Raw genomic sequence first — 112,170 nt, 5'->3', positions numbered from 1 at the left:
CGTCGGCGGCAGCGGCGAACTGCACACCCTCACCGCCGCCGAGGGACTGCGCCGCACCCCGCTCGCGCCCGGCGACACCGTGTGGTTCACGCCCGGCACCATCCACCGCGCCGTCGACACCGGCGGGCTCGACGTCCTCGTCGTCATGCAGAACGACGGCCTGCCCGAGGCGGGCGACGCCGTCATGACCTTCCCGCCCGAGCACCTCGCCGACCCCGCCGCCTACGCCGCCGCGGCCTGGCTCGGCGACGGCACCCCCGCCGAGCGCACCGCCCGCGCGCGGGCCCGCCGCGACCTGGCCGTCAGCGGCTTCCTGCACCTCGCGGCGGAGGTCGAGGCGGGGCGCCCGCAGGCCCTGGAGGCCTTCCACGCCGCCGCGGCCGCGCTCGTCACCCCGCGGCTGGACGCCTGGGAGGCCGCCTGGCGGGAGCGGGCCGCGGCCGCGGCCGCCCGCACCGGCGAGCAGATCGCCGCCCTGCGCCGCGGCACACCCGCACATCTGCGGGACGCCGTCGTCGTCAGGGCCGCGGCGACGCCGCAGGACGTCCTCGGCATGTGCGGCCGCCTCGCGCCCACCCGCCGCGAGGACGCGCGCTGATCCTGCCCCCGGACATGCCGAAGGGGGCGCGCCGAAGCGCGCCCCCGGGTAGCCCCGGAGCCCGGACAAGGCAGGCTCCGGAGCCGGTCACGGCGGCGGCGCGGCAGTCAGGGAGTGCTGCCGCGCCGCCTGTTGACTTCATTCTGTCCACGGGCGGGGTGCTTTACCCCTCCGCGGCCGGGTCAGCTGGCGGTGCAGCTGACGGTGGGGCTCGGGGCCGTCCCGTTGCCGGTGAAGCCGTAGGTGGTGCTGGCTCCGGCGCCCAGGGCACCGTTGTAGGAGACGTTGCCGACCGTCACCGCGCCGCTGGTGCCGGTGTTGGTGCCGTTCCACACCTGGGTGATCGTCGTCCCGGACGGGAGCGTGAAGGACGTCTTCCACCCGGAGATGCCCGCGGTGCCGGTGTTCGTGACGGTGACCTCCGACTGGAAGCCGCCCGGCCAGGAGTTCACCGTCTTGTAGGTCGCCGAGCAGCCCGAGCTGTTACCGCCGGTGGAGCCGCTCGTCGATCCCGACGACGTACCGGTGGACGTCCCTGTGGACGTACCGGTCGAGGTGCCCGTCGAGGTGCCCGTGGACGTCCCCGTCGAGGTGCCGGTGGAGGTGCCCGTCGAGGTGCCCGTCGAGGTGCCCGTGGACGTCCCCGTCGAGGTGCCCGTGGACGTACCGGTGCTCGTACCCGTCGACGTACCGCCGTTGGTGGCGCTGGTGCCGCTGCCCAGGGCGGCGATCACCGCGTCGTACGCCGGCTTCTTCTGGTAGTTGCCGTCGAACAGCAGCGGGGTGTCCTGGCTGTGCCAGCTGTACTTGTCGGTGATGCCCCACACCGTGATGCCGGTGCAGCGGCTGACACCCATGCACGCCTGGACGATCTTGCTGTAGTCGTTGGCCTGCGAGGTGCCCGAGCCCGCGACGTCGACCTCGGTCATCTGCACGTCCACGCCGAGGTCGGCGAAACGCTGGAGGTTGGCCTGCATGTCGGAGGTGACGGGCGACTGCGGGTTGAAGTGGCCCTGGAAGCCGACGCAGTCGATCGGGACACCGCGCGCCTTGAAGTCCTTGACCATGTTGTAGATGCCGGTGCTCTTGGCGTTGATGCCGTCGGTGTTGTAGTCGTTGTAGCAGAGCTTGGCGTTCGGGTCGGCGGCCCGCGCGGTGCGGAAGGCTTCCTCGATGTAGCCGTCACCCAGCTTGTCCTGGAAGGGCGAGCTGCGGTGGGTGCCGGAACCGCCGTCGTTGAAGGCCTCGTTGACGACGTCCCAGGCGTAGATCTTGCCCTTGTAGTGGTTCATCACCGTGGTGATGTGGTTCTTCATCGCGGCGTCCAGCGCGCTGGCGCTGAGGTTCGAGACCCAGCCGGGGAGCTGCTGGTACCACACGAGCGTGTGGCCGCGGATCAGCATGTTGTGCGCCTGGGCGTGGGCGACGATCTGGTCGCCGGGGCCGAAGTTGAACGAGTTCTGGGACGACTCGATGGTGTCCCACTTCATCTCGTTCTCGGGCGTCACCGCGTTGAACTCGGCGTCCAGCGTGGACGCGTACTGCGCCTCGCCGAGGTGGCTCGTCGACACCGCGGTGCCGAAGTACCGGCCGCTGGCCGCCGCCGAACTGGCCAGGGTGCCGGCCGCGTGCGCGGTGCCGGCCGTCGCCATCAGGCCGAACGTGGCGACCGCGCCCGCGGTGGCCGCCGCGATGGCGACCCGGACACCGGCACCGGTACGTCTGCGGAACCGGCCGAGGTCCCGGAGGGAATGACTGAACACTTCCAACCTCTTCTTTCCTCTTCAGCTGGCAGTCCGGACAGCGCGGAGCGCACCGTCCGAACGGGTGGGGGTCCATTCGCGAGGGTGGGGTCGGCCACGGGAGTTGTGCCGCGGGTGCGGCGTGGCCGGGAGGAGGGTGGATCGTTGGCCAGTGTGAACCCTGGTCTTCGAAACGTCAACGACCTCTTTCCGAAACAACCGGAGTCCTGCGCACGGCGGTTGACGGGGCGTCGGCAGGGTGGCGCACACCCTTGTCGTGGGCGGTTTTCCGGTGCGGGGCGCGGGGTAGGCGGGGTCGCCGGGTGGAACGGCGACGGGACGGCGGAACGTCGCCGGATGTATTGACTCCGTCACTTTTCGGCCCTATGGTGCCCGAAACATTCGCGACAGGGTCGAAAATTTTCGCAAAATCTCACACGGGCCCCACCCCCGTGCCACCACCCCGGCGGAGAGGGAGCCTTCGCCGGGACGGCCCACCCTGACGTCATCCGGAAGGAACCAGGCCATGCCCCCCACACGCGGGCCGAACGACCCGAAACGCACCACCCGGCTGCGGACGCTCCTCGTAGCCTTGGGCGCCACCGTCGCCGCCGTCGCCGCCAGCGTCAGCGTGTCCTCGCAGAGCGCAAGCGCCGCCTCGCTCACCGAGGTGACCAACTTCGGCAGCAACCCCGGCAACCTGCGGATGTACGAGTACGTGCCGAACACCGTGCAGGCCAACCCGCCCGTCCTGGTCGCGGTCCACTACTGCACCGGCACCGGTCCCGCCTTCTACTCCGGGACCGAGTTCCACACCCTGGCCGACCAGTACGGCTTCATCGTGGTCTACCCGGACGCCAACGTCAGCGGCCAGTGCTTCGACGTCTCCTCGTCCGGCGCGCTCACCCACAACGGCAACAGCGACCCGGCGAGCATCGCCCAGATGGTGAGCTACGTCGAGCAGCACAACAACGCCGACGCCGGCCGCGTCTACGTCACCGGCGCGTCGTCCGGCGCGATGATGACCGACGTCCTGCTCGGCGACTACCCCGACATCTTCAAGGCCGGCGCCGCCTTCATGGGCGTGCCCTTCGGCTGCTTCGCCACCAGCGACCCCTCGGGCTGGAACAACGCCTGTGCCAACGGCCAGATCAGCCACACCCCGCAGGAGTGGGGCGACATGGTCCGCGCCGCCTACCCCGGCTACAGCGGCCCGCGCCCGCGCGTGCAGCTGTGGCACGGCACCGCCGACACGACGCTGAACTACAACAACTTCGGCGAAGAGATCAAGCAGTGGACGAACGTGCTCGGCGTCAGCCAGACCCCGGTGGTGACCGACAGCCCGCAGTCCGGCTGGACGCACACCCGCTACGGCGCGAACAGCACGCAGGCACCCGTCGAGGCCTTCAGCATCTCCGGCGTCGGCCACTCCCTGCCGATGAACGGCATGGCGGCGAAGGCGATCGCCTTCTTCGGCCTGGACGGCTCGGGCGGCACGACGGGCGGCACCTCCACCGGTACGAGCACCGGCACCTCGACGGGCACGAGCACCGGCACGTCGTCCGGTACGTCGACGGGCACGAGCACCGGCACCAGCACGGGTACCAGCACCGGTACGTCCACCGGCACCTCGACCGGCACGACCGGCTCGACCACCGGCGGTAACAGCTCGGGCTGCTCGGCCACGTACAGGACGGTGAACTCCTGGCAGGGCGGCTTCCAGTCGGAGGTCACCGTCAAGAACACCGGCACCGCGGGCATCTCCGGATGGAAGACGTCCTTCACGCTCCCGTCCGGGACGACGCTCACCCAGGTCTGGAACGGCACCAGCACCGGCACCAGCGGCGCCGTGACCGTCACCAACGCCTCCTACAACGGCGCCCTGGGCGCCGGAGCCACCACCACCTACGGCTTCACCGGCAACGGGACGGCCCCCACCCCCACCGTCAGCTGCACCACCAGCTGACCGAGCGGGGACATACCATCCGAACCAGCAGCAAGACCCCGCAGTACCGCACGACAGGAGCACCGCCGTGACCACCACAGCAGAGGACCCGGCCGGCCGTCTGGGCCGGAGCGCGTCCGTCGTCGAGTCCACCCGGCAGGTCGGTTCGTACCTGGCCCTGACCTTCGACGACGGACCGCACCCGGACCACACCCCGCGTCTGCTGTCCGTGCTGCGCGAGCACGGGGTCACGGCGGTCTTCTGCCTGTGGGGCGCGCACGCGGTCGCGCACCCGGAGATCGTCCGGGCGATCGTCGCCGAGGGCCACACGCTCGGCAACCACGGCATGCACCACGACGACATGAGCGACTGGGACGAGGAGCGCGTCCGGGCCGACCTGGAGCAGACGTCGGCGGCGATCCGGGCCGCGGTGCCCGGCGCGGCCATCCCGTACTTCCGGGCGCCCTTCGGCAACTGGGGCCGCACCCCGGCGGTCGCCCGGCGGCTCGGCATGGTGCCGCTCGGCTGGCGGGTCGCGGCCGAGGACTGGGAGCCGCCGGGCACGCCCGAGCTGGTCCACCGGGTGGAGACGCGGCTGACGCCGGGCGCGGTGGTGCTGCTGCACGACGGCGGGGGCGACCGCTCGCAGACCGTCGACGCGGTGGCGGCGCTGCTGCCGCGGCTGAGCGCCCGGGGCTGGCATTTCACCGGCCCCGCCCGTACCTGCCGGGCCGCGTGAAGCCGCAGGTCACAGGGCCCACGTTCACCCCAACAGCCCACACCGGCTGCCGCCCGCCCGCCGAGGCCCGAGGCTGGACGGCATGCGGTCGAACAGGGCCACGCTGCTGCCGGGGGTCATGGCGCTGGCCTTTCTGGGGGCCTGCTCGGTACCGGACCGTCCGGTGCGGGAGCCGCACTCCCATGCCGTGCTCCACCCCGCGGCCCTGCGCCCCGTCGTCATCGGCCGCGCGGCCTGGCACGCCGACCAGGCGGCCGTCCGCCCGGGTCTGGTCTACGACCGCGACGTCAGGGCCGTGTTCATCCACCACACGGACAACCCCAACACGTACGACTGCGCCAAGGACGTCCCCGGCATGCTGCTCGTCCTCGAGCAGCAGCACATAGCGAGGGGCTGGGACGACCTCGGCTACAACTTCGTCGTCGACCGCTGCGGCGGCATCTACGAGGGCCGCACCGGCAGCATCGACCGCGACGTGCGCGGCGCCCACACCGAGGGCTTCAACGCCGACACGATCGGCATAGCCGCCCTCGGCAACTTCGGCCCGGGCCAGAAGGTCCCCCGCGCGATGCTCCGGTCCATCGCCGAGATAGCCGCCTGGAAGCTCGACCCCGCGGAGACCCCCCTCGGGCATGTCCGCCTCATCTCGACCAACGGCGGCAGCCGCTTCTCGAAGGGCACGCCCGTCTCCGTGAACGTCATCTCCGGCCACCGCGACGTCTACGAGACCGACTGCCCCGGCCAGGCCCTCTACGACGCCCTGCCCTGGATACGGAGGACGGCCGCGGCCCTGCGCGCGAAGGCGACGTGGGCCGGCTGAGACCGCGGCGTCGCCGGCCGGGCGCGCGGGGCGGGCCGCGGGAAGGGCGCCCTTTCGGCTACACCGCCGGGACGGGAGCGTCCCACTCGATGCGGTGGTCGAACATCCAGGCCATCCGCTCCGGCTTGGCCAGCCGCGAGAAGGCGCGCAGCATCCAGGCGTTGGCGACCCGCCCGACCGGCCCCGCCGCCTTGGCCCTGTTCTTGCGCGTGGTGGCGGCGATGATCTTCTCGACCCGGGGGCGGCGCAGGTGCTCGTAGGCGGCGAACGCCTCCCCGTACGGCAGGTCGCGCAGGCAGCGGGCCAGCTGGACGGCGCTCTCGACCGCCAGTGAGGCGCCCTGGCCCGAGCTCGACGAGGGCGCGTGGGCGGCGTCGCCGACCAGCACCATCCGGCCCCGGCTCCAGTGGGCCACCCTGGGCATGTTCTCCACCGAGCCGACGACCACCAGGTCGGCCGGGTCGGTCCGGTCGATGAGCTGCTGGGCGGGGGTGCGGTCGCCGGCGAACTTCGGCCGCAGCTCCGCCAGCCATGCCGCGGCCGGGGTCCGCCGGGCCTCGGCCTGCGACATCGGCTCCCGGTGCGGCAGGTTGACGAACCACAGGGCCGACGCGTCCTCGTACACCTGGTAGCCGAGGAAGGCCTGCTTGCCGAAGCTCATCGGCATCCGGCCGCCCGTGCAGGGCAGTCCCGAGTCGCGCACCTTCGCGCCGAAGCTGATGAGCCCGGCGTGGGCGGGGCCGGGCGCGTCCGGGTCGATGAGCGTGCGGACCGTGGAGCGGATCCCGTCCGCGCCGACCAGCACGTCGGCCGTGGCGGTGGTGCCGTCGGCGAAGTGGGCCGTCACGCCCTCCGGTGTCTCCACGGCGGACACCAGCCGCTTGCCGTGCTCGATCCTGACGCCGCGGCGTGCGGCCTCCTCGCGGAGCACCCGGTACAGATCGGCGCGCCAGAGCAGCTGCATCGGGGGGACGCCGGGCGGGTTGCCGAATTCGCCCAGCCGCCGGCCGGCCCAGTCCTGCATCTCGATGGCCGTCATCGGGACCCCGAACGGCCGGACCGGCTCGGCGAGCCCGAGGAGGTCCAGCGCGTCCATGCCGTTGGGCGCGAGGGTCAGCCCGGCCCCGACGGCGTCGGCGGTGCCCTCGTACGCCTCGTGGACCGTGGCCCGGATGCCGGCCCGGTGCAGGGCCATCGCGGTCACGGGTCCTGCGATGCCGCCGCCTATGACAAGAGCAGTGCGAATCACGGCCGTTTTCCCTTCGACGGATGGAGGATCTCGACGGGCTGATAGTTGCACTGTATCTAGTTACACGTCAACTAGTAGCGTTGCCGCTATCATCGACGGCATGAGCACACCGGTCCGCAGTTCGCCCCTGGGCCTCACGGTGCTGGGCATGCTGCACACACAGCCCCTGCACCCCTACGGCATCCAGCGGCTGATCAAGCAGTGGGGAAAGGACCAGGTCGTCAACGTCAGCCAGCGCGTGAGCCTCTACCGCACGATCGAGCGGCTGCACGCGGGAGGACTGGTGACCGTCAAGGAGACCGAGCGCGACCAGCAGTACCCGGAACGGACGGTCTACGAGATCACCGATGCCGGACGCGCCGCGGCCCGCTCGTGGCTGGAGGAGATGCTCGCCGTCCCCAAGCAGGAGTTCCCGGACTTCCCCGCGGCCCTCTCCCACCTGATGATGCTGACGCCGCAGGAGGCGCTGCGGGTCCTGGAGCGGCGTGAGGAGCGGCTTGCCGCCGCACAGGCCGTCCTGGACGCGGGACTTGCGGCCGGCGCCGACCTGCCGCGCGTCCTGATGCTCGAAGCCGAGTACGTGCACGCCGTGGCCGCCACCCAGCTGGCCTGGGTCCGCTCCACGGCCGAGGACCTCCGCGAGGGCCGCCTCACATGGTCCCAGCAGGAACTGTCCGCGCTCGCCGCCTCCTACCCGGCCGGCGAGCGCTGAGCACCGCCGCGCCCTCAGCCCGTCGCGGCCGTGTACGCGGACCAGATCGCCGCCGGGAAGATGCTGCCGGTGTGCTCGTGGGGGCGGGTGCCCGTGGTGCCGGTCAGGGGCTCGGTCTGCTGGGACGTGGGGTTGATGCGGAAGAGGGCCACGGTCGTGGCCGCGGTGGGGGTCCAGCCCGCGTACCAGGCGGATGTGTTGCCGGGGGAGGTCCCGGCGAGGCCCTTGCGGCCGGAGCCGCGGTCGAGTGCGGTGGCGACGGCGGCGGCGACCCCGGGGGTGAAGGGGTGGGTGACGGCGGGGGCCCGGAGCGGGGCGGGGTCCCCGTCGCGGGTGACGCGCAGGACGGAGTAGGGGGCGGTGTGGGTGCCGTGCGCGGCGAAGGTGGCGTAGGCGCTCGCGACGCGGATGGGGCTCGGGGTGGCCGTGCCCAGGGAGAACTGGGGGACCTGCTCGCCGAAGCCGCTGTCGGGCAGCAGCCCCGCGTCGACCGACGCGCGGCGGACGCGGTCGATGCCGACGTCCATGCCGAGCTGGACGACGGGCGTGTTGACGCCCTCGGCGACCGCCTTGCGCAGCGGGATCCGGCCCCATGAGCGGCCGCCGTCGTTCGCGACGCGGACGATCTTGCCGTCACGGCTCCAGTACGGTCCCTCCGGGGTGCGGACGGTCACCTTGTCGTCGCCGTCGTAGAGGGTGTCCGGGGTGACGGGGGTGCGCGGGGCGCCACGGGTGAGCTGGACGCCGTCGCGCAGTCCGGCCGCGTAGACGAGGGGGGCGTAGACGGTGCCGACGGGGACGATCGTGATGTTCGCGTCGTCGAAGCCCTGCTTGACGTAGTCGGGCCCGCCGTAGAGGGCGAGGATACGGCCGTCCGGCGCGACGGACGCGGCACCGGCCCGTACGTCCCGGTCGGCGGGGCGGGCCGCCGGGTCCAGGGCCGCCAGCCGGGTTCGGACGGCGGCCGCGAGGGCGGTGACCCGCGGCTTCTCGAAGGTCGTGTAGATCTGGTAGCCGCCGCGGTCGAACTGCGCGTCGGAGATGTCGCTGTGCGCCGAGACGTACGCGCGGGCGGTGTCGACCAGGTAGCCGGTCTGGCCGCCGAGCCCGGCGGGCCGGGGCGGGGCCTGCGGCTCGGGGAAGACGGTGATGGCCCTGCGCGCCGCGGCCGACAGGTGGCCGGTCTGCACCATCCGGTCCAGCACCCACGACCAGCGCCGCACCGCCCGCTTGTGGTTGGCGGGGCCGAGTGCCGGGTCGAACATCCCCGCGCCCTTGAGCAAGGCGGCCAGCAGCGCGCTCTCGCTCACCGTCAGCTGCGAGACGTCCTTGCCGTAGTACGCCTTCGCCGCCCGCTGCACCCCGTACGCGCCGCGCCCGAACCAGCTGGTGTTGAGGTAGCCGTCGAGGATCTGGTCCTTGCTGAGCTTGCGGTCCAGCTTCACCGCGAGGAACATCTCGGTGATCTTGCGGGAGAACGTGCGGGACTGGCTGAGGTAGACGTTCTTGACGTACTGCTGGGTGATCGTCGAGCCGCCCTGCGCCTCGCCGCCGGTCGCCATCGCCTTGACCGCCCGCGTGAGACCGCGCAGCGAGATGCCGGAGTCGGTGTAGAAGGACGCGTTCTCCGCCGAGAGCACCGCCGCCTGGAGCGAGGCGGGGATGCGGCTGAGCGGCATCGACTGCCGGTCGACCGGGCCGACGCGGGCCATCTCGGTGCCGTCCGCCCAGTAGTAGACGTTGTCCTGCTGGGTCGCGAAGGCGTTGAGGTCGGTGGGGATCTCCGTGCGCGCGTAGCCGTAGCCGACGAGGCCCGCCAGCAGCGCCAGCACCCAGCAGAAGGCCAGCAGCGTCTGGCGCGGCGAGGGGAGCCAGCGCCGTACCCCGCGGCGCCCGGGGCGGGGGTAGCGCGGGCGCAGCACGCGCAGGACGCGCCGCGCCGCCGCCGGGAAGCGCGGCCGCTCCCCCACGCCATTCCGCCGCGCGCGGGGGCCGCGCAGCCACCGCAGGGCCTCGCTCGCTTTCCGCACGTCTGCCGCCTCCCGTCCGAGCGCGCCGCGGAACGCCCGCGGCGGGCGTCACCGTAGGAAGCGCAACGGGACCGGACCTGGACCGGTTGGCGACAGCTGTGTAACAGCCGTCCGGGCGGGGCCCGTTGCGGTCCTGTGACGAATCGGGCCAGGCGCGGTCATGTGGCCGCCGGACGGTGGCGGCATGAGCACCGCGACGAAGCGCTTCCCGGCCCTGCGCCGACTGGCCCGGCGGGCCGGGGTGCGGGGCCGACGCCGTACCGCCGCCGTGTGCGGCCTGCTGTGCACGGGGCTGCTGGGCACCGCCGGGGCCGTCACCGTGGCCGTCACGCACGGCGGTTCCGGCGGCAGCGGCCCGGCACGGACGGCACGGGCCGGGGCCGCGCCGGCGGCGAGCGCGCCCGCGTCCTCGCCGCGTACGACGACAACGCCCGCGAGCAGCCCCCCGGCCTGGGACGGCAGGACCCGGGTCATCGGGGACGGTTCGACGTCCGACACCGGCCCGCAGCCGCACCAGCTCGTCCCGCACAAGCTCGCACCGGGCGAGAAGCCCCCGCAGTTCGTGGTCTTCTCGTGGGACGGCGCGCTGGAGAACGACGACCACCTGTTCTCGCGCTTCCGCGAGGTCGCCGAGCAGAACGGCGCCCACATGACGTTCTTCCTCAGCGGCATCTACCTCGTCCCGAAGGACAAGCACAGCCTCTACCACCCGCCCCGGCACGGCCGCGGCGACTCCGCGATCGACTTCCCCACCGACGAGCACATCCGCTGGACGCTGGAGCAGCTGCGGCTCGCCTGGAAGGACGGCGACGAGATCGGCACCCACTTCAACGGCCACTTCTGCGCCCCGGACCCGGGCGGCGGCGGCACGTGGAGCACCGCCGACTGGGGCAGCGAGATCGCGCAGGCCTACGACTTCGTGGAGCACTGGAAGACCGACACCGGCTTCACCGACATCCCGCCGCTGCCCTTCGACTACTCCAAGGAGCTGGCCGGCGGGCGCGCGCCCTGCCTGGAGGGCCAGGCCGCCCTGCTGCCCGCGGCGAAGGCGAACGGATGGCGCTACGACGCCAGTTCGCCGGGCGACTTCCAGCTGTGGCCGGCGAAGAAGGACGGGATCTGGGACTTCCCGCTCCAGCTCATGCCCTACCCGGGCCGCGACCGGCAGGTCCTGGCGATGGACTTCAACTTCCTCTACAACCAGTCCGGCGGCGACGTGACGCAGGGCGACCCGGCCCGCTTCCCGGCCTGGGAGAAGGAGGCGCGGCAGGCGTACCTCGACGGCTTCGAGCGCGTCTACAACGGCAGCCGCGCCCCGCTCTTCGTCGGCAACCACTTCGAGACGTGGAACGGCGGCATCTACATGCAGGCCGTCGAGGACGTCGTCAAGGACGTGTGCCACCGCAAGGACGTGCAGTGCGTGTCCTTCAAGGAGCTGAGCGACTGGCTCGACGCCCAGGACCCGGCCGTCCTCGCGAAGCTGCGCACACTGGACCCGGCGGAGTCACCGGACTGGTCGGCGTTCCTGAAGTGACGCGCGGGACGACGGCCCGGCAGGCTCCTCCCGGGAGGAGCCGCTCCCGGGGGTACCTCCCGCGGCGTCCCTTGTGCGCCCCGGAGTATGTGATCGTCCCGTAACAAAAACGGATGCCAGGGCCAAGGGTCCGGATACTGAGGGGCATGGCACGGCTGCTGGTGATCGAGGACGACGGCGCGGTCCGCGAAGGGCTCCGGCTTGCCCTGCGGCGGCAGGGGCACGAGGTCGCCGCGGTCGCCACCGGTGAGGAGGGGCTCGCGCAGCTGCGGGCCCGGCGCCCCGACGTGGTCGTGCTCGACCTCATGCTGCCCGGGATGCCGGGCCTGGAGGTGTGCCGGCGGATCCGCGCCGACGACGACCAGGTGCCGATCATCATGGCCACCGCGCGCGGCGACGACGTCGACATCGTCGTCGGGCTGGAGGCGGGCGCCGACGACTACGTGGTCAAGCCCGTGCAGGCGCGGGTGCTGGACGCGCGCATCCGCGCCGTGCTGCGCCGCGTCACCGGCGGCGCCTCGGGGGCGGGTGGCGCCGGACCGGTGCCGCGGCCCGAACGGCACGGCGACCTCACGATCGACCGCGCCGCCCTGACCGTCTCCCGGCACGGCGTGCCCGTCCCCCTCGCGCCCTCCGAACTGCGCCTGCTGCTCGTGCTGTCCGCGTCCCCCGGCCAGGTCTTCAGCCGCCAGCAGCTGCTCGAAGCGGTGTGGGAGCACAGCTACCACGGCGACTCGCGGCTCGTGGACGCGTGCGTGAAGCGGCTGCGCACCAAACTCGACGAGCCCGCCGAGGAGCGCTGCATCCAGACCGTGCGCGGCTTCGGCTACCAGTTCCGCCGCTTCCCCGCCACGCCGGCCGGGCGGGTCGCGCAGTGACAGCAGAGCGGGCCGGGGAGCAGCCGGTCGGGGCGGCGCCGGCGCGCCGCGGGATGCCGCGCGGGGGCCTGCGGGTACGGCTGCTGGTCGCCTTCGCGCTGGTCGCCGTCGTCGCCACGCTCACGACCGGCGGGCTCGCCTTCCGCGCCGCCCGCATCGGGCTGCTCCAGCAGGGCCAGGACACCGTCATCACGCAGTTCCGCGACGACGTCGACAGCCAGGCCGGCTCACTCGGCTTCCCGCCCGACCAGCAGGAGCTGTCCGCCTTCGCCTCGAACGTCGCGCACGCCCAGCGCACCGTCACCTGGCGCGTCATGGCCACCTACGGCGACCTCACCGCGACCTCGGAGCCCGGCGACAGCTTCCCCGAACTCACCCCGGAGATGCGCGAGTCCGTCCGCACGAAGGCCGCCACCGTCTTCCAGCGGGTCGCCACCAAGCACGGGCCCGCGCTCGTCGTCGGCCTCCCCGTCGACTTCGCCTCCCCCGGCCCGCCCGGCACCCCCCGGCAGCCCTCCGGCGTCGCCGTCTTCCTCACCGTCTCGCAGGTCGACGAGCAGGGCTCCGTGGACGCGCTCGTCTCCGCCGTCGAACGCGCCACCGTGCCCGCGCTGCTCGTCGCCGTCCTGCTCGCGCTGCTCGCCGCCCGCGGGGTGCTGCGGCCGGTACGCGAACTGCGCCGCGCCACCCGGCGGATCGCCGAGGGCCACCTGGAGACCCGGCTCGCCGTCCACGGCTCCGACGAACTCGCCGACCTCTCCCACACGTTCAACGACACCGCCGCCGCGCTGGAGGCCTCCGTCGCCGAACTGCGCCGCATGGAGGGCCGCGCCCGCCGCTTCGCCGCCGACGTCTCGCACGAGCTGCGCACGCCGCTCGCCGCGATGGCCGCCGTCACCGACGTCCTCGACGAGGACGCGGCCCGCCTCGACGGCGACACCGCGACCGCCGTCCGGCTCATCAGCCAGGAGACCGTCAAGCTCGTACGGCTCGTGGACGACCTCATGGAGATCTCCCGCTTCGACGCCGGAGCCGCCGACCTGCACCTCGACGAGGTCGACCTCGCCGAGTCCGTACGCCGCACCCTCGCCACCCGCGGCTGGCAGGACGCCGTCACGACCGACCTCCCGCCGCCCGACGCGGCCCGCGGGCGCGTCGACCCGCGCCGGCTGGACGTCGTCGTGGCCAACCTCGTGGGCAACGCGCTGCGGCACGGCGCGCCGCCCGTCACCCTCACCATGACCGTGCGCGCGCTGCCGGGCGGCGACCACGAGGCCGTCATCGAGGTCACCGACCACGGGCCCGGCATCCCGGCGGACGTGCTGCCGCACGTCTTCGACCGCTTCTACAAGTCCGACACCTCGCGGACCCGAACGGAGGGCAGCGGCTTGGGCCTGTCCATCACCGCCGAGAACGTCCACCTGCACGGCGGCACCATCACCGCCGCGGACCGCCCCGGCGCGGGCGCGGCCTTCACGGTGACGCTGCCGCTGCGCCGCGACTCATGAGGCGCACCCTGCACCGCGGGGGCCGGGGGGCTCCCGGCCGGGAGAGCCGCGGGGCACGCACCGCGCCGGCCGTGCTCTGCGCGGTCGCCGGCCTGCTCTGCCTCGCCGGGTGCGGCATCCCCACCACGGGCGTGGTCGAGGCCGGGGAGCCGGGGAGCGGGATCCGCCCGGCGACCACGCTGTACTTCGTGCGTGCCGCGGACGGCAGCCTCGCCACCGTCGAGCGCGAGGAGGGCGTGCAGCTGGGGACGGAGGGGGCGCTGAAACTGCTCTTCGCCGGGCCCGGGCCCATGGAGGAGAAGTTCTTCGGGCTGACGACCCTGGTGGGCGCGCCGCCCAGCCCCTTCACCGTCCACCGCGCGAAAGGCAGGCTCACGGTCGACCTCGGCCCGGACGCCGGCCGCCTCCCGCCGGGAGCCGTCGACCAGATCGTCTGCACGGCCACCACGGCGGAGGCCGTCCGCACCCCCGCCGCCGCCCCGCCCGACGTCACCGTCACCGCCGCGGGCCGGCCCCTGCCCGGCTCCCTCCCGGGCCCCGCCGCCTGCCCGGCGGTCTCGTCCGCGACCCCGGTGGCGCCCGAACAGGACGGGGCGAACCGCGGACCGTCCGCGCTGCCGGTCGCCGTACCGCATCAGCCGCAGACCGCCGACGGGACCCCGGGCCGGCAGGCGCGCTGACCGTCAGCGCCGAAGATCGTCCTTGCCCGTGAAGAGCGGGATCATCCGGTCGCGCTCGGCCACGGTGAAGGGCGGGTCCTCCAGGGGGGCGGGCCGGACCGGGCTGAGGACCGCCGCCACGACGTCCGGGCGCAGGGCCGCGGCCTGGGGCGCCGACAGGCTCATGACGTCGAGGAAGGCACGGCACGCGCCGCGGCGGCGGGTCGCGGTGCGCATGAGCAGGTCGGAGTAGCGGGTCATCACCGCCCCGAGCGGCCCCGGCGCGCGGCCCTCCGCCTCCGGATAGCGCAGGTCCTGGCCCGCGGCCAGCGCCCACGCCGCGTCCGCCGCCCGTGCCGCCCCGCGCTGCACCCGGCGGGCCAGGCCCGGGCCCGGGCGGCGGGTGATCTCGTCGCGCAGCACGAGCGCGTGCCGGGCGGCGACCGACATGCCGTGCCCGTAGAGCGGGTTGTACGTCGCGAGCGCGTCGCCCAGCACGACCAGGCCCTCCGGCCACACCCGCATCCGCTCGTAGCGGCGCCGCTGGTTGACGGTGCTGTGCGACACCGTCACGTCGCTCAGCGGGGTGACCCGGGAGACGAGGTCGGCGATCACCGGGTGCCGCAGGCCGCGTGCGAAGGCCTCGAACGCGTCCGGATCCGCGGTCGGCCGGGCCCCGCGGGTGCCGGAGAGCGTCACGAGCCAGCGGCCGTCCTCGACCGGCAGGATCGTGCCGTTGAGGCCGGGCACGGGCTGCCGCGGGTCGGCCTGGATGTTCACCGCCGGGAAGTCCGCCGTGCCGGGCGGCGCGCGGAAGAAGCGGCTGGCGTAGCCCAGGCCGGAGTCGACGAGGTCGGTACGCACCGGGGGCAGGCCCAGCCGGTCCAGCCAGCGCGGCATGGAGGAGCCGCGGCCGCCGGCGTCCACGACGAGATCGGCCTCCAGCGTCTCGTCGCGCCGCCCGTCCCGCACGAGCACGCCGGTGACGGCGGTCGCGGTGCCGCGCAGCCCCAGGACCGAGCGGCCCGGCAGCGTCCGCACCCCGGGGCTGCGGGTGACCCGGTCCCGTACCACCCAGTCGAGCAGGTCGCGCGTCGCGGAGAGGAAGAACTGCTGCTCGGGGAAGCGGGTGAGCCAGCCCCCGGAGGTCAGGACGACGAGGTCGGACGGGACGGCGATACGGCGGCCGCCCGCCGCGAGCAGCGCGTCCACCGCGCCGGGCACCAGCGACTCGAGGGCGCGCGCCCCGCCGGACCACAGCAGGTGGGCGTGCCGCGCCTGCGGAACCCCCTGGCGGGGCAGGGGGCCGTGCGGAAGCTCGTACCGCTCGACGATCGTGACGTTCATCGTCTCGGACAACGCCGCTGCCGCGAGCATGCCGGTGAGGCTGCCGCCGATCACCACCGCCTGGCCCGTCCGCCGGCCGACCCCCGCCATGAGCACTCTCCTTCGCCGCCACTCCCCGCAGACCTGCCCCGCGGACCACGCCCGCCAACCCTGCGGGCTGCCCCATTCTGCCGCCCCCGGCGGACCCGCCGGCAGGAGGCCGCTGCGCCCGCCGCCCGGGGGGGCGCCGCGGGGCGGACCCCCGCAAGGGGGGACTCGCGGTCCCAGGAACCGGAGGGCTCTGGGTGGCGCACCCTGCGGGAGGGATCGTGGGAGGGGAACCACCACCGCAGTGAAAGGCGGCACGCGACATGACGAGCACCCTCGGAGGGACGTTCACGCCGGCGCCCGGTCTGACCCTCACCCGTATGGGATACGGCGCGATGCAGCTCGCCGGCCCGCACGTGTTCGGGCCGCCGAAGGACCGGCCGGAGGCGGTGCGCGTCCTGCGGACCGCGGTCGAACTGGGCGTCAACCACATCGACACCAGCGACTTCTACGGCCCGCACGTGGTCAACGAGATCATCCGCGAGGCCCTGCACCCGTACCCCGAGGACCTCGTCCTGGTCACGAAGGTCGGCGCCCGGCGCGACGACCAGGGCGCGTGGCTGCCCTCGCTCTCGCCGGACGGCCTGCGCTCGCAGGTCGAGGACAACCTGCGCAACCTCGCGGTGGAGGCGCTGGACGTCGTGAACCTGCGGGTCGGCGACGTCAACGGGCCCGCGGAGGGCTCGGTCGCGGAGGGCTTCGGCGTCCTCGCCGAGCTGCGCGAGCAGGGCAAGATCCGGCACCTGGGCCTGAGCAACGTCAACGACGCGCAGCTCACGGAGGCGCAGGCCATCGCGCCGGTCGTGACGGTGCAGAACCTCTACAACATCGCCCACCGCGTCGACGACGCCCTCGTGGACCGGGCCGCGAAGGAGAACATCGCCTTCGCCGCCTTCTTCCCGCTCGGCGGCTTCACCCCGCTCCAGTCGGCGACGCTGGAGGCCGTGGCGGCACGGGTGGGCGCGACCCCGCAGCAGACCGCGCTGGCCTGGCTGCTCCAGCGCTCCCCGGCCATGGTGCTGATCCCCGGCACGTCGTCGGTGGCGCACCTGCGGGAGAACGTCGCGGCGGCGGAGCTGGTGCTGCCCGCGGACGCGGTGGCCGAGCTGAACGCCGCCTGACGTACCGCCGTTTCGGCCGGCCCGGCGCCGGCGGAGGGGGCCTTGGCCGTGGCGCCGCGGCCAAGGCCCCGCTGAGCGGCATCGCCGGCTTCGGCGAGATCAACGGCGCTGACCGTACGGCTCATGGCCTTCGGCCGGGACACCCCGCTCAACGCCGTCCGCGGCCACGACCACGCGGCCGGCCTCGGCACGCCGACGCCGGCCTGCCTGCGGTCCTCCGGCCGCCACTGACCGCGCACCGCTCCTCCGGGTGCCGCCGTCACGGAGCCGGGTCCCCCGGGAGGCCCGGGGCCCCGGCTTTCCGTCACGGTGGTGCGGGGCACGGCGGGGGCTCAGGGCCGGGAGGCGCGGGGGATGCGCTGCTCCACCCAGATGATCTTCCCGTCCTTGGTGTGGCGGGTGCCCCACCGCTCGGCCATCTGCGCCACCAGGAACAGGCCGCGCCCGCCCTCGTCGGTGGTGGCGGCGTAGCGCAGGTGCGGGCTGGTGCTGCTGGCGTCGGCGACCTCGCAGATGAGCGTGCGGTCCAGCAGCAGCCGTACGTCGATGGGCCCGGTGGCGTAGCGGATCGCGTTGGTGATCAGCTCGCTGAGGATCAGCTCCGTGGTGAAGGCCAGCTCCTCCAGGCCCCACGCGGCCAGCCGGCCGGTCGCCGCGGTGCGTACGGCGGCCACCGCGGCCGGGTCGGAGGGCACGTCCCAGCGGGCGATCCTGCTCGCGGGCAGCGCCCGCGTCGCCGCGACGAGCAGCGCGATGTCGTCGGTGGGCGCGGCGGGCAGCAGGGCGCGGACGACCGCGTCGCACGTCTCGTCCGCCGTCCGCTCCGGGTGGCCGGACAGCGCGGTGAGCAGCCCGTCCAGGCCGACGTCGATGTCGCGGCTGCGGTCCTCGACCAGGCCGTCGGTGTAGAGGACCAGCCGGCTGCCCTCCGCCAGGCGGAACTCGGCCGCCTCGAAGGGCAGTCCGCCCAGGCCCAGCGGCGGGCCCGCGGGCACGTCCAGCAGCTCCACCGTGCCGTCCGGACCGACGAGCGCGGGCGGCAGATGGCCGGCCCTGGCCATCTCGCAGGTGCGCGTCACCGGGTCGTAGACCGCGTACAGACATGTCGCGCCGGTGATCGGGGCCGCGCCGCCGGTGGCGCCGGAGCGGGGCGTCTCGTCCTTGTCGATCCGGCCGACCAGGTCGTCCAGGTGGGCCAGCAGCTCGTCGGGCGGCAGGTCCAGCGTGGAGAAGTTGAAGACCGCGGTGCGCAGCCGTCCCATCGTGGCCGCCGCGTGCATGCCGTGCCCGACGATGTCGCCGACCACCAGGGCGACGCGCGCGCCCGGCAGCGGGATGACGTCGAACCAGTCGCCGCCGACGCCCGCCTGCGCGGGCAGGTAGCGGTAGGCGACGTCCAGCGCGTTCTGCTCGGGCAGGCCGTGCGGCAGCAGGCTCTGCTGGAGGTCGACCGCCATCGCGGTGTTCCCGGTGATGGCGGCGTCGATCTGCTCCTGCGTGCTGTACCTGGTGTCGAACAGGCCGGTGTTGCGGCCGACCCTCAGTACCGCCACCCGGTCCGCGACCGCCCGCACCTCGTCCAGCTCCGGGCTCACCAGCAGCACCCCGAGCCGCTGTTCGCGCAGCCGCTGCACGAGTTCCAGCACCCGGGCCACCTGCCGGGGGCCGAGCGCCGCCGTCGGCTCGTCCAGGATGACCAGCCGCGGCTCGCCGACGAGTGCCCGGGCGATCGCCACCGCCTGCCGCTGCGCGCCCGACAGCGACGCGACGGGCTTGCGCAGGCTCTCGACCGGCACCGACAGGCTGTCCAGCAGGGCGCGGGCGCGCTTCTCCATCCGGATCTCGCTGAGCATGCCCAGCGTGCGCAACTCACGCCCGAGGAACAGGTTCTGGACGGTGTCGAGGTTGTCGCACAGCGCCAGGTCCTGGTGGATCGTGGCGATGCCCAGGTCCAGGGCGTCCTGCGGGCGGCGCAGCTCGACCGGCCGGCCGCACCACTCCACCACGCCCTCGTCCGCCGGGGTCACCCCGGAGAGCACCTTGACCAGCGACGACTTGCCCGCACCGTTGCCGCCGACGAGGCCGACGACCTCGCCCGCCCGGACGGTCAGGCCCACATCGCAGAGCGCCTGCACCGCGCCGAACCGCTTGGAGACACCGCGCACGGCCAGCAGCGGGCTGTCGCTCACGCACACCACCTCCTGCCCCGGGCCCCGGCTGTCCGGCCCCGGCCTGCCGCCGGGTCGGCCCCGCGTACGGAAGTCTGCCCCCGGGAGCGGGTGAGCGCACCAAGCCCGTGCAACGACCGCGCAACGGCCCGGCAACGGCCGCCGCGCGACGCCCGCCCGGGGCGGATCCGGGAAACGCCGGCGGCCGCGGGCGCCCCGTGGGGGCCCGCGGCCGCGGTGTGGTCAGGCAGTCCTGAGGCGGAAGCTCAGGCGGTGGGACCCTGGTGGTCGTGCACCGCGGGCTGGCCCATGGCCGGCTGCGGCTGCACCCCGCCCGCCTGGAGCTGCTCGGCCTGCTCCTTCGAGATCTCCTGGGCGGCGCCGCAGAAGGTGCACTGCGTCATGTATTTGGTGTTGAGCGGGAAAAGCGGCACGAAGAAGAGCGTGAACTTCGTGACGCGCTTCTTGAGCGAGTGCGCCGCCGGATTTCCGCAGCGCCCGCAGACCAGCGTGAGCATGGCCAGCGCGTAGAGGTAGGTCCGCGTGCCGAAAATGATCATGAGTCCCCCCACACAACGGGAATGCCTGTCTCAGCAGAGTGTGCCGTACGAAGCCGGCACCAGGACATGCGGGGGCGCCACCTCCTTTCCGGTTTTCCGGGCCGCCCGCCCGGCGAGCGCCCGGCTCACTCGGTCCGCAGACTCGCCGCGGTCGAGGTGCGGGCGGCCCACCCGGCGGGCAGCAGCGCCCCCGCTGCGGCGATGACCAGGCCCGCGAGAGCGAGCAGCGTGACGACCACCGGGTGGAAGACGGCGAGGTCGGCGTGCGGGACACGGGTGCCGGCCGCCGAGCCCATCGCCGGGACGACCACGCCGTGCAGCGCCATCCCGGCGGGGACCCCGACGACCCCGGCGAGCAGGCCGAGACCGGCCACCGACGTGACGACCATTGCGACCGTCTGCCGCGGTGACATGCCCAGGGCCTTCATCACCCCGATGTCGTGGACGCGTTCGCGGGTGTCCAGCACCACGGTGTTGAGCACGCCGAGCCCGGCGACCAGCACCAGCATCAGGGTGAGGGTGGCGATGAGCGTGTCCATCGCCACGATGGTGGCGCTGGTGCCGCTGCCCGACGGGAACGCCTCGACGCCGAGCGGGGCGAGTGCCGTGTCGAGACCCGCCACATAGGTGTCCGTATCGGTCCCTTGGGCGAGTTTCACGTGAAACATCTCCGGCTGCGCCTCGACGCCGATCGCCGTGAGCGTGCGGTAGTCGGTCGAGAAACGCAGGGCGTCGTCCACGATCAGCGCCTCGCCGACGATCGTCACCCGCGCACTGCGCCCGTCGCCTTCGAGCGTGACCGTCCCGCCGACACGGGCGCCGGTGGCCTCCAGGAAGCGGTGCCCCACCACGATCTGGCCGGGCCCGGTGAACCAGTGGCCGGAGACCATCTGCAGGCCCGCCCAGGAGGCGTCACCCTGGTAGGCGTCCGCCCGCGCCGCTCCCGGCACCCCGGCGACACCCACCTGCGCCTCGCTCTCGCCGACGTAGCCGGCGGTGCCCTGCTGCGCGGTGATCGCGCTCACGAGCCGGCCGCGGTCCACCGGGGCGGGGCGGCCCACCGGCGCGGGCGGCGCACCGCCGGTGTTCCCGGCGGCCCCCGGCGGCGGCGCGTCCACCGGCGGGGCGTACACGGGCACGGTGACCTGGCCGGGGTTGTCGCGGTTCAGACCGTCCTGGATCGCCGACAGCGACGAGCCCAGCCCGTACGCGAACGTCACGCCGATCGCGCCGAACGCGACCGCGACCCAGATCGTCGCGGAACGCCCCGGCCGTGCGAACGGCCCCGCGAGCCCCATCGTGACCGCCCGCGGCAACGGCAGCCGGGAGGCCACCCGTGCGGCCAGCCGCCCCCGCCCGACCCGCGGCGTGCGGCCGATCGCGAGCGCCTCGACCGTCCGCAGCCGGGCCGCCCGCAGCGCCGGCGCCAGCGCGCTCGCCACCACCAGCGCCAGCATCCCGGCGGGCACCGCGACGTCCAGCCACCACGCCACCGCCAGCGAGCCCGCACCGTACGCGTCCGAGGCCTGACTCAGCAGCGGTACGGACGCCAGGTTGCCGACCAGCACACCCAGCGCCGTGCCGGCCGCGGCCGGGATCAGCGCCTGCCCGATGTACGCGCGCCCCACCTGGCCGGGCGTCAGCCCGAGTGACTTGAGCACGCCGATGCGCCGGGTGCCCGCGCTCACCGCCCCGCTCACCACGATGCCGATGATCAGCACCGACATCACCAGCCCCAGCACACCGAAGGCCACGATGAAGGGCACGAACGTCGCACTTCTCTCGTCCGCGACATGCTTGGTCGTCAGGTACGACAGCCCCGCGGTGAGCGCCCCCTTCGGCGCGTCCGCAGCCACCGCCGCCCTCCCCGCCGCGACCTGCGCGCTCGTCCCGGCGTGGGCGAAGCGGTAGAGCATCTCGTACGACGGTGTGCCGCCCGGCTTCACGAACGCGGCCGCCTGCGCGGGCACCACCCAGGCGTCCGCCGTCTTGCTGACCGACCGCGCGAGCCCGACGATCTCCAGCTTCGGCGAGCCGGGCAGGCCGGGGAACTCCGCGGTCGCGCCGAGCCGGAAGAGGTTCGGGCCGTCGTCCTGCGACGCGAGCACGATCTGGCCCGGGCCGGTGAGCCAGTGGCCCTTGAGCATCGTGACGGCGTCCACCGGGCCGCCCCGGTCGGCGCGGCCCGCGATCGTCAGCGGCCCGGCCTCCGAGACGATCGTCCCGCCGCCGCTCCCGGTGATCCGCGGGGAGGCGGCGACGACGGCGAAGGGCCCCGCCGCGGCCGTGACCCCCGCGGCGTGCGCGGTCGCTGCGACCTGCGCCCGTGTCGCCCTGCCGCCGTCGAAACGGGCCGTCAGATGGGCGCCGCGCTGCTGCGCGAAAGCGTGGTCGAAGGGCGCGCGCGAGGCGACGACCAGACCCGCGGCCATGATCGACGCGGTCACCGCCATCATCGTGGTCAGCACCATCACCACCGTCTGGACGCGCCGCCGCCCGACCCCCGCCCGCACCACCTTGCCGAGCGCGCTCACCGGGCCACCGCCGCGGTGCCGTTCGCGGTGCCGCTGCCGCTGACGTCGCGCACAATCCGACCGTCGACCAGCTCGATCGTGCGGCTCGCACACGCCTCCGCGAGCGCGAGGTCGTGGGTGACCAGCAGGATCGTCTGGCCGTCCGCGTTCAGCTCGGTGAGCAGCGCGCGCACCTCCGCGCCGGAGGCGGTGTCGAGCGCGCCGGTCGGCTCGTCGGCGAGCAGCAGCGCCGGACGGTTCATCAGCGCCCGCGCCACCGCGACGCGCTGCCGCTCGCCGCCCGACAGCCGCCCGGGATAGGCGCGGGAGTGCCGGGCGATGCCCAGGTAGTCCAGCAGCTCCGCCGCCCGCGCGCGGGCCTGTGCCCGCCCGGCGCCGACGAGTTGCGAGGGCAGCAGCACGTTGTCGAGCACCGTCAGGTCGTCGAGCAGGTTGAAGAACTGGAAGACCATGCCGATGCGCTCGCGCCGGTAGCGGGCCGACCCGGTCTCGCTCAGCCGGTCGACCCGGACTCCGTCCACCGTGACGCTGCCCTCGGTCGGCCGGTCCAGGCCCGCGATCATGTTGAGCAGCGTCGACTTGCCGCTCCCCGAGGGCCCGAGGACCGCGAGCGCCTCGCCCGCCCGGACGGTCAGATCGAGCCGGTCCAGCGCGGGCGGGCCGTCGTCGTAACTCTTGCGCACCTCGTGGATGTCGATCAGGGGTGCACTGGTCATGGGGGTCCTCCGCCGGACGTCGGGTCAGTGCGCCAGACGCTAGGAGCGGGGGCGGCGGCAGCGCGTCGGCCGTCGTGTGGAAGACGGCTACCGCCGTGGTCGGACCCCGTCCGGCGTCATCCCGGGGATGTACGCGGCTGGTCTGACGCGGCCGGGCGGGACGCTACGGCGGGGGGATGTGGGGGGCGGTGGGGGCCCGGCACACTGAGCGGGTGAGCACGTCGGAGCCGGTGGGACCGGTCAGCGCAAGGCCGCGGGGGCCGGCCGCGGGGGCCGCCCGCCTCAGGGACGCCCTGGGCGGGCTGCTGCGGCCCGCCGCGCCGGCGCCGGGCCGGTCGGCGGCGCCGCCGCAGCCGCTGTCGCGCTGGGCCTGGACGGCGGACGTGAGCGCCGCCGTCGTGCTGGCCGCCGCCACCGCGTACGCCACGGCCAACGGCGCGACGGGGGACGGCCCCTTCCGCTACGACCCCAAGGTCGTCGCCGGTCCCGGCATCCCCAGCCCGCCCGAGCCGCCTCCGTTCCCCGGCGGGCGCCCCTTCCCGGTGGATCCGCACACGATCCTGAGCAGCGCGCTCCAGCCCTCCGTGTGGCTGGTCGCCCTGGGGGCGCTCACGGCACTTCCCCTCGCGCTACGCCGCCGCTGGCCGCTCGGCGCGTTCACCGCGGTGCTCGGCTCGTCGCTGCTCTTCCACGCGCTGGCCTCGGCCACCTGGTCGACGAACGGCGTGGACGACCCGGCGGCCCCGTTCACCTTCATCTCGACCGTGCTCGCCGCCTACGCCGCCGCCCTCTACAGCCCCTACCGGCGGCGCGCGATCGGCGCCCTCGTCACCGGCGGGGTGCTGCTGCTGATAGCGCGCGACGAGGCACTCCCGTCCGTGTCGCCGGGCTTCGTGCCCTTCATGCTGCTGCTGCCGCTGGGCCTGGCCGCCAACACCGTGCACATCTGGCGGCAGCGCATGCGCACCATGCAGGCCGAGCAGGCCGCCGCCACACGGCTCGCCGTCGAGCACGAGAGGGCCAGGATCGCCCGCGAGCTGCACGACGTCGTGACGCACAACGTCAGCATGATGACCGTGCAGGCCGGCGCGGCCCGCACAGTGCTGGACAAGGAGCCCGAGATGGCCCGCGAGGCGCTGCTCGCCGTCGAGGCCGCGGGGCGCGCCGCGATGGCCGAACTGCGCCATGTGATGGGCCTGCTGTCGATGACGACCACCTCGCCGGACGCCCACGGCCCCGGCGGCCCGGACGCCGCCCCCGAGGCGGAGCTGGCCCCGCAGCCCGGGCTCGGCCAGGTCGGGGCGCTCGCCGAGCGGGTGCGCGGCACGGGGGTGCCGGTCGAGTTCACCGTGACCGGCACCCCCGTCCCGCTGCCCCCGGGTGTCGACCTGGCGGCGTACCGGGTGGCGCAGGAGGCCCTCACCAACACCGTCAAGCACGCGTCCGGCGCGAGCGTCGCCGTGCGCGTCGCCTACCACCCCGGCGAGGTCCACGTCGAAGTGGCCGACACCGGCGGGACCCCCTCCCCGGCCGCCGCCTCCGGAAACGGCCGCGGGCTGATGGGCCTGCGCGAACGCCTCGCCGTCTACGGTGGGACCCTCGACGCCGGACGCCGCATATCCGGCGGCTACCGGGTCCGGGCCGTCATCCCGGTGGGGGACGTGTGAACGCGGTAACGGAGGGGCCCTTGCGGGTCGTCATCGCCGACGACCAGGGCCTGGTGCGCACCGGCTTCCGGATGATCCTGACCGCCGCCGGCATCGAGGTCGTCGCCGAGGCCTCCGACGGCGAGGAGGCGGTGGCGGCGGTGCGCCGCACCCGCCCGGACATCGTCCTCATGGACATCCGCATGCCCGGTCTCGACGGCCTGGAGGCCACCCGCCGCATCCTGGGCGGGGCCCCCGACGACCCGCGGGTCCTGATCCTCACGACCTTCGACCTCGACCGCTACGTCTACGCCGCCCTCGCCGCCGGGGCCAGCGGCTTCCTCCTCAAGGACGTCACCCCCGAATACCTCGTCGCCGCCGTCCGCCTCGTCCGCTCCGGCGACGCGCTCCTGGCTCCCGCCATCACCCGCCGCCTCGTCGAACGCTTCGCCGCGAGCCCCGCCGGGGCCTCGACCGTCCACCGTGACCTCGCGGCACTCACCCCGCGCGAGTCCGAGGTCCTGCGCCACCTCGCCGGCGGCCTCAGCAATGCGGAGTTGGCCGCCGCCCTGGGGGTGAGCGAGGCGACCGTCAAGACGCATGTGACGCGCATCCTCTCGAAGCTGGGGCTGCGCGACCGTGCGCAGGCGGTGGTGGCGGCGTACGAGTGCGGCCTCGTCACCCCGGGCTCCGCCCGCCCCCACTGAACGCCCGCCCCTGCCGTGGGGCTGCCGCCGTCGTCCCCCGCGCCCCTGGGGGCCCGGCGGGTCAGGAGCGGGCGGCCCCGGCGCGGGTCAGGAGGCGGCGGCTTCCAGTGCCTGGAACTGCTCGTCGGTGAGCTGGATGCCCGCGGCGGCCGTGTTCTCCTCCAGGTGGGCGACGGAGGAGGTGCCGGGGATCGGGAGCATGACGGGGGAACGGCGCAGCAGCCAGGCGAGGGCCAGCTGGGAGGGGGCCGCGTCGTGCTCGATGGCGATGCGGGTCAGGGGGCTGTCCGTGCCCGCGAGCGCACCCGTCGCCAGCGGGAACCACGGAATGAAGCCCAGGCCGCGCGCCTCGCAGTAGTCGAGGACGGGCTCGGACGCACGGTCGGCCAGGTTGAAGCGGTTCTGCACCGACGCGATCGTCGCCGTCCGGCTCGCCTCCTCGATCTCCGCGACCGTCACCTCGCTCAGACCGATGTGCCGGATCTTGCCCTCCGACTGGAGTGCCGCCAGCTCCCCCACCTGCTCGGCGACCGGCAGCTTCGGGTCGATCCGGTGCAGCTGGAGCAGGTCGATGCGCTCCACCCCCAGATGCCGCAGGCTCAGCTCGACCTGCTGCCGCAGGTACTCCGGCCGCCCCACCGGCACCCACACCCCCGGGGCCGGCCGGGTGAAGCCCGCCTTCGTCGCGATGACCAGGTCGTCCGCGTACGGGTGCAGCGCTTTCCGCAGGAGCAGGTCCGCGGTGAAGGGCCCGTAGGCGTCGGCCGTGTCGATGAAGTTGACGCCCAGCTCCGCCGTCCGGCGCAGCACCCGCACCGCCTCGTCCGGATCCGCCGGATCCCCCCACACCCCCGGCCCGGTCAGCTGCATCGTCCCGTATCCCAACCGGGTGACGGGCAGATCCCCGCCCAGCAGGAAACTCCCGGAGGCCAGTGCCACTGGCGTGGTCGGCTCGGACATGGCGTTCTCCCTTCGCTGAGCCGACCTTATGCCTCCCACCGGCGGGCCGCCGCCGACGCCTCGGGGGCCGCCGGCCTCCCGCCCCTCCGCCCGCCAGGCCCCGGCGCCCGCCCTCCGGCCGGAAGCGGAGCGCCCCGGGTGGGCGCCCCACCGGCCCGTGGTCCGGAAACGCCGGCAGCCGCCTCTCCGGGCCGGTGACGTGGCGCACCGCGGCGTTACCGGGTGCGCGCGTACGGCGCAAGGTCGCACAGGGGCCCTTACCGGCGGCCGGAGAAAAGCGTATGGCGCCCCCGCCCGCGTCCCCCGAAAGGGCGCCCGGCTGTTGACAGCACAGGTTTATCGGCAATACTGCCCGCCGTGGAGCAGCGCACAGGTTCGATCACACCGGCGATACACCCCGCAGGGACCGATCCGGCATTCGTGCCAGGTCTCCTGCCCCCGCGTTCCGACGCGGCCGAGGATTCGGCCCCGGAACCGGCCGACACGGACGCGGCGGAAGGTGCCGCGGCGCCGGCAGCGGAGGACGCCTCCGTCACCGCCGAGGCCGCCGCTCCCGAAGCCGAGGCGGCCGGGAAACCGGCCCCGGCCGAAGCCGCGGACGACGACGCGGACGCGGAGGACGAGGTGGACCGCGGCGAGCCGCTGTTCGAGGTCTCGGACCGCCGCGCCACGATCCTCGCGGACAAGGTCGGCATCATCTTCCGCCTCGACGAGGAGGAGGCGGATTTCACCTGGGACGAGATCGGCGCCGTCGAGATCGACACGCCGCGCTTCGGCAAGCGTTTCAAGGTGACCGTCTACACCGGCCCGCGCCGGTGGTTCGAGGCGCACGTCGAGGCCAGGTCCCGCAGCCTGCTCAAGACCTGGACGGCAGAGCTGGACGCCGTCCTCGACGAGCACTTCGAGGACCCGGAGGCCGCCACGGACGAGCCCGAGGAGCCCGGAACGGCCGAGCCCGGGACCGAGGAGTCCGCGCAGGAGACGGCGGAGGCCCCCGCGACCGCGGACGGGACCGAAGCCGCGGACGCCGAGGCGAAGGCCGAAGCCGTGGACGCGGAGGCCGAGACCGAGGCCGAGGAGAAGGCCGAGGAGGCCCCCGCCCCCGCCCCCGCGTCCGGTTCCTCCGCCCTCAAGCCCGACAAGCCCCTCAAGCCGAACAAGCCGGCCGGCAGGACGGCGGGCAAGGCAGCAGGCAAGCCCGCGGGCAAACCCGCCTCCAAGCCCGCCTCCAAGCCCGGCGGCAAGGCGTAAGCACGGCACCGCGCCGTCCGGCAAGCCCGTACGGCGTCAGGACCTCTTCCGCACGCGTTAAGAACGCGTATGGAAACCCCGCGCGGCTCCCCATGAGCCGCGCGGGGACCGCACTCTGACCGAGGCTTCCGTACGCGCCGCGGCCTTCCGCCCGCGGCGCGCTCGGTGGCGCGCACGGTCGACGGCGACCAGACTGCGTAAATGACCAGGTCATCCCGCGATGACCCGCCTCACCACGCCCTGTCGCCCCACGACGGCGCTGCACCCTAGGAGCCCGGTCACCATGCCCACCACCGTCGGGGCGAAGGAGCACGAGCCGCACCCGCGCCGGGTGCGCCTGCGCGCCTGGATGCTCGAAGGCCTGTCCGACATGGCCAAGGACGAGCCCGCGGGCCGCACGAACGGCGGCCGGAAGCCCGCGCCCGGCGACGGGCCGGAGGAGACGGCCGGGGCCCACGGCCAGCCCTGGTGGCGCGTCATGTGCCTCACCGGCGTGGACTACTTCTCCACCCTCGGCTACCAGCCGGGCATCGCCGCGCTCGCCGCCGGGCTGCTCTCCCCCATCGCGACCGTCGTCCTGGTGATCGTGACACTCGCGGGCGCCCTGCCGGTCTACCGCCGGGTGGCGGAGGAGAGCCCGCACGGCGCGGGCTCGATCGCGATGCTGGAGCGGCTGCTGTCGTTCTGGAAGGGCAAGCTCTTCGTGCTCGCCCTGCTGGGCTTCGCGGCGACGGACTTCCTGATCACCATCACCCTCTCGGCGGCCGACGCCTCCACCCACCTGGTGGAGAACCCGCACTTCTCGTCGGTGCTGCAGGGCCGGCAGATGCTGATCACGCTCGTCCTCGTGGCGCTGCTGGGCGCGGTCTTCCTCAAGGGCTTCCTGGAGGCGATCAGCGTCGCGGTGGTCCTGGTCGGGATCTACCTGGCGCTGAACGTCGTCGTGGTCGTCGACGGCCTGTGGCGCGTTCTGACGGCCGGGCACCTGGTCACGGACTGGACGAGCGGGCTGACGGCCGAGCGCGGCAACGTCTTCGTCATGATCGGCGTCTCGCTGCTGATCTTCCCCAAGCTCGCGCTGGGCCTGTCCGGCTTCGAGACGGGCGTGGCGGTCATGCCGAACGTCCGGGGCGACACCGGCGACACCGAGGACCGCCCGACGGGCCGGATCCGTGACACCAAGAAGCTGCTGACGACGGCGGCGCTGATCATGAGCGCGTTCCTGATCACGACGAGCTTCATCACCACCGTCCTGATCCCGAAGGACGACTTCAAGGCGGGCGGCCCGGCGAACGGCCGCGCGCTGGCGTATCTCGCGCACGAGAACCTGGGCTCGGGTTTCGGCACCGTCTACGACTTCTCGACGATCGCGATCCTGTGGTTCGCGGGCGCCTCCGCGATGGCGGGCCTGCTCAACCTCATGCCGCGCTTCCTGCCCCGCTACGGCATGGCGCCGCACTGGGCGCGTGCGGTGCGGCCGATGGTGCTGGTGTTCACGCTCGTGGCGTTCCTGGTGACGTGGATCTTCGACGCGAACGTCGACAAGCAGGGCGGCGCCTACGCGACGGGCGTGCTGGTGCTCATCAGCTCGGCGGCGATCGCGGTGACGATCGCCGCCCGGCGGGCCGGGCAGCGGCGGTGGACGGTGACCTTCGGGATCATCGCGGTGGTGTTCCTCTACACGACGGTCGTCAACGTCACCGAGCGGCCGGACGGTGTGAAGATCGGTGTGTGCTTCATCGCCGGGATCATGCTGGTGTCGTTCCTGTCCCGGCTCGCGCGGGCCTTCGAGCTGCGCGTGACGAGCGTCGAACTGGACCCGCTCGCCGAGCGCTTCGTGCGTGACATCTCGACCCGCAAGGTGCGCTTCGTCGCGAACGAGCCGGGGCTGCGGGACGCCACCGAGTACCGCGACAAGCTGCAGCAGATCCGGCTGGACAACGACATCCCCGCCGAGGACGACCTGGTGCTCGTGGAGGTGACGGTGACGGACGCCTCGGAGTTCGAGTCGGCGCTGAGTGTGCACGGCCAGGTGCTGCACGGCCGCTACCGGGTGCTGTCGCTGGAGAGCGCGTCGGTGGCGAACGCGCTGGCGGCCCTGCTGATGCACGTACGCGACCTGACGGGCTGCAAGCCGCACATCTACTTCGAGTGGACCGAGGGCAGCCCCTTCGGCAACTTCCTGCGCTTCTTCCTCTTCGGCCACGGCGAGGTCGCGCCCGTCACCCGCGAGGTGCTGCGCGAGGCCGAACCGGACCGCTCCCGCCGCCCCCGCGTCCACGTCGGGTAGGCGGCGGCCGCCGGGTCCGGTACGGCGGGCGGCCGAGGCCCTCCCCGGGCCCCGCCCCCCGGCGCCGCCCCAGCGGCTCGGCCCGAGCGGCTCAGCTCCAGCCGTACAGCTCCTTGAGCCGGTTCACGACGATGTTGAAGCGGCCGCGGTCGAGCGCGCAGGCCTCGCGGCGCATGCCCTGCTCGTGCAGGCGCAGGACGCGGTCGACGTCGACCCACGAGTCGCGGCCCTCGCGGTCCCAGGGGCCGGCGCCTATCGCCACCCACTCGCGGTCGTGGTCGTGGCGCTTGCTGGAGAGCCGCACCGCGAGCAGCGTGCCCGCCGCCTCGCGGGCCACGACGAGGACGGGCCGGTCCTTGCCCCGGCCGTCGTTCTCCTCGTAGGGCACCCAGGTCCAGACGATCTCGCCGGGGTCCGGATCGCCGTCGTGGGCCGGGGCGTATGCGGTACGCACCCGGCCCACGTCCTTCGGGTCCGCCTGGGTGGTGCGGTAGGGGCCGTCGGCGCCCGGGAAATCGGCGTGGCTGTCGCTGCGGGTAAAGGTCGTCACCCGGACGACCGTATCGGCCGCGCCCCCGCCGCGTCACGGCCCCGCCGTCAGGCGCTCACCAGCGGTCGTGCACCTGTGCGCGGATCCGGCGGTCGTACAGCTCGCGCACGCCGTCCAGCACCGGCTGCGGCAGCGCGGGAAGCCCGGCCGCGGCGGCGTTCGCGCGGGCCTGCTCGACGTTGCGGGCGCCGGGGATGACGGAGGTGACGCCGGGCTGCTGGATGATCCAGCGCAGCGCCGTCTGCGCGGGGGTCGCGCCCTCGGGGGCGAGCGCGGCGAATTCGACGGCGGCCTCCAGGCCCGTCTCGTAGTCGACGCCGGAGAAGGTCTCGCCCTGGTCGAAGGCCTCGCCGTGCCGGTTGTAGGCGCGGTGGTCGTTCGCGGCGAAGACGGTCTCGCGGGTGTACTTGCCGCTGAGCAGGCCGGAGGCGAGCGGGACGCGCGCGATGATGCCGACGCCCGCGGCGGCCGCGGCGGGCAGCACCTTCTCCAGCGGCTTGAGCCGGAAGGGGTTGAAGATGATCTGCACGCTGGCCACACCGGGGCGGGCGATCGCGGCGAGCGCCTCGTCGCACGTCTCGACGCTGACGGCGTAGGCGGCGATGCGCTGCTCCTCGACGAGCGTGTCGAGCGCGTCGTAGAGGGCGTCGGAGGTGTAGACGGCGGTGGGCGGGCAGTGCAGCTGCACCAGGTCGAGGGTGTCGACGCCGAGGTTGGCGCGCGAGCGGTCGTTCCAGGCGCGGAAGTTCGCGAGGCTGTAGTTCTCGGGCAGCTGCTCGGCGCGGCGGCCCATCTTCGTCGCGACGAAGATCCCGGCGTCCGGGCGCTCCTTGAGGTAGCGGCCGATGAGCTGCTCGCTGCGGCCGTCGCCGTAGACGTCGGCGGTGTCGAAGAAGGTCACGCCCGACTCGACGGCGGCGTCCAGCACCGCCAGGGCGTCGGATTCCCTGACGTCGCCCCAGTCGGCGCCGAGCTGCCACGTCCCGAGGCCGACGACGGAGACGGGTCGGCCGGTCCTGCCCAGTACACGCTGTTCCATGCCAGCGATGCTACGACGCCGCTCGCGCCGCGGCCCCCGGCCCCGCCCGTACGGCGGCGGGACCGGGCGGCGGCGTCAGCGGGTCCTTGACTCCAGCGCCCTGTTCAGGTCCAGGACGTTGACGCGCGGCTCCCCGAGGAAGCCGAGGTCGCGGCCGTGCACATGGCGGGCGACCAGGTCGTGCACCGCCGCGGGGTCCAGGCCGCGGGCCCTCGCGACCCGGGCGGCCTGCTCGTACGCGTACGCCGGCGAGATGTCCGGGTCGAGGCCGGAACCGGAGGCGGTCAGGGCGTCCGCGGGGACGTCCTCCGGGGCGACCCCGTCGAAGGCCGCGACGTCCTTGCGGCGCTGCTCGATCGCCTTGACCAGGCCGGGGTCATTGGGCCCGAGATTCGACGCGCCCGACGCCAGCGGGTCGTAGGCGCCCGCCGAGGGGCGCGGCTGGAAGAACCTCGGGTCGGGGCGCGGGGCCTCGTCCGGGTCGTCCGGGTTCTTCCTGGGCAGGTCGAAGGTCTGGCCCAGCAGGCCGGAACCGACCGTCTTCCCGTCCTGCCGCACGAGCGATCCCTCGGCCTGGTGGTGGAAGGCGGCCTGCGCGACGCCGGTGACGGCGAGCGGGTAGAGAACGCCGGTGATCACGGTGAGCACCAGCAGCATCCGCAGCGCGGCGAGGTGCCGGCGGACGGGCGCGGGGAGGTGGTGGGCCATGGTGTGTCTCCTTTCGGTGCGGTCCGCCGGTCAGCGCAGTCCGGGGACGAACTGGACGACCAGGTCGATGGCCTTGATGCCGAGGAAGGGCAGGACGAGCCCGCCGAGCCCGTAGATCCGGATGTTGCGGCCCAGCAGCGCGCCCGCCGACGACGGCCGGTAGCGCACCCCGCGCAGCGCGAGCGGGATCAGCGCGACGATGATCAGCGCGTTGAAGATGATCGCGGAGGCGATGGCCGACGTCGGGCTGTGCAGCCGCATGACGTTGAGCGTGTCCAGGCCCGGGTAGGCGATCGCGAACATCGCGGGGATGATCGCGAAGTACTTCGCCACGTCGTTGGCGATCGAGAAGGTCGTGAGCGCGCCGCGGGTGATGAGCAGCTGCTTGCCGATCTCCACGATCTCGATGAGCTTGGTGGGGTTGGAGTCCAGGTCCACCATGTTCCCGGCCTCCTTGGCGGCCGAGGTGCCGGTGTTCATGGCCACGCCCACGTCGGCCTGGGCGAGCGCGGGCGCGTCGTTGGTGCCGTCGCCGGTCATCGCGACGAGCTTGCCGCCCGCCTGCTCGCGCTTGATGAGCGCCATCTTGTCCTCGGGCGTGGCCTCGGCGAGGAAGTCGTCGACGCCCGCCTCGGCCGCGATGGCCTTGGCCGTCAGCGGGTTGTCACCGGTGATCATCACCGTGCGGATGCCCATCCGGCGCAGTTCGTCGAAGCGCTCGCGCATGCCCGCCTTGACGACGTCCTTGAGGTGGACGACGCCGAGCACCACCGCGGTCGTGCCGCCGTCCGCGTGGCGCACGACCTCGCCGACGACGAGGGGGGTGCCGCCGCTCGCCGAGATCGCGTCGGTCATCGGGCCGACCTCGTCGGTCGGGTGCCCGCCGTTGGCCCGGATCCAGTGCATGACCGCGGCGGCCGCGCCCTTGCGCAGCTCGCGCCGGTCGCCGTCCTCGGTGAGGTCGACGCCGCTCATCCGGCTCTGCGCCGTGAAGGGCACGAATTCGGCCTGGCCGCCCAGCTCCCGGCCGCGCAGCCCGTACTTCTCCTTGGCCAGCACGACGACGGAGCGGCCCTCGGGCGTCTCGTCCGACAGCGACGACAGCTGGGCGGCGTCCGCCAGCTCGTCGAGGGAGATCCCGCCGACCGGCAGGAACTCCGCCGCCTCGCGGTTGCCGAGGGTGATGGTGCCGGTCTTGTCGAGCAGCAGCGTGTTGACGTCACCGGCCGCCTCGACCGCGCGCCCGGACATCGCGAGCACGTTGCGCTGCACCAGCCGGTCCATGCCGGCGATGCCGATCGCGGACAGCAGCGCGCCGATCGTCGTCGGGATGAGCGCCACGACGAGCGCGACCAGCACGACGAGCGACTGCTCGGCGCCCGCGTAGATCGCCATCGGCTGGAGCGTGACGACAGCCAGCAGGAAGACCACGGTGAGCGAGGCGAGCAGGATGTTGAGCGCGATCTCGTTCGGGGTCTTCTGCCGGGCGGCGCCCTCGACCAGGGCGATCATCCGGTCGATGAAGGTCTCGCCGGGCCTGGAGGTGATCGTGACGACGATCCGGTCGGAGAGCACCTTCGTGCCGCCGGTCACCGCGCTGCGGTCGCCGCCCGACTCGCGGATGACGGGCGCGGACTCGCCGGTGATCGCCGACTCGTCGACCGAGGCGATGCCCTCGACGACGTCGCCGTCACCCGGGATGATCTGCCCGGCCTCGACCACGACGTGGTCGCCGAGCCGCAGGTTCGCCGCCGGGACGCTCTCCTCCTCCAGCGTGCTGGCGCCGTGCCGCCAGCCGGTCAGCCGGCGGGCGACGGTCTCGGTCCTGGTCCTGCGCAGCGTCTCGGCCTGCGCCTTGCCGCGGCCCTCGGCCACGGCCTCCGCGAGGTTGGCGAAGACCACCGTCAGCCACAGCCACACGGTGATCACCCAGGCGAAGACGCCCGGGTCCCTGATCGCGGAGAAGGTCGTCAGCACCGCGCCGGCCTCGACGACGAACATGACGGGGTTGCGCACCATGACCCGCGGGTCGAGCTTGCGCGCCGCGTCCGGCAGCGACACCAGCATCTGCCGGGGGTCCAGCAGGCCGCCCGATATCCGGTGCGGTTCGTGCGACGGTGACGGCTCCGGCGAGCCGCCCGACGGGACCGGCCGCTGCCGGTCGGTGGACAGGGACATCAGTGCAGACCTTCCGCGAGCGGACCCAGCGCGAGCGCGGGGAAGTAGGTGAGGCCCACGACGATCGTGATGACGCCGGTGAGCAGGCCGACGAACTGCGGCCGGTGGGTGGGCAGCGTGCCCGCCGTGACGGGGACGGGCTGCTGCTGCGCGAGCGAGCCGGCCAGGGCGAGCACGAAGACCATCGGCAGGAAGCGGCCGAAGAGCATCACCAGGCCGAGGGCGGTGTTGTACCAGTGGGTGTTCACGCCGAGTCCGGCGAAGGCCGAGCCGTTGTTGTTGGCCGCGGAGGTGAACGCGTAGAGCACCTCGGAGAAGCCGTGCGGGCCGGTGTTGAGCATCCCGGCGCGCTCGCCCTTGAGCGACATCGCGGCGCCGGTGCCGACGAGCACCACGGCGGGGGTCGCCAGGATGTAGAGGGAGGCGAATTTCATCTCCCGCGCCCCGAGCTTCTTGCCCAGGTACTCCGGGGTCCGGCCGACCATCAGCCCGGCCACGAAGACCGCGACGACCGCCAGGACGAGGATGCCGTACAGGCCCGATCCCGTACCGCCGGGCGCGATCTCGCCCAGCATCATGTCGAAGATCGTCATCCCGCCGCCGCCGGGCGAGAAGGAGTCGTGGAAGGAGTTCACCGCGCCCGTGGAGGTGAGCGTGGTGGACGCGGCGAAGAGGGCCGAGGCCCAGATGCCGAACCGCTCCTCCTTGCCCTCCAGCATCCCGCCGGCGGAGTGGCCCGCGGTGCTGCTGACGCTGTGCAGCTCGTTGACGGTGACGAGGGCGACGGAGGCGGCCCAGATCAGGCCCATGACGGCGAGGATCGCGTAGCCCTGCCGGTTGTCGCCGACCATCCGGCCGAAGGTGCGCGGCAGCGCGAAGGGGATCACCAGCAGCAGGTAGATCTCGATGAGGTTGCTCGTGCCGTTCGGGTTCTCGAAGGGGTGGGCGGCGTTGGCGTTGTAGAAGCCGCCGCCGTTGGTGCCCAGCTCCTTGATGGCCTCCTGCGAGGCCACCGGGCCGCCGGTGAGCGACTGCCTGTCGCCGATCAGCGTGCCGATCTCGTGGATGCCGTGGAAGTTCTGCACCGCGCCCAGCGCCACCAGCACGAGGGCGAAGACGAACGCCACCGGCACCAGCAGCCGTACGACGATCCGGGTGAGGTCGACCCAGAAGTTGCCGATCCGGTCGGTGCGCCTGCGCGTGAAGCCGCGGATCAGCGCGGCCACGACGGCGATGCCGACGGCCGCGGACACGAAGTTCTGCACCGCGAGCCCGGCCATCTGGACCAGGTGGCCCATCGTGACCTCGCCGCTGTACGACTGCCAGTTGGTGTTGGTGACGAAGGAGGCCGCGGTGTTGAACGCCTGGTCCGCCCTGACCGGCGGGAAGCCCAGCGACAGCAGCAGGTGGTTCTGGAGGCGCTGCATCCCGTAGAGCAGGAGCAGCGAGACCGCCGAGAAGGCCAGCACACTGCGCAGGTACGCACCCCACTGCTGGTCCGCGTCCGGGTCCACGCCGCCGAGGCGGTAGAGCCCCTTCTCGACGGCGAGGTGCTTGCCCGTGGTGAGGACGCGGGCCGTGTAGTCGCCCAGCGGGCGGTAGGTGAGGGCGAGGGCCGCGACCAGGACGGTGATCTGGAGCCAGCCCGCGAGAGTGTCGTCCATCAGAACTTCTCCGGGAGGACCAGGGCCAGCACGAGGTAACCGAGCAGGACTGCGGCGACCACGAGCCCGATGATGTTGTCTGCGCTCACAGCCGCCCGGCCCCCTTGGCGACAAGCGCGAGCACGGCGAAGACCGCGATCGTCACGGCGATGAATACGAGATCGGACATTTTCCGCGGCACCCCAGGTGGTGACAGGCGTGATGACGGCCGAGGACGGCACGGGGGCCCCGGTCGGGGCCCCGCTGCTACGGTCGCCCCGGCGCGGGCCGGGAACGCCGCCGTTGACGTTTCCCTTGCGCGCGCGGCGGCGGCGTTGACGTGGCCTTGACGCGGGCGGGGCGGGCGGGGTTTGCGCGGGCCCGGGTCCGGCGTACGCTCGTAATGCGGTCGTATGACCGCGAAACGGTCATATATGTGCGTGCGCACGTACGGCGGAGGTGCGGCATGGCGTCACACGGAGGACGCCGCGGGCCGGTACAGGACCCGCGGGACGCGCACGGCGAGGCGCCCGGCGCGGACCCGGCCCTCGATCCGGAGGCGGCGCACCGGCAGGCCCTGGTGCTCAGCGAGGTCGCCGCCGAGGGGGCGGTGGGGCTCTTCCGCGTCCTGCGCCGCGCCGCGTCCGGGGACGAGGACGCCGCGTCCGTCCCCGTCTCCTCGCTGCTGCGGGCCATCCCCGGGATGACGCTGTTCGACTCGCACGACTTCCTGGTGCGCGCCCACATCCCGCCGTCCGCGCAGGCCGGCTCGCTCACCGCGGGCCAGCGGGTCGCCCTCGTCTACGTGGTGGACGGGGCGCCGCTCTCCTCGCAGATCGCCTGATCAGGCCCGCGGGTCCGGCCAGACCATGTCGATCTGGCACTCGTGGGTGACGTATCCGGCGCGGTGGAAGGCGTTCGCCATGGGCACGTTGCCGACGTCGGTGGACGCGCGGATCCGCGGGACGTCCGCCTCGTCCTGCGCGGCCAGGACGCGGGTGCCCTCGGCGAGCACGTCGTCGATGAAGCCCTTCCCCCGGTGGGCGGGCAGCACCGCGAGGTACGCGATGATCGGGTGGTAGGCGTTGCGCGCCGGAATGACGAACCCGACCGGCTCGCCGCCGTCCGGCAGCGTCGCGACCCGCCACCACTCGCGCGGTGACGCGTACCGCTCCAGCTCCTCGTCGTACTGCTGCTCCGCGGCCTGCGCCGCCGTCATCCGGGTCAGGTCGTCGCGGCTGTGCGCGTCCAGCGTCCCGTCGAGCACCTGCGTCATGAGGCCGACGAGTTCGGCCCGGTCCCGCACCCCGCGGAAGGCGAGCCGCCCGGCCGGCTCCGGCACCGGCGTCCCGCGCCGCCACTCCAGCCGCAGCCGCTCGACGAACAGCCGCCCGCCGGTCCGCTCGACGATCCGCATCCGCTCCTCGACGCCCTCCCGGACGGCCGCGTCCTCCCGCCAGTCCGGCGGCACGAAGCGCGTGTACCCGGGGCGCCGTGTCCCCTCCGGCAGGACGGCCGCCCCGGCCGTCTCCAGCAGCCGCACCCCGGTCCCGGCGTCCTCCCCCGCGGCGAGGTCCAGGATGTCCAGGAACATCGGCGCGTCCCCCGCCGCCCGCGCCCACCAGGCCACCCGGGCGACCAGCTCGTCCCCGCGCAGGGCGACCCACATCCACTCCGGCCGCCGCCGCCCGGCGGCGAGGTCGGCGGCGAGTTCGCCGTTGAGGACGTAGGGCAGCCGCGAGAAGAGGCCGAGTTCACCGGCCCCGCTGATCGGCCGCAGGGTGAGATCGTTCACCCCCGGTTGACGCTCAGCGCACCCCGCAGAGTTCCCGGTCCACCAGGTCGCTCATGGCCGCCTGGGTGTCCGGTCCGCCGTCGCTGGTCGCGTACACCACCGCGCTGCGCGTCCCGTCCGCGGTGACACCGCCCCAGGTGTGGTAGCCGAGCAGTTCCCCGGGATGCGCGTAGTAACTGCCGCCGCAGGACAGCGGGATGCGGCCGAGGCCCAGCCCGTAGTCCACCTGGAGGTCGGGCGCGGGCACGGTCGACGTCATCTCCGCGAGCTGCGCGGGCGCGAGCAGCCGGCCGCCGAGCAGGGCGGTGTAGAAGCGCGCGAGGTCGTGCGTGCTGCTGATCAGCGCGCCCGACCCGACGGCCATGCTCGGGTCCAGCACGGTGACGTCGGTGGGGACGCTGGTGCCGTTGAAGGTGGCGTAGGCGTCCGCGTGCGGCCCGGTGACGTACGGGAAGGCGCCCGGCGCGCTGGTGTCCCGCAGCCCCAGCGGCCGGATGATCCGGTCGGTGACCTCCTGCGCCCAACTGCGCCCGGTGACCTTGCCGATGACCATCGCGGCGAGCGTGTAGTTGGTGTTGGAGTAAGTCCACCCGTCGCCGGGCACCCGCGGCTGCGTCATCGCGAGCGCCACCAACTGCTCGGGCGTGTAGGCCCGGTAGCGCCCGGCGGCATAGCCCTCGGCGGTGTTCAGCGCCGGTACGAGCGGTGCGACGTCCGGCACATGGCTGGTGTGCTGGAGCAACTGCCGTACGGTGATGGCCCGTCCGTCGTTGCCGTTGCCCCGGACGACGCCGGGCAGCCACTTCTCGACGGTGTCGTCGAGGGAGAGCCTCCCCTCGCCGACGAGCTGGAGCACGACGGCGGCGGTGAACGTCTTGGTGGCGCTGCCGATCCGGAACCGGCCGTCCGCGGGCATCGCCCGGCCCGTCCCCGCCGTCGCCGTTCCCGCCCGCGCGGTGACGTCCCCCTGCGGGGTGAGGACTTCGGCGCCGACCCCCACGACTCCGGAGGCCCGCACCGCGTCCACCTCCTGCTGCAACGCGCTCCGCGCTCCCGGCGCCGCCTCCCCCGGCGCAGCGGCCAGCAGCACCATGACGGCGCCGCCGAGCGCGGCCGCCCCCCGTACCCATTTCCGCGTCCCGAACACCGGCATGCCCTTCCCCCGTTCCGTCGCGCTCCTTCCCCTCCATCCCACCAGCGGACCGGCCCGCGTCCCACCCGGCTGCCCCCCTGCTCCGGGCGGGGGTCAGCCCCCTCCCGCGCGGGCCGCGGCCGCCGACATGGGCGCGGCCCGGACGCCGGAGGGCGGGAGCGTCCGGGCCGCCGGTCACTGCGCTCCTCAGGGGAGGGTCAGGATCTGGTACGGGTCGCCGTAGGTCCTCCAGTGCAGCGGCGGGTCGAGGTCGAGGTTGCCGGCCTGGAGGAAGAGGCGCTGCTCGGTGTCGACACGGCTGGTGTCGTCGTGTGCGTCCTCCGTCTTCATCGCCGCCCTGCGGGCGTCGAGGAAGGCGTTGAGGTAGGCGGTCTCGTCGCCGCCCTGCGCCGGGGTCCTGGCCTTCTTCATCGCGGTCCTGCGGATGCCGCCGAAGCTCACGGGGTCGTCGCCGGGGCCGTGCATCACGATCGCGTCGTAGTAGATGAACTGCCCGAGCGTGCCGATGCCGTCCGCCTTGCCCTGGTTCACCGCGGGGTCGAAGTAGACGCCGTCGCGCTCGTCGTTCTGGGCCTGCTGGAAGACGGTGTCCCCGGCGGCGGTCCGCCACGCGCTCACGAAGGCCGAACCGAGGCCCGCGTGGGAGTCCGAGCCGTTGACGTCCTCCAGCGCGGGCAGGTATTTCGCCAGGACGTTGCCCGGCTTCATGTCCGTGTAGTGACGGACGAGTTCGAGCATGTCGCCGGTGCCGGAGCAGAAGCCGATGATGCCGGCGGTGTAGCCGCGGCCGTCGCCGATGTCCTCGATGTACTTGTACTGGGACTTCCAGTCCAGGGTGGAGTTCTCGGCGGAGGAGACCAGCTCCATGGCCATCTCCTTCTTGTGCGGGTCGGCGAGCCCCGCCCCGGCCGCGTGCGGGGCGGTGACGGCGGGGACGGCCGCGGTGCCGGTGCCGGCCAGCGCGAGGGAGGTGCCGCCGGCGGCGAGCAGGGCGGTCGCGGCGAGCAGGGCGACCCGGCGGGTCGCGTGGGGGGACTTGTGCACGTGCGTCTCCGTTTCCGGCCGCCGCGGCACCGCGAAGGTGCGGTGGGACGGCCTCGGGCGGGGGTGGTGCGTGCGGGACTGCGGGTGGATGGTTAGGAAAGCTTCCTAACCACTGGCATTCAAGCACCGGGGCGCCCGCGCGCCAAGGGGCCGGAGCGAAACCGCGTGCGGTACGGGGGCGGGCGGGCGCGTGGGCTGGGCCTGCCTCGGCACCCGCCCGCGGGGCGTCCGCCGCCCCGTTGTCGTACCCCCGCGGCACACTGGAGACATGTGCCGAAGCATCAAGACCCTGCGTCCCCCGATGGCGCCCGAGGTCCACGACGAGGACATCCGGGCCGCCGCGCTCCAGTACGTCCGCAAGATCTCCGGCTTCCGCGCGCCCGCGAAGCACAATCGCGAGGCGTTCGACGCGGCGGTCGAGGCGGTGGCGGCGGCCACGGCGACGCTGCTGGACGAGCTGGAGATACGGGGGTCCGCCGCGAAGGCGGCGAGCTGACGGGCCCGGGGCCCGCACAGGGCTGCTCCGCGCCCCGCGGAGGGCTCAGCTCTCGACGGCCATGCGCACCCCGAGCAGCAGCAGGACCCCGCCCGAGACCTGTTCGAGGCGGCGGCGGACGGCCGCGCGGGAGATGAGGTGCTGCAGGCGGCCGACGCACCACACGTAGGTGCCGTAGTAGCCGATCTCGAAGACGGCCCAGAGCGCGGCCAGCCCCACCATCGCCGGCAGCTGCGGCGCGCCCGCCGGGACGAACTGCGGCAGGAAAGACATCGCGAAGACCGCGGCCTTCGGGTTGGCGAGGTTCAGCAGCAGCCCCGAGCGGTAGGAGGCGAAGCCCGAGCGGGGCACGGCCTCCGCCGCCGCGCCCTCCCGCATGCCGTCGCCGCCCGGTTCGCCCCGCCGGGCCTCCAGCAGCGTGCGCACCCCGAAGCCGATGAGCGTCACCGCGCCCACCACCCGCATGACGTCGTAGGCCACCTGCGACGCGGCCAGCAGCGCCGTCAGCCCGAAGGCGGCGACGGTGCCCCAGACGAAGACGCCCGTCTCGTTGCCCAGCACGGTCAGGAAACCGGCCCGGCGGCTCCGCAGCGACTGCCGGATGATCAGCAGCGTGCTCGGCCCGGGGGAGGCGGCTATCAGCGTGCAGGCGCCGAGGAAGGGCAGCAGGGTGTGCAGCATGCGGCGAGCGTACGGCGCGGGGCGGGCGCGGGGCCGCCGGATTTCCGCCCGGCGGCCCCCGGCCCGCGCCGCCCTACCAGGCGAAGGCCTCCGGCGACGGCCCGGGGCCCGGGAAGATCGCGTCCAGCTCGGCGAGGAAGTCCGCGCCGAGGTCGAGGTCCAGCGCCCGCAGGGCCGACGCGAACTGCCCGGCGGTGCGCGGCCCGACGATCGGCCCGGTCACACCCGGCCGGGTGAGCAGCCACGCGAGGGCGACCTCGCCGGGCTCCAGCCCGTCCCGCGCGCACAGCTCCTCGTAACGGCGGACCTTCTCCCGTACGGCCGGATCGGCCAGCCCCGCCGCGGCCCGCCCCATCGACGTCCGCGAGCCGCCGCCCTCCCGCTCCTTGCGCAGCGCGCCGCCCAGCAGCCCCTGGTTGAGCGGCGACCAGGGGATGACCCCGAGCCCGTACGCCTGCGCCGCCGGGATGACGTCCATCTCGGCGCTGCGCTGCGCCAGGTTGTAGAAGCACTGCTCGCTGACCAGCCCGTACGACCCGCGGGCCCGCGCCGTCTCGTTGGCCTGCGCGATGTGCCAGCCGGCGACGTTGCTGGACCCGGCGTAGAGGATCTTCCCCTGCGCCACCAGCACGTCCATCGCCTGCCAGATCTCCTCCCACGGAGTGGCCCGGTCGATGTGGTGGATCTGGTAGACGTCGATGTGGTCCGTGCCGAGCCGCGCGAGGCTGGCGTCCACCGCACGCCGGATGTTCAGCGCGGAGAGCCGGTCGTGGTTGGGCCACGACTGCACGTTCCACGGCGTGCCGTCGTTGGTCATGTTCCCGTACAGCTTGGTGGCCAGCACGACCTTGTCCCGCCGCCCGCCACCCTGCGCGAACCACCGCCCGAGGATCTCCTCGGTGAGCCCCTTGCGCTCGTCGACCCCGTAGATGTTCGCGGTGTCGAAGAAGTTCACCCCCGCGTCGAGGGCGGTGTCCATGAGCGCGTGCGAGGTCGCCTCGTCCGCCAGCCCCCCGAAGTTCATGGTCCCCAGCACGAGTCGCCCGACCCGCAGCCCCGTGCGCCCCAACTGCGTATATCTCATGCCCCTCAGCCAACACCCTGGAGTGCACTTGAGGGCAAGCCTCACGCCGGGACACGGCGCGGGAGCGAAGCCGGGCGCTAGGCTCGAAGCATGCCTGCGGCAGACAGCGTGACGCTTCGTACCCTCGACGGTCTGCGCTTGTCCGGCAGCCTCGTGAAACCCGACACGCGCTCGTCGCAAGGTGTGGTGCTGGTCCACGGGGGCGGTGTCACCCGCGACGAGGGCGGGTTCTTCACACGGTTGGCCACCGGGCTGGCGGACAGTGGAATTCCCTCTCTCCGCTTCGACCTGCGGGGGCATGGTGAGAGTGAAGGGCGGCAGGAGGAGCTGACGCTCGCCACGATCCTCAACGACATCCGGGTGGCCGTTTCGCGGCTGCGGGACGCCACGTCCGTCCAGGAGATCACATTGCTGGGCGCCAGCTTCGGTGGCGGCGTTTGCGCATACTACGCGGCCAAACGTGCGGACGACATCTCGCGACTCGTACTGTTCAACCCGCAATTGGACTACAAGAAACGCACGATCGACACGCGCCCCTACTGGGTGGACGACTCGATCAGCGAGGAAGCGGCGCTGCGACTCACCGAGGACGGGTTCATCCAGTTCACGCCGACCCTGCGGCACGGCCGCCCGCTGCTCAACGAGGTGTTCTGGCTGCACCCGTACGCGGTACTCGGCGAGATCCGGTCGCCCACGCTCATCGTGCACGGCACCCGGGACACCTTCGTGTCGGTCGAGTCCTCGCGGTCCGCCGCTCGGCAATTCCGTGCACCGTGCGAACTCGTCGAGATCGACGGGGCGCAGCACGGCTTCGCCGTTCACGACGATCCGGGATATCGCGAGCCGCAGAGCCAGGAGTGGCAGGCGTTCGTCATACGGACCGTGATCGACTGGCTGACCCGGAGCCCATCGCAGGGTTAGGCCGCCATGAGCTTCTCGCGGAAATCACGCACCAGGGGGCGACTGCGCCAGCGGTTCAATGTCCGCGACACCTCACCCAGGATCCGGAGCGTGCGCTCCGAGTTCATGGCCGTGGCGACCTCTGCCGACACAGATCCGATGCGCGCCGCCTCGTCCGGTTCGCCGCTCAGCGCCAGGGCGGCGGACCGCCGGGCGTTGAAGAACCCCACATCCCGGCGAGAAAGTGTCCCCTCCGCAATGATTCTTCCGAAGAGGTCGGCTGCGAGGCTCGGCTTGCCCGCCTCCGTGTAGGTCACCGCGTTGCGGAGCAGCAAGGTGTGCTCGTTGAAATAGGATCCGAGCCCGCCCGGCTCGTCGTGGGCCGCGCGACCCAGCAGTTCACGAGCGTTGCCGAGTTTCTGCTCCACCAGTGAGAAGGGCTCGCCCGTCATCGCGCACCCCAGCGCTTCCTGCTGCGCCACTTCCGCCTGGACGCGGACCGGAAGCTGCCACCTCTCGTGCCGGCCTGCCTGCGCCAGTGCCAGGATGCGCCCTGCATCCCCCGCGTCGTACGCCATTTGCGATTTCTTGAGCAGCAAATAGCCCTGCATGGCCGGGTCGTCGGCCTCCTGCGCCCATTCCATGGCCCGGTCGTACCAGAACACGGCGGCGGTCGGCTGTTCGATGTCGCGATACAGCCACCCGACGAACTCCGCACCGTCCGCGCCGACGGACAGAAGATCTCGCCGGACGGCGGGCTTCACCTCTCGTGCGCTCTGCCCGATGGCGCCCAGCAGACCGAGGACCAGCGGGAGCGTTCTCCGTGCCCCCAGGGCCCCGTCGTCCTGCTTGGCCGCGTCGAGACGCTCCCGGAAGAAATCGACCACGGGGCCGTCGAGATTGCGGCGCGCGTCTTCCAGCACTGCTGCTGCCCGTTGCATCTCGTCGGAGTCGCCCACCGTGGGGACCATGGCGGCAATTCCTCCCATGAGGAGGGCGCGGCGATTGAGTGGGCTCATGACCTCGTACTCCTGGATTGCCCCGTGGTGACTCCGGGCTCCTTCTCCGGAGTCAGTGGTGATCGGGACGCTACCGCAGTCGGATGCGGCTCCATCGACGTCGCCCCGGGAACCCTCCCAGGGGCGCGGGGCAACGCCCAGCAATTCACCGGGGATACCGAATCCGTCGGCGACGCGCTCGATCACTTCGCGCCCTCGAATGCCGCGGACGCCCCGGATGATGTCGCTGACGCGGGTGCTGGTCATCTTCCCCACCGCGGCCGCGATCGCCGCGTGGCTGGAGCCCGTTCGCCTGTTGACCAGGCGGAAGATCTCCTGGAAGTTCCGCGCGGCGCAGGCCCGTCGCATGGCCTCGCTCTGCAACAGCGCCTCGGGGATTGTGAGCGGATAGCCGGTGCGCCGGATTTCGCGTTCGTCCATGGGTCACCTTGCGGAAGGCCAGTGATCCATTCCAGCGTAGCTCCCGGACAGGGAGCGGGGTTCCCCGAATGGACATCAACGGGGTACCCCGTTGGGGCTTGCGGGGTTGCCCGCCCGCTGTTCCTTCCGGCGCCCGGCCGCTCGAAGCTCGTGGACACGGCATTCGTGCCGTGCAGACCGGACCCCGGCACCGCTTGCGACGGCCCGGGGCGTGGACCACTCGAACGGAGCGAGCAGTCATGAGCAGTATCCATGAGGAGCCCGGAGGCACCACTCCGGCAGTACCGCGTCCGTGCGACCCACCGCGGTTCGGACGCGTCGGCCCTGCCGTGGCCGGGCCGGAGGCGATGCGGCTTCTGCCCTGGCCCGGCGACGGCGTACGCCCGTCCTACCTGAGCACCGACCGGGGCGACTCGTTCATGTCGGGTCTGGCGGACGGCCTGGAGAGGACACAACTCGCCATGGCCGAGAGGACGTTGCGGGACGCGGACTCGGCGTGGACGGACAGGACCCCGGGCACTGACCTGACCGGGATGGTTCCGCACCTGCTGCACGCGCTGCGGGACGCGGTGAGGGTGGCCGGTGGCCTGCGCGAGCGTCTTCATGGGTCCGGCCCCGCTGTTCCCGGCCCATCGGCCGAGGCAGGCAGCACACTGGCCCGCGAGATCGCCTGGAACGGGGCCGACGGTTCACCGCTCTTCCGGGGCCTCCCCGTGACCGTCTCCGAGAGCCCGACCGAGGTGGTGTACCGGTGGCCCGGTGAGCCCGTGTACGTCGGCACGGCCAGGCGGTTGCTGCGGCGTCATCTGGCACGGCGGGGGATGACCGGGCTGGCCGACACCGCGGAGCTGGTCCTCTCCGAGCTGGTCACGAACGCGCTGCGGCACGCCACCGCCGCCGAGGACAGCCTCGTCGAGACGCGGTTCACCTGCCTGCCGGACGGCTCGCTCCGTATCGAGGTCCACGACGCCGACCCCACCCGGCCCGAACTCCGCGCGCCTGGAGCCGAAGCCGACTCCGGCCGCGGGCTGGCCCTCGTGGACGCGCTCACCGGTGGGCGGTGGGGTACCGGGGACCGCGCGGGGATCGGCAAGACCGTCTGGGCCGAATGCGCCCCCGAGACTCCCCCGCTCCTGCCCGGATGACCACTTTTCCGCCCGCGCGCTCTCCCGGCGCGCGGGCGAGCACTATTCCGCGTCGAGTTGGTGATCCGCCCAGACGTAGGTCTCCGGTAGCAGCTCGGCGATCGGTACCGCCCGCAGCGCGTCGCCGCCCCCGACGATGACGCGCACGCCGGGGAAGTAGTCCAGCATCACCTGGCGGCACCGGCCGCACGGCGGGATGACCCCCCGCTCGCGGTCCCCCACGGCGACGACCGTCCCCAGCTCGTACACCCCCTGCGCGGCCGCCGCCCCGATGAGCACCAGCTCCGCGCACGGGCCGCCGGTGAAGTGGTAGGCGTTCACGGCGGTGACGATCCGCCCGTCCGCGCCCCGCCCGGCGGCGGCGACGGTGTGGTTGTCCCCCCGGCACCGCTCGCGCGCGACGCGCGTGGCCGCCTCGACCAGCTCCCGGTCGACGTCCTGGGCAGTCGTCCCGTCCATGTGCCTCCACCTTCCGCTCGGCCGACCCCCCACGCTAGAGCTCCAGATGCGCGTTGACCGCGCGGGCCGCCTCCGCCATGTCGGGAAGCTCGACCACCTCGATCCCCGCGGCCGTCATCTGCTCGACTCCCTGGCAGTCGGCGACGAGCAGCGACGGCTCCCGCCAGGCGATGACGACGCGGGGGATGCGCGCGTCGACGATCAGGCTCGCGCAGGGGACGGGGTGGGAGGCACGCTCCGAGCACGGTTCAAGGGTGCTGTAGATCGTGGCGGACAGCAGGCGGGGGTCGTCGGGGGCGAGCTTGGCGAGGGCCGACTCCTCGGCGTGCACGTGCGGGTCACCGCCTTCACGGCTGTAGCCGGTGGCGATCTCCCGGCCGTCGGCGTCGACGACGACCGCCCCGACGTTGAAGCGGTTCGCCACGGGAGGGCAGGACCGGGACAGCTCGATGGCGCGGGCCATCCAGTGGCGGTCGGGTTCAGAAGGGGTGAGAGTCATGTACGGATCTCCTCGGGGGCTCGGTTCGGGGGGACACAGCACCGGCGGGCACCGGCCGAAGGGCGCGTCAGAGGCCGCGGTGTGCGGCCCATTCCCGTGCGCCGGCCGCCAGCGCCCTGAGCCAGTCGGCCTCGGGCCTGCAGGCGGCGAAGGCCTCGTGCATGCGGACGTCGGCCCGTGCGAAGGCGTCGATCGCGCGGGGGTCAGCTTCCGTCCAGGCCGGGCAGCGGGACGCCCACGCCTCGGCCTCGGCGGGTTCGTGTCCTGCCGCGACGAGCTGGAGCACGAAGCAGGCGGGGTCGATGAAGCCCGCGCCCCGCGTTGGCCAGGACCAGTCCACGAGCCACGCCCGCTGCGCGCCGATCAGCACGTTGTCCGCGTTGACGTCGGTGTGCAGCAGCGTGTCCCCCCGGAACCACCCGGCATCACCCGCGTCGGCGACGTACGCGTCGCACCGGGTTTCCGGCCAATGCCGCGCCACGTCGGGGAGTTCCAGCGCCCCGACGGCCGACACGAGGTCGGCGATCAGCCCCAGATCCGCCGAGCCCGGCTCGATGTCCGACGGCCGCCCTTCGACCGGCTCGAACCCGAGCACGCACCAGGCCTCGTCCTCGGCGTACCACCGCAGCTCGGGAGCCACATCCCGGACGAAGGGGTTGATGTCCCGCTCCCGCATGAGCGAGTCACGACGTCCGCCGGGCCTGTTACGCATGGCCTTGACGAAGAAGGCCCCCCTCTCGCACTCGGCCAGCGCGGTCAGGTCGGAGCTGAATCCGTACCGAGTGGGCCGCAGGGACAGCACCTCGCCCGCACACGCGCTGACCAGCTCGGAGATCTCACGCTCGACGATCACCGGGTCATCTCCTCGGATTGCACGTGCTGGGCGGCGTCCCCGGGCTGCACTCCGCGTTGTCCTCCGGCCCGCACGGCTGCCGGGGGGCGTTGTCGGGGCTGCACGGGATCGAGTCCGGGCGACAGGGCCCGCCCGCCGGAACCGTTTCGCGGATGACGGCGTTGGCTCCGGTCATGGCGGCGCCGCCGAGGATATCGGCCAGCGGAGCGGTACGAACGTTGCCCACGTCGAGGAACGTCGAGAAGACGCACGGCGACACCGTGCCGTCCGGCCCGACCGCCGCCTTGCCGTTCCCGCAGTCGCCGCAAAGGCCGGAGAGGTCCGGGGCGAGACGCGATCGGCCAGCATCTTCGGGGAATTGGCCTGCCTGGAAACGGAGTTGAGTCGATGGAGCTCCGTGCCCGGCGTCACGGGATTCCGCACGGCTCTCGACGGCGTCGTGGCCCACGAAGTCTGAACCCAACGACCCGGAACGGATGATCACATGGCCGAGCGCCCCTACGTGGTCCTGAGCGTCGCGACCTCCATCGACGGCTACATCGACGACACGTCTCCGGACCGGCTCATGCTGTCGAACGCCGACGACTTCGACCGCGTCGACCAGGTCCGCGCGGAGTCGGACGCCATCCTCATCGGCGGCACCACGCTCCGCCGCGACAACCCCCGCCTCCTGGTGAAGAGCCCCGAGCGGCGCGCCGCCCGGACCGCGGCCGGCAAGCCGGAGTACCCGCTCAAGGTCACGCTCACCGGCAGCGGCGAACTCAGCCGCGACCTGAAGTTCTGGCACTACGGCGACGGCAAGGTCGTCTACACCACGGACACCGCCGCGCCGAAGCTGCGCGAGACCCTCGACGGCCTCGCGGACGTCGTGAGCACCGGCCCCGCCGTCGACTTCGGCGCCATGCTGGACGACCTCGCCGGGCGCGGCGTGCGGCAGCTCATGGTGGAGGGCGGCGGTACGATCCACACGCAGTTCCTGGCGCAGGGCCTGGCCGACGAAGTGCACCTGGCCGTCGCCCCGCTGCTCGTCGGCCAGCCCGCAGCGCCGCGCTTCCTCGGCTCCGCCGCCTTCCCGGGCGGTCCCACCCGCCGCCTCACCCTGCTGGGCACCCGCACGATCGGCGACGTGGTGCTCCTCCGCTACGCGCCCGGGGAGAACGTCTCCCAGGGGCCCCGCCGGGCCTTGTCAGACCCCTCTGCTGTGATGGCGGGCAACAGCAGCGGCGGGGACACCGACCGGAGGCGGAGCCGTGGGGACCTGGGGCGCGGGGAACTTCGACAGTGACACGGCGGCCGATCACCTCGGCGAGCTGGCCGGACGGCTGGTGGGCGAGGTGGCGGAGGCGATGGCCGGCGATCCGGTGGAGCTGGAGCCGGACGAGTACTGGGGCGTGGCCGTGCCCTGCAACCTGGAGCTGCTGCTCCTGCTGAAGCGGCAGGACTGGGTGGGCGTGGCCCTCCCGCCCGCGGAGACGATACGGGCCTGGCAGGAGACGTTCCTGACGGTGTGGGAGCGGACGATCGACGGCCTGGGGCCGAAGCCCGCGTACAAGGACGAGCGCAGGGCGGTGCTCAACGGGACGTTCGAGCGCCTGGCCGAGGCGTCGGTGCATTCGGCGGCGTAGCGGGCGAAGTACCGGCGGTACGGGGGCGGTCCCGGCGCCGTACGGTCCCTGGCGAGGGCCGCCGCCCCGTCCGGCAGGGCCGCCCCGTCCGGCAGGTCCACCGCGTCGTCCGGCGTGGTCGCCGTCGCGACGTCCACCCGGACGTCCCCGATCGGCGCGGTGTCGCGTCGGCCACCGCTCGGGCCGCCGTCACGCCCCCGCCGCGGCCCGCTCCGACGCGCTGCGCAGCACGCAGAATTCGTTCCCTTCCGGGTCCGCCAGGACCGCCCAGCCCGTCCCGTCGGGGTTGCGGCGGTCGGCGACGAGGGTGGCGCCGAGGGCGAGCAGGCGGCCGACCTCGTCCTCGCGGGTGGTGTCGGGGCGCAGGCACAGGTGGACGCGGTTCTTGACGGTCTTCGGCTCGGGCACCTGGTTGAAGTAGAGCGCCGGGCCCTCGGCCTGCTCCACCCACGTCTCCTCGTCGCCCGGACGGCACCGGGGGTCCAGCGGGCGGCCGGTCGCCTCGCTCCAGAAGCACGCGAGCGCGTACGCGTCCGCACAGTCGATCGCCACGTTCTGCACCACGGAAGCCATGCCCGCCAGCCTCCCCGAGACGCGGGCCGGGCGCCAGCGCGGCGGAGCCGCGGGGAGGCTGCGGACGTCCATCGAGGTGCCCGCACCGGAGCAGGGCCAGCCGCTGACGTGGGCGAAGCGGCTGATGCGGCAGCTGGGCGAGGCGCCGGCCGACGTGCACGTGGAGACGCTGACGGACGGGCAGGCGACGGGCCCGCGCGGCACGTTGGAGAAGCTGCGGCCCGAACCGGCTGATCTGCTGCCGCGGGACGGCGCCCGTATCACCGGCTTCCGGGTGTCGCTGCTCAAGGGCATGGGCAGCACGCGGGGCAGTGCCGAGTCGAGCTTCATCCGCAGCGTCGACGACGCGGTGGACCGCTTCCACGGCAGCGTCGTGACGGCGCTGGAGCGGCGGGTGCCCTCGCCGCGCAGGTCCCCGCAGCCGGTGGCCGGCTGAGGGGGTCACGCACGTCGGGGCGGGCGCCCCACTGCCGGGCGCCCGCCCCGACGGGGTTGCTGAGCGATTTCGTGCGCCACTAGGCTCACAAAGGTCCGATGTCTCAGCCCCACCGCGCCCCGAAAGCCCCCGCCATGCTGCGCTACCAGCTCACCCACCCGATGATTCTGGCAGCCCTGGCGTCCGCCGGGCACGGCTCCCGGATCCTGATCAGCGACGGGCACTACCCGCACACCACCGGCGCCAACCCCGCCGCCGAGCGCGTCTACCTCAACCTCGCGCCCGACCGGCTGCTGGTCACCGAGGTGCTCGCCGCCCTCGCGGACGCCGCCCCCATCGAGGCGGCGACCGTCATGGCGCCCCCCGAAGGCACCCCCGAACCGGAGGTCTTCGCCGACTTCCGCGCCGCGCTGCCGCACCTCCCGGCGCTCGGGACGCTCGACCGCTTCGGCTTCTACGACGCCGCCCGCGGGCCCGACACGGCTCTCGTCGTCGCCACCGGCGACCGCCGTACGTACGCGAACCTGCTGCTCACGCTGGGCGTCCGGCAGGGGTGACGAGGGGGAGGCGGACGCGGAAGGTCGCGCCACGGCCCGGGGCGGTGTCCAGCTCGACGTGGCCGGAGTGGGCGGCGACCAGGGCGGCGACGATGGACAGGCCGAGGCCCGCGCCCCCGCCGCCCGCCCTCGTCCGGGAGGCGTCGGTGCGGTAGAAGCGCTCGAAGACCCGCGCGGCCTGGGCCTGCGTGAGCCCGGGACCGGTGTCGGCGACCTCCAGGACGCCGTGGCCGCCCTGCGTGCCGACGCCGATCCGGACGGGCGTGCCCGGCGGGGTGTGGGCGACGGCGTTGCCCACGAGGTTGGCGACGACCTGCCGCAGCCGGGCCTCGTCGCCGGCGACGGGGGCGGCCGCGGGCGGGCCGTCACCGCCGGGGCCGGTCAGCGTGACCTCGCGGGTCGGGTCCAGCGCGGTGGTGTCGTGCAGCGCGTCCACGGCGAGGGTGCGCAGGTCCATCGGGGCGAGCTGGACGGGCCGCAGCTCCTCGGTGCGCACCAGCGTGAGCAGGTCCTCGACCAGCCCGCCGAGGCGGACGGCCTCGCTCTCGATACGGGCCATGGTCCGCCTGACGTCCGCCTCGCCGGGCAGCGCGCCCATCCGGTAGAGCTCGGCGAAGCCGCGGATCCCGGCGAGCGGGGTGCGCAGCTCGTGGCCGGCGTCGGCGACGAAGCGGCGCATCTGCTCCTCGGACTCCGCGCGCGCCGCGAAGGCCGACTCGATCTGCGCGAGCATGCCGTTGAGGGCGGAGGCGAGGCGGCCCGCCTCGGTGCGCGGGGAGGCCGCGGGCATCCGGTGCGACAGCGGGCGGCCCTCGGCGATCTCCACCGCGGTCGCCTCGATCCGCCGCAGCGGCCGCAGCCCGGCCCGTACCGCGAACCAGCCCGCCACCCCGAGCAGCACGGCGACCACGGCGCCGATGAGCCAGAAGGCGGTGCTCAGCCGGGAGATCGTCGAGGACACGTCGTCCAGTGAGGCGGCGACGACGACCCCGGCGGGCGGGGTGCGGCCCGACGGCACGGAGGAAGGCGTCACGGGCATGACGAGCACCCGCCAGCGCCCGCCGCCGTGGTCGCTGGCCACGTCGAAGGGCTTGCCGAACCGCCGGGTGAGGGCGGCGGCGTCCAGCCGCGGCCACAGCGGCCGCGGGTCGCCCGCGGCGACCGGCAGCCGGAACTGCTCGGAGATGTGCCCGTCCGCGGACGCGAAGGCGACCACGAACTGGCTCGGCAGCCACGCCCGGTTGCCGGGTCCCGCGGTGCGCGGCCGGGGGATGTCCTCGGTGCCGAGCCGCTGCGCGAGCGGCCCGCCGTAGCGCTGCAGCTGCTGGTCGACGCGCTGCACCAGCCGGCCGCGCACCGAACCGAGCACCACGGTGTCGCTCACCGCGAGCCCGAGCAGCCCGAGCACGAGCGACAGCAGCACCAGCCGCGAGCGCAGCGACAGCGCGGAGGGGCGCCACCTCCCCAGCAGGGCGGCCATGTCAGTGCTGGGGCTGCGGCGGGCGGCGCAGCACGTAGCCGACCCCGCGCACGGTGTGGATGAGCTTGACGGCGCCCCCCGCGCCCGAGTCGACCTTGCGCCGCACGTACGAGATGTAGGACTCGACGATGCTCAGGTCGCCGCCGAAGTCGTACGCCCACACGTGGTCGAGGATCTGGATCTTGGAGACGACCCGGTCGGCGTTCGCCATCAGGTACGCCAGCAGCTTGAACTCGGTCGGCGACAGCGAGACCGGCCGCCCGGCGCGGGTGACCTGGTGGCCCACGGGGTCCAGCTCCAGGTCACCCGCGACGAGCCGGCCGTCGTCGGTGGGGCCTCCGGTGCGGCGCAGGATGGCGCGGATGCGGGCGATCAGCTCCTCCAGGCTGAAGGGCTTGGTGACGTAGTCGTCGCCGCCCGCCGTCAGGCCGCTGATCTTGTCCTCGACGCCGTCCCGCGCGGTCAGGAAGAGCACGGGTATGTGGTCGTCCGCCGCGGCCCTGCCGTGCCGGCCGGCCTCCTCGCGCAGCCGCCCGACGACGGCGAAGCCGTCCGTGTCGGGCAGCATCACGTCGAGGACGACGAGGTCGGGCCGCTGGCGGGCGACGGCCGCGAGCGCCTCCGCGCCCGTCCCCGCGGAGTCGACGTGGAAGCCGACGAAGCGCAGCGACGCGGACAGCAGTTCCCGGATGTTCGGCTCGTCGTCGACGACGAGGAGCCTGGCTTCGGGCGTCTCCATGGTGCTGCCTCCTGGACCTGCCGGTCCGGTCGTGCGACGGTGCGGTTGCCGCGGCCCGCGCGGTGCCGGGCCCGGCGGCGCCGGAGGGCGGGACGCGTACGGCCGTACGGGCGCCGGCCCGGCCGGCGCCGGAAGGCGGACGAGCGCCCGCCGGAGCGCGGGCGCACCTCCGCCGGCCGCGCCGGCGGGGCCGGACGCGCCACCGTACGTCGCGGACCTGTGAGCGACGCGCACAGGGCCACCCGGCCGCCGCCGGGCGGACCTGTGCGCCCGCGCCGCACCGGCCGCGGGCCGGGCGGGGGTCAGTTGCCGCCTCCGGTGCCCCCGGCTCCCCCGGCGCCCGCGGTGCCGCCGGGGCCGCCCTGGCCGAAGCCGAAGCCGCCGAAGCCGCCCGGTGTGGTCGCGCCCTCGGTGACGGTGGTCGCGGCGACGTTGCCGGAGGAGTCGGCGGTGCCGCGGACGGTCACCGTCTGGCCGGCTTTCAGGTCCGCGACCTTGCCGGCCCTGGACTCGGTGACCTTGGTGGAGCCGGTGGTGGTGACCTTGACGGTGTTGCCCTGCGCGTCGGTGAGGTAGATCGTGTCCCCGTCGACGAGCTTGACCGTGCCGAAGGTCAGGCCGCCGCCCGCGCCCGTCCCCGTACCGGCGCCCGTGCCGCCGAAGCCGCGTCCGGCGCCGGCCGTGGCGCCCGCGCCGCCGGTGCGCCCGCTGCCCGCGGCGGCGAAGGGGTTCTGGGACGGCGAGCCGTTCAGATGGTGCTTCTCGACGTAGACGCCGCCGATGAAGGCGCCCGCCGCGACGACGCACGCCGACAGGGCGAGCGTCAGCCACGGCAGCCCGCGGCGCGGCGGGGCGGCCAGCTCCGCCGAGATGTCGCGGGCGTCCGGCGGCTCGGCCAGGACGTCCTCGGGCCGTACGGCGGGCAGCGGCCCGCCGCCCCCGATCACCTCGGTGCCGCGCGGTACGGCCACGGCGCCGGTGTGCTCCTCCGGGACGAGCGGCAGCAGGTCCGTGCCGTGGTCGTCCGCCTTGACGGGTCCGGAGCGGCGTCGCGCCATGGCGGCCCCTTCCTCTCGTTCCTCGTGTCCGATCGTCATGGGTCGTGTCACTCGTGCCGCAGGGCCTCGATGGGCCGCAGGCCGGCCGCGCGGTTGGCGGGGTAGCCGCCGAAGAACAGGCCGATGGCCACGGCGATGGCGAAGGCGCCCCACACCGACTCCGGGATGACCACCGGTGTGATGCCGACGATCGTGAAGTGCGAGCCGATGAGCCCGCCGACGACCCCGAGCCCGCCGCCGATGAGCGACAGCAGCGTCGACTCGGCCAGGAACTGCCCGAGGATGACCCCGCGCGGAGCGCCGATCGCCTTGCGAATGCCGATCTCCCGCGTCCGCTCGGTGACCGTCACCAGCATGATGTTGGTGATGCCGATCCCGCCGACCAGCAGCGAGATCGCGGCCACCGCGCCGAGCAGCACGGTGAAGGTCCTGTTGGTGTCGGACTGGGTGTCCAGCAGCGACTGCTGGCTGCTGACGCGGAAGTCCAGCGCACTGGCGTCCTTCAGGCCGTGCCGCGCCATCAGCACGGTGGTGATCTCGTCCTGCGCGGGCGTGGTGGCGCCCGCCGAGGTCGCCTCGACCAGGATCTGGCTGACCGAGCCGAAGCCGGTGAAGGCGTTCTGCACGGTCGGCAGCGGTGCGATCACCGTGTCGTCCGGGTCCTGGAAGCCGGTGCCGCCCTTGGTGGCCAGCACGCCGACCACGGTGAAGGGCGTGCCGCCGACGACGACCTTCCTGCCGACCGGGTCCTGCGTGCCGAACAGGTCGGTGGCGGTGGTCGAGCCGATCACCGCGACCTTGCGGGTGTTGAGGACGTCGTCGGCGGAGAAGTAGTCGCCCTTGTCCACCTTGCTGTTGGACGCCTCGAAATACGCCGGGTAGGTGCCGACGACCTGGCCGACCGTGTGCGACGTGCCGTCGTACACCGCCGTCTGGGACGTGGTGACCTCCGGCGCGACCGACTTCACGTGCGGTGCGGCCGACGTGTCGGCAAGCGCCCGTGCGTCGTCCACCGTGAGCGGCTTGGTGCCGGCCGCCGGGGACGTACGGCCGCCGCCCGCGCCGCCGCCGCTGAAACCGCCGCCGGAGGTGACGGTCAGCGAGTTGGTGCCGAGCTTCTCGATGGAGTCCCTGACGGACTGCGACGAGCCGTTGCCGACCGCCAGCAGGATGATGACGGCGGCCACGCCGATCAGCACGCCGAGCATCGTCAGCGCCGACCGGACCTTGTTGGCGGCCAGGCCGCCGACCGCGAAGCGCAGCGTCTCCAGGGGGTTCACCGCGCACCCCCCGCCGGCCGGGCGGCCGCCTGCGGCGCGCCGCCCGCGAAGAGCGCCGCGTCGCGCAGCGCGGGCGGCGGGCCCTCGACCGGCGCCTGCCGGACGTCGGCCACGATCTGCCCGTCCACCAGCCGCACGACACGCTTGGCGTGCCGGGCGACCTCGTCCTCGTGGGTGATCAGGACGACGGTGCGCCCCGACGCGTTGAGCCGGTCCACGATCGAGAGCACTTCCTCCGTGCTGTGGCTGTCCAGGTTGCCGGTGGGCTCGTCGGCCAGCAGCATCGCCGGTGCGGTGACCAGGGCGCGGGCCACGGCCACGCGCTGCTGCTGGCCGCCGGACAGCTCGTTGGGGCGGTGGTCCATCCGGTCGGCGAGGCCGACCAGTTCCAGCGCCGCCGTCGCCCGGCGGCGCCGCTCGGCGGCCCTCACCCCGGCGTAGGCCAGCGGGAGTTCGACCTGCGCGAGCGCGGGGGTGCGCGGGACGAGGTTGAAGGACTGGAAGACGAAGCCGATCTTGCGGTTGCGCACCAGCGACAGCTGGTGCTCGTCCAGGCCGCCGACGTCGATGCCGTCCAGCAGGTAGCGGCCGGAGGTCGGCACGTCCAGGCAGCCCAGGATGTTCATGAGCGTGGACTTGCCGGAGCCGGAGCTGCCCATCACCGCGACCATGTCGCCCTGCGCGACGACCAGGTCGATCCCGCTGTCCTCGCCGGTCACCGGGTCGGGCGGGCCGCCGAGCGCGCGCACGGCCGCGTCACCGGTGCCGTACGTCCTGCGCAGCGCCCGCACCTCGATGACCGGCGGCGGGCCCCACGGGCTCTCCTGCGCCGCCGCCTCCTCGGGCGGCGCCGCACCCCCGCGGCGGTGGGCGCCGCCGCCCAGGCCGAACCTCATCAGCGGCCACCCGCGCCCTGCCGGAAGCCGCCGCCCGCACCGCCGCCGGCCGCGCCGAAGCGGCTGCCGCCGCCGAGGCTGCCGACGCCGCCGGGGAAGGCACCGCTCGGGAAGCCGTTGCTGCCGGACGAGGCGACCCTCGGGATCTGCACCTGCTGGCCCTCCGTCAGGCCCGCGGTGATCTGGTCGGCCGAGTCGCCCTCGACGCCCACGGTCACGGGGGTGCGGGTGGTGGAGCCGTCCTTGCCGACGACCAGCACCGTGCGGTTGCTGCCCGTGCCGGACACCGCGGCGGTCGGCACCGTGAGCACGTCGGTCGCGGTCGCCGTCGTGACCTGGATGGCGGCGCTCAGGCCGGTGCGCAGGCCGGACGTGTCGCCGGTGATCTGGAGCACCGCCGGATACTGCACGGCGCTGCCGGACGAGCCCGAACCGCCGCCCGAGGCCGAGCTGCTGCTCGCCGGGAGCGAACTGATGGACAGCACCTTGGCGTCCAGCACGGTGCCGGACTGCGCGTTGAGGGTGACGGTGGCGGGCTGGCCGGCCTTGATCTTGAGCGAGTCGGCCTCCGAGAAGTTGGCGGTGACCTGCATGTTCGCCGGGTTCGTCAGCACGATGAAGCCGCTGGGCGAGCTGGAGGAGGAGCTGCTGCCCGCGGAGCTGCTGCCGCTCCCTCCGCTCCCGCCGGAGCCGCTGCCGCTGCCGGACGTGCCGGAGACGGTGTCGCCCTTCGCGCCGCCGACCGAGGCGACCGTACCGGCCACCGGGGCCTTGAGCGTCGTGCCGTCGACCGCGCGCCGGGCGGCGTCCACGGCGTTCTGCGCCTGCGTGAGCTGGGCCTGCGCCTGTGCGAGCTGCACGGGATCGACGGTCGGCGTCGGCGCGGGGGTGGGCGAGGACTGCCCGCCGCTGCGGCCGGAGGTGCCGTCGGAGGAGGACGAGGCGGGCACCTCACCGGCCTCGACCTTGGTGAGGTTGGCCTCGGCGGCGTCGAGCGTCGCCTCGTCCTGCTGGAGGGTCGCCTTCGCGTCCGTGGCGTCGACCTTGGCCAGCACCTGGCCCTTCGTGACCTTGTCGCCCGGCTTGACCTTCACCTCGGTGAGCGTGCCGCCGGTGGTGAAGTTCAGGCCCGCGTCACTGGGCGAGACCAGGGAGCCGGAGCCGGACACCGTGGTGGAGACCGTTCCCCTGGAGACGGTCGCCACCCGCGCGGTGCCGCTGCCGGAGGACGGGGCGCCGTCGTCGTGGACGGCCGCGTAGGCGCCGCCGGCACCCGCGAGGACGACCACGCCGAGCACCGAGTTGATCAGGGCGGCCCTGCGCCGCCGTGGGAGCACCTTCATGGCCCGCATCCTGGCGGCCCACTCCTTTGATGCCCTGGGAGGAGGCTGGGAGTTCCCTGGGAACACGAAAGCCGCTTGTCCGCGCATACGCCGCACTTCGCCCGCGGGCCGGTCCGTCCCGTCCCTTCGGGACCGTTTCGCTCCCCGGGAACTCACAGGCGACGGTCGGGCGGCGCCTACGTGCGTGCGGTTCAGTCATGGGCTGCCGCCCTGCGCGGGCGCCTTTCCCCGCGCGCGTGCGGGGCGGCGTCCCCTGCCCCCCGCTCCCCGAGGAGACCGGCCATGACCTGGACCCCCACCACCGCACTGCGGGCAGGCGCCTCGGTCGCCGTCCTCGCCTCGGGAGCGCTGCTGCTCGCCGCGTGCTCCTCGGGCGGGGGACCGGGCCCGTCCGACGCGAAGGGCACCACGTCCGCGTCGGCGTCCTCCTCCGCGTCAGGAGCGGCGGACATGGCGGCGTACCGGGCGTGCCTGGAGAAGAACGGGGTCCGGCTCCCCAGCTTCTCCCCGGGCGCCCGCCCCTCGGGCCGCCCGAGCGGCCGCCCCACCGACGGCAGCGGCTTCCGCGGCGGCTTCCCCGGCTTCGGCGGCGCCTCCGCCGACCCCAAGGCCCAGAAGGCCGTGCAGGCCTGCGAGTCGCTGCGCCCCCGGTTCAACCGCGGCGCGGGCGGCGCCGACTCCAGCGCCTTCGCCGCCTTCACGAGCTGCCTGAAGGACCACGGCGTGACCCTCCCGTCCTCCTCCGCCTCCCCCGGCGTGAACGGCCGCCGCGGCGGCGGCATGTTCAGCGCCCTCGACACCTCCGACCCGAAGACGGCCAAGGCCTACGCCACCTGCAAGCCCCTCCTCCCGTCCCGCCCCACCCCCTCGGCGACCTGATCCCGGGCCATCCGGGGAGCCCGTACACGCCTGCCCCTCCGCTCGGCGGAGGGGTCGGGTCGTTCGGGTCGCCGTCGGTCGACCGTCAGCCGGATCCGCCCACGCGTGGACGCATCTCCTCCGTCGAAACGGTGCCGTCGTCCGCGCACAGGGCCCAGACCAGTTTCCCGATCCCCTCCCGGTCGCTGACGCCCCACCTGCCGCCGGTGACCGCGTCCACCAACGCCAGCCCCCTCCCCGACTCCTCGTCCCCGGACGCGTCCCGCTGCTCCGGCTTCGCGTCGTTGGCGTCGTGCACCTCGATGCGCACCCCTCGGCCCAGCCGCTCGAACCGCGTGCGGATCACGTGGCCGCGCGGCTCCCGCGCGTGCCGGACGCTGTTCGTGACCAGCTCCGAAACGACCAGTTCGGCGGCAGCCGAGAGATGCGCGAGCCCCCAGCCGGCAAGAGAACGCACGAGCAGACGTCGCGCGCCGCCCACCGAACGGGGGCCGTGCGGCCATGACGTGTCGATGACGAGGGGCGGTTCTCCGCCGACGGGTCCACGCGGGCTCGGGGTCACCGCGCGGCCCCCCGGCACGCATCGGGGCAGTGGCCAAGCTCGTGCATGTCGGCGCTCCTCGGTAAGCGTTGACCGTGCCCCCGGACCGGTCGCACGGTCTCGGGGGTCTTTCTCGCTCTAGGCAACCGGTGCGCTACGCACAGCGGTACCGTGGACGCGCAGACGCCTTTTAAGAGCGTTAAGCCGCGTGAGGAGCGAGCCCATGAGCGGCCGTCACCAGAACGAAGGTCTGACGCGGCTGTACCGCGAGAGCGGCTGGACGCTGCGCCAGTTGGCCCAGGAAGTGAACAAGGTCGGTACCGAGCGAGGGACGCCGACCCGTTACCAGGCGCCATCGGTTCACCAGTGGCTGGACGGGCACCTGCCCAAGGAAGCCGCACGTCCCCTGATCCTCGAAGCTCTCGCACGCCGGTTGCGCAGGCCCGTCACGGCGGCCGAGGCCGGATTCCCGCCGTTGACGGGTCAGGAGAGCGGCACCGAACCTGGCATGGTGGAAGACCTCGTCACGATGGGGAGGGAAGACATGGACCCGTCCCGCCGCAAGGTTCTGGCCGCAAGCCTCTACGCCGCTGCGTTGCCCGTTCCCGCCTATGCCGATCTGGTGGGCCGTACGAGAGCAGGTGCCACCGGGCGGAATGCCCGCATCGGTGCGGGTGAGGTGGCCACCGTCAGGACGATGACCGAGTGCATCGCGGACATCCTCGACGAGTTGGGGGGCGGCCACGCACGGCCCATGGCCGCGGCCTTCCTCGTCAACACGGTCGGCCCGTACCTGCGCGCGCAGGCGTCGGAGCCGGTGCGCAAGGACCTGCTGTCGGCGGTGTCCGACCTGGTCTATCTCACCGGGTGGATGGCCATGTACGAGCGGGCGCACGGGCTCGGGCAGCGGTACTACCTCCAGGCGCTGAAGTTCGCGGCCGCCGGAGAGGATCACGTCACGTACTGCCGGACGCTGCGCGGCATGGCCCTGCAAGCCGCCAACCTCAAGCACTCCGGGAGGGCCCTGTCGCTGGCGGACGCCGCCGCAGAAGCCGCGCCCTTGGCCGGGCCACGCCTGCACGCCTTCCTCGCCGGGCAGCAGGCACAGGGCGCCGCGCTCGTCGGGGACAAGCGGCTCGCGTTCGCCCGCCTCGCCGAGACGGAGGCAGCCCTGTCCAAGGCGGACGGCCGCCGGGACGCAATCGGCGGGTACGACCAGGCCGCCTACCTCTTCCACGTCTCCGGCGTCCGCTACGCGCTCGGCGACGTCCACGGCTCGATCACGTCCCTTCGGGAGTCCAACCGGGTCCGCCCACCGGTCGAGAAGCAGGGCCGCGCCCACGCCAACGGCCTGCTCGCCCAGCGCCAGCTGGAAGCCGGCCATCTCGAAGCGGCCTGCGCCACCTGGCAGTCCTTCCTCGACGACTACGAGCACCTCTCTTCCTCCCGCGCCGACGAGCACTTCGACACCCTGCGCACAACCCTCCGCCCGTACGTCGCCCACCCCGGCGCCCGGCAGGTCCACGACCGGGCCCGGCAGCTGGCCCGCCTCAAGGCGGCCTGACCGGCAACGCGCCGGCCCGGTCAGGAGACCGCTCCCGCGTCGCTTAACGCTCTTAAAAGTCATCGCCGCCTCTGCGGTACCGCTGTGCGTGTTTCTCCCGTTGCCTGGAGCGAGACGGACAAGGACAACCGAGGAGGAGATGTGCGGACTCTCGCCGACACGGAGACGGCTGCGCCTACCCCGTGGGGATGGCGCCGTATGGTGCCGCTGCGCAACGGTTCCCCGTCGCTCTGGCGGTACGCGGGGATCGACCCGGTGACGCAGACCGGCCGATGGATCGGAGCGGACGGAGTCATGACGCCGGCCGAACTCGGCAAGCACGGAACGAGCGTGAACACGTACCCGCCCACCCAGGTGGGCAAGGACGGCAAGGTGGACGCCGATTCCGGCCACGACGCAACGCAGGACTAGGGGCCGTGCCGATGGACGAGCGCCCGGTACTGGTCTGCACTGAGTACGAAGACGCGACCGCCGACCTGGTTGTCGCGGAGCTGAACCGGCGCCGGGTGCCCGTCCTCCGGTTCGACCCGGGGCGGGACTTTCCCGCGTCCGCGGTGCTGTCCGCGCGCACCGGGCCGCAGGGGTGGTTCGGGGAGCTGACGGTGGGGGACCGTACGGCCGATCTCTCCTCCGTGCGCGCCCTGTACCACCGCCGTCCCAGCACGTACCGGACGGAGGACGGCACGCAGGCGGCCCGGTTCGCCGCTCAGGAGAACCGGCGAGGCCTTGGCGGGGTGCTGGCCGCCCTGCCGGAATGCCTGTACCTGAGCCACCCGCAGGCTGTCGCACGGGCGGAGTACAAGCCTGCGCAGCTGGACGCGGCCGCCCGCGCCGGGCTCGATGTCCCGGCCACCCTCATCACGAACGAGCCAGAGAGGGCCCGGCAGTTCTGTGCCGAACAGCCCACGATCTACAAACCCTTGCACGCGGCGGCTTATGAGGTCGACGGCGAGCCTGCCGGAATCTGGGCCGCCCCGGTGCACGCGGCCGAGATCGACGACGCGGTGAGCCACAGCGCCCACCTGTTCCAGGCGCGGGTGCCGAAGGTGGCGGACGTGCGGGCTGTTGTCGTCGGCGATCGGGTGTTCAGCGCGCGGATCACCGCGCCGTCCGAGGTCGTGGACTGGCGAGCCGCGTATCGGAGCCTCACCTACGAGCCGGTCGCCTGCCCGAACGGGGTACGCGGTGCGATGGTGCGGTTCCTCGCAGGCTTCGCGCTGAGCTTCGGTGCGTTCGACTTCGCCGTGACAGGAGACGGCGCCTGGTGGTTCCTGGAGTGCAATCCCAACGGGCAGTGGGCCTGGCTCGAAGACGCTGCCGGGCTGCCGATCACCCGTGCGATGGCGGACCTGCTGGAGAACGGAGCACAGCCCACATGACCAGCCCCACGCGCTCAGAGGACTTCCGCGTCGAGCTGGCGCGGCGACTGACCGAGGCCGGCGTCCTGCGCAGCCCTGAAGGGAGGGCAGCCGTTGTGTCCGTACCGCGCGAGGCGTTCCTTTCGCGCGGCTGGTTCGAGTACGAGGGCGGTGGCTGGTACCGCCCCGTGACCGAGAGATCGGCGGAATGCCTGGCACGCGTCTACGAGGACGACACCCTTGTGACGCAGGTCGCCGGGGGCGTCTTCGCCGACCAGGTCGAGGGGCGCATCGCTGCGGCACCCTCGTCGTCGTCCACCCTGCCGAGTCTGGTTGTGCGGATGCTCGAAGAGCTGCGCCCGGCCGAGGGGCCGCGAGTCCTGGAGATCGGCACGGGGACCGGCTACTCGAGGGCGCTGCTCTGCCATGCCGTCGGCGAGGACAACGTCACCACGGTGGAGGTCGACGCCGAGGTGTCCGCACTCGCCGGAACGGCCCTGGCAGGGGCCGGTCACCGGCCCGCTCGCGTGGTCGGTGACGGGCTGGCCGGCTACGCGGAAGGAGGCCCGTACGACCGCGTGATCGCCACGTGCGGGGTGCACTCCGTGCCGACCGGCTGGCTCGCGCAGACCCGGCCCGGCGGGGAGATCCTGGTCACGGTCGGCGGGTGGATGCACGCGTCGGAGCTCGTACGGCTCACCGTCGCCGACGACGGCACGGCCGAGGGCCCGGTGCTCAGCGGGCATGTCTCCTTCATGCCGGCCCGCGCCCACCTTCCGCCCCCCGTGGGCGTCCTGCCGGAGCTCGACGAAGGCGAGGCCGTCCCGGCGGCGCTGGGCGCGGATGTGCTCGACGACTGGACAGCCCGCTTCGTCGCGCAGTTCGCCGCACCACGCGCCCAACTGCTCGTACTGGAGCGGAACGGCCGCACGGAACACGTCGTGGTCGACGTGGAGGCCGTGGCGTGGGCGGTTCTCTTCCGGGACGGCGAACGGTGGATGGTGCGGCAGGGCGGTCCGGTGCGGCTCTGGGACGACATCACCGGCAATGTGGCCCGCTGGGTGGCGGACGGGCGCCCGGCAGCTGACCGTATGCGGCTGCGTGTCGGCCCGGAGGGGCAGAACCTCACCTGGGCCTGATGCGGGGCCTCCTGCCGCCCGCCCGCTGTCCCCGGCGGGCGGGCACCGTCACCCGTACGAGAGCTTGCTGCACGGGTCCTCGTCGGCGGAGCGGGCGGATTTGCTGATGTTCGTCGGGAGGGGGGTCGGGGTGGAGGAGGCCGAGGTGCCGCCCTTCGCGACGGTGGCCGCGTAGTCCGCGCCGAGGACGACGTTGATGCCGTGCGTGTTCAGGGGGACGAGCTGGGCGCCGGGGAAGACCTTGGCGACCGTCTTCGCCCGGGTCTCGTCCGCCGTGCCGTACTCGATGCGGGTGACGGCGTGGTCGCGGGACTTGGCGTTGGTGGTGTCGAGCACCGTGAAGCCGTGGGACTTCAGCAGGTCGCCGCCCTTGCCGGCGAGGCCGGTGGTGAGGGTGCCGTTGTAGACGGAGACGTCTATGCCGGTGCCGTCGACCGTGGCGCCGGGGCTCGGGGTCGCGGAGGCGCTGGGCGTGGTCTTGCCGGAGGCGTTGACGCCTTCGAGGGTCTGGTCGGCGCGCAGGGTGGCGAAGAGGTTGTCGACGTCCGGGTGCACCAGGTCGATGCGCGCGCCGGCGTACTTCCACGGCGCGGTGATGAACTGGATGTTGTTGAGGTCGATGCCCTTGAGCGACAGCCCGAAGGACATCAGCTTGGCGGCGCTGCCGAGGCCCGGGTCGACCGTGAGGGACTTGGTCGCGGCGTTGGCGAGCGGCAGCAGCGTGGTGGGGTTCATGCCCTGGCCCTTGACCTTCTTGATCAGGGCGGAGAGGAAGGCCTGCTGCCGCAGCATGCGGCCGACGTCGGAGTTGTCGCCGACACCGTGCCGGACGCGGACGTAGTCCAGGGCGTCCTGGCCGGAGAGGTTCTGCATGCCGGCCTTGAGGACGACCTTGCCCTTGTGGCCGAGGTTGGGGTTGAGGTCCCCCTGGTAGATGTTGTTCGGGACGCAGACGTCGACGCCGTGGACGGCGGAGGTCATGGACGCGAATCCGGCGAAGTCGACGACGATCGTGTGGTCGACCCGCATCCCGGACAGTTTCTCGATGGTGTTCTGGGTGCACGCGGGGTTGCCCTTGGCGGTGCTGCCCATGGAGAAGGCGGAGTTGAACATCGCGGACGGCTGGTCCTTGGACCACTTGCCGTCGGGGAGCAGGCAGGGCGGTATCTCGACGAGCGAGTCGCGGGGTATGGATATGCCGACGGCGTGTTTGTGGTCGGGGTAGACGTGCAGCAGGATCGTGGTGTCGGAGCGGCCTATCGCGCCGGATCCTGAGCCGCCGAGCTTGCCGTTCTCACCGGAGCGGGTGTCGGAGCCTATGAGGAGGACGTTGACGGCCTTGTCGCCGTTGGCGTCGGCCTTGGTCTCCGCCGGGCGGTCCTTGCTGATACCCGCGGAGTCGAAGGTGTCGATGTTCGCGTTGAGTTTGAGGTAGATCGCTCCCGCGCCGCCGACGAGCAGCACCACGAACGACACGACTATCGCGATGATCCAGCGTTTGCGGTTGCGTTTCCGCTCCCGCTTGCGCCCACGAACGCCCATCTGCCTTTACACCTTCGGTCCGGTGGCACCCGCACACATCACGACGAAGCCCCAACTTCTACCAGTCGATCCGGATTGGCCGTATGACCGGGGTCACATGCCGCCGGGAGGGCGTTTGCCCAGCCAGACACTGTACGGCGTCAACATTTGGGTGACGTGTGAAAAGCGTGGAGTGACAGGGTGGAAGACCGGCGGACCGCCGGGGGCGCACAGCGGGCCGCCGGGAGGGCGACGTCAGGGCCGCAGCGCCTCGTCAAGGGTGCGGACGGGGTGGAAGGCGGCGTCGAGCCCGGTGAGCGCGAGCAGCCGCAGGGTCCGGCCGTGGTCGCACACCATGGCGGTGCGCCCGCCGCGGGCCAGTACCCGGCGGCGCGCGCGGACGAGCAGCGAGAGCCCGTAGCAGTCGATGAACTCCAGCGGCCCGAGGTCGAGGACGACGAAGGGCGGCGCGGGGGCGAGGGTGGCGGCGTCGAGGTGCGGGTGGACGCCGCGGGCGCTGCCGAGGTCGATCTCGCCGGCCAGCTCCACGACGACGGCGCACGCGAGGCGGTACGAGCGCGCGTGCGCGGTGGGCGGCGGCAGCCCTTCTTCGTTCACCCGAGCAACCCCGTCCCTGGCGTGACTCGCGCCACCGTAGCCGTGCCGCGGCGCGGCACGGGAGGGGGCGGGGGGCGCACGCGCCCGTCGTTCACACGGAAGGGCGAACAACGGGCAGGTCGGCCGCGTCCCCTTCCCGGATCACCGGCGCCGGCGGACCGCCCGCGTCACAGTTCGCGCCGGAGTGCGGCGAGCCAGTCCACCGACTCGGCGGGGCCGAGCGAGATACGGTCCAGCGTGGTCATGGCCTTGTCGTACTCCACGACCTCGTCGTGCTTGTCGATGTAGAGCGCGCCGGTCAGCTGCTCCAGGTACACCAGGTCGGGGAGATCGGACTCGGGGAAGCTCAGCAGCGTGAAGGCGCCGCCGCCCGCGGCGTGCCCGCCGATCGCGAAGGGCAGGACGCGTACCTCGACGTTGGGCGCGTCCGCGGCCTCCAGGATGTGCGCGATCTGGTCGCGCATGCCCTGCCGGGTGCCGAAGGGGCGGCGCAGCGCACCCTCGTCCATCACGGCGACGAAGTGCGGGGCCCGCTCGGAGACGAGCAGCTTCTGCCGTTCCAGGCGTAGGCCGACCCGCCTCTCCACCCAGGCGTCGGCCGCGCCGGGGTGACCGAGCCGGATCACCTGCCTTATGTAGTCCTCCGTCTGCAGAAGACCGTGCACGAACTGCACCTCGAAGGTGCGGATCAGCGCGGCGGACTCCTCCAGGCCTACGTACGTCTGGAACCACGTCGGCATCACTTCGCCGTAGCCGTGCCACCAGCCGGCCGCGTTGGCCTCCCTCACGAGTCCCAGCATGGCGAGCCGCTCATCCTCCTCGGTGACGCCGTACAGCGTCAGCAGATCGGCGACATCCCGCTCCTTGAAGCTGACTCTTCCCAGCTCCATGCGGCTGATCTTCGACTCCGAGGCCCGGATCGAGTACCCGGCGTCCTCCCTGGTGATCCCCCGCGACTCACGCAGCCTCCGCAGCTGCGCTCCGAGCAGCATCCGCCGCACGATGGACCCGCCTCCCGGCTGCCCTGCGCTCATAAGTCACGCTCCGCCCTTGGTTCATCAGCAGTCTGCCACTAATGGCTTGCGGGCAGTACCCGTCTCGTCACTCTCGAACGACGCGTGCATCAATTCCTTGCAGATGCACGTGCAGACGCCCTTGCATCCTCGGGTCCCGATCCATGAGCATGGTGACCGTGCAGATACCCCGGGGGCAGGTATGAACGCGGAGACCGCACCCGCGCTGTATCCGTTATGGCAAGGCGTGCTCGCGCCCGAGCGGCTTGCCGCGGGTGACGGCGCCACGTGCGAACTTCCCGCCACCCCGGAATCGGTGCGCGAGGCGCGCCGTTTCACGCGTACGACACTTCAGCGCTGGGATCTCGCCGCGCTGCTGGACTCCATGGAGCTCGTCGCCTCGGAACTCGTCACCAACGCGCTGCGCTACGCGGTGCCGCCGGACGCCCCGGGCACCCCGGTGCGGCTGAGCCTGGCCCGCTGGACGAGCCGGGTGGTCTGCGCGGTACGCGACCCCAGCGAGATCGCGCCCACCCCCAAGGAGGCGGATTTCGTCGCCGAGACGGGCCGCGGGCTGCACCTGGTGGACTCGTTCAGCGAGAAATGGGGATGGCACCCGCTGGGCGGCACCGGAAAAGTGGTCTGGGCACTGTTCCTCGCCGCTCCGGCCGTCCCGCGCCTGCAATCCTGAGGGACCGTGCTCACGGTCCCGGCATGAGGTGGTCGAACTCGCCCGCCTTGATTCCGATGATCATCGACTCGATCTCGGCGCGGGTGTAAATCAGCGCGGGGCCGTCCGGAAAGCGCGAATTGCGAACGGCCACGTCTCCGTCCGGCAGTGCGGCGAACTCCACACACGTGCCATTGGCATTGCTGTGCCTGCTCTTCTGCCAGACCACACCCGCGAGGTCATGAGCGGGCATTCCGTTGTGCGTCCGGCGCATCAGCCACTCTCCAATAGTGCCGTGTGGTACAGGAGATGATAACTCGGAGCGGGCGCACGTGCATCTGCACGTGCAAGTGCACGTGCAGTCACTGCGCGTAACGCACTCACCCGCTCTGACCCGAACCTGCCCGGTATGAGAAACGCGGTGGCAGGCCCCCCGCTACGGTCCGATACGATTGACGGTCCGTAGATGAATTCCTCACTCCACGCTACGAATTGGGAGCAGCCTGCAATGGCTCGTCACCTCATCACCTCGGCCCTGCCCTATATCAACGGGATCAAGCACCTGGGCAACATGGTGGGGTCCATGCTCCCCGCGGACGTCTACGCCCGGTACCTGCGCCAGCGCGGGCACGACGTCCTCTACATCTGCGGCACCGACGAGCACGGCACCCCCGCGGAGCTGGCCGCCAAGGAGGCCGGGCTCCCGGTCGACGCCTTCTGCGCGCAGGCGCACGACGCCCAGAAGGCGATCTACGACGGCTTCGCACTCTCCTTCGACCACTTCGGCCGCAGCTCCTCGCGGCAGAACGTCGAGATCACCCAGCGTTTCGCGCGCCGCCTGAACGAGAACGGCTTCATCGAGGAGCGCGCCATCCGCCAGGTCTACTCGCTGACCGACGAGCGCTTCCTGCCCGACCGCTACATCGTCGGCACCTGCCCGCACTGCGGCTACGACAAGGCCCGCGGCGACCAGTGCGAGAACTGCACCCGCGTCCTCGACCCGACCGACCTCATCGAGCCGCGCTCGGCGATCAGCGGGAGCACCGCCCTGGAGGTCAGGGAGACCAAGCATCTCTTCCTCCTCCAGTCCAAGCTCGCCGCCGAGGTCGAGTCCTGGCTCGACGCGACCAGTGCCGACTGGCCCACCCTGTCGTCCTCGATCGCCCGCAAGTGGCTCACCGAGGGCCTGCACGACCGCGCGATCACCCGCGACCTCGACTGGGGCGTGCCCGTCCCCGCCGACACCTGGCCGGACCTGGCCGCCGAGGGCAAGGTCTTCTATGTCTGGTTCGACGCCCCGATCGAGTACATCGGTTCCACCAAGGAATGGGCTGACGCCGCTCCCGAGGGCGAGACGCGCGACTGGCAGTCCTGGTGGTACGAAGCCACGGACGTGCGCTACACGGAATTCATGGCCAAGGACAACGTGCCCTTCCACACCGTCATGTTCCCCGCAACCCAGCTGGGAACCCGGGAACCCTGGAAGATGGTGGACTATGTCAAGTCGTTCAACTGGCTGACGTACTACGGCGGAAAGTTCTCCACCTCGCAGCGCCGCGGCGTCTTCACCGACGCGGCGCTCGACGTACTCCCCGCCGACTACTGGCGGTACTTCCTGATGGCCAATGCGCCTGAGTCGGACGACTCCTCCTTCACGTGGGAGCTGTTCACCGCGGGCGTCAACAAGGACCTCGCCGACACGCTCGGCAACTTCGTCAACCGCGTGCTGTCCTTCTCGCGCAAGCGCTTCGGCGACGAGGTCCCGGCGGGCACCGCCGCGGGCGAGGCCGAGGCCAGGCTCGGCGGGCAGATCGCCACGCTCCTCGCGGAGTACGAGGGCCACCTCGACACCCTCCAGTTCCGCAAGGCGGCGCAGTCGCTGCGCGCGCTGTGGAGCGCGGGCAACTCCTACCTGGAGGAGAAGGCCCCGTGGATGGCGATCAAGACCGACCCCGACGGCGCCGCGCTGACCCTGCGCACGGCGATGAACCTCATCCGCCTCTACGCCGTCGTCTCCGAGCCCTTCATCCCGGCCTCCGCGGCCGCGATGCGCGCCGCCTTCACCCTCCCCGCGGACGACGCCCGCTGGGTCACCCCGGAAGAGGCCCGCGCGCTCGACGCCGTCCCCGCCGGGACGCCCTTCACCGTGCCGCCGGTGCTCTTCGCCAAGATCACCGAGGACGACCTCGCGTCGTACGTCGCCCGCTTCGGCGGCGATCCGGCGGAGTGACCCCCGCGGAGTGACCCCGGCGGAGGGCGGCGCCCCCGCCGGGGCTCACCCGAAGGCCGCGGAGGACAGCAGGTCCCGCGCCTGCTGGAGTCGGGCCTGCGAGGGGGTGGCGAGACAGGCCACCGCCCACACGACCGTGCCGTCGGGGGCGACCGCCGTGCGGGTCAGCTGGCGGGTGCCGCCGACCGTGCGGCAGGCCCTGTAGGGAGCGGCCTCCGTGAGGGGGAGGGCGTAGTCGTGGGCCTTGCCGAGGGGCATCTTGGGCTCCTGGCGGCGGAACATCACCAGCGCCCCGCCCTCCTCCAGCGCCAGCGCCAGGGGTGTGCAGAAGCCGTCGAGGGCGTGCGCGCAGCCGCCCGCGGGCAGCACCATGCGCTGGGTGCCGAGGAAGAGGCTCGTCGTCGCCGGGTCCGCGAGGGTCTGCCAGCCCGGCCCCCTGGGCAGCTGGAGGACCAGGCCCCCCAGGCCGTCCGGGCGGTAGCCGGCGAGCGGTGTGGTCGGCGCCGCGCTGGGCCGCGGGGTCGGGCTGCCCACCACCGCGGGGCCCGCGTGGCCGCCGCCGTGCGGGCGTACGAGCCCCGGCACGGCCGCCAGGCCCGCCGTGAGGGCCAGCACCGCGGCGCCGGTCACCGCGGCCGTACGCCGCCGGCGGCGCCGCCGGATCTGCTCCCGGATCCGCTCCAGCCGCTGCGCAGGCGCGGGCAGCTGCGGCACCGCCCGCTCCAGCAGCGCGCGCAGCTCCTGCTCCGTGAGGTCCTGCTCCGTACGCTCCGGCTCACTCATCCCCGCTCACCGCCGTCCGCCAGGGCCGCCTCGGGCAGCAGCCCGCGCAGTGTGCGCAGCGCCTTGGCCGCCTGGCTCTTGACCGTGCCCTCCGAACATCCCAGCGCCTCCGCGGTCTCGGTCACGCTCAGGTCCTCGAAGTACCGCAGCACCACGACCGCCCGCTGCCGCACCGGCAGCGCCCGTACGGCCGTGGCGAGCGCCTGCTCCAGGTCCACCCCGGCGTACGCGTCCGGGGCGGGCGCGCGGTCCGGCACGTCGCCGTGCGGCACCTCCCCGCGCCACCGGCGCCGCCACCACGAGGCGTGCGTGTGCACCAGGGCCTGGCGGACGTACGCCTCCGGATTCTCGTCGGCTATCCGCGGCCACTTGGGCCAGACCTTCGCCAGGACGGTCTGCAGCAGGTCCTCCGCGAGGTGCGCGTCGCCCGTGAGCAGCCAGGCGACACGCAGCAGTCTCTGGCCGCGTGCCGCGACGAACTGCTCGAACCCGCCCTCGCTCACGGCCGTTCCTCCCCACACCCTCCTAACGCGCCGGCGCGGCGCCCCGGTTGCCCCGCCGGGCGGGCGTTTCGCGCGGCCGCGCCGGGCACGCGCTCCCGGGCCGCGGCTGCGGCGCCGGGCACGCACCAGGGGCGCGGGGAACGGCGCGCCCAGCCCACCACCGGCCTGGGGTCCGGATCGGACCGTACTGCCCCTTCGGGCCGGTGACGGCCCGCGCCCCCGGTGGTTGCCCGGCGCGGCACGCGCAACCCGGAGAACGGGCACCCCCGCAGCGCAGGCGCAGCCCGGCCCGGCACGGCAGCGCGCCGCGCGCGGAGCCCGTGGGCTACTTCCGGCGGAGCTGGATGTGGAGCTCGCGCAGGCGGGTCTCCGAGACCTCCGACGGCGCCCCCATGAGGAGGTCCTGCGCCTGCTGGTTGAGCGGGAAGGCGATCGTCTCGCGGATGTTCGGCTCGTCCGCGAGCAGCATGACCATGCGGTCGACGCCCGGGGCGATGCCGCCGTGCGGCGGGGCGCCGTAGTGGAAGGCGCGGAGCATGCCGCCGAACTCCGCCTCGACCGTGTCGCGGTCGTAGCCGGCGATCTCGAACGCCTTGTACATGACCGCGGGTTCGTGGTTGCGGATGGCGCCGGAGGACAGCTCGATGCCGTTGCAGACGATGTCGTACTGCCAGGCGAGGATGTCGAGCGGGTCCTTGGTCTCCAGGGCCTCCAGGCCGCCCTGCGGCATGGAGAAGGGGTTGTGGGAGAACTCGACGGCGCCGGTGTCCTCGTTGCGCTCGAACATCGGGAAGTCGACGATCCAGCAGAAGCGGAAGACGTCCTCCTCGAACCGCCCGGCCCGCTTGGCGGCCTCGACGCGGACGGGGCCCATGATCTTGGAGACCTCGTCGAACTCGCCGGCGCCGAAGAAGATCGCCGTGCCCGCCTCGGCACCGACCGCCTCGACGAGCGCGGTGACGTCGTCCTCGGTGAGGAACTTGGCGATGGGGCCGGTCAGCGCGTTGCCCTCGCCGACGCGGACCCAGGCGAGGCCCTGCGCGCCGAGCGAGACGGCGTATTCGCCGAGCTGGTCGAAGAACTTGCGGGGCTGGTCGGCGGTGTCGGGGACGGCCAGGGCGCGGACGTGCTTGCCCGCGAAGGCCTTGAAGCCGGAGCCGGCGAAGACGTGGGAGACGTCGACGAGTTCGAGGGAGGTGCGCAGGTCCGGCTTGTCGTTGCCGTACTTGAGCATGGACTCGCGGAAGGGGATGCGCGGGAAGGGCGAGGTGACGCGGCGGCCGTTCCCGAACTCGGTGAAGAGGTCGGTCATGACCTTCTCGATGACGCCGAAGACGTCCTCCTGCTCGACGAAGCTCATCTCGACGTCGAGCTGGTAGAACTCGCCGGGCGAGCGGTCGGCGCGCGAGTCCTCGTCGCGGAAGCAGGGCGCGATCTGGAAGTAGCGGTCGAAGCCGGAGATCATCAGCAGCTGCTTGAACTGCTGCGGCGCCTGCGGCAGCGCGTAGAACCTGCCCGCGTGCACGCGGGAGGGCACCAGGAAGTCGCGCGCGCCCTCGGGAGAGGTGGCGGACAGGATCGGGGTGGCCATCTCGTTGAAGCCGAGGGCGGTCATCTCGCGGCGCAGGAAGGAGATGACCTGGGTGCGCAGCATGATGTTGCGGTGCATGCGCTGGCGGCGCAGGTCGAGGAAGCGGTTGGTGAGCCGCATCTCCTCGTTGGCGCTGTCCTCCGGGAAGACCGGGAAGGGCAGTTGGTCGGCGGCGCCGAGCACCTCCAGGGAGGTGACCTCCACCTCGACCTCGCCGGTGGGCAGCTCCGGGTTGACGTTCTCCGCCGAGCGGGCGACGACGCGGCCGTCGACCCGCAGCACGGACTCCTTGGACTGGCTGCTCAGCGCCTCGTACGCGGGCGAGCCGGGCCGGGCGACGAGCTGCGTGAAGCCGTAGTGGTCGCGCAGGTCGACGAAGAGGATGCCGCCGAGGTCACGGCGATTGTGCAGCCAGCCGGACAGGCGGACGTCGGTGTCGACGTCGGTGGCGCGCAGCTCTCCGCAGGTGTGTGACCGGTACCGGTGCATCGTAGGTTCGTCCAAGTCGTCAGGTCGTCGCGATGGCGGGGGAACCCCCACAGCGTACCGGCGGCGGGTGGCGCTCCTCATCCCCGTATCCCCCTGCCGGGCGGCCCGCGCGGCCTGCCCGCGGATGCGACAGGCTCGCCCATACCATCGCACTCCTCATAAAATGGGCCAATGCACACCGAGGACGTGCTCGCGGCCGTGGGGTCGGGGGTGTGGCAGTGGGACGCGGCGACCGAGGAGATCGCGGTGGACGCCCTCGCCGCACACCTGCTCGGCCTCCAGGACGGCGCCGGGACGTACCGTACGGCCGCGGTCCGGGCCTGCCTGCACGCCGCGGACTACGTGTCGGTGTCCGCCGAGGTGGAGCTCGCCGCGGCCGAGGGCACGGTCGCCGAGCAGCTGGTGCGGGTCGTCGGGCCGGACGGGTCGGTGCGGCGGACCCTGCGGGCGAGGATCGCGCCGCGCCCGGAGGGGCGGATCAACGGCACGCTGCACGAGGTGCCGGTCGGCGGGAACCGCCCGGGGCGGCCGCCGCGCGACTGGCGGCGGGCCCGGGAGGCCTTCCTGCTGGACGCGGGCCGGGCGCTCGCCGAGGCGGATTCGACGCAGGAGGTGCTGCGGGTCGCCTCGACCCTGTCCATGCCCGGCTTCTCACCGGACGGCCTGGCGGTCTACGGCGTCGACAGCGACCGGCTGTCGGTCATCGGCCACCACGGGCAGGAGGTCATCGACCCCAGCATCCTGGACATGCCGCTGTCCGCGGACTACCCGGCCGCGGTCGTCGCCCGCACCGGCCAGGCGGTCTACCTGCCGACCCCCCGCTCGTACGCCGAGCGCTTCCCCGCCACCTGGCCGCTGGTGCGGCCGTACGGGCGCGTGTCGTGGTCGTACCTGCCGCTGACCGTGGCCGGGACGACGATCGGCGCGTGGATGGCGGCGTTCCGCGAGCCGGTGGAGTTCACCCCCGACGAGCGCGCGGTGCTCACCACGGTGGCGCGGATGCTGGGCCAGGCGCTCGCCCGGGCCGGCCAGCACGACTCCGAGCGGGCCCTCAGCGACGGGCTCCAGCACACGATGCTGCCCGCCCGCAAACCCGACGTCACCGGGATGGCGGTGGCCGCCCGGTACGTCCCCACCGGTGGCGGCCTCCAGGTCGGCGGCGACTGGTACGACGTGATCGACCTGCCCTCCGGGCGCACCGCGATCGTCATCGGCGACGTCCAGGGCCACGACGTACGGGCCGCGGGCATCATGGGCCAGCTGCGGATCGCGCTGCGTGCCTACGCGGCCGAGGGGCACGGGCCCGACGCCGTCCTCAGCCGCGCCTCGCGCTTCCTCGCCGGGCTCGGCCGCACCTCCGCCGACGCGCGCTTCGCGACCTGCCTGTACGCCGAGGTCGACCCGCTCACCGGCACGCTGGAGATGGTGCGCGCCGGTCACCCGGAACCCGCGGTGCGGCTCGGCGACGGCACCACGATCCTGCGCCGCACCGCCGTGGGCCTGCCGCTGGGCATCGAGCCCGACGCGGACTACCCGACCACCCGGATGGTCCTGGAGCCCGGCGAGGTGCTGCTGCTGTGCACGGACGGCCTCATCGAGACCGGCGGCCACGATCTCGACACCGGCTGGAGCCGGCTCTCCAGGGCCCTCACCGCGGGCCCCGCGGGCGATCTCGAGGTGCTCGCCGACTCCCTCGTCGAAGCCGTCCACGGCCCCGCCTCCCACCAGACGACCGGCCCCCTCGCCGACCGCCGCGAGGACGACATGGCGCTCGTGCTGCTGCGCCGCGATCCGGACGGCCCGACCTGCGCGGTGCCCGTCCGCCGCACGATGCTGACCATCTCCCAGGACGACCCCGGCCAGATCCGCGCCGCCCGCGCCGACATCCGCGCCCTCCTGCACGACTGGTCCTCCCCCGACCAGGTCGAATCCGCCGTCCTGCTGGTCTCCGAGGCCGTCACCAACGTGCTCGTCCACACCGACGGCGACGCCGTCCTCCTCGCCCAGGTCACCGGCATGCCCGGCACCCGCCGCCTGCACGTCGACGTCGGCGACCGCTCCGACGAGATGCCCCATCCCCGCGACCCCGGTGAGATGGCCTCCTCCGGCCGCGGCCTGCTGCTGATGGAGGAGCTGGCCGACGCCTGGGGCGTCGATCCGCGCGGCGACGGCAAGGCGACGTGGTTCGAGCTGTACGAGGCGGTGCCGCCGGCGGGGGACGGGGACTGATCCGCGCGGGGGCGGGCCGAGCCGCTGGACGCCCGATGCGGGCGGACCGGGCGGGTTATCGTATGGGCTGAGGGATTCCGGGCGTCGGGGGAAGGGGAAGCCGGGATGGGCTCGCCGGATGCGCAGGAGTTGACCACACGGGCCGCGCAGCTGCGGGGGCTGGCCGCCGACATCGAGGCGCTGCCGGACAAGGCGCGGACGTTCGCGACACAGACGATGACGCAGTGGGAAGGGCCGCACGCGGACCGCACCCGGGGTGAGATGAACACCTGGCGGACCACGTGCCACACCGTCGCGGAGCACCTGCGGACGGAGGCGAACACCTGCGAGCAGGACGCCAAGAACCTCGACAAGAAGCACTAGCCGGCGGGCGTACGCGCAGCACGACCGCACTCCGAACCGCGACAGGGAGCACCCGACCATGCCCTCCTACGACAGTTCCCGTGCCCGGCTCCGGCTGGCGGACCGGCACGTGGCCGTCCTCGGACACCTGGCGGACGGGGAGACGCCGCCCGCCGAACTGGCCGAAGCGCTCGGAGAGTTGCAGCAGATCGGGCTCGTCGGGGAGGAGGGCGAGCTGTCCCCCCTGCTGAAGGACCTGGTCGTCACCTTCGCCGATCCGATGGTCATGGTCCAGGTGGAGGTGACCGGCGAGCACGGGGCCGTCAGCCACGGGATCGTCATCGGGCAGGACGCCGTCGTCGTGCACGACGGGTGGCCCGGGCAGGAGGAGTCGGAGTACGTCTCCGCCGAGCCGAGCATGCTGCTGTGGGAGCTGGCCCGGCTGGTCAACCTGCGGACCGGCGAGACCGTCGAACCGCCCGTGGAGCGCGTGGAGACCACGATGGGCGTCCTGGACGCCGCCTTCGTCGCGCTCGGCGAGGCACCGGGCGTCGAGATCGCGGAGGGCGCGCGGCAGGCCCGCAAGGCCGTCGCCGAGGCGGGCGGGCCCGCCGAGCCCGCGCTGTCGCTCTTCGCCGACCTCGTCGCGGCCCTCAACTGCACCTGGCGCGTCACCACCGTGTGGGGCGGCCGGCAGGACGGCGAACCGGCGACGAGCCTGCGCGCGCTGGCCGTCTGGGACTGCGGGCCGCTCGGCTACTGGGTGCGCGAGCAGCCCGAGGAGCCGATCCTGCCGGGGCAGGTCACCCCGGACAGCCCCCTGCACCTCGCGCGCGTCACCGCCGCCCAGGTGTGGGAGCGGCTGACCGACCTGCTGCCCGACAGCGAGGACCTGCTCGACGCGCCCGGCGGCTTCACGCCCCCGCAGCCGTAGCGGCTATTCCCCGCCGCCGTCGCCGGGGTTCATGAGCGCGCGGAAGGGCGCGCTCATCAGGGCCCCGCCGACGGACAGGGACGAGGTGTCGGTCTCCTCCAGCACCAGCGCGACCGCCAGGTCGGTGGCGTCCACGCCCCCGCGCACCGCGCCCCTGCGCCGCCGCCGCGAACCCGCGCCGCCGACCGGCTCGCCGTCCGTGAGCGTCACCCGGTCCTCGCCGCGCCGCAGTTCGAGCCCGCCGGAGCGGCCGGTGCGCGCGTACGTGTACTCGCGGCCGCCGAGCCGGATCCGCAGCGCCCGCGAAGCCCTGCTGACCCCCAGGGAGTTGGCGCCGATTTCGGCGGTGACACCGCCGACCGTCAGCACGGCCTTCCTGCCGAGGTGCGGCTCGCCGCCCATGCCGGTGCCGCTGACGGACGCGGGCGGCAGGTGCTCGCCGGCCAGTTCGGTGCGGAAGACGTCGCCGGACTTCCAGCTCGCCGGCTTGGCGTAGGAGATCCGGACGAAGCCGTACGCGCCCACCGTGCCGCTCAGGCCGTGCTGGGTGTCGTCCTCGAAGGGCTCCAGTTCGAAGCCGAAGTCGTTGTCGCTCATGCGCCTTCCGTGGTCGGGGCGGTCGCCCTGCGGGGCGTGCTCTTACGGCGGGGGCTGGGCTCTCTCGGTCCGCGGCGGGGCGGGGCCGGAGAGCCCTACCAATGGAATGGATTGAGTTTCTTCGCGACGTTCTTCGCCCCGCTCGCGAGGCTCTTCGCCCCGCCGGCGATCTTGTGCCCGGCGTCGCTCGCCGTCTTCCCCGCCCAGTCCAGGGCCTTGCCCGTGCCCTTGGTGATGTCGCCCCAGTGCTGCACGATCTTCGCACCGCCGTAGACGATGCCGGTGCCGACGACGAGCCCGAAGGTGACGGGGTTGGGGGCGATCATGGCGGCGGTGAGCGAGGCGTTGAAGCCGACCTCGGCGACGTCCGCGACGTAGCCGGCGCCGTTCCGCTTGAAGGCGTCGACCGGGTTGCCCTGCGAGATGACGTTGGCGGCGCTGAAGACCGTACCGGCCGCGCTGCCCGCGATGCCGAGGCCGCGCAGGGCGCCCGACGTCTTGCCCGCCACACTCAGGCCCTTGAGCAGCGAGGCGCTGCGGGTGGCCGCGGGGATAGCCTCGTCGCCGACGCGGGCGGCGGTGAAGGCGTTCTTGCCGACGGTGAAGAGGTTGGCGTTGCCGGCCCGGACGACCGGGACGCCCGCGTGCGTCAGTCCGCCGTAGAGGCTCGCCAGTTCGTCGGAGCCGACGACGAAGTCGATGACCCCGTTGACGGTGACCCCGCCCGCCAGCGGCCGGCTCATGAAGCTCAGGCCGCGGAAGGCGTTCCAGCCCGTGCCCGTCCAGTCGCCGATGAGCCCGCTCGTGCCGGGTATGCGCTGGAGCCCCGCGCTGATCCTGCCGGGCAGCCACGAGCCGGGCGCGCTCAGCGAGCGCAGCCTGGGCTCCCACGTCTCGAAGGCCCGTCCCCACGTCTGGATCTTCGCGTTGGGGATCCTCTGGACGCCGCGCGCCGCCCAGTCCTTCCAGGTCTTGCCCCAGCCCTGCTTGAAGGAGTTGCCGAGCAGCACCTTCGTCATGGCGGTGCCCTGCACGACGACGTGCCCGGACGCGTCCGTCACCGACTTCCAGTCCCCGTAGGCCCCGAGCAGGTACTGCACCGCGGGCTCGAAGGGCTGGAGCCCCGGAATGCTGGTCAGGGCCGTCGCCTTGAGCCGGTCGATCCAGTCGTTGAGCGACTCGTCGGGCCTGCGCTGGAAGGTGGAGGCCTTCGGGTCCTTGCTGTTCGCCACGGAGTTGGCGATCAGCAGCGCCTCGGGGCTCAGGGCGTCGCCCTTGTAGTTCTTCAGCTCGTCCGGCGTGAAGCCGGCCCACAGCAGCCCGCCCGACAGGTCCCCGTTGTCCATCCGCACGTGCGCGGCCCGCTTGCGCAGATCCGGCGCGGTCTCGCTGACCCACGCCACCATCGGCCGCAGCCCGGCCAGCTTCGCCGTCACCCCGAGCGTCGCCGCCCGCCGGAAGGCGGAGTCGGTGGCGTTCTTCAGACTCGTCGGCGCGGATCCGTCGAGCAGGGTGGCGAGTTGCTCCAGGTCTTCCGGTTTCACACTGCGCACGTGACGTTTCCCCCCGTGTCGAAGCGGACCGCAGCACACACCGGCGCACGCGTGTGGCGCACTTGGCGACTCCTTGATGGTAGCCAACGCCAGTTTTGACGTTCAGGGGTGTCGCGCGGGTTCCACCGGCCCGCCGGTCAGGGCAGCGCCAGCCCGGCGACCACGGACTTGCCCCGCTGCGGGCGCGGGCGTACGCCCCAGGCCGCGGCGAGCGCCTCCACGAGCAGCAGCCCGCGGCCCGACTCGCCCTGCGGATCCCGCCGGCCGGGCGGCACGGGCCGGGCGTCCCCCGGATCCGAGACGGCCAGCCAGTAGTGCCCGTCCGCGGGCCACGCCACGAGCTCGACGAGCTCGTCGGACCCGGCCCCGTACCGTACGGCGTTCGTGACCAGCTCGCTGGTCACGAGGGCCAGCTCCTCGCACAGCCTCTCCGGCACGTCCTTGGGCAGCCAGTCGGCGAGCGCACGCCGGGCGCGCCCGGCGGAGGCGGGATGGGCGGGGAACCGCCAGAGGGCGGGCACGACGGGAATCTCGGGCACGGCGAACTCCGTTGCGAGGGTGAGGGTGTGAGGGGTTCGCCGGTGGCATGCCGCCCTGGTCGCGAGCGCACCCGCCCCAGGGCGGACGGGCATGCTCGCGCGGTGCGCTTCCGGCGTTGCTCTCCGTAGTGACGCACGCACCACGGTAGGGCCACGGGGCCCAATTTGCCAGACGCACCGTCAGATTGGCCACGGACGTGTGCCTATGCTCGTACCGGAAGCACGGCGACGGCGGAGGGAACGGCATGGTCCAGCGGACGGTCCTCACCGAGCGGCAGAAACGCCTGGGCAGCGAGGTGCGCCGCATCCGCACGGCGGCGGGCATGTCCGCCGAACACGCCGCGGGCCTGCTCGGCGTCGACCGCAGCCGCCTGTCCAACATGGAGTCCGGCGTCCGGGCGATCAGCGCGGAGCGGCTGCGCACGTTGGCGTGCAACTGCGACTGCACGGACGAGACGTACGTCAACGCGCTCGCGGAGATGGCAGAGCCGAAGGAGGTGGGGTGGTGGGAGCGTTACCGGGGCAGCCTGCCCCAGGGCTTGCTGGACATTTCCGAGGCTGAGGCAGGGGCCGTACGGCTCCGCGGGGCCAACACCGTGCACGTGCCCGGCGTGCTCCAGACCTCGGACAGTGCCATGGCCATCTTCCGCGCGGTCGTCCCCAAGCTCCCCGAACACGAAGTCGCCCTGCGGCTGGCACACCGCTCGGAACGCCAACAGGTCGTCACCGGCGATGCGGCTGTGCCGTACGTCGCGGTGTTCCACGAAGCGGCGCTGCGCATGCAGTTCGGCGGACGGGACGTGGCCCGAGGTCAGCTCGAATACCTGATCGCTGCCTCCGAACGCGACAACGTCACCGTGCTCGTTCTACCGTTCTCCCACGGGTCCTTCCCGGGAGCGGGCCAGACCGTGGTCTACGCCGAGGGGCCCGTGCCGCAACTCGATACTGTTCAGGTCGACAGCTCCCACGGCCCCGTCTTCCTGTACGCCGACGCGCAGCTCGCGAAATACCGGGCGCAGCTTGACCTGTTGGAAGAGCTGTCCCTTTCTCCCGAGCGGTCCCGCGACTTCATTCGCGAGATCGCGCGCGAACTCTGAGGAGACCAGACCGGATGCCCGACATCACCTGGGAAGCCCCCTTTTGCGGCGAGGGAAGCTCCTGCTTCCGCCTCGGCACCGACGCGGACGGCAACGCCTACATCGCCGTCGCCGGAGCCGAGGACCACTACCTCACCGACACCCGCGAAGCACTGCGCACCCTCATCACCGACATCAAAGCCGGCAAGGCGGACCACCTGCTGTGAGCGGCCGCCCCCGGCGGGGCGGCGTCACACGGCGGCGGGCGCAGTCGCGGGCGCGGCGGCCGTGAGGGCGGCGTCGACGCGGCGGTTGCCGGTCATGGACGCCGTGATCGCCGTCATCGTCAGCAGCAGGCCCGCCGCGGCGAAGAGCGGGGTGCGGATGCCGTACGCCGTGGCCAGCCAGCCGCCGAGGAAGGCGCCGAAGGGGGCCGCGCACATGGCGAGCATGCGGGAGGTGGAGGCGACGCGTCCCATCAGGTGGGGCGGCACGACCGCCTGGCGCAGGGAGGGTGCGAGGACCATCGTCGCGCCCATGCCCGCCCCGCAGACGGCGAGCGCGCATCCGGCCGCGTAGGCGTTCGGGGCGGCCGCGAGGCCCATGACGGCGAGCCCTTCGAGCGCCGCCGTGCACGTCAGCGCCGTGCCGGTGCCGAGGCGGCGGCCGAGGAAGGAGGCGATGCCCGCGCCGAGCAGGCCGCCGGTGGCCTCCGCCGTGAGGAGCAGGCCGTAGCCGTACGTGTGGATGCCGAGCCGCTCGTGCGCGAAGAGGGGCAGGACGGTCTCCACCGCGAGGAAGGCGATGTTGCCGACCGCCGGGCGCAGCGCGAGCCCGAGGAGCAGCCGGTCCTTGAAAACGTACGCGGCTCCGGCCCGCGCCTGGCGGAGCAGTGACTCGCCGGCTTCCGCGACGGGCGCGGACGTCGCGGGCAGCGACCGTACGAGCAGCGCGGAGAGCGTGAACGACACCGCGTCCGCGACCAGCGGGACCGACCGCCCCAGGGCGAGCAGCGCGCTGCCCGCGGGGGGTCCCGCGAAGCCGGACATGGCCGTCTGGGTGCCGCGCAGGCGGGAGTTGGCCCGCTCCAGGAGCGCAGGGTCGCGGCGCAGCAGTTCCGGCAGGTAGGCGGTGGCGGCGGTGTCGAAGAAGAGCCCGCCGAGCCCGAGGAGGAAGGCGACGGCCGCGAGCAGCGGGATGCTCAGCACGTCGAGGACGGCCGCGAGCGCGGGTATGACGAGCAGCACGGCGCGGCCCGCGTCCGCGATCCACATGGTGCGCCTGCGGTCCCAGCGGTCCACCAGCGCACCGCCGTGCACCCCGAAGAGCAGCCACGGGAGCGTGCCGGCCGCCGTGACGACGGCGAGCGCCATCGGGTCGCGCGTCAGTGCGAGCGCGAGCAGCGGCAGCGCGGCCTGCGTCACGCCGTCACCGAGCGAGGAGACGGTCTGGGCCGTCCACAACCGGCCGAAGCCGACGGGCAGTCGGGCCTTGCTCACTTCGCCTCACCGCCCGCCGGGTGGAAGAGCGCGAAGACGAGCGAGGCGTCCGGCAGCGACGGGTCGGACAGCGCCCGGTACTCGTCCGCCAGTGCGCCGAGCCGTGCGGCCAGCTCCGCGAACTGCTCGTCGGTGAGCCGCAGGTGCGCCATCCGCACATGCCGCTCGCCGCCCGCGGGCGAGGCCTCCAGATCCGCCACCGCGTGCCGCATCACCACGTCCGGCCCCCCGTCGCCCGGGTCCGGCAGTTCGATGGAGCGCGCGGCCATGGCGTAGTACCGCTCGGTGACCCCGCGCACCTTCCGTGTGCGCACCACCTTCACCAGGCCCGCCCGTTCGAGCAGCCGCACGTGGTAACTGGAGCTCCCCTTCGCGAGCCCCACGCGCTCGGCGATCTGCGTGATCGTCGCGGGCTCGAAGCGGAGGACGGCCATGATCCGGTGGCGCGTGAGGTTGGAGACGGCGCGCAGTTGCTCGTCGGTGGTGACACGGAACGTCTCGGGGAGGTGCTCGTCGGCAGGCATGCGAGTAATGGTCAACGTTTCTTGACCATTGCGCAAGGGGGTTCGCGAACGAATACGCGGCGAGTGCGGCCGCGGGGCGCCCGAGCGGGGGCGCGGCCACCCGCACCGGTCGGGGAAATTTCCATAAGCTCTGAATATAAAAATGCTATGTTTCGGCCATGAGTCGCCACGGCACCGCTCCCGGCGCGTCCGCCGCCATCGGGGCAGCCCTCTACGGCCTGGCCACCAGGGCCGCGAGACGCCTGCCCCGGGACATGAGCCTGACGTCCGCCGCGACCCTGGCCACCCTGCACCGGACCGGTCCGCGGCGCATCACCGACCTGGCCGCGGTCGAGGGCGTCACCCAGCCCGCGATGACCGCCCTGGTCCGGGTGATGGAGGAATCCGGCCTGGTCGAACGGCGGGGCGACGCGTCCGACCGGCGGGTCACCCTGGTGTGCCTGACCGAGGCCGGCGCCTCCTACGTCCGGACGCGGCACCAGGCGGGCGTCCACGCCTACGAGCGGTTGATCGGCGAACTCACCGGCGAGGAGATCGAGGCGCTGGTGGCGGCCCTTCCGGCGCTGAGGCATCTGGCGGAAGTCGAGAGCCAGGACCGCGAAGGGCCGAAGCGGTGACCGGGCAGCCGGCCGGCGGGGCCGCGGTGGAGGCGTTCCCGGCGGCACGCTCCGGTGCGCGGCCGCTGGTCCCCGCCCTGCTGTTCATCGCACTGTCCGTGGCGGCGGTCGCCAGCCTCGGGACGCCACTCATCACCAGCGTGGCGACCTCGTTCCACGTCCCGCTCGGCAGCGCGCAGTGGACGCTGACCGCCCCGCTGCTCAGCGGCGCCGTCGCCACGCCGGTCCTGGGCCGGCTCGGAGCCGGCCCGCACCGGCGGGCCACGATCCTCGCCACACTGGCGGTCGTCGTCGCCGGCAGCGCGCTCACCGTGCTGCCGCTGCCGTTCGCGTGGCTGCTGGCCGGCAGGGCGGCCCAGGGCGTCGGGCTGGGGCTGACGGCGCTGATGATGGGCGTGGCCCGGGACCACCTCCCCGAGGAGCGCGGCGCGGCCGTGATCGCCCTGATCTCGGTGGTCTCGATCATCGGGGCCGGCGTCGGCTACCCGCTGGCCGCGCTGCTCGCCGAACTCGCCGGGGTACGGGCCGCCTACGGCCTCGGCCTGGTCGCCACCGCCGCCGCCCTCCTGACCGCGTGGCGCTCCGTGCCCGAAGCCCCCGAAGGCCGCTCCGGCCACGTGGACGTGGCAGGCGCGGTCGTCCTGGCCGCCGCACTGCTCCTGGTGCTCTTCCTCGCCGGCGAACGCAACCTGTGGAGCCGGCACCTCGCCGTGGCGGCGGGCCTCGCCGTCGTCGCGGTGGTGCTGCTCTGCGTCTGGGCCGTCGTCGAGCTGCGCAGCACGACACCCCTGGTCGACGTCCGGGCGGTGCGGCACCCGGCGGTCGCCGGGGCGAACCTCGCGATGTTCGTCGGCGGGATCGGCATGTACCTCCTGCTCACGCTCGTCACCCGGTACGCGCAGACGCCGCACGGCGCCGGCTACGGCTTCGGGCTGACGACCTTCGTCGCCGGGCTGGTCCTCGTCCCGTTCTCGGTGCTGGGGTTCGTCGCCGGCAAGCTCACACCACGGGTCCGGACGCGGATCACCGACCCCCTGCTCCTGGCCGGCAGCGCCGTCCTGGTCGGCGGCGGCTTCGCCCTGTTCGCGGCGGCCCGGTCGGACCTGGCCGAGGTGTTCGCGGCGATGGGCGTGCTCGGCTTCGGCGTCGGCGGTTTCTCGGCCGCGATGCCCGGCGTCATCCTGGCCGTCACCCCCAGGAGCGAGACGTCGAGCGCCATGAGCTTCAACTACGTCGTCCGCAGCGTCGGGTACTCCCTGGGCAGCGCCGTCGGCGGCCTGGTCCTCGCCGCGGGCACCGGCCCCGGCCACCTCTTCCCCGACGACAGCGCCTACACCACCGCGGCGCTGGTCGGCATCGGCGCCATGGCGATCACGACGCTGACCGGCCTCGCTCTCGCCCGCCGCCACCCGTCCGGGACCGGCTCGTAAACCGCAAGCACCCGTCTCACCACTGGAGGTTCCATGCCCAAGGGCTACTGGGTCAGCGTCTACCGCACCATCGCGGACCCCGAGAAGCTGGCCGCTTACAACACGCTGGCCGCTCCGGCCGTCAAGGCCGGCGGCGGCCGCGTGCTCGCCCGTGGCGGCCGGGTCGTGGCGCACGACGCCGGAATCGCCGAGCGCACCGTCCTGATCGAGTTCGACAGCTTCGAGCAGGCCGTCGCGGCGCGCGAGAGCGCCGCCTACCAGGAGGCGCTGGCCGCCCTCTCCGACGGCGTCGAGCGCGACTTCCGCATCGTCGAGGGCATCGACTGACCGAGGCCCGGCCGGATCCCCAGGGCGGCCCCCAGCGGGGGACAAGCCCGTGACCTCGGCGATCGGCGCCGCCGAGGGGCAGGGGGCGGTCCCGGCCAGGGCCGGAGGGTGCCGCTCCGCCGCCCAGGAGCGGAGGGGGCTGCTGGGCGGCGGAGCGCGGGAAGGGCCGTCACGTCACCCGGCGCACCCACCGTGCCCGTCCCCCCGGTGCCGTAGGGCTCCACGACGAACGTGAAGCTGCCGGTCGTGTACGCATCCCATGCGACGGGACGCGGAAAGGCCGGGAGATTGGCCGGAACGGCTCGCTATTCGCCCGGGGTCATGAACACCGCTTTGAAGGGGGCGCTGACGAGAGCACTGCCGACGGACAACGAGGACACGCTTGTTGCCTCGAAGATCAGCGCGACCGCGAGGTCCGTCGCATCCGCGCGACCGCGCACCGCACCGTTGCGCATGCGAAGGGAGCCCGGACCGCCTGCGCGTCTCCCGTTGGCGAGGGTTACCCGTACGCCCTCGCGGCGGAGCTCGGAGCCGCCGGGTGCCGCGGTCTTCGTGAGTCTGTACACGCGGTCTGCGAGTCTGATGCGCAGCGCGCGCTGGGCGCGGCTGATCCCGAGCATGTTGTAGCGGAGATCGGCGGTGACACCGCCCACGTCGAGGGACGCGGCGTTGGTGACGGAGGGTTCGCCGCCGATGCCGCGGGACGTCAGAGACGTGGCCGGCAGGCGCTCGCCGGTGAGGCTGGCGCGGAAGACGTCGCCCGACTTCCACTTCCCGACGGTGTGAAAGATCTGCACCCGGCCGAACGATCCGACGGTCCCACGCACACCGTGCTCGGGGCCGTCCTTGTAGGGCTCCAGCTCGAAGTCGAAGCCGCCGTCGCTCATGTGTGGTCCCGGTGAGTAGGTATCGGACAGGTGATCCCGGCAGCGGCTGCTCCCCCGGCCGCAGGGTGGTGCAGCCCTACCAGTTCAGTGGATTGCATGCCTTCGCCACGCTCTTGGCCCCCTTCGCGACCTCGTGGCCGGCCTTCTTCGCCTCGCCGGCGACCTCGTGCCCGGCCTTCTTCGCTGTGTCACCCGTCCAGTCGACCGCTTTGCCCATGCCCTTGGTGATGTCGTCCCAGTGCTGGTAGATCTCCGCACCACCGTAGACGGAACCGAACACGACGACTGCTCCGAGGGTGAACGGATTCGGTGAGATCATCGCGGCGGTCATGGACGCGTTGAAACCCAGCTCAGCAACGTCCGCGACATATCCGGCGCCCTCGCGCCGGAACGCCTTGGCCGGATTGCCGTCCGACCACACGTTGAGGCCGCTCATGACCGTGGAGGCCGCGCTCGCCCCGATACCGAGTCCGCGGAGCAGGCCCGCCGTCCTGCCCATGGTGCCGGTGGCGCGCAGCAGCGAGGTGGTGCGGCTCGCCGCGGCGGCATCTTCTCCGATGCGGAAGGACTTGGCGGCGTTCCAACCGACCTTGATCAGGTCGGCCTGTCCCGCCCTCACCACGTCCACACCCGCGTGCGTCCTGCCTCCGAACCTGGCCGCAAGCTCGTCGGAACCGACGAGGAAGTCGATGACGCTGTTGACCGAGTTCTCCCTGAGAAGCTGGGAGTTCATGAACGGCAGTCGACGAAGCCGATCCCAGCGCTCGCCGGTTCGGTCGCCGATCCACCCGCCGGTGAACGGTATGCGCTGAAGACCTGCGGTGATCCTGCTCGGCAGCCAGGTGCCCGGCGCGGCCAGGGAACGGATCCTCGGCTCCCACGCGTCGAGTTGCTCACCCCACTTCTGGATCCTCTCGCTGGACATGCCGTTGAGGGACCTGGCCGCCCAGTCCTTCCATTCCCTGCCCCAGCCCTGTTTGAAGGAATTGCCCAGCAGCACCTTGGTCAGGGCCGTGCCCTGAACGATCACATGCCCCGCGGAGTCGGTGACCGACTTCCAGTCGCCGTACGCCCCGATCAGGTACTCGACCGCCGGTTCGAAGGGCTGGAGGCCCGGGATGCTGGTCAGGGCCGTGGCGCGGAGGCGGTCGAGGTAGGTCTCGAGGTTCTCGTCGGGCCTGCGGTGGAAGAGGGAGGCCCTCGGGTCGTCGCTGTTGGCCACGGAGTCGGCGATCAGAACGGTTTCCGGGTCGAGGGCGGGCCCCTGGTAGGTCCTGAGGTCGGCGGGGGTAAAGCCCGCCCAGAGGAGGCCGCCGGTGAGGTCGCCGTTGCCGAGGCGGGTGCGGGCGGCGCGGCGGCGGAGGTCGGGGGCGGTTTCTGTGGCCCAGGCCGCCATAGGGCGCAATGGCGTGAGCTTCGAGGTGACATTCAGGGTCGCCGCTGCACGGAAAACGGCATCCGTAGCGTTCTTCAGGCTCGTGGAATCCGCGCCGTCCAGCAGCGTGGCCAACTGCTCCAGGTCTTCCGGGTTCACGCTGCGCATGTGACTCCCCCCCCGGGGTCGAGTGCGTCAGGTCTTCAGGTGCGACGGGGGAGGCCCGGTGGCTTCGGGTGCCCCCTCCGTCACACGGGGTACGGAGGGGGCGAGGGGGCAGGGGGCGGTCTCGGCCGGGGCCGGAGGGTGCGGCTCCGCCGCCCAGGAGCGGAGGGGGCTGCTGGGCGGCGGAGTGCGGGGGTCAGCCTCGGCGGAAGAACTCCACCTCGGCCAGGGCCACATGGCGGCCCTTCGTCAGTCCCGCGGGGGCGCGGAGGGTGAGGCGGACGGTCGTGACGTCGCTGATGCCGGTGGTGAACGTCTGGTCGCCGGGGCGGTCGTCGAGGGTTAGCTCCTGGTGGTGGGTGGCGCCGCCGGCGGCGGTGGTGTCCAGGTCGATCGTGAGGGCGCGGCCCTCGGCCTGGTAGTCCTTCAGCGTCGCGGAGGCGCCGTTGGTGATGATGACGTCGACGAGGCGGATGGGCTTCGCGAAGGTGTACGTGATCGTCGCTCCCGCCGAAGGCGCGCCCCAGTAGCGGTTGTTGAGGCCGTCCAGGGTGTTCGCCGCCGGGTGGCCCGGGACCTGCGCGCTCGCCGTGGTGTGTGCCGGGCGGATCGGCTTCGCGCCGTCCAGCTTGTCCTTCGTGTCCTCGAACAGGCCGCGGCCGGCGGGCAGTGCGAAGAACACGCCCACCGCGAGCACGGCGACGACCAGCAGGATCACCAGCAGCCGCGTGAACCGGCCCGAGCCCGCCCGGACCCGGCGGCTGAAGGGCCAGATCGTCCGCCACCAGGGCAGGGCGGCACGCGCGGGCCCGGGGTTCAGCGGGGTGGCGCAGCGCCGGCAGAACCGGCGGTCGGGCGGGTTGAGGGTCCCGCAGTTCGGGCAGGGCTCCCCCTCCTCCGCCTCCTCCGGCTCCGGCAGCGGCCGCACCACCGGCCGCGGCGCGACCGGCCGTCCGGGCAGCACGGGCCGTACGGGGGCGGGGTCGCTGTCCGCGGAGGTGCCGTCCTCGGCGGGGGCCTCCCCGGGCCTGCGGGGCGGTACGGCGGCGGGCGGCGCGGGGCGCTGCGGGGGGACGGACACCTGCGGGGCGGCGGGCGGGACGGATGGGGCCGGGGCGGCGGCCGCACTGCCCGCCGCGGGCGGGGCGGCCGGCGAAGCGGCCGGCGCCGCAGGGGGGTTGGGGTCCGCCGGCGCCGCTCCGCCCGGCGGGGCGGGGGCGGGCGCCACGGACGGTGCCGCCGGCTCGGATCCGTGCGACCCGGGCCCCGACAGGCCGTCGCGCACGGCACGCCGCAGGCGCCCGGCCCATGCGTCGGGTCCGTCCGTCACCGCGTCGGCCGCCCGGCGCAGGCGTCCCTCCGCCCGCTCGGGAGCGTCCGCCGCGCGCCGCACGCGTCCCTCCGCCGTTTCGGGGGCGTGGGCCGCGCGCGACACGCCGCCGCCCGGCGAAACCGCGTCGGCGGCCCCGCGAGCCGCCCGCCGCAGGCGCCCGCCGCGGGCTTCGGGGGTGTCGGGCGGGGAGGCCGGGGGAGAGGCGGGGGCATCGCCCGTGCCGGGCTCGCCCTCTGCCGGGGAGGCTCCGCCGCCGGGCGCGGGCGGGGCCGACCGCCCGGCGCCGGGTGCGCCGGACGTACCCCCGGGCGCCGGGGCGGCGCCGCTCGCCGCACTTCCCGCACCGGGGGTGCCCGAAGTGCCGTGCGGCGCGGGGGCGCCGGGCGCGGAAGGGGCGGCCTCACCCGTGCCGGAAGCGCCCGAGGGAGCGGTCGGCGCCGGGGCGGCGCCGCCCGCCGCGCCTTCTGCGTCGGCGGCGTCCGGGGACGCGGAAGAGGCCGCCCCCGCCGGGGCGCCGGGCTCCTCCGCGGGCGGCTCCGCCGCGGACGACCGCGGCGGGCTCTGCGACCAGCCCAGGTACGTACCGCAATTCGCGCAGAAATCCTCCGTGGGGCCGTTGGACGCCCCGCACGCGGGACACGCACGCATGGCGTCACCTCCCTTCGTTCGGCGGGCCGGGCAGGATCTCCACCCGGCAGGCGGTGTGCGCCGGGCACATCGCGCGGACGGTCTCCCGGACGCGCTCGGCGTCCACGTGCGGTTCGCGCCCCGGCCACACCCGGACGAGCGGGCCCGCGCCGTCCTGCGGCGGGAGCTCCGCGCCGGGCGTACGGGACCAGGCCGCGCCGCCGTCACCGCTGACGTCGGCGTGCACGCCGAGCACCAGCCACAGCGCCTCGACCAGCCCCTTGCGCGTGCCGCGCAGCCGGTGCAGCTCCAGGGCGCGGACGACCGCCTCGCGGCGCAGCTCCAGCGGGCACCGCGGGTCGTCCGCGACCCCGACCCAGGACCCCAGCCACGCCAGGAAGTCGGGCGGCGCGAGGCGCGGGTCGAGGTAGGCGGGCAGGTTGTCGAGCGTCGCGAAGACGGGGGCGAGGACGACGTCGAGCCCGGCGGTGAAGCGCTGCGCGAGGTCGTCGTCGGCGTACAGCGCCGGGAGCTGCTCCCCGATGGGATACCGGCTCCGCAGGCCCGGTACGGCTGCTCGGCTCATCGGGTGGCCTCCTCGGACGCGCTGCCGCGCCGGGCTTGCGTGTGCCCCGCCGGGCGAGCGTTTTCAGGGGCGCGGGGAACTGCGCGCCCGGCCCCCATCGGCGCGCGGGTCCCTTCCGGCCCGAAGGGGCAGGTGCTGTCGTCCCCGGACCACCGGCCGGTGGTGGGTTGCTCGCGCAGTTCCCCGCGCCCCTGGGTCGCCCCGCGCCGCAGCCGCTCCCTCGCCCCACCGCCCGCGGCGGGGAGAACGTGCGCCCCGCGGCGCGAACGCGGGCTCATGCCCGGGTCCCGTCGGGCCCGGCGACAGCGACCTGGTGCTGGTGGGAGAAGACGAGCGTGTCGGCCGTGACGTCGAGGCGGTCGGTGGGGGCGCCGCGGCGGCCGGTGAGGGGGTCGGCGGGGAAGAGGCGGAGCTCCTCCACGACCGTGTCGCCCGTCGCGCGCTGGAGGACGCCGAAGATCTCGCCGTACTGGACGGGGCGGCCGAAGGGCCAGCCGGTGGCGTCGGGCCCGCCGGTGAGGGGGTTGAGGTAGCGGTAGAGGGCGTCGAGGGCGGCCTCGCGCACGGCGTCGGGATCGCCCCCGGGGGCGGTGGTGAGGCGGGCGACGACGGTGACGCCCTGGTACGCGGGCGGCTCGACCGCCACGCTCGTGCCGATCAGGCGCCGCTCGTCGAGGGCCTCGGTGATGGCGGCGAGGACCTGGTCGGAGGGGATGAGCTGCTCGAAGCGCAGCCGGTCGTCGCCCTCGTCCGCGACGGCGTCCGGCACGACCAGGACGCGTACGGAACCGGGCCCGCCGCCGGAGGCGGGCACGCAGCGGACGCGGGCGGCGGAGGGCGCGGCCTGGCGGGCGATGATCTCGTGGTCCTGGGCGGTGACCGCCCGTTCCTGCATGCGCAGCGCGTCCGGCGCGCGCATCTTCGCGTTGTCGACGGTCTCCCCGGCGACCCCGCCGCGCGCGGCCTCGCGGTTGGTGACGCGGGCGACGTACGGGACGGAGCTGCGCAGGACGGAGATCGCCCCGCGGGCGACGTTCCCGGCGGGGCCGCCGCCGGTGCGGTAGCGGGCCACGCGGATCTGCGCGCCCTTCGGCGGCACGGCGCCGTAGTGCCGCAGCGTGCCGTCCGCCTCGCGCACGGCCGGCGGGAAGGCGAATTCGCCGGCGGTCGCGTCCAGCGTGACGTGCCGGTCCTCCGGCGCGGAGCGGCCGAAGCTGTCGACGACGTCCCAGCGCTGCCAGCCCTCCGTGCCGGAGACGGAGGAGACCTCGACGACGGGCGGTTCGCCGTCGAGCAGCACGGGCGGCCGCGCGAGCCGGAAGGCCTGCCCGGGAACGCCCTCGGAGGTGCCCAGCGGCACGTCGGTGAGGGTCTGGGCGTGCTCGGCGGTCATGGTGCCGCCGACGGTGAAGACGGAGGCCTCGCGCACGGTGGGCGACTCGGAGTAGAAGGGCTGGCCGGGCCCGGGCTCGGTGACGCGGCAGCGCAGCCACCCGGCGCGGCTGCCGCCGCTGGTGGACACGGTGTGCCCGGCGGGCACGTACAGCAGGATCTCGCCGGGGCGGTTGAGCCCGCCGGTGGTGTCCTCGCCCGTCTCGCACTGCTGCCAGGCCGAACCGTTCCACGCCTCCCACACCAGCGGGGGCTGCCGCGGGTCGACGCCGATGCCCTCGACGCGGCTGTCGAGGCGGATGGCGACGATGCAGCGCGGCACGGCGGTGGGCAGGCCGAAGAGCAGCGCGTCGCCGGGCTGGGGCGCGCTCTGGAAGCACGGCACGTCCCGCCCCTCGGCGAGCGTGCGGGTGCGGTCGGTCTGCTCGCCGCCGTGCGGGGCAGCGACGAGCCGTTCCAGCGAGGAGGGCAGGACGCGCAGCTCGGCGGTCGTGGCGAAGACCACCGCCTCCTCGGTCTCGCCGCGCATCGTCGTGACCTCGGTGCCCGAGGGCAGCAGCACGGTGTCGTCCTGCGGCGCGGAGAGCCAGAAGTCGACCTCCGCGCGGGCGGCGGCGGGCGGGAAGAGCCGGATGCCGAGCAGGTCGAGGAAGGCGAGGTAGTTCTTCTCGGGGACCCGGTTGAGCCGGTAGAGCAGCTGGTCGACGAGGTACGCGAACGTCTCGATGAGCGTGACGCCCGGGTCGGAGACGTTGTGGTCGGTCCATTCGGGGGCACGCTGCTGGACGTAGCGCTTGGCCTCGTCGACGAGTTGCTGGAAGCGGCGGTCGTCCAGGTTGGGTGCGGGCAGGGGCATCAGCCGGCCCTCCGCTCGCCGAGCGCGACGACGTCGGTGAGGGCGGCGCCGGAGCCGTCGGGATCGCCGGAGCCGTCGGACGGGATCGTGTAGAAGGGGAAGACCAGGTTGCGCCGGTCGTTGGTGGAGCGGACGGTGTAGTGGACGTCGATGTAGAGCGTCCCGGCGTCCACCGCGTCGAAGGCCACCACGACGTCCTCCACGGCGATCCGCGGCTCCCACCGCTCCAGCGCCTCGCGCACCTGCTGCGCGATCCGCCCGGCCGTGGCGCCGTCGCCCGGCGCGAAGACGTATTCGTGGATGCCGCAGCCGAATTCGGGGCGCATCGGGCGCTCGCCGGGCGCGGTGCCGAGCACCAGCCGGATCGCCTCCTCGATCTCCCGCTCGCGCTCGACCATGGCGATGCCGCCGGTCGGCCCGACCCGCAGCGGGAAGGCCCAGCCGCGGCCGATGAAGCGCTCGCTCATCACACCCCTCCGATCTGCACGTTGACCGCCCCGAGGATGATCTGCGCGCCGCACACGGTGCGGTCGCCCATCCGCGCGGCGGGCAGCCCGCCGATGAGGACGGGGCGGACGAGCGCGGTGGGGCTGGGCAGGATGACGTCCGCCGGGCCGAGCGCGGCGTGCGGCGGCACGACGCACACGTGCAGGCTGCCCACGACGGCGGCGGGCTTCCCGCCGATCAGGACGCGGGCCACCGTCGCGGCGGCGGGCGGCGGCGGGGTGGTGATCGCCCCGCCGTGGTCGGTGGGGTCACCGGTTCGGGCTGCGGCCGGCATACGTCGCTCCTCGCGGAAGTCCTGGAAGTCCTGTGGCCCGGGGGCCGGTTGGGGTCGTGGGACCGGTGGGGCCGTACGGCGGCGGGACCGTTCGGCGTCGCGGCCGGGGCCGGCCGGCGGCCGGCAACCGCCAGCGTACGAGCAAGTCGTCATGGGCGGGCCTCAGTTGATCCGGACGAGCGCGGCCCTGAGGACGCCGAGCGCGCCGCCGTCCACGGTGACGTCCGCCGTGCCCCTGACGCTGACGGACGCACCGCTGACCCGCGCCCCCGCCGTGCCGTCCATGTTGATCTGCCGCCCGCGCACGTTGACGGTGCCCTGCCCGGCGTCCAGCGTGATGCCGGTGCCGTCCATGACCAGGGAGCTGAGCGCGGCACCGCCCGCCGGCCCGGTCACCGTCACCTCGATGCGGTGGTTGCGGTCGTCGAGGAAGACCTCCAGCCGCCCGTCGCCGGTCTGGAGGCGGACCCCGTTGGGGCCGGACTTCGAGTCCAGGAGTTCCACGCGGTGGCCCGAACGCGACACCACCGAGCGGCGGTTGATCCTGCCGCTGGTGCCGTCGACGAGCGGGACGTCGTGCCTGGACGGCTGGTCCCGGCCGTTGTAGAGGCCGCCGATGACGAACGGGTGGTCCAGCAGGCCCTGTTCGAAGCCGACCAGCACCTCGTCGTTGACCTCGGGGCTCACCACACCGCCGCCGCCCTTGCCGCCCCACTGCACCGTGCGCACCCAGTCGGTGACGTAGTCGCCGTCGAGCCACGGGAAGGTCAGCCGCACCGCGCCGTTCTGCTCGCCGTCCGGCTCGCGCACGTCCGTCACGACACCGGTGGCCAGGCCCGGGACGCGCGGGCCGCGGCCGGGCGCGTTCGCCCCCGTGACCAGGCCGGTGAGCGAGCGGTCCGGGCTGGCGCCGACCCACACGGTGGTGCGGTAGCCGCGGTCCGGCTCCAGGACGTGCTGGACCGCGGTCGCGGTGTACCGGCCGGAGAAGGCCGGGCCGACGTTCCCGAGCGCGACGGGGACGCCCGCGCGCAGCATCGGGTTGCCCTCGACGACCGCCTCCAGCTCCGCGAAGCCCGCCCCGACCTGGTCGGCGGCCGCGCCGGCCACGGCGGTGGTCTCGGCGAGCGTGGCGTACGGGGTGTCCGTCACGGTCAGTTTGGCGGTGCCGAAGGCGGTCGCGGCCCCGGACGGGCTCAGCCCCGGCTGGATGCTGTCGCTCACGACCGACGGCTCCCGCGACACCAGCGGCTTCTTCGTCCGCACGTCCCAGCCGCGCACCTCCACCTGCGCGGCGCCGTCCGCCGCCGTGAGCGCGGCCCGCAGCGCGAGCAGGTTGCGGCCGTACTCCAGCACGAGCGGGTTGCGGGCGGCGGAGGTGGAGGGCGCGGGCGCGGCGGACGCCTTCTTCGGCTTGGTGAACTGGAGCCGGCCCTTGTCGTCCACCCGCACCAGCGCGCCGCTCTCGTGCGCGAGGAACTGCAGGAAGTCCCAGTCCGAGACGTTCGCCTGCGACAGCTGCTTGTAGGTGACGGGGGCCGCCTCGACCGTGCCGACCCCGAGCCCCGCCCGGGTCGCGACCTGCCGCACGATCGCCGTCGCCGACATGTTGCGGTACGCCGCCACCCGGCGGCCCCGCTGGAGCCGGTGCGCCCGCGAGTAGGCGCGTACGACCGTGAAGCTGCCCGTACGGTCGCGGTCCAGCTCCAGCGCGGTGACCTCGCCGCTGAAGAGCAGCTCGCGGCCCTGCCCGGAAGCCGTCATGACGGAGACCTTCAGCGGGATGCCGATCGTGATGTCCGTCGCGGCCAGGAACTCGTGGTCGGGGTCGCGGAAGGTCAGCACGGCGGCGTCCGGCAGCCCCACGTTCTCGTCGACGACGCAGCTCACCAGCTGCGCCGCCCAGATCTTCGGCAGTTCACCGGGCGCCTCCACGATGGGATCCGCCGCGAAGGACCGTCCGCCCTGCTCGCTCATGCCTCTTCCTCCGCTCCGGCCCCGCGCAGCGCCGGAACCACCAGCTCGGTGCCGGGCGCGAGCGCCATCGGGTCGTCGATGCCGTTGGCCTCCGCGATCTCCCGCCACGCGGACGCGTCGCCGTACTCCCGCCACGCCAGCATCGCCAGCGTGTCGCCCGCCACCACGGTGTGCGTGCTGCGGGCGGTGCGCGCACCGGACGTCGGGTTCTGTCCCGGCACGTCGGTGCTCGCCTCCTCGATCGACAGCGCGCACGTCGCCCGCAGCGGCTTGCCGTCCACGTCGAAGAGCGTGTACGTCGCCGCGACGCTCGTGACGACGCCGTAGAACGAGGTCGTCCGGGCCGTGCCCCACTCGAACCGCACCCACGGGCTCGCCGGCTTCTTGCGGCCCAGGCTCGCCGGGGTCGGCACGCACGCCTTGAGCAGTTTCTCCACCGCCTGCTCCACGGAGTTGTCGTGGGTGGCGGTGGCGTCGAGGAAGACCTCCAGGCTCAGCGTGCGCGGGCCGCTGCCCACGAACTCCGGCAGCGCCGACTCCTCGGCCATCCGGGACGGCGACCGCCGCCACTCGTTGGTCTTCTGCAACTGGAGCGTGCTGGGGTTGAACTGGAGGGAGAGCCGCGCGATCTGCCCGCCGGGCTTCGCGCCGACGGTCGCGGGCGGCTCCATGAGGACGAGCTGGGCGGCGGTCCGGCCGGAGCGGAGCGCGGGTGACATGCGAGGGGTTCCTTTCCGGACGGTGGTCTGACGGGTTCTGCACGGCAAGGGGCCGCCGGGCGGCCCGCGGGGTCAGCCGGGACGCAGTCCCTCGTGGGCGATCTCCAGCGTCTCCACCGCCGCCTGGGAGTTGGACGGGTCGAACGACGGTCCCTCCCAGCGCACCGGCACGATGCCGAAGACCTGCCAGCTGATGATCGGCGTCAGGTCCGGCCGCAGCGCGACGATTTCGCCGTCCTTGGGCTCCACCCGGCGCAGTGTCTCGTCCAGCCAGCGGGCGATCTTGGCGGTGTCCGCGGTGACCGGGCGGGTGAACGTGATGTTCGACCACGTCACGCGCCCCGGGAGCTGGTGCGTGAAGCCGTTGTTGCCGCCCTCGGCGTAGCTCTCCATCTCCACCTGGGCGCCCATGCCGGAGCACGTGTGGAAGGCGCCCAGGTCGTTGCCGCCGATGGCGAGCCGGAAGAACACGCTCGTGGCGAAGATGCTGTCCGTCATCCGTTCTGGCTTCCTCTCTCCCGCCCTCAGCGGCGGCCGTCGTGCGGGCGGCCGATACGGTCCCGGCCGCGGCGCAGCTCGGTGCGCAGCAGCCGGGCGACCGGATCGAGCAACCGGCGTGCCAGGTCGTCGAGTTCGGCCGGATCGGTGCCGTGGTTCTGGTGCTGCGCGCCGGTTGCGGGCGCCGCTGCGCCGGTGGCGGCGCGACCCGCGGTACTGCGCTGGACCTGCGGCTGGGACTGCGCCCGCGGCTGGGCCTGCGGCTTGGGGACCGGGGTGACCGGGACGCCCGCGGGGATGCCGAAGTCCGCGCCGTTCAGGGCGCTGCGCTGGACGACGGGGACGACGGGGACAGGGCCGGGAGCGGTGCTCCCGCCGGGGACGGCGGGGCGGGGCTGGACCAGGGGCACGACGGGCGGCGCGCTCGCGGAGGCCAGCGCGCCGGGGACGGCGGAGGGTGCGGGGGCGGGCGGCGCCGCGGGCCGGACGAGCGGCGGCGGGGCCGAGCCCGTTTCCGCACGCTGGACCCGCACCGTGCCCGGGTCCTGGGCGCCGGGCCACCGCGGGGCCACCACGGGCGGGGCCGCGGCGGCGGGGAGCGGGGCGGCGCCTTCGGGGGCGCGCGTGCTGGGGGTGAGCCCGCGGGCGGTGAGCAGCGGGAGGGCGCGGGCCGCCGCCGGGGCCTGCGCCGGGAAGAGGGTGAGCGGGCGGGTGCCGCCGCCGCTGCCGCTGCCCGCGAGGGAGCGTGCGACGACGACGGGGGGCGGACCGGAGGGGGCCGGACGCCGGGCGGACACAGGGGCGGGCGGCGCGGTGGCCGCAGGGGCCGCCGGGGTCGCAGGCGTACGGGACCCCAGGGCACCCGGGCCGAGCACGGGGGCGGCCGGGGCCCGCCGGGCGCCACGCGGCGCGCCGGGGATCTCGGCGGTGGGGGGCATGGTGGAGAGGGGAGCGCCCAGCCCGCTGCGGGGGCGCTGGGCGGGGGTGGTGTCCGGCCGCGGTGTGTCGGGCGCACCGTCCGCCCGCTGGACGACGGGCATCCCGCCGCCGGGCGCGCCGCCCGCCGCCACCGGCCCCGCGCCGTCCGGGAGCGCGGCCGCCGGAGCACCGAGCGGCGCGCGTCCGCCGAGCGGCGGCACGGCCCGCTGCACGACGTCGCCGCCCGCGCCGCCGGGGCGGGCGCCGCCCGCGGATGCCGCCGCCTGGTGCGCCGCGGCTCCCGCGCCGCTCCCGGCCGCCGCCCGGCCGTGCCCGCCGGGGCTGACGCCGCCCCGCGGGGCGGCGCCGGGCGCCGCGGTGTCCGCGCCGCCGCCGGGCGAGGCCGTTCTGGGCCCGCCTCCCGCCGGGTGCCGTTCCGCCGCCGCGCCCGTGCCGTCCGGGGCACCCTCCGCGCGCTGCACGACGGGCATGCCCCCTGCGGCGGCGGGTGCGGCCCCGGGGACGGGCGCCACCGGCGCCGCCGCGTCGGGCAGACCGCCCAGCGGATCACGTCCGCCGAGCGGCGGCACCGCGCGCTGCACCGCGCTGCCCGGCGCCGTCGCTCCGGAGGAGTCGCCCGCCGCGCCGTCGCTTCCGGAGCGCGTTCCGGCCGCGGGGGCGTCACCGCCCGGCGTCGTACCGGAGGGGCCGCCCCGCGCACCACGGTTCCCGGCACCGCCCGGCGCGGCACCGGGCACGCCCTGGCCGGAGGGCGCCTCCGCGCGCTGCACGACGGGCATCCCGGTGCCGGAGGCGGAAGCCATGGGCACGGCGGTGTCCGGGAGTCCGGCCATGGGAGACCCGAGCGCACCGCGGCCGCCCAGCGGCGGCACCGCCCGCTGCACCGCGCTGCCCGGCGCCGTACCGGCGCCCTCACCCGCGGCACGCGGGGTCGCGGCGGCGCCGCCAGCGCCCGCGGGGTCCACGGGCCCCGGGGTTCCCCCGCCCGGTGTCGTGCCGGGTCCCTCGCCCGCGGGGCGCGCTACGCCGCCGCGCGCCGGGCCGGACCGTTCCCCCGCGCTGACCTGCGCGGGAGCGGACGGGGCGCCGCCCGCGGCATCCTCCGCACGCTGCACGACGGGCATCCCGCCCGCGGCCGCGGGTGCGGGTGCGGCCCCGGACGCGGGCGCCACCGGGGCCACCGCGTCCGGCAGTTCACCGAGCGGGGCCCGCCCCGCGAGCGGCGGTACGGCCCGCTGCACGGAACCCGCGCCTTCCGCACCGGCGGCGGAAGCGGCGCCCTGCGCCCGGCCGCCCTCGGCCCCGGCGTCGTCCCGCGTCCCGCCCGCCCGCGGCCCGGAGCCCGGACCGTCCGAAGGCTCCTGCGCCCGCTGCACCACCGGCATGCCACCGGCGGCCGCCGACGCGGCACCCGCCCCGGCGCCCGGCGCGGACGCCTCCCGCGGCGCGGCGCCCGCGGGCGTGCCCAGCGGTTCCCGGCCGCCCGGGGCCGCCGCGGGCTGCGCCCCGGGCTCCTCCTGCGGGCGCCGGACGGGGGCCGCAGGACGCAGCGCGCTCAGCCGCCGTAGCGCGGGCCGGGCCGGGCGGCGTGCGACGACCGGCGAGGGCCCCACCGGGCGGGGCCGCACGACCGGGACGGCCCCGGCGGAGTCGCGGCCGCCCGCGGCGGTGTTCCGGGCAGCGCCAGCGGTGTTCCGGGCGCCACCGGCGGTGTTCCGGGCGCCACCGGCGGAGTCGCGGCCGCCCGCGGCGGGCGGGGCCTCGCCCGTGCCGGGCACGACGGCGACCCGCCGGACGAGCGGTATCGGCACCTCCGCCGCCGGGCGCACCGGGGCGCCGGCAGCGGCCCGCTGCACGGCAGGGGCCGAGCCGGTGAGCGCCGCCGGTGAGCCGGTCTCGTGGGCGAGCGGCCGGGACGTGCCCGTCCCGCCCCCGGGCGCCCCCGATCCGCCCGGTGTCCCGTCCGGCACCGCGCTGAGCAGCAGCGGGCCCCCGCGCCCGGCGGCGGAGGACGAGGAAGGGGAAGGGTCACCGGCCGGCGGGCGGGCGACACCGCGGGCCACACCCGCGGGCGCGCCCGGCGACACCGCGTGGCCGAGGCCGTTGTCGAACAGCGGGTTCTGCCACGACGCGAGGCGGCCCCGGAAGACCAGACCGTCGCTGACACCCAGCGCGGAACGGGCGACGGTCAGTTCGGGCGGCGACGTGCGCCGCCACCCGCCGTCCCACCCTGCGGGCAGGGACCGGGCCGCCCCGGAACCGCCCGCAGCGGGACCGCCCGCTGCGGCGTCCGCACCCGTGGAGGGGCGTGCGGCCGCGTCCCGCCCTCCGGCGGCCCCACCCGCGTCATCCGCCCCCGCGGTGGGCGGCCCGGCGGGCCGGCGGTTCAGCCTGTCCCGCCATGCCATGTGCTCAACCGCCTTCGTTCATACGGGTGTTGATGCGCGCGATCTCGTTCACCCACTGGCGCCGCTCGTCGTGCGTGAGGTCGAGGATCTCCTCGCGCGCCCAGTGGAAGTGGTAGGCGATGTACGCGATCTCCTCCCGCAGCCGGGGGAGTGCGTACGTCACGATTCCCCCAGGCGCCCGCCCGAGAGGTCGACCTCGAAGCCGCCGTCGCAGTGCGGGCAGGTCACGGCCGCGCGGGTGTGGCCCTCGCTGTTGACCCGCCGGTAGAAGTCCTGGAGGAAGGCGACGTCGGTGGCGTACATCCGCTCGACGATCCCGGCGTGGACGTCGGTGATCGGGCCGAGCCGGGTGATGACCTGGCTGAGCAGGACCACGCTCAGATACGCCGGGTTCTCCTTCACCCGCAGGTCGATCTGCGGGCGCAGCTCGTCGCGGGCGGTGGCCAGCCGCATGGCGCCGTGCCGGTGCACGACCCCCTCGTCGTCCACGTAGCCGCGCGGCAGCTCGAACTCGAACTCGTCGCGCAGCACCTGCTGCCGCCGGGCGGCCGCCGGGGCGGCGGGGGCCGGAGCCCCCGCCGCGCCCGCGGTCTCCGCCGGCTGCTCCGCCGCGCGGGCGAGCGGTGCCGTGGCCTCGAGGATCTCCTCCAGGCTGCCCGCGCTGACCGTACGGCGCCTCATTCGACGACGATCTCCTCGAACACGATGGTCACGGACTCGGTGGCCGCGGACGACTGGCCCGCGTTGAGGGACGGGCCCTCCCACTTGGACGCCCAGCCCTGCATCAGCTGGATGCGGCGGACCGTGTTGCCCTCGGAGTCCTTGATCTCGATCGTGAGGTTCTGCCGAGCGGTGTTGACGGCGCCCTTGTTGAGCGTCTCCTTGATCCACTTGGTGAATTCACTGCTCTTGTCGATGCCGCGGGTGATGGTGATCTCACCGGCCAGCCGGGCACCGGGCTGCTTGCGGATGATCTGCTTGCCGTCCGAGCTGACCTGCCGGACCTCGACGACCTCCTCCTCGACGGTCAGCCCGCTGATCTCCTGGATCGACTCCACCAGGTAGCCGCCGAGCTGCACGCCGAAGATGTGGGTGGAAAGCGCGTCGCCCTCTGCCATGACTTCCGGTCACCTTTCCTTGCTGCGTCGCTGGTTCGCGGTCGCGTCCGTGGTCACTCGTCGATGAGGCTGGTGCTGTCGGAGAACTGCGCCAGCCGGAAGACCACGAACTCGGCGGGCTTGACCGGGCAGACGCCGATCTCGCACACGACCCGGCCCTGGTCGATGGACTCGGGCGGGTTGTTGTCACGGTCGCACTTGACGTAGAAGGCCTCGTCGGCGGTGCGGCCGAACAGCGCGCCGCGCCGCCACTCCTCTGTGAGGAAGGCCGTGACGTTGCGCCGGATGCTGGACCACAGCCGGTCGTCGTTGGGCTCGAAGACCACCCACTGGGTACCCAGCAGGATGGACTCCTCCAGGTAGTTGAACAGCCGGCGCACGTTCAGGTAGCGCCAGGCCGGGTCGGAGGAGAGGGTGCGCGCGCCCCACACGCGGATGCCGCGGCCGGGGAAGGCGCGCACGCAGTTGACGCCGATCGGGTTGAGCAGGTCCTGCTCGCCCTTGCTGAGCCGCAGCTCCAGGTCCACGGCGCCGCGGATGACCTCGTTCGCGGGCGCCTTGTGCACCCCGCGCTCGACGTCGCTGCGCGCCCACACGCCGGCGATGTGGCCGCTCGGCGGGACGGTGGTGTTGTGGCCGAGCGCCGGGTCGAAGACCCGCACCCAGGGGTAGTAGAGGGTCGCGTAGCGCGAGTCGTAGCCCGCCTCGTCGTTGCGCCAGGTGCGCACCTGCTGCGCCGTGAGCCCGGGAGGGGCGTCCAGCACGGCGACCCGGTCGCCCATCTGCTCGCAGTGCGCGATGACGGCGAGCTGCACGGTGCGCACGCCCTCGGCGTCGATCGCACCGCGCTGGTAGGCGCTCATCAGGTCCGGGACGGCGACCATGGTGATCTCGTCGATCGTCTCCAGGCCGCCGAAGCCGGTACGGGCCGCGGTGTCGCCGACGTACTCGGACGGGCTGAGCCGCTGCACCTCGCCGGAGCCGCCGCGCCCCGCGGGGGCCGGGCCGTCGGCCAGCGCGGTCACGCCGTTGGCCGGGCGGGTCTGCGTGCCGCCGCGCTTCTCGGCGACCTCGACGTAACTGGAGCCGCGCGCCTGGGTGACCAGGTAGGCGCGGACGTTCTTGCGGGTGGAGGCGTCGAAGGTCTCCACGACCTTGTCCCCCTGCTTCACCAGCAGCTTGAAGCGGTCCTCCGCGGGGCTGTCGCCTTCCGCGTCGGCGACCTCGACCGTCAGGCCGCTCGCCCCGGGCCTGGCCACGACCGTGAAGCCGCCCAGCTCGACGGGCTCCGCCGAACCGACGGCCTTCTGCGTGGTGTCCGCGCCGGTGCCCGCCGCCCCGCCGATGCGCACGACGTAGGCGGCGCCGCCGCCGTTGGCGAAGTAGCCGTAGACCGCGTGCGCCAGGTAGGTGCCCTCGGTGAAACCGCCGAAGGTCTGGCTGTACTGGTCCCAGCTGGTCACCAGGGTCGGCGCGTGGAACGGGCCGGCCTCGGCGAAGCCGACGAACGCGGCGACGGCGGTGCCGACCCCCTCGATCGGCCGCGCCCCGGACTGCACCTCCTCCATGTACACACCCGGGGTGAGGTACGTCGCCATACTCGCTCCTTCGCGTCCATACCGGCTGCGGATCAGCTGTCTCCAGGCCGAGTCTGCGGAGCAGACCCCCGGGGCGGCCAGAGACGGGCGGACCTGCCGGGGGGCAGGCCCGCTGCCCTTTGCGGACCCGCAGCGTGACCTCGCGAGCGCGCTGCGGCACCTTCCGCCCGGCGTCCGGCGCGAAGGGTGACAGCGCAGGTCGCAGCGCCGGAAGGGCCGTTGCGGGGTGTCCGGCGGCCCCGCGCGGGGGCCCGCTCAGCTCTCCGCGATCTCCCCCAGCCAGGGGCCGAACTCGCCCGCCAGGACCAGGCGGCCGAGCTTGCGGTACTCCTGGGCGACGGCCGTCACCGCCTGCCGCATCGTGAGCGGGCCGCCCGCCTCCGCCGCGAGGTAGGCGGCCGTCACCGCGCAGGCGCGGATGGAGCCGCCCGCCAGCTCGAAGCGGTCGGCGCAGAAGCCGAGGTCGAGGTCGGCGGCGCGCGGCAGCCGGTCGCCGAGGCAGCGCTCCCACAGATCCCGGCGGCGGCCGGCGTCGGGCACGGGGAAGTCGGCGACGACGTCGATCCGGCGGGTGAAGGCCGGGTCCAGGTTGGCCCGCAGGTTGGTCGTCAGGACGGCGATGCCGTCGAAGGACTCCATGCGCTGGAGCAGGTACGCCGACTCGATGTTGGCGTGCCGGTCGCTCGCGTCCTTCACCTCCGAGCGCTTGCCGAAGATCGCGTCGGCCTCGTCGAAGAGCAGCACCGCGTTGACGGCGGAGGCCTCGGTGAAGATCCGCTCCAGGTTCTTCTCGGTCTCCCCCACGTACTTGTCGACGACCGTCGACAGGTCCACGACGTAGAGGTCCATGCCCAGGTCGGCGGCGACGACCTCGGCGGACATCGTCTTGCCGGTGCCGGACTCACCGGAGAACAGCGCGATGACGCCGCGCCCGCGGCCGCCGCCCGGCCGCATCCCCCACTGCCCGAGCACCTGGTCGCGGTGCCGGGCCCGCAGCGCCAGCTCGCGCAGCCGGCGGTGGGTGGGCGCCGGCAGGACCAGGTCGTCCCAGCCGACACCGGGCTCCACCCGGCGGGCCAGCCGCTCCAGGCCCGCGCCGTTCTGCGCCCGCACCGCGGTGCGCAGGTCGTCGGCCGTGACCGGGCGGGCGGCGAGCGCGGCGGTGCGTACGGCCACGTCGGCGGCCCGGCGCAGCTGCCGGGCGTCCAGCCGGTGGGCCGCGACGGCGGCGGCGAGGGCCGCGGCGTCCTGCGTGCCGGGGTCGCCGGGGGGTTCGGGCGTGCCGCCGGGTCCCGGGGCGGGGCCCCCGGGCCGTGCGTCCAGGGCGTCCGGCCGGTCCGCGGCGCGGGCGGCCGCGTCCCGCGTGCCGGGCTGGTCAGGGCGTACGGCTCGCGCCGCCTCGGCCAGGGCGTGCCGCCAGCGGGCGGCCTGGCGCTCGGGGGAGGGGGCGGGGACGGTCAGGACGACGGGGCTGTCCGCCGCCCACGCCGGGTCCCATGCGGAGGTGCCGTGCGTGAACAGCGGGATGCCGCGCAGCGCCGCACACAACTCCCCCAGCGCGCGGGCGCGTTCGGCGGGCCGGTCGGGCAGCGCCTCCAGCGGGCCGAGCACCGCCCCGGCGCCGGTCAGCCGCGCCTCACGGGCGGCGGCGCGGGCGATGTCGGGCACCTCGGCCGCGCGCGGGGCGAGCGCCGCCGCGTCGAGGACGAGCGGGCGCAGCCCGGCGGCGCGCAGTGCGGCGACGGCGAGGCCCTCGGCGTCGCCTCCCCGGCTGCGCAGGTGGACCAGGCCCGTCCCGGTGGCCGCGGCGGCGGCGGCCGCCCGTACGTGCTCCGGCCCGGCCGCCGGGTCCTCGGCCGCCTCGCGGAGTACGGCGGCGAGCCGGGTGTCGGGCCGGGAGCCGCCCAGCAGGTGCGCGGTCACCCGGTCGGGCACCGCCAGCGTCCGGGACAGCGGGGGCCGTTCGGGTTCGGCGACCTCCAGCAGGCCCCCGTCGACGAGCGGCGCGCCGGGGGCGAGCCGGAAGCGGGCCGCGGACGTGCCCGTCCGGCCGCACAGTTCGAGCGCGAGCCCCACGGTGGGGCGGCGGCGCGTCAGGTCGTCGTTGAGGTAGCCGTACAGCGCCTCGAAGCGGGCGTCCAGGTCGGGGGCGAGGGCGACGAGCAGCAGGTCCAGGTCGAGCGCGGTGAGCCCGAAGCGGGCGGCGAGCCCGTCGAGCACCGTCCCCGGCGCGGGACGCCAGCTGCCCGCGGGCGGCATGCCGAGCCCGCCGGGAGCGTCGAGGATGCGCTGCGCGGCCTCGGGCGTGAGGTACTGGCCGCGGTAGGGGTCCTCCGGATCCGGGTCGTCGGCACGCCGCGCCTCGACCGCCCCCCGGACGCGCACCTCGACGACCGCGAGCCGCTCCCAGAGGTCGAACTCCGCCTCCCCGGCGGGATCCTGCGCCGCGTCCGGCTCCCCGGGCCCCCCGGGCACAGCCTCTTCCGCGACACTCGCGGCGGCGGTGCTCACGGCTGGCGCTCCCCGCGGCGGCGGCGGGCGGGCGGCGCGCCGCGCTCGCGGGGGCCCGCGAAGCCGTCCCGGCCCGGGTCGCTGACCTCGGTGTAACGCAGCCGGCGGCCGGGTTCTGCCTCCTCCGCCGCGTGCAGGGGGTCGGTCGTACGCAGCACCAGGCCCTCCGTGACGGGCGGCGCGGTCTGGCGGGTGACGCCGGCGAGCGGGGCACGGACCCGTACGGACACCGAGGCCTTGAGTTCGCCGCCGAAGGCGGACCAGACGTCGGCGGCGGCGGGCGCGTCCATCGCGGTGCCGGCGGTGTCCAGGCCCACCTGGAGGTTCAGCTCGGCCAGGGAGCCGCCGAGCAGCCGGGCGGGCAGCGTCTCGGTGGAGGTCAGCGTCGTGAGGACCTGCGAGAGCAGCATGTGCTCGTCCTGCGGCCGGGTCGCCCACGCCGTGACGAGGTAGGTGAGGTCGAACCAGCGCGGCGGGGTGCGCCGCCCCACCACGTGCCCTTCCTCGTCGTAGATCTCCCCCGCGCCGTTGCCGCGGCGGCTGACGTCCTCGCGAATGTCGTAGAGGAAGACGCACACCGTGGGGCCGCCGCGGCGCGCGGCCCAGTCCTTCGTGGGGGCGTCGAAGACCACTTCGACGCCCGACGTTTCGAGGCCGGATTCGGTGATGAGCCGCCCGAGTGCCTCGTCGACCTCGTGGATCACCGGCGGGTCACCTCGTCGGGCGGCTGGATGCTGCCGCTGACCACCAGGAAGTCGACGGGCTCGCAGGTGAAGCCGGGGCCCGTGGCGGTGATGGTGCGCGGGCCCGTCTGGTCCTTGCTGAGGATGAGCAGCTGCCCGATGAAGGTGCCGTCCGTGCCGGGGTGGGTCGGCGCGGCGGAGGCGGTGATGCCGGGGTTCCACGTGAAACGTACCGGGACGCCGGGCGGGAAGTCCTTGCCGCGCACCGAGGTCACGAAGCCGGGCCTGCCGATCGGCGGCACCGCGATGATCACCGGCTGGAGGATCCGCAGCTTCTGCCGCGCCGTGTTGTCGCCCGGGTCGGCGTCCGTTCCGGTCGTGGTGAGGCGGCCGGTCACGGTGCCGGTGAGCGCCTTGTCGGGGCTGAGGACGACGGTGACCACGGCGCTCCTGCCCGGCTTGAGGTCCGGCAGCGCGCACACCCAGGAGCTGTCGCAGCCGGGCGGCGGGGCGGAGTGGGGCAGGCCTGCGGGCAGCCCGATGTGCAGCCGCAGGCCCGTGGCGAGGGCGTTGCGCCCGTTGCGCACGGTGTACGTCACGACGACCTTGCCGCCGACGTAGCCCGGGTCGGGCTGCGCGGTGACGTGCACCCCGGGCCCGGCCTCGGGCGCGGGCGGGGCGGGCGGCGGGGGCGGCGGGGTGGTCGCCGGCGGGGGTGTCGTGGGCGGCGGGCCGGTGGGCGGCGCCTCCTGCACGGGGACGACCGTCCTGCCCGCGTTGTCGTCGGGCAGCGGGTCGACGACGGCGCCGGTGACGGTCCAGCCGATGGACCCGTCGCCGGGCACGTCACCGGCCACGGTGACGGTCACCGGCACGCTCCCGCCCGGCGGCACGACACCGACGCCGCACTGGAGCGAGGCGGCCTGGCAGGTGCCGCCGGGCCAGGTGATGCCGGTGATCCGCACGCCCTCGGGCGGCGCGATCGTCAGGACGGTGCCGGGCGAGGCGGCCGGGCCGTGGTTGACCACGTTCACCGTCACGGTCGCGGACCCGCCGACGGTGACCGCGGGCACGGTGCCCGGCGCGTCCACCGCGAGGTCCACGGACTGCTGGACCGACGGCTCCTTCTGCCGGCCGGGCAGCTCCGCGGTGAGCGGGGTGACGGTGCCGGTCGCGACGTCCAGCAGCCGCAGGTGCTCCGGACTGTTGGGGGCGGCCTCCGCGCGCGAGGTGAAGACGAGGCCCTTGCCGTCCGCCGTCCAGGCCGCGTCGCGCGGCTGGAAGGGCCCCGTCCGCGAGGTGTCGGGCAGCTCCGTGGTGCAGGTGTTGCCGCGCGCGCCCTGCGGGAGCAGCACCGTGCAGCCCTTGCCGTCCGCGGTGACCTGGAGCAGCCCGTCGTACTCGCCCGCGCGGCAGTCGCAGTTCTTGCGGTTGAAGACGATGCCCTTGCCGTCCGGGGAGAAGGCCGGGCTGTCGTCGATGACCGCGCAGCCCGCCGGGCAGTTCTTGTCGGTCACGTCGTTCTGGTCGGCGAGGTCCGCTAGGCGCGCGGTCCAGATGTGCTTCCGGCCGCCCTGGTCCGTGGTGTCCCGGGTGAAGGCGAGCATCGTGCCGTCCGGCGACCACGTGGGCTGCGCGTCACGTCCCTGGGCCTGGTCGGCCGGCGGGGTGATCCTCCCGTCGATCTTGCCGGTCTTCGCGTCGGCGATGAGCACCTGGCTGGGGCCGGCCGCGTCCAGGACGCCGCCGGGCGAGGTGCGGGTGAAGGCGAGGTACTTCCCGTCCGGGGAGAAGGTCGGGTCGGTGTCCCAGTCGGTGGCCGAGCGGTCGCCGAGCGGCACGGGATCGACGTTGCCGCCGTCCGCGTCGGTCAGCCAGATCCGCTCCGTGCGTGCGGAGTCGGGGTTGCCGGGGTCGACGTCCTCGAAGCGGGTGACGGCGATGCGGCGGCCGTCCGGCGTGTAGTTCTGCCGCTCGCTCCACGGGTCGTAGCCGGCCGCGGGCACGAACAACGGGTTCTTCGCCGGGTCGGTGTTCGTCCAGGCCGCCGGGTCCTCCTCCAGGATCGTCACCCCGAGGTCGCGCGGGTCGGAGCCGTCCATCCGGACGTCCTGGAGGGTCGCGGTACGGGGGTTGGCCGCGGTGTCGCGCTCGACGACCGCGCCTCCGCCGTCGACCGGGCCGGCCCAGGTGGGCGAGGAGACCTCGCGGTCCTCGGTGAGCACGAGCGACGGCTGCCCGCCGGAGCGCAGGGTGGTGCGGAAGACGTGGTCGTAGTCGCCCTCGCAGCCGCAGGTGATCTCGGGGCTGAGGAAGACCACCTCGTCCCCGTCGGGCAACCAGGATGCCCCGTGGGCCCGCCAGGAGCTGTAGTCGCCGGCCATGAACGGCTGGTCGGTGGTGCCGTCCGTCACCCGCAGCCGCGGGCTGCCGTTCGCCGCGGCGGCCGCGACGGCCCTGGCACCCGTCAGGCGCGGGCCGCTGCCGGGCGGGATCGTGGCGGTGTAGGCGACGAGGTCGCGGTGGCCGTCGTCGTCGACCGGGTTCCACACCGGTTCGGTGGCCGGTCCGTTGGCGGGGTCGCTGAGCAGGGTGACCGGGCCGCCGTCGAGGGCGCGGACGTAGATCTGGGTCCCCGTCAGCGGATCGGTGTCGCAGCTGAACGCGATCCGCTTGCCGTCCGGGGAGACGGTGGGGCTCTCCTCGTTCTCCGGGGTGTCGGTGAGCCGCTTCAGCCCGGTGCCGTCGGTGTGCACGAGCCACAGGTCGCGCTCGGTGCCGCCGAGCGCGGCCGGCTCCGCGGAGTCGAAGACGACCGAGCCGCCGTCCGGGGTGAGCCGCGGGTGCGCGGCGTCCCGGCCGGTCGTGAGCTTGCGCACCGAGCCGTCCGCGGCCCGCAGGTAGACCTGGGGCTTCGGCTCGTCACGCAGGCTCGCGAAGACCAGCTGGTCGCCGAGCGCGGCCGGCTGGGTGTCGAAGTGCGTGGGGCTGCCGCCGAACAGCGGGGTGCTGTTCCTCGTGTCCTCCGCCGTCACCTGCCCGAGGCTGCGGTGCCTCGTGCCCGCGTACGTGATCCGGTCGTCGGTGCCGGCCGCGGCCGCCGCGCGCGGCGTGGCCGAGCCGCCGCCGCTTCCCCCGGCGGCCGCGGTGGCCCCCAGCAGCGGGACCAGCAGCAGCAGCGACACCCCGGCTCTTCCCAGGCGGAAGCGCCTGCGGGGGTCGGCAGGTCCGGTCACGGGTCCCCTCCCAGGGTGCTGCGGCGTACGGGTGCGCACGGCGCGGGGCCGTACGGGTTCGATCCCGCCAGCCTGCCGCGCGGCGCCGTGCGGGGACAGGGCTGCGGGGCCGTACCCGGGGGAAGCGCCGGTGTGCTTTCGGGTAGCCGCGGCTCCCCCGGCGTACGGCCGAACGGCGGTCAGATCAGCCCGTTGCGCAGCGCGTAACCGACGGCGTGGGCCCGGTTGCGCAGCTGGAGCCGCGTGGTGACCTCGTGCAGCACGTTCTTGACGGTGCGTTCGGAATACGCCGTCTTGCGGGCAATCTCCGCGGTGTCCATCCCCTCCGAGACCAGCCGCAGCATGTCCGCCTCCCGTGTGGTCAGGCTGGACAGGGACAGGCCCTGCGGCTCCAGCTCCGAACGGTGCAGGCTCGCGACGTGCGTGAGCAGCTTGCCGAGCATGTCACCGGGGAGTACGCCCTCACCGTTGGCGATCGCCTTGACCAGGTGCACCAGCCGGTCCTGGTCGGCCTCGGCGCGGCGCATCACGGCCGCCACTCCGCACTCGATGACACGCTGCAGCGCGCCGGGGCCGAGGCTGCCGGCTATCAGCCCGGTGCGCGTGGCCCTGTTGTGCCGCAGCCGGTGCAGCAGCGCGGCGACCTCGTCGTCGACGCCGTCCACGACCACGAGGGTGACCTGGGCCTGGTCCGTGTCCGGTCCGTCGACCAGCTCGACCTCCGGCCGCTGGCGCAGCTGCTGGACGATGCCGACCCGCAGGACCAGGTCGGCGGCGTGCACGGCCACGGTCACCCGGGCCGGACGGCTGTTCAGTAAAGCCCGGGGCGCGGAGTCCGCCCGGGCAGTGGCGGGTTCTGGTGACGGGGCTACGGACATGGCCAAGGCTCTCCTCTGCGCATGACACGAGTGTCATGCGTTCCGCAAGTTCTGAAGGCGTTCGGTGACGGGGTTTCGGGTGCATCGGATGCACGCGGGGGCGGTCGGTGGCGTCGGAGGAGTACGCCGGCGAGGGTCGCACGGGCCGTTGACCGATTGCGTGTCAGCCGCATGAATGGAACAACTCTGTTCAACAACACCATAGTTGACCGGACTTCCCGGGCATTACCTCTGCCCCTGTATTGCCCTCGTCACACCTCGTGTCGACCCCGCGTACAGACATACGCTCGTGTGCGTGACGCCTTCTGCAGCCTCTTCCGGAACCGGTGCGCCCGGTCTCGACATCCCGGAAGTGGCGGTCGCCCCCGGCGGCACCGCCACGACCACGCTCACCGTCCGCAATGACAGCGACATCGTCGAGGCGTACGGCTTGGAAGTCGTCGGGGACTGTGCGCCCTGGACGACGGTGGAGCCCGCGCGGGTCTCCCTCTACCCCGGCACCTCCGAGACGGTGACGATCCGCCTGGATCCGCCACGTTCCCCGGAGGTACGGGCAGGTGCGGTGCCCCTCGCGGTACGCGTGCTGCCCGCGGAGCACCCCGAAGCCGTGCGGGTGCCCGAGACCACCGTGCACATCGGCGAGTTCCACGAGCTGCGCACCGAGCTGCTGCCCCGCCGGCGGCGGGGCTGGCTGCGCGGCCGCTACCGGGTCGCGGTGCGCAACCAGGGCAACACCGCGGTGCGGGTGGGCTTCCTCGCGGGGCAGGCGGGCGACGAGCTGAAGTTCGCCTTCGCGCCGGCCCGGGTGCCGCTGGAGCCCGGCGAGTCCGCGGACCTGCGGCTGCTGGTGCGCACGGGCCGGCCGATCTGGTTCGGCAGGGCCGTGACCCGGCCGTTCACGCTGGCGCCGACCGAGTACGCCATGGAGCCGCTCACCCCGGAGATCCCGGTCACCGACGAGACCGCGATCCTGCGGCCGCCGCTCGACGGCGAGTTCGTCCAGATCCCGGTCTTCCCGCGGTGGCTGCTCGCGGTGCTCGCGGCGATCATCGCCCTGCTGCTCGCATGGTTCGCGCTCGTCCGCCCGGCGGTACGCAGCACCGCGAAGGCGGCCGCCAACAAGGTCGTCCACCCGCAGCCCAGCACCGGCGCCCAGAACGCCCCCGCACCCGGCGACGCCGGCGCCGCCCCCACCCCGACCCAGGCCGGCGGCACGCAGGCCGGCACCGGCGGCAGCGGCGGTACGAACGGCGGCACCGGCGGCACCGGCGTCACGGGCAGCCAGCAGAGCTCCCAGACCATCGACGTCAAGGCGTCCGGCGGCCAGACGAAGGCGGGCGTCTACCAGGTCCCCGCGGGCCAGGTCTTCCGCGTCACCGACCTCGTCGTCGCCAACTTCCAGGGCGACGAGGGCGTCCTGACCATCACCTTCGGCGACCGCAAGATCACCACGATCGCCCTGGAGACATTCCGCAACCAGGACTACCACTGGGTCACCCCGATCGAGGTCCAGCAGAACCAGACCGTCTCCGTCGAGGTCACCTGCCAGAAGCCCGGCACCCCGGCCACCGGCAAGCAGTCCGCCGGCTGCCACGAACTCCTCAACGTCAGCGGCCTGGTGGGCACCCTCACCACCAGCTGACCCCCGCCCGACGGAGGGCCCCGACCACCGGGTGGTCGGGGCCCTCCGCTTGTGCGTCCGAGGTCATCGCTTCCTCACCGTGCAGTGCTCGGCGCTCTCGTCGACGAGAGCGCAGCACTGGCCGATGGCCTCGCGGTACCGGCCGGGGGCGCCGTATCCCTCACCGGCCCGTCCGGCGACCCATCGCCGCCAGAGGCCGTCCGGGACGAGGAACCTCCTGAACGCGGCGTTCACCGGTCGTGCCGCCGCACCGCATGTGAGGAGCATCTGATGCCCGAGATCATCTCGGAAGCGCCCTTCCGCGGCGAAGGCAACAATTGCTTCCGCCTCCGCACCGATGCCGAGGGCAGCGCGCGTCACGACGGGCTGAGGCTTTCGCTCAGCCGCCGCGCCCGGGGGTCCGTGAAGGAGGCGAGAAGGGCGATCGCTTTTGCTCGTGCGGCGGCGGAGTCCCCGGGGGGAGAGGACGCGTCGAGGGCCGCTGCCAGGTGGGCGAGGGATTGTGCCGTCTCCCAGGTCTGGCGGAGTTCGCGGTAGGTGGTCTCCGCCCGGAGGTGGTGGTCGACCGATTCCTGGACGCGCCCCAGGGAGAGCAGTGCCTGGCCGATGCCGTTCCATGCGGCGGCCAGGCGGGAACGGTCGCCCAGCGGCTCCTGGAGTGCTGCGGCGCGCTGGTAGGAGGCGAGTGCGACGGAGGGGTGGCCGGTGGCGCGTTGGACGTCGCCGAGCGTCAGCAGCCAGTAGGCCTCGGCGGCCGCGCTGCGGATCTCGGCGGCGATGGCCACGGCCTGCTGGGCGTGGACCAACGCGGCTGTGGTGTCGCCGAGTTCGAGTTCCGCCGCCGCAAGGAGGTTGAGGCTGTTGCCTGCGGCACGGCGGTCACGATGGGTGCGGAAGACGCCGATCGCCCGGCGCAGGGGGCCAACGGCGCGGTCGGGGCGGCCGAGTTCGAGGTCCACCTGCGCGAGGTTGGCCGCGACACGTGGTTCCCAGAATCCGTCGTCCCGCGCGGCGAAGAGCGCTCTGCCGGCCTCCAGCGCCTCCCGCGCCTCCGCCAGGTTGCGCCGACGCAGTTCCAGCAGACCGAGGCCGTTCAGGGTCAGGGCCTCACCGAAGGCGTCCTGGAGAGTCCGGCGCAGGGCCAGTGCCTCCCGGTAGTGCTCGGCGGCGGTCGCCGGGTGCTGGGACTGGGCGTAGGCCATGCCCAGACTCTCGTGGAGTTCGGCCTCGGCGCTCCGGTCACCGTCGCGGCGGGCGGCGTCCAGGCCGATCCGCGAGGTGGCAAGCCAGTCCTGGAACGGATTGGTGATCATGTACACCGCCCGCAGGACCACGGCGAGCTGCCAGGCGACACGATCCAGTCCCGCGGCGGCAGCCGTGCGGACAGCGGCCACGAGATTGTCCCGTTCCGCCTCGTACCACCGCATCGCCTCCCCTTCGTCGGTGAACCGCAGCTCGGGCAGTCCGGGCGGGGCCGCGACCAGTTCCACACGGGGTTCCTGTGGTGCGACACGGGCCTGAACCGCGTCCGCCGTGTGCAGGTACCAGCTCAGCACCCGCAGGAGCGCGTCCCCGCGCTCCCGCGGGATCTCTTCCTGCCGGACCTGGTCGCCGGCGTAGGCGTGCAGCAGGTCGTGGAGGCGGTAGCGGCCGGACGCGGTCTGCTCGGCCATGTGCGCGGAGGCGATCACGTCGAGGAGACGGCGGGCCGTTCGCACGTCGGCCCCCGCAAGCGCGGCCGCGGCCGTGTCACTCACCTCGGGCCCGGGGTGAAGCCCGAGGAGCCGGAAGAGCCGGGCGGCGTCCGGCGGCAGCGCTCGATAGGACCACGTGATCACCGGACGCACCGCCTCGGACTCCTGGTCGTCGTCTGCTGACAGAACTTCCCAGCGGCCGGACTCGTCACGCAGCTCGCGGTTCAGCTCCGCCAGCCGTGTCCGC

At 73.7% G+C, this 112,170-nt stretch carries 101 protein-coding genes and 3 pseudogenes (2 of these 104 cut by a window edge); 38 read left to right on the top strand and 66 right to left on the bottom strand.

What is annotated here, in order from left to right; translation table 11 throughout:
* Positions 1 to 598, top strand: the 3' portion of a protein-coding gene (locus ACH4SE_RS03440) for a cupin domain-containing protein (protein WP_398541560.1). 134 nt of this gene lie to the left of the window's left edge; the window shows 598 of its 732 coding nt (coding positions 135-732); its start codon lies off the left edge, out of view; its stop codon occupies positions 596 to 598.
* Between the two features lie 182 nt (positions 599 to 780).
* Here ACH4SE_RS03440 and ACH4SE_RS03435 read toward each other — a convergent pair whose 3' ends face one another.
* Positions 781 to 2,292 carry an endo-1,4-beta-xylanase gene (locus ACH4SE_RS03435; protein WP_398541631.1) on the bottom strand — a complete coding sequence of 504 codons (1,512 nt, stop codon included), beginning with the start codon at positions 2,290 to 2,292 and terminating at the stop codon, positions 781 to 783.
* Between the two features lie 574 nt (positions 2,293 to 2,866).
* Between ACH4SE_RS03435 and ACH4SE_RS03430 the strand changes: the two genes are divergently transcribed.
* The 3 genes from ACH4SE_RS03430 (at position 2,867) to ACH4SE_RS03420 (ending at position 5,844) form a co-directional block, all read left to right on the top strand.
* Complete coding sequence (locus ACH4SE_RS03430) at positions 2,867 to 4,306, top strand: PHB depolymerase family esterase (protein WP_398541559.1); 1,440 nt, start codon at positions 2,867 to 2,869, stop codon at positions 4,304 to 4,306.
* A 67-nt stretch (positions 4,307 to 4,373) separates the two neighbouring features.
* On the top strand, positions 4,374 to 5,024 hold the full coding sequence (locus ACH4SE_RS03425) for a polysaccharide deacetylase family protein (RefSeq protein WP_398541558.1): 651 nt from the start codon (positions 4,374 to 4,376) through the stop codon (positions 5,022 to 5,024).
* A gap of 82 nt (positions 5,025 to 5,106) precedes the next feature.
* Positions 5,107 to 5,844: an N-acetylmuramoyl-L-alanine amidase gene (locus tag ACH4SE_RS03420; RefSeq protein WP_398541557.1), complete on the top strand. Its 738-nt coding sequence runs from the start codon at positions 5,107 to 5,109 to the stop codon at positions 5,842 to 5,844.
* Positions 5,845 to 5,902: 58 nt separating this feature from the next.
* Here the strand turns inward: ACH4SE_RS03420 and ACH4SE_RS03415 are convergent, their stop codons facing one another.
* The gene (locus ACH4SE_RS03415; protein WP_398541556.1) at positions 5,903 to 7,093 is read right to left on the bottom strand and encodes an FAD-dependent oxidoreductase; all 1,191 of its coding nucleotides are present in this window, start codon (positions 7,091 to 7,093) and stop codon (positions 5,903 to 5,905) included.
* A 100-nt stretch (positions 7,094 to 7,193) separates the two neighbouring features.
* On the opposite strand from ACH4SE_RS03415, the gene ACH4SE_RS03410 reads away from it, so the two are divergent.
* Positions 7,194 to 7,805, top strand: coding sequence for a PadR family transcriptional regulator (locus ACH4SE_RS03410; RefSeq protein ID WP_398541555.1), 612 nt, complete (start codon positions 7,194 to 7,196; stop codon positions 7,803 to 7,805).
* Positions 7,806 to 7,819: 14 nt separating this feature from the next.
* Here ACH4SE_RS03410 and ACH4SE_RS03405 read toward each other — a convergent pair whose 3' ends face one another.
* Positions 7,820 to 9,835, bottom strand: a complete 2,016-nt coding sequence (locus tag ACH4SE_RS03405) for a transglycosylase domain-containing protein (protein ID WP_398541554.1) — start codon at positions 9,833 to 9,835, stop codon at positions 7,820 to 7,822.
* A gap of 184 nt (positions 9,836 to 10,019) precedes the next feature.
* Here ACH4SE_RS03405 and ACH4SE_RS03400 point away from each other — a divergent pair, with 184 nt between their 5' ends.
* The 4 genes from ACH4SE_RS03400 (at position 10,020) to ACH4SE_RS03385 (ending at position 14,435) form a co-directional block, all read left to right on the top strand.
* Positions 10,020 to 11,369, top strand: a complete 1,350-nt coding sequence (locus ACH4SE_RS03400) for a hypothetical protein (RefSeq protein ID WP_398541553.1) — start codon at positions 10,020 to 10,022, stop codon at positions 11,367 to 11,369.
* Positions 11,370 to 11,515: 146 nt separating this feature from the next.
* Positions 11,516 to 12,247, top strand: a complete 732-nt coding sequence (locus tag ACH4SE_RS03395) for a response regulator (RefSeq protein ID WP_398541552.1) — start codon at positions 11,516 to 11,518, stop codon at positions 12,245 to 12,247.
* Positions 12,248 to 12,300: 53 nt separating this feature from the next.
* Positions 12,301 to 13,755, top strand: a complete 1,455-nt coding sequence (locus ACH4SE_RS03390; protein ID WP_398541630.1) for a sensor histidine kinase — start codon at positions 12,301 to 12,303, stop codon at positions 13,753 to 13,755.
* A 71-nt stretch (positions 13,756 to 13,826) separates the two neighbouring features.
* Positions 13,827 to 14,435 carry a hypothetical protein gene (locus ACH4SE_RS03385; RefSeq protein ID WP_398541551.1) on the top strand — a complete coding sequence of 203 codons (609 nt, stop codon included), beginning with the start codon at positions 13,827 to 13,829 and terminating at the stop codon, positions 14,433 to 14,435.
* Between the two features lie 3 nt (positions 14,436 to 14,438).
* On the opposite strand, the gene ACH4SE_RS03380 is transcribed toward ACH4SE_RS03385, so the two are convergent.
* Positions 14,439 to 15,851: an FAD-dependent oxidoreductase gene (locus tag ACH4SE_RS03380; RefSeq protein WP_398541550.1), complete on the bottom strand. Its 1,413-nt coding sequence runs from the start codon at positions 15,849 to 15,851 to the stop codon at positions 14,439 to 14,441.
* A 260-nt stretch (positions 15,852 to 16,111) separates the two neighbouring features.
* Here ACH4SE_RS03380 and ACH4SE_RS03375 point away from each other — a divergent pair, with 260 nt between their 5' ends.
* Positions 16,112 to 16,969, top strand: a complete 858-nt coding sequence (locus ACH4SE_RS03375; protein ID WP_398541549.1) for an oxidoreductase — start codon at positions 16,112 to 16,114, stop codon at positions 16,967 to 16,969.
* 332 nt (positions 16,970 to 17,301) lie between these two features.
* On the opposite strand, the pseudogene ACH4SE_RS03370 reads toward ACH4SE_RS03375, so the two are convergent.
* From ACH4SE_RS03370 to ACH4SE_RS03350, 5 genes and pseudogenes are all read right to left on the bottom strand, one after another.
* Positions 17,302 to 18,451 (bottom strand): annotated as a pseudogene (locus tag ACH4SE_RS03370) (SpoIIE family protein phosphatase); the annotation flags it as partial.
* Between the two features lie 203 nt (positions 18,452 to 18,654).
* Positions 18,655 to 19,086 (bottom strand): annotated as a pseudogene (locus ACH4SE_RS03365) (ATP-binding cassette domain-containing protein); the annotation flags it as partial.
* Between the two features lie 317 nt (positions 19,087 to 19,403).
* A complete protein-coding gene (locus tag ACH4SE_RS03360) occupies positions 19,404 to 19,697 on the bottom strand; it encodes a zinc-ribbon domain-containing protein (protein ID WP_398541548.1) in 294 nt (97 codons plus the stop codon).
* A gap of 125 nt (positions 19,698 to 19,822) precedes the next feature.
* Positions 19,823 to 22,231, bottom strand: a complete 2,409-nt coding sequence (locus tag ACH4SE_RS03355) for an FtsX-like permease family protein (protein ID WP_398541547.1) — start codon at positions 22,229 to 22,231, stop codon at positions 19,823 to 19,825.
* The gene (locus tag ACH4SE_RS03350; protein ID WP_398541546.1) at positions 22,228 to 22,947 is read right to left on the bottom strand and encodes an ABC transporter ATP-binding protein; all 720 of its coding nucleotides are present in this window, start codon (positions 22,945 to 22,947) and stop codon (positions 22,228 to 22,230) included. The genes ACH4SE_RS03355 and ACH4SE_RS03350 overlap by 4 nt, the downstream gene beginning before the upstream one ends.
* Positions 22,948 to 23,159: 212 nt before the next feature.
* Between ACH4SE_RS03350 and ACH4SE_RS03345 the strand changes: the two genes are divergently transcribed.
* A complete protein-coding gene (locus ACH4SE_RS03345; RefSeq protein WP_398541545.1) occupies positions 23,160 to 24,614 on the top strand; it encodes a sensor histidine kinase in 1,455 nt (484 codons plus the stop codon).
* The gene (locus ACH4SE_RS03340; protein ID WP_398541544.1) at positions 24,611 to 25,300 is read left to right on the top strand and encodes a response regulator; all 690 of its coding nucleotides are present in this window, start codon (positions 24,611 to 24,613) and stop codon (positions 25,298 to 25,300) included. The genes ACH4SE_RS03345 and ACH4SE_RS03340 overlap by 4 nt, the downstream gene beginning before the upstream one ends.
* Positions 25,301 to 25,387: 87 nt before the next feature.
* Here the strand turns inward: ACH4SE_RS03340 and ACH4SE_RS03335 are convergent, their stop codons facing one another.
* A complete protein-coding gene (locus ACH4SE_RS03335; RefSeq protein ID WP_398541543.1) occupies positions 25,388 to 26,260 on the bottom strand; it encodes an aldo/keto reductase in 873 nt (290 codons plus the stop codon).
* A gap of 420 nt (positions 26,261 to 26,680) precedes the next feature.
* Here ACH4SE_RS03335 and ACH4SE_RS03330 point away from each other — a divergent pair, with 420 nt between their 5' ends.
* Both ACH4SE_RS03330 and ACH4SE_RS03325 read left to right on the top strand, forming a co-directional pair.
* Positions 26,681 to 27,511 carry a hypothetical protein gene (locus tag ACH4SE_RS03330; protein WP_398541542.1) on the top strand — a complete coding sequence of 277 codons (831 nt, stop codon included), beginning with the start codon at positions 26,681 to 26,683 and terminating at the stop codon, positions 27,509 to 27,511.
* Positions 27,512 to 27,794: 283 nt separating this feature from the next.
* A complete protein-coding gene (locus ACH4SE_RS03325) occupies positions 27,795 to 29,801 on the top strand; it encodes an amino acid transporter (RefSeq protein ID WP_398541541.1) in 2,007 nt (668 codons plus the stop codon).
* Between the two features lie 91 nt (positions 29,802 to 29,892).
* Here ACH4SE_RS03325 and ACH4SE_RS03320 read toward each other — a convergent pair whose 3' ends face one another.
* The 6 genes from ACH4SE_RS03320 to kdpF form a co-directional block, all read right to left on the bottom strand.
* Complete coding sequence (locus ACH4SE_RS03320) at positions 29,893 to 30,351, bottom strand: type II toxin-antitoxin system PemK/MazF family toxin (RefSeq protein ID WP_398541540.1); 459 nt, start codon at positions 30,349 to 30,351, stop codon at positions 29,893 to 29,895.
* Between the two features lie 55 nt (positions 30,352 to 30,406).
* Positions 30,407 to 31,390 (bottom strand): aldo/keto reductase, encoded by a 984-nt coding sequence (locus tag ACH4SE_RS03315; protein WP_398541539.1) that lies wholly within the window; start codon positions 31,388 to 31,390, stop codon positions 30,407 to 30,409.
* Between the two features lie 75 nt (positions 31,391 to 31,465).
* Positions 31,466 to 32,098 carry a potassium-transporting ATPase subunit KdpC gene (gene kdpC, locus ACH4SE_RS03310; protein ID WP_398541538.1) on the bottom strand — a complete coding sequence of 211 codons (633 nt, stop codon included), beginning with the start codon at positions 32,096 to 32,098 and terminating at the stop codon, positions 31,466 to 31,468.
* A gap of 30 nt (positions 32,099 to 32,128) precedes the next feature.
* Positions 32,129 to 34,276 carry a potassium-transporting ATPase subunit KdpB gene (kdpB, locus tag ACH4SE_RS03305; RefSeq protein WP_398541537.1) on the bottom strand — a complete coding sequence of 716 codons (2,148 nt, stop codon included), beginning with the start codon at positions 34,274 to 34,276 and terminating at the stop codon, positions 32,129 to 32,131.
* Entirely contained in the window at positions 34,276 to 35,940 is a 1,665-nt protein-coding gene (gene kdpA, locus ACH4SE_RS03300) for a potassium-transporting ATPase subunit KdpA (RefSeq protein ID WP_398541536.1), read from the bottom strand. The genes kdpB and kdpA overlap by 1 nt, the downstream gene beginning before the upstream one ends.
* The gene (gene kdpF / locus ACH4SE_RS03295) at positions 35,940 to 36,029 is read right to left on the bottom strand and encodes a K(+)-transporting ATPase subunit F (RefSeq protein WP_398541535.1); all 90 of its coding nucleotides are present in this window, start codon (positions 36,027 to 36,029) and stop codon (positions 35,940 to 35,942) included. The genes kdpA and kdpF overlap by 1 nt, the downstream gene beginning before the upstream one ends.
* 356 nt (positions 36,030 to 36,385) lie before the next feature.
* On the opposite strand from kdpF, the gene ACH4SE_RS03290 reads away from it, so the two are divergent.
* A complete protein-coding gene (locus ACH4SE_RS03290) occupies positions 36,386 to 36,763 on the top strand; it encodes a hypothetical protein (protein WP_398541534.1) in 378 nt (125 codons plus the stop codon).
* On the opposite strand, the gene ACH4SE_RS03285 is transcribed toward ACH4SE_RS03290, so the two are convergent.
* From ACH4SE_RS03285 to ACH4SE_RS03275, 3 genes are all read right to left on the bottom strand, one after another.
* Positions 36,764 to 37,714 carry a GNAT family N-acetyltransferase gene (locus tag ACH4SE_RS03285; RefSeq protein WP_398541533.1) on the bottom strand — a complete coding sequence of 317 codons (951 nt, stop codon included), beginning with the start codon at positions 37,712 to 37,714 and terminating at the stop codon, positions 36,764 to 36,766.
* Positions 37,715 to 37,727: 13 nt separating this feature from the next.
* A complete protein-coding gene (locus tag ACH4SE_RS03280; protein ID WP_398541532.1) occupies positions 37,728 to 38,867 on the bottom strand; it encodes a serine hydrolase domain-containing protein in 1,140 nt (379 codons plus the stop codon).
* 186 nt (positions 38,868 to 39,053) lie between these two features.
* The gene (locus ACH4SE_RS03275) at positions 39,054 to 39,911 is read right to left on the bottom strand and encodes a chitosanase (RefSeq protein WP_398541531.1); all 858 of its coding nucleotides are present in this window, start codon (positions 39,909 to 39,911) and stop codon (positions 39,054 to 39,056) included.
* Positions 39,912 to 40,179: 268 nt separating this feature from the next.
* On the opposite strand from ACH4SE_RS03275, the gene ACH4SE_RS03270 reads away from it, so the two are divergent.
* On the top strand, positions 40,180 to 40,407 hold the full coding sequence (locus tag ACH4SE_RS03270) for a DUF2277 domain-containing protein (protein WP_398541530.1): 228 nt from the start codon (positions 40,180 to 40,182) through the stop codon (positions 40,405 to 40,407).
* 45 nt (positions 40,408 to 40,452) lie between these two features.
* Here the strand turns inward: ACH4SE_RS03270 and ACH4SE_RS03265 are convergent, their stop codons facing one another.
* A complete protein-coding gene (locus tag ACH4SE_RS03265; RefSeq protein ID WP_398541529.1) occupies positions 40,453 to 41,088 on the bottom strand; it encodes a LysE family translocator in 636 nt (211 codons plus the stop codon).
* A 73-nt stretch (positions 41,089 to 41,161) separates the two neighbouring features.
* The gene (locus tag ACH4SE_RS03260; protein ID WP_398541528.1) at positions 41,162 to 42,172 is read right to left on the bottom strand and encodes an aldo/keto reductase; all 1,011 of its coding nucleotides are present in this window, start codon (positions 42,170 to 42,172) and stop codon (positions 41,162 to 41,164) included.
* 90 nt (positions 42,173 to 42,262) lie between these two features.
* On the opposite strand from ACH4SE_RS03260, the gene ACH4SE_RS03255 reads away from it, so the two are divergent.
* Complete coding sequence (locus ACH4SE_RS03255; RefSeq protein WP_398541527.1) at positions 42,263 to 43,093, top strand: alpha/beta hydrolase; 831 nt, start codon at positions 42,263 to 42,265, stop codon at positions 43,091 to 43,093.
* Here ACH4SE_RS03255 and ACH4SE_RS03250 read toward each other — a convergent pair.
* The gene (locus ACH4SE_RS03250; RefSeq protein WP_398541526.1) at positions 43,090 to 44,511 is read right to left on the bottom strand and encodes an XRE family transcriptional regulator; all 1,422 of its coding nucleotides are present in this window, start codon (positions 44,509 to 44,511) and stop codon (positions 43,090 to 43,092) included. The two genes, ACH4SE_RS03255 and ACH4SE_RS03250, sit on opposite strands and share 4 nt — an antisense overlap.
* A gap of 239 nt (positions 44,512 to 44,750) precedes the next feature.
* Here ACH4SE_RS03250 and ACH4SE_RS03245 point away from each other — a divergent pair, with 239 nt between their 5' ends.
* A complete protein-coding gene (locus ACH4SE_RS03245) occupies positions 44,751 to 45,656 on the top strand; it encodes an ATP-binding protein (RefSeq protein ID WP_398541525.1) in 906 nt (301 codons plus the stop codon).
* 42 nt (positions 45,657 to 45,698) lie between these two features.
* Here ACH4SE_RS03245 and ACH4SE_RS03240 read toward each other — a convergent pair whose 3' ends face one another.
* The 4 genes from ACH4SE_RS03240 to ACH4SE_RS03225 form a co-directional block, all read right to left on the bottom strand.
* Positions 45,699 to 46,115 carry a cytidine deaminase gene (locus ACH4SE_RS03240; RefSeq protein ID WP_398541524.1) on the bottom strand — a complete coding sequence of 139 codons (417 nt, stop codon included), beginning with the start codon at positions 46,113 to 46,115 and terminating at the stop codon, positions 45,699 to 45,701.
* 34 nt (positions 46,116 to 46,149) lie between these two features.
* Positions 46,150 to 46,614, bottom strand: coding sequence for a deaminase (locus tag ACH4SE_RS03235; RefSeq protein WP_398541523.1), 465 nt, complete (start codon positions 46,612 to 46,614; stop codon positions 46,150 to 46,152).
* 67 nt (positions 46,615 to 46,681) lie between these two features.
* The gene (locus tag ACH4SE_RS03230; RefSeq protein ID WP_398541522.1) at positions 46,682 to 47,467 is read right to left on the bottom strand and encodes a protein kinase; all 786 of its coding nucleotides are present in this window, start codon (positions 47,465 to 47,467) and stop codon (positions 46,682 to 46,684) included.
* Positions 47,468 to 47,471: 4 nt separating this feature from the next.
* Positions 47,472 to 47,915 carry an SPASM domain-containing protein gene (locus ACH4SE_RS03225; RefSeq protein WP_398541629.1) on the bottom strand — a complete coding sequence of 148 codons (444 nt, stop codon included), beginning with the start codon at positions 47,913 to 47,915 and terminating at the stop codon, positions 47,472 to 47,474.
* Positions 47,916 to 47,951: 36 nt separating this feature from the next.
* Between ACH4SE_RS03225 and ACH4SE_RS03220 the strand changes: the two genes are divergently transcribed.
* A complete protein-coding gene (locus ACH4SE_RS03220) occupies positions 47,952 to 48,752 on the top strand; it encodes a RibD family protein (RefSeq protein WP_398541521.1) in 801 nt (266 codons plus the stop codon).
* On the top strand, positions 48,718 to 49,092 hold the full coding sequence (locus ACH4SE_RS03215) for a DUF4259 domain-containing protein (RefSeq protein WP_398541520.1): 375 nt from the start codon (positions 48,718 to 48,720) through the stop codon (positions 49,090 to 49,092). Before ACH4SE_RS03220 ends, ACH4SE_RS03215 begins: the two co-directional genes overlap by 35 nt.
* A gap of 189 nt (positions 49,093 to 49,281) precedes the next feature.
* Here the strand turns inward: ACH4SE_RS03215 and ACH4SE_RS03210 are convergent, their stop codons facing one another.
* The gene (locus tag ACH4SE_RS03210) at positions 49,282 to 49,665 is read right to left on the bottom strand and encodes a VOC family protein (protein ID WP_398541519.1); all 384 of its coding nucleotides are present in this window, start codon (positions 49,663 to 49,665) and stop codon (positions 49,282 to 49,284) included.
* A gap of 52 nt (positions 49,666 to 49,717) precedes the next feature.
* On the opposite strand from ACH4SE_RS03210, the pseudogene ACH4SE_RS03205 reads away from it, so the two are divergent.
* Positions 49,718 to 50,101: pseudogene (locus ACH4SE_RS03205) on the top strand (TerD family protein); the annotation flags it as partial.
* Between the two features lie 98 nt (positions 50,102 to 50,199).
* Positions 50,200 to 50,658 carry an RbsD/FucU family protein gene (locus tag ACH4SE_RS03200; RefSeq protein WP_398541518.1) on the top strand — a complete coding sequence of 153 codons (459 nt, stop codon included), beginning with the start codon at positions 50,200 to 50,202 and terminating at the stop codon, positions 50,656 to 50,658.
* Here ACH4SE_RS03200 and ACH4SE_RS03195 read toward each other — a convergent pair.
* The 6 genes from ACH4SE_RS03195 to ACH4SE_RS03170 form a co-directional block, all read right to left on the bottom strand.
* The gene (locus tag ACH4SE_RS03195; RefSeq protein ID WP_398541517.1) at positions 50,633 to 52,138 is read right to left on the bottom strand and encodes a sensor histidine kinase; all 1,506 of its coding nucleotides are present in this window, start codon (positions 52,136 to 52,138) and stop codon (positions 50,633 to 50,635) included. The genes ACH4SE_RS03200 and ACH4SE_RS03195 overlap by 26 nt on opposite strands.
* Position 52,139: 1 nt before the next feature.
* Positions 52,140 to 52,877: a response regulator transcription factor gene (locus tag ACH4SE_RS03190; RefSeq protein WP_398541516.1), complete on the bottom strand. Its 738-nt coding sequence runs from the start codon at positions 52,875 to 52,877 to the stop codon at positions 52,140 to 52,142.
* A gap of 302 nt (positions 52,878 to 53,179) precedes the next feature.
* Complete coding sequence (locus ACH4SE_RS03185) at positions 53,180 to 53,935, bottom strand: hypothetical protein (protein ID WP_398541515.1); 756 nt, start codon at positions 53,933 to 53,935, stop codon at positions 53,180 to 53,182.
* A gap of 47 nt (positions 53,936 to 53,982) precedes the next feature.
* Positions 53,983 to 55,215 (bottom strand): ABC transporter permease, encoded by a 1,233-nt coding sequence (locus ACH4SE_RS03180; RefSeq protein WP_398541514.1) that lies wholly within the window; start codon positions 55,213 to 55,215, stop codon positions 53,983 to 53,985.
* Positions 55,212 to 56,111: an ABC transporter ATP-binding protein gene (locus ACH4SE_RS03175; protein ID WP_398541513.1), complete on the bottom strand. Its 900-nt coding sequence runs from the start codon at positions 56,109 to 56,111 to the stop codon at positions 55,212 to 55,214. The genes ACH4SE_RS03180 and ACH4SE_RS03175 overlap by 4 nt, the downstream gene beginning before the upstream one ends.
* Positions 56,111 to 57,454, bottom strand: coding sequence for an efflux RND transporter periplasmic adaptor subunit (locus tag ACH4SE_RS03170; RefSeq protein ID WP_398541512.1), 1,344 nt, complete (start codon positions 57,452 to 57,454; stop codon positions 56,111 to 56,113). The genes ACH4SE_RS03175 and ACH4SE_RS03170 overlap by 1 nt, the downstream gene beginning before the upstream one ends.
* 282 nt (positions 57,455 to 57,736) lie before the next feature.
* Between ACH4SE_RS03170 and ACH4SE_RS03165 the strand changes: the two genes are divergently transcribed.
* A complete protein-coding gene (locus ACH4SE_RS03165) occupies positions 57,737 to 58,333 on the top strand; it encodes a hypothetical protein (RefSeq protein ID WP_398541511.1) in 597 nt (198 codons plus the stop codon).
* Between the two features lie 85 nt (positions 58,334 to 58,418).
* On the opposite strand, the gene ACH4SE_RS03160 is transcribed toward ACH4SE_RS03165, so the two are convergent.
* Complete coding sequence (locus ACH4SE_RS03160) at positions 58,419 to 58,814, bottom strand: ATP-binding protein (RefSeq protein WP_398541628.1); 396 nt, start codon at positions 58,812 to 58,814, stop codon at positions 58,419 to 58,421.
* Between the two features lie 283 nt (positions 58,815 to 59,097).
* Here ACH4SE_RS03160 and ACH4SE_RS03155 point away from each other — a divergent pair, with 283 nt between their 5' ends.
* The 4 genes from ACH4SE_RS03155 (at position 59,098) to tgmC (ending at position 62,935) form a co-directional block, all read left to right on the top strand.
* Entirely contained in the window at positions 59,098 to 60,438 is a 1,341-nt protein-coding gene (locus ACH4SE_RS03155; RefSeq protein WP_398541510.1) for a hypothetical protein, read from the top strand.
* An 84-nt stretch (positions 60,439 to 60,522) separates the two neighbouring features.
* Positions 60,523 to 60,849, top strand: coding sequence for a putative ATP-grasp-modified RiPP (gene tgmA / locus ACH4SE_RS03150; RefSeq protein WP_398541509.1), 327 nt, complete (start codon positions 60,523 to 60,525; stop codon positions 60,847 to 60,849).
* Positions 60,850 to 60,860: 11 nt separating this feature from the next.
* On the top strand, positions 60,861 to 61,817 hold the full coding sequence (gene tgmB, locus ACH4SE_RS03145; RefSeq protein WP_398541508.1) for an ATP-grasp ribosomal peptide maturase: 957 nt from the start codon (positions 60,861 to 60,863) through the stop codon (positions 61,815 to 61,817).
* The gene (gene tgmC, locus ACH4SE_RS03140) at positions 61,814 to 62,935 is read left to right on the top strand and encodes an ATP-grasp peptide maturase system methyltransferase (RefSeq protein WP_398541507.1); all 1,122 of its coding nucleotides are present in this window, start codon (positions 61,814 to 61,816) and stop codon (positions 62,933 to 62,935) included. Before tgmB ends, tgmC begins: the two co-directional genes overlap by 4 nt.
* 48 nt (positions 62,936 to 62,983) lie before the next feature.
* Here the strand turns inward: tgmC and ACH4SE_RS03135 are convergent, their stop codons facing one another.
* From ACH4SE_RS03135 to ACH4SE_RS03125, 3 genes are all read right to left on the bottom strand, one after another.
* Positions 62,984 to 64,477: an LCP family protein gene (locus ACH4SE_RS03135; RefSeq protein ID WP_398541506.1), complete on the bottom strand. Its 1,494-nt coding sequence runs from the start codon at positions 64,475 to 64,477 to the stop codon at positions 62,984 to 62,986.
* 234 nt (positions 64,478 to 64,711) lie between these two features.
* Positions 64,712 to 65,074: an anti-sigma factor antagonist gene (locus ACH4SE_RS03130; protein ID WP_398541505.1), complete on the bottom strand. Its 363-nt coding sequence runs from the start codon at positions 65,072 to 65,074 to the stop codon at positions 64,712 to 64,714.
* Between the two features lie 167 nt (positions 65,075 to 65,241).
* On the bottom strand, positions 65,242 to 66,108 hold the full coding sequence (locus ACH4SE_RS03125; RefSeq protein ID WP_398541504.1) for a helix-turn-helix domain-containing protein: 867 nt from the start codon (positions 66,106 to 66,108) through the stop codon (positions 65,242 to 65,244).
* 181 nt (positions 66,109 to 66,289) lie between these two features.
* On the opposite strand from ACH4SE_RS03125, the gene ACH4SE_RS03120 reads away from it, so the two are divergent.
* Positions 66,290 to 66,778: an ATP-binding protein gene (locus tag ACH4SE_RS03120; protein ID WP_398541503.1), complete on the top strand. Its 489-nt coding sequence runs from the start codon at positions 66,290 to 66,292 to the stop codon at positions 66,776 to 66,778.
* A 10-nt stretch (positions 66,779 to 66,788) separates the two neighbouring features.
* On the opposite strand, the gene ACH4SE_RS03115 is transcribed toward ACH4SE_RS03120, so the two are convergent.
* Positions 66,789 to 67,031 (bottom strand): DUF397 domain-containing protein, encoded by a 243-nt coding sequence (locus ACH4SE_RS03115; RefSeq protein ID WP_398541502.1) that lies wholly within the window; start codon positions 67,029 to 67,031, stop codon positions 66,789 to 66,791.
* Positions 67,032 to 67,265: 234 nt separating this feature from the next.
* On the opposite strand from ACH4SE_RS03115, the gene metG reads away from it, so the two are divergent.
* Positions 67,266 to 68,987, top strand: coding sequence for a methionine--tRNA ligase (gene metG / locus ACH4SE_RS03110; protein ID WP_398541501.1), 1,722 nt, complete (start codon positions 67,266 to 67,268; stop codon positions 68,985 to 68,987).
* Positions 68,988 to 69,032: 45 nt separating this feature from the next.
* On the opposite strand, the gene ACH4SE_RS03105 is transcribed toward metG, so the two are convergent.
* From ACH4SE_RS03105 to aspS, 3 genes are all read right to left on the bottom strand, one after another.
* Positions 69,033 to 69,770: a hypothetical protein gene (locus ACH4SE_RS03105; protein ID WP_398541500.1), complete on the bottom strand. Its 738-nt coding sequence runs from the start codon at positions 69,768 to 69,770 to the stop codon at positions 69,033 to 69,035.
* The gene (locus ACH4SE_RS03100) at positions 69,767 to 70,273 is read right to left on the bottom strand and encodes a SigE family RNA polymerase sigma factor (protein ID WP_398541499.1); all 507 of its coding nucleotides are present in this window, start codon (positions 70,271 to 70,273) and stop codon (positions 69,767 to 69,769) included. The genes ACH4SE_RS03105 and ACH4SE_RS03100 overlap by 4 nt, the downstream gene beginning before the upstream one ends.
* 325 nt (positions 70,274 to 70,598) lie before the next feature.
* Positions 70,599 to 72,353, bottom strand: coding sequence for an aspartate--tRNA ligase (gene aspS, locus ACH4SE_RS03095; RefSeq protein ID WP_398541498.1), 1,755 nt, complete (start codon positions 72,351 to 72,353; stop codon positions 70,599 to 70,601).
* A gap of 171 nt (positions 72,354 to 72,524) precedes the next feature.
* On the opposite strand from aspS, the gene ACH4SE_RS03090 reads away from it, so the two are divergent.
* From ACH4SE_RS03090 to ACH4SE_RS03080, 3 genes are all read left to right on the top strand, one after another.
* On the top strand, positions 72,525 to 74,582 hold the full coding sequence (locus ACH4SE_RS03090; RefSeq protein ID WP_398541497.1) for a SpoIIE family protein phosphatase: 2,058 nt from the start codon (positions 72,525 to 72,527) through the stop codon (positions 74,580 to 74,582).
* 105 nt (positions 74,583 to 74,687) lie between these two features.
* Positions 74,688 to 74,945 (top strand): WXG100 family type VII secretion target, encoded by a 258-nt coding sequence (locus tag ACH4SE_RS03085; RefSeq protein ID WP_398541496.1) that lies wholly within the window; start codon positions 74,688 to 74,690, stop codon positions 74,943 to 74,945.
* Between the two features lie 58 nt (positions 74,946 to 75,003).
* Entirely contained in the window at positions 75,004 to 75,858 is an 855-nt protein-coding gene (locus ACH4SE_RS03080; protein ID WP_398541495.1) for a hypothetical protein, read from the top strand.
* Between the two features lie 3 nt (positions 75,859 to 75,861).
* On the opposite strand, the gene ACH4SE_RS03075 is transcribed toward ACH4SE_RS03080, so the two are convergent.
* The 3 genes from ACH4SE_RS03075 to ACH4SE_RS03065 form a co-directional block, all read right to left on the bottom strand.
* The gene (locus ACH4SE_RS03075; protein ID WP_398541494.1) at positions 75,862 to 76,455 is read right to left on the bottom strand and encodes a hypothetical protein; all 594 of its coding nucleotides are present in this window, start codon (positions 76,453 to 76,455) and stop codon (positions 75,862 to 75,864) included.
* 95 nt (positions 76,456 to 76,550) lie between these two features.
* The gene (locus ACH4SE_RS03070; protein WP_398541493.1) at positions 76,551 to 78,008 is read right to left on the bottom strand and encodes a PE-PGRS family protein; all 1,458 of its coding nucleotides are present in this window, start codon (positions 78,006 to 78,008) and stop codon (positions 76,551 to 76,553) included.
* A gap of 137 nt (positions 78,009 to 78,145) precedes the next feature.
* Positions 78,146 to 78,547, bottom strand: a complete 402-nt coding sequence (locus ACH4SE_RS03065; RefSeq protein ID WP_398541492.1) for an ATP-binding protein — start codon at positions 78,545 to 78,547, stop codon at positions 78,146 to 78,148.
* Between the two features lie 245 nt (positions 78,548 to 78,792).
* On the opposite strand from ACH4SE_RS03065, the gene ACH4SE_RS03060 reads away from it, so the two are divergent.
* The gene (locus ACH4SE_RS03060) at positions 78,793 to 79,644 is read left to right on the top strand and encodes a helix-turn-helix domain-containing protein (protein ID WP_398541491.1); all 852 of its coding nucleotides are present in this window, start codon (positions 78,793 to 78,795) and stop codon (positions 79,642 to 79,644) included.
* A gap of 14 nt (positions 79,645 to 79,658) precedes the next feature.
* Entirely contained in the window at positions 79,659 to 79,850 is a 192-nt protein-coding gene (locus ACH4SE_RS03055) for a hypothetical protein (RefSeq protein ID WP_398541490.1), read from the top strand.
* Between the two features lie 24 nt (positions 79,851 to 79,874).
* Here the strand turns inward: ACH4SE_RS03055 and ACH4SE_RS03050 are convergent, their stop codons facing one another.
* Entirely contained in the window at positions 79,875 to 81,107 is a 1,233-nt protein-coding gene (locus ACH4SE_RS03050; protein ID WP_398541627.1) for an MFS transporter, read from the bottom strand.
* Between the two features lie 11 nt (positions 81,108 to 81,118).
* A complete protein-coding gene (locus ACH4SE_RS03045; protein WP_398541489.1) occupies positions 81,119 to 81,646 on the bottom strand; it encodes an ArsR/SmtB family transcription factor in 528 nt (175 codons plus the stop codon).
* A gap of 158 nt (positions 81,647 to 81,804) precedes the next feature.
* Here ACH4SE_RS03045 and ACH4SE_RS03040 point away from each other — a divergent pair, with 158 nt between their 5' ends.
* Genes ACH4SE_RS03040 through ACH4SE_RS03030 form a run of 3 tightly spaced genes read left to right on the top strand, consistent with a single transcriptional unit; the run spans position 81,805 to position 84,020 of the window.
* Entirely contained in the window at positions 81,805 to 82,263 is a 459-nt protein-coding gene (locus tag ACH4SE_RS03040) for a MarR family winged helix-turn-helix transcriptional regulator (protein ID WP_398541488.1), read from the top strand.
* Complete coding sequence (locus ACH4SE_RS03035; protein ID WP_398541487.1) at positions 82,260 to 83,693, top strand: MFS transporter; 1,434 nt, start codon at positions 82,260 to 82,262, stop codon at positions 83,691 to 83,693. Before ACH4SE_RS03040 ends, ACH4SE_RS03035 begins: the two co-directional genes overlap by 4 nt.
* Positions 83,694 to 83,726: 33 nt before the next feature.
* On the top strand, positions 83,727 to 84,020 hold the full coding sequence (locus ACH4SE_RS03030; protein ID WP_398541486.1) for a DUF1330 domain-containing protein: 294 nt from the start codon (positions 83,727 to 83,729) through the stop codon (positions 84,018 to 84,020).
* Between the two features lie 305 nt (positions 84,021 to 84,325).
* Here ACH4SE_RS03030 and ACH4SE_RS03025 read toward each other — a convergent pair whose 3' ends face one another.
* From ACH4SE_RS03025 to ACH4SE_RS02935, 19 genes are all read right to left on the bottom strand, one after another.
* Complete coding sequence (locus ACH4SE_RS03025) at positions 84,326 to 84,907, bottom strand: hypothetical protein (protein WP_398541485.1); 582 nt, start codon at positions 84,905 to 84,907, stop codon at positions 84,326 to 84,328.
* A gap of 76 nt (positions 84,908 to 84,983) precedes the next feature.
* Positions 84,984 to 86,450: a PE-PGRS family protein gene (locus ACH4SE_RS03020; RefSeq protein ID WP_398541484.1), complete on the bottom strand. Its 1,467-nt coding sequence runs from the start codon at positions 86,448 to 86,450 to the stop codon at positions 84,984 to 84,986.
* A 193-nt stretch (positions 86,451 to 86,643) separates the two neighbouring features.
* On the bottom strand, positions 86,644 to 87,528 hold the full coding sequence (locus ACH4SE_RS03015) for an NADase-type glycan-binding domain-containing protein (protein WP_398541483.1): 885 nt from the start codon (positions 87,526 to 87,528) through the stop codon (positions 86,644 to 86,646).
* 904 nt (positions 87,529 to 88,432) lie between these two features.
* A complete protein-coding gene (locus tag ACH4SE_RS03010) occupies positions 88,433 to 88,993 on the bottom strand; it encodes a phage tail protein (protein ID WP_398541482.1) in 561 nt (186 codons plus the stop codon).
* A 274-nt stretch (positions 88,994 to 89,267) separates the two neighbouring features.
* Positions 89,268 to 91,241 carry a putative baseplate assembly protein gene (locus ACH4SE_RS03005; protein WP_398541481.1) on the bottom strand — a complete coding sequence of 658 codons (1,974 nt, stop codon included), beginning with the start codon at positions 91,239 to 91,241 and terminating at the stop codon, positions 89,268 to 89,270.
* Positions 91,241 to 91,708, bottom strand: a complete 468-nt coding sequence (locus tag ACH4SE_RS03000) for a GPW/gp25 family protein (RefSeq protein WP_398541480.1) — start codon at positions 91,706 to 91,708, stop codon at positions 91,241 to 91,243. Before ACH4SE_RS03000 ends, ACH4SE_RS03005 begins: the two co-directional genes overlap by 1 nt.
* Complete coding sequence (locus ACH4SE_RS02995) at positions 91,708 to 92,022, bottom strand: PAAR domain-containing protein (RefSeq protein WP_398541479.1); 315 nt, start codon at positions 92,020 to 92,022, stop codon at positions 91,708 to 91,710. Before ACH4SE_RS02995 ends, ACH4SE_RS03000 begins: the two co-directional genes overlap by 1 nt.
* 162 nt (positions 92,023 to 92,184) lie before the next feature.
* Positions 92,185 to 93,999 (bottom strand): VgrG-related protein, encoded by a 1,815-nt coding sequence (locus ACH4SE_RS02990; protein ID WP_398541478.1) that lies wholly within the window; start codon positions 93,997 to 93,999, stop codon positions 92,185 to 92,187.
* On the bottom strand, positions 93,996 to 94,718 hold the full coding sequence (locus ACH4SE_RS02985; protein ID WP_398541477.1) for a LysM peptidoglycan-binding domain-containing protein: 723 nt from the start codon (positions 94,716 to 94,718) through the stop codon (positions 93,996 to 93,998). The genes ACH4SE_RS02990 and ACH4SE_RS02985 overlap by 4 nt, the downstream gene beginning before the upstream one ends.
* A gap of 72 nt (positions 94,719 to 94,790) precedes the next feature.
* Positions 94,791 to 95,216, bottom strand: a complete 426-nt coding sequence (locus ACH4SE_RS02980) for a phage tail protein (protein WP_398541476.1) — start codon at positions 95,214 to 95,216, stop codon at positions 94,791 to 94,793.
* 26 nt (positions 95,217 to 95,242) lie between these two features.
* Positions 95,243 to 98,563: a hypothetical protein gene (locus tag ACH4SE_RS02975; RefSeq protein ID WP_398541475.1), complete on the bottom strand. Its 3,321-nt coding sequence runs from the start codon at positions 98,561 to 98,563 to the stop codon at positions 95,243 to 95,245.
* A gap of 4 nt (positions 98,564 to 98,567) precedes the next feature.
* Entirely contained in the window at positions 98,568 to 98,726 is a 159-nt protein-coding gene (locus ACH4SE_RS02970; protein ID WP_199923323.1) for a DUF6760 family protein, read from the bottom strand.
* Positions 98,723 to 99,244: a hypothetical protein gene (locus ACH4SE_RS02965; RefSeq protein ID WP_398541474.1), complete on the bottom strand. Its 522-nt coding sequence runs from the start codon at positions 99,242 to 99,244 to the stop codon at positions 98,723 to 98,725. The genes ACH4SE_RS02970 and ACH4SE_RS02965 overlap by 4 nt, the downstream gene beginning before the upstream one ends.
* Positions 99,241 to 99,681, bottom strand: coding sequence for a phage tail protein (locus tag ACH4SE_RS02960; RefSeq protein WP_398541473.1), 441 nt, complete (start codon positions 99,679 to 99,681; stop codon positions 99,241 to 99,243). The genes ACH4SE_RS02965 and ACH4SE_RS02960 overlap by 4 nt, the downstream gene beginning before the upstream one ends.
* Positions 99,682 to 99,734: 53 nt before the next feature.
* Entirely contained in the window at positions 99,735 to 101,279 is a 1,545-nt protein-coding gene (locus ACH4SE_RS02955) for a phage tail sheath family protein (protein WP_398541472.1), read from the bottom strand.
* A gap of 255 nt (positions 101,280 to 101,534) precedes the next feature.
* Positions 101,535 to 103,754, bottom strand: coding sequence for an AAA family ATPase (locus tag ACH4SE_RS02950; protein ID WP_398541626.1), 2,220 nt, complete (start codon positions 103,752 to 103,754; stop codon positions 101,535 to 101,537).
* 32 nt (positions 103,755 to 103,786) lie between these two features.
* Positions 103,787 to 104,494 (bottom strand): DUF4255 domain-containing protein, encoded by a 708-nt coding sequence (locus tag ACH4SE_RS02945; RefSeq protein WP_398541471.1) that lies wholly within the window; start codon positions 104,492 to 104,494, stop codon positions 103,787 to 103,789.
* Positions 104,491 to 107,709 carry a hypothetical protein gene (locus ACH4SE_RS02940; RefSeq protein WP_398541470.1) on the bottom strand — a complete coding sequence of 1,073 codons (3,219 nt, stop codon included), beginning with the start codon at positions 107,707 to 107,709 and terminating at the stop codon, positions 104,491 to 104,493. The genes ACH4SE_RS02945 and ACH4SE_RS02940 overlap by 4 nt, the downstream gene beginning before the upstream one ends.
* 179 nt (positions 107,710 to 107,888) lie before the next feature.
* Positions 107,889 to 108,587, bottom strand: a complete 699-nt coding sequence (locus tag ACH4SE_RS02935; RefSeq protein ID WP_398541469.1) for a LuxR C-terminal-related transcriptional regulator — start codon at positions 108,585 to 108,587, stop codon at positions 107,889 to 107,891.
* Between the two features lie 295 nt (positions 108,588 to 108,882).
* Between ACH4SE_RS02935 and ACH4SE_RS02930 the strand changes: the two genes are divergently transcribed.
* Positions 108,883 to 110,229, top strand: coding sequence for a hydrolytic protein (locus ACH4SE_RS02930; RefSeq protein ID WP_398541468.1), 1,347 nt, complete (start codon positions 108,883 to 108,885; stop codon positions 110,227 to 110,229).
* A 356-nt stretch (positions 110,230 to 110,585) separates the two neighbouring features.
* Here ACH4SE_RS02930 and ACH4SE_RS02925 read toward each other — a convergent pair whose 3' ends face one another.
* A protein-coding gene (locus ACH4SE_RS02925; protein ID WP_398541467.1) for an ATP-binding protein crosses the window boundary here: on the bottom strand, positions 110,586 to 112,170 show its 3' portion. Its footprint extends 776 nt past the window's final position; 1,585 of the gene's 2,361 nt are visible here — the last part of the coding sequence; its start codon lies beyond the right edge, outside the window; its stop codon occupies positions 110,586 to 110,588.

Source organism: Streptomyces sp. NPDC020983, assembly GCF_044333485.1.
In the GTDB taxonomy this organism is placed as follows: Bacteria; Actinomycetota; Actinomycetes; order Streptomycetales; family Streptomycetaceae; genus Actinacidiphila.
This window is presented reverse-complemented; position numbering and strand designations above follow the sequence as displayed.

Bases quoted from the DNA above. Each gene is read 5' to 3' on its own strand.
- ACH4SE_RS03430 (WP_398541559.1), top strand. From the start codon at position 2,867: ATGCCCCCCACACGCGGGCCGAACGACCCGAAACGCACCACCCGGCTG.
- ACH4SE_RS03420 (WP_398541557.1), top strand. From the start codon at position 5,107: ATGCGGTCGAACAGGGCCACGCTGCTGCCGGGGGTCATGGCGCTGGCC.
- ACH4SE_RS03410 (WP_398541555.1), top strand. From the start codon at position 7,194: ATGAGCACACCGGTCCGCAGTTCGCCCCTGGGCCTCACGGTGCTGGGC.
- ACH4SE_RS03400 (WP_398541553.1), top strand. From the start codon at position 10,020: ATGAGCACCGCGACGAAGCGCTTCCCGGCCCTGCGCCGACTGGCCCGG.
- ACH4SE_RS03395 (WP_398541552.1), top strand. From the start codon at position 11,516: ATGGCACGGCTGCTGGTGATCGAGGACGACGGCGCGGTCCGCGAAGGG.
- ACH4SE_RS03390 (WP_398541630.1), top strand. From the start codon at position 12,301: ATGCCGCGCGGGGGCCTGCGGGTACGGCTGCTGGTCGCCTTCGCGCTG.
- ACH4SE_RS03380 (WP_398541550.1), bottom strand. From the start codon at position 15,851: ATGGCGGGGGTCGGCCGGCGGACGGGCCAGGCGGTGGTGATCGGCGGC.
- ACH4SE_RS03375 (WP_398541549.1), top strand. From the start codon at position 16,112: ATGACGAGCACCCTCGGAGGGACGTTCACGCCGGCGCCCGGTCTGACC.
- ACH4SE_RS03360 (WP_398541548.1), bottom strand. From the start codon at position 19,697: ATGATCATTTTCGGCACGCGGACCTACCTCTACGCGCTGGCCATGCTC.
- ACH4SE_RS03350 (WP_398541546.1), bottom strand. From the start codon at position 22,947: ATGACCAGTGCACCCCTGATCGACATCCACGAGGTGCGCAAGAGTTAC.
- ACH4SE_RS03335 (WP_398541543.1), bottom strand. From the start codon at position 26,260: ATGTCCGAGCCGACCACGCCAGTGGCACTGGCCTCCGGGAGTTTCCTG.
- ACH4SE_RS03325 (WP_398541541.1), top strand. From the start codon at position 27,795: ATGCCCACCACCGTCGGGGCGAAGGAGCACGAGCCGCACCCGCGCCGG.
- ACH4SE_RS03315 (WP_398541539.1), bottom strand. From the start codon at position 31,390: ATGGAACAGCGTGTACTGGGCAGGACCGGCCGACCCGTCTCCGTCGTC.
- kdpC (WP_398541538.1), bottom strand. From the start codon at position 32,098: ATGGCCCACCACCTCCCCGCGCCCGTCCGCCGGCACCTCGCCGCGCTG.
- kdpB (WP_398541537.1), bottom strand. From the start codon at position 34,276: ATGTCCCTGTCCACCGACCGGCAGCGGCCGGTCCCGTCGGGCGGCTCG.
- kdpA (WP_398541536.1), bottom strand. From the start codon at position 35,940: ATGGACGACACTCTCGCGGGCTGGCTCCAGATCACCGTCCTGGTCGCG.
- ACH4SE_RS03290 (WP_398541534.1), top strand. From the start codon at position 36,386: ATGGCGTCACACGGAGGACGCCGCGGGCCGGTACAGGACCCGCGGGAC.
- ACH4SE_RS03280 (WP_398541532.1), bottom strand. From the start codon at position 38,867: ATGCCGGTGTTCGGGACGCGGAAATGGGTACGGGGGGCGGCCGCGCTC.
- ACH4SE_RS03270 (WP_398541530.1), top strand. From the start codon at position 40,180: ATGTGCCGAAGCATCAAGACCCTGCGTCCCCCGATGGCGCCCGAGGTC.
- ACH4SE_RS03265 (WP_398541529.1), bottom strand. From the start codon at position 41,088: ATGCTGCACACCCTGCTGCCCTTCCTCGGCGCCTGCACGCTGATAGCC.
- ACH4SE_RS03260 (WP_398541528.1), bottom strand. From the start codon at position 42,172: ATGAGATATACGCAGTTGGGGCGCACGGGGCTGCGGGTCGGGCGACTC.
- ACH4SE_RS03255 (WP_398541527.1), top strand. From the start codon at position 42,263: ATGCCTGCGGCAGACAGCGTGACGCTTCGTACCCTCGACGGTCTGCGC.
- ACH4SE_RS03250 (WP_398541526.1), bottom strand. From the start codon at position 44,511: ATGGACGAACGCGAAATCCGGCGCACCGGCTATCCGCTCACAATCCCC.
- ACH4SE_RS03245 (WP_398541525.1), top strand. From the start codon at position 44,751: ATGAGCAGTATCCATGAGGAGCCCGGAGGCACCACTCCGGCAGTACCG.
- ACH4SE_RS03240 (WP_398541524.1), bottom strand. From the start codon at position 46,115: ATGGACGGGACGACTGCCCAGGACGTCGACCGGGAGCTGGTCGAGGCG.
- ACH4SE_RS03235 (WP_398541523.1), bottom strand. From the start codon at position 46,614: ATGACTCTCACCCCTTCTGAACCCGACCGCCACTGGATGGCCCGCGCC.
- ACH4SE_RS03220 (WP_398541521.1), top strand. From the start codon at position 47,952: ATGGCCGAGCGCCCCTACGTGGTCCTGAGCGTCGCGACCTCCATCGAC.
- ACH4SE_RS03210 (WP_398541519.1), bottom strand. From the start codon at position 49,665: ATGGCTTCCGTGGTGCAGAACGTGGCGATCGACTGTGCGGACGCGTAC.
- ACH4SE_RS03200 (WP_398541518.1), top strand. From the start codon at position 50,200: ATGTCTCAGCCCCACCGCGCCCCGAAAGCCCCCGCCATGCTGCGCTAC.
- ACH4SE_RS03195 (WP_398541517.1), bottom strand. From the start codon at position 52,138: ATGGCCGCCCTGCTGGGGAGGTGGCGCCCCTCCGCGCTGTCGCTGCGC.
- ACH4SE_RS03190 (WP_398541516.1), bottom strand. From the start codon at position 52,877: ATGGAGACGCCCGAAGCCAGGCTCCTCGTCGTCGACGACGAGCCGAAC.
- ACH4SE_RS03185 (WP_398541515.1), bottom strand. From the start codon at position 53,935: ATGGCGCGACGCCGCTCCGGACCCGTCAAGGCGGACGACCACGGCACG.
- ACH4SE_RS03175 (WP_398541513.1), bottom strand. From the start codon at position 56,111: ATGAGGTTCGGCCTGGGCGGCGGCGCCCACCGCCGCGGGGGTGCGGCG.
- ACH4SE_RS03170 (WP_398541512.1), bottom strand. From the start codon at position 57,454: ATGAAGGTGCTCCCACGGCGGCGCAGGGCCGCCCTGATCAACTCGGTG.
- ACH4SE_RS03165 (WP_398541511.1), top strand. From the start codon at position 57,737: ATGACCTGGACCCCCACCACCGCACTGCGGGCAGGCGCCTCGGTCGCC.
- ACH4SE_RS03155 (WP_398541510.1), top strand. From the start codon at position 59,098: ATGAGCGGCCGTCACCAGAACGAAGGTCTGACGCGGCTGTACCGCGAG.
- tgmB (WP_398541508.1), top strand. From the start codon at position 60,861: ATGGACGAGCGCCCGGTACTGGTCTGCACTGAGTACGAAGACGCGACC.
- tgmC (WP_398541507.1), top strand. From the start codon at position 61,814: ATGACCAGCCCCACGCGCTCAGAGGACTTCCGCGTCGAGCTGGCGCGG.
- ACH4SE_RS03135 (WP_398541506.1), bottom strand. From the start codon at position 64,477: ATGGGCGTTCGTGGGCGCAAGCGGGAGCGGAAACGCAACCGCAAACGC.
- ACH4SE_RS03125 (WP_398541504.1), bottom strand. From the start codon at position 66,108: ATGAGCGCAGGGCAGCCGGGAGGCGGGTCCATCGTGCGGCGGATGCTG.
- ACH4SE_RS03120 (WP_398541503.1), top strand. From the start codon at position 66,290: ATGAACGCGGAGACCGCACCCGCGCTGTATCCGTTATGGCAAGGCGTG.
- ACH4SE_RS03115 (WP_398541502.1), bottom strand. From the start codon at position 67,031: ATGCGCCGGACGCACAACGGAATGCCCGCTCATGACCTCGCGGGTGTG.
- metG (WP_398541501.1), top strand. From the start codon at position 67,266: ATGGCTCGTCACCTCATCACCTCGGCCCTGCCCTATATCAACGGGATC.
- ACH4SE_RS03105 (WP_398541500.1), bottom strand. From the start codon at position 69,770: ATGAGTGAGCCGGAGCGTACGGAGCAGGACCTCACGGAGCAGGAGCTG.
- aspS (WP_398541498.1), bottom strand. From the start codon at position 72,353: ATGCACCGGTACCGGTCACACACCTGCGGAGAGCTGCGCGCCACCGAC.
- ACH4SE_RS03090 (WP_398541497.1), top strand. From the start codon at position 72,525: ATGCACACCGAGGACGTGCTCGCGGCCGTGGGGTCGGGGGTGTGGCAG.
- ACH4SE_RS03085 (WP_398541496.1), top strand. From the start codon at position 74,688: ATGGGCTCGCCGGATGCGCAGGAGTTGACCACACGGGCCGCGCAGCTG.
- ACH4SE_RS03080 (WP_398541495.1), top strand. From the start codon at position 75,004: ATGCCCTCCTACGACAGTTCCCGTGCCCGGCTCCGGCTGGCGGACCGG.
- ACH4SE_RS03075 (WP_398541494.1), bottom strand. From the start codon at position 76,455: ATGAGCGACAACGACTTCGGCTTCGAACTGGAGCCCTTCGAGGACGAC.
- ACH4SE_RS03060 (WP_398541491.1), top strand. From the start codon at position 78,793: ATGGTCCAGCGGACGGTCCTCACCGAGCGGCAGAAACGCCTGGGCAGC.
- ACH4SE_RS03055 (WP_398541490.1), top strand. From the start codon at position 79,659: ATGCCCGACATCACCTGGGAAGCCCCCTTTTGCGGCGAGGGAAGCTCC.
- ACH4SE_RS03045 (WP_398541489.1), bottom strand. From the start codon at position 81,646: ATGCCTGCCGACGAGCACCTCCCCGAGACGTTCCGTGTCACCACCGAC.
- ACH4SE_RS03040 (WP_398541488.1), top strand. From the start codon at position 81,805: ATGAGTCGCCACGGCACCGCTCCCGGCGCGTCCGCCGCCATCGGGGCA.
- ACH4SE_RS03030 (WP_398541486.1), top strand. From the start codon at position 83,727: ATGCCCAAGGGCTACTGGGTCAGCGTCTACCGCACCATCGCGGACCCC.
- ACH4SE_RS03025 (WP_398541485.1), bottom strand. From the start codon at position 84,907: ATGAGCGACGGCGGCTTCGACTTCGAGCTGGAGCCCTACAAGGACGGC.
- ACH4SE_RS03020 (WP_398541484.1), bottom strand. From the start codon at position 86,450: ATGCGCAGCGTGAACCCGGAAGACCTGGAGCAGTTGGCCACGCTGCTG.
- ACH4SE_RS03010 (WP_398541482.1), bottom strand. From the start codon at position 88,993: ATGAGCCGAGCAGCCGTACCGGGCCTGCGGAGCCGGTATCCCATCGGG.
- ACH4SE_RS03005 (WP_398541481.1), bottom strand. From the start codon at position 91,241: ATGCCCCTGCCCGCACCCAACCTGGACGACCGCCGCTTCCAGCAACTC.
- ACH4SE_RS03000 (WP_398541480.1), bottom strand. From the start codon at position 91,708: ATGAGCGAGCGCTTCATCGGCCGCGGCTGGGCCTTCCCGCTGCGGGTC.
- ACH4SE_RS02995 (WP_398541479.1), bottom strand. From the start codon at position 92,022: ATGCCGGCCGCAGCCCGAACCGGTGACCCCACCGACCACGGCGGGGCG.
- ACH4SE_RS02990 (WP_398541478.1), bottom strand. From the start codon at position 93,999: ATGAGCGAGCAGGGCGGACGGTCCTTCGCGGCGGATCCCATCGTGGAG.
- ACH4SE_RS02985 (WP_398541477.1), bottom strand. From the start codon at position 94,718: ATGTCACCCGCGCTCCGCTCCGGCCGGACCGCCGCCCAGCTCGTCCTC.
- ACH4SE_RS02980 (WP_398541476.1), bottom strand. From the start codon at position 95,216: ATGACGGACAGCATCTTCGCCACGAGCGTGTTCTTCCGGCTCGCCATC.
- ACH4SE_RS02975 (WP_398541475.1), bottom strand. From the start codon at position 98,563: ATGGCATGGCGGGACAGGCTGAACCGCCGGCCCGCCGGGCCGCCCACC.
- ACH4SE_RS02965 (WP_398541474.1), bottom strand. From the start codon at position 99,244: ATGAGGCGCCGTACGGTCAGCGCGGGCAGCCTGGAGGAGATCCTCGAG.
- ACH4SE_RS02960 (WP_398541473.1), bottom strand. From the start codon at position 99,681: ATGGCAGAGGGCGACGCGCTTTCCACCCACATCTTCGGCGTGCAGCTC.
- ACH4SE_RS02955 (WP_398541472.1), bottom strand. From the start codon at position 101,279: ATGGCGACGTACCTCACCCCGGGTGTGTACATGGAGGAGGTGCAGTCC.
- ACH4SE_RS02935 (WP_398541469.1), bottom strand. From the start codon at position 108,587: ATGTCCGTAGCCCCGTCACCAGAACCCGCCACTGCCCGGGCGGACTCC.